This window comes from Williamsia soli (assembly GCF_017377795.1).
Taxonomy (GTDB): Bacteria; Actinomycetota; Actinomycetes; order Mycobacteriales; family Mycobacteriaceae; genus Williamsia; species Williamsia soli.
In genome coordinates this window covers 1-100,703 of record NZ_JAFRDR010000015.1, presented here as the reverse complement: position 1 = coordinate 100,703, position 100,703 = coordinate 1, and the positions used below count along the sequence as shown (strand labels likewise).

Genomic DNA, 100,703 nt, shown 5'->3' with positions numbered 1-100,703 from the left:
ATCACCCACGTGTTACTCACCCGTTCGCCACTAATCCACCAGCAAGCTGGCTTCATCGTTCGACTTGCATGTGTTAAGCACGCCGCCAGCGTTCGTCCTGAGCCAGGATCAAACTCTCCATGAAAACTCACCAAAAAACACCGAAGTGCCTTTCAATAAAATATGTCCTGAAGAGATTTCACAATCCCAACCAAACAAAAACTGACACCACCACAGGACTCAAAACCTGCGATGGGATCAAAAACAAAACTAACTAATGCCGGCACCACAACCATCACCAACCAAACCCCCCACAAAGGAAGGTTCCGTCACCGTGACAGAAGCAGCACCTAAATGGCACTAACAATCCATCGACACACTATCGAGTTCTCAAAGAACACACCCCCACCGACTTCGACACCGTCACCCAGCGCCATCCCGATAAGGATATTTATTTTCAGCAGATGCTGTCTCCGTCTCGGAGGCAACTCTACCAGCCTACCTGGTCTGTGTCCCCGGCGCAACTCCCCGTTGTGAGGCGGTTCGTGACGTTCCGGGATCGTTCGATCTCAGGCCACCCACGACAGTACGCTCCACAGTGAAGTGGATTCATTTCCATCCTGGGCGGTCAACGTTGTTCCTTCAGGAAAACATCCCGTCGGTGTTCTTGGCTACCCGGACTCTCGCTCTCCGGCGCCTCACTCGCTGACTTGAAGAAAGTTACGGGAGACGCGTCCGCGGCGTCAAATCGCCTGGACGACAGTGCCCTTCGTGCGAGTTTTCGCAGGTCAGCCACGAGCGGCTGTGCCGATTCGGCCACCTGGAGTGTCCAACACATGAATTCCCGGGACTGTGATGCCTGACACCGGCGTCTTGTCAGCGCGTCTCGTTGACAACTGCGCCCCGGCCGCCCAGGGCTCCGACAGTCAGGCGAAGGCACCAGAACTCACCTTGTGGACAGTCACGGCAACCCTTTGGACAGTTACCGGGCGCGCGGCGTCGTCGTAGCGTCAGAGAATGTCGACCCCCACCCTGCTCCGGCGGCGATACGATTCGAAGTCCGTTGTCGTGCAGCATAGTTCGATTCCGCCCGGATATCGTCGCAGCGGTCTACTGGCCTGGGCCCATGACGAGACCGGCACGCTCGACATCCGCCATGCCCTGACCACCGACGCCATCTCGGACGCGTTGATGATCGATGAACTCGTGCAGTTGGTGAACACAGGGGTGCTCTCGGGTCAACAACAGTTCGAGGACGCTGCGATCGGCTTGATCCTCACCTGCGGCGACAGCCCTGATTCCTGTTGGCAGGCGTTCTACAGGAACTCACTCGCGGAACTCGAGTCCGGCCGTTCGCCCTTCGCCCCGATCCACCGGCGCGCGCTGTCTCTGTTGCGGGGACCGCGTGTCTTGGAGGTGGGCAGCTGCTTCGGCTTCTTCGCGTTGCGCGCAGCCGCAGCGGGCTTCGACGTCTCGGCCTGCGACATCTCACCTGGCGCAGTCACCCTGCTGGGAACGGCAGCCGGCCACATGGACCTGGCCGTCCACACGCGGGTCGGCAACGCCGTCGAGTTGCCCTATCCCAATGACTCCGCCGATACCGTCACCCTCATCCACCTTCTCGAACACCTACCTGACCAGGTGGACATCGCCATCAACGAAGCGCTGCGGGTGGCGCGCCGGCGGGTGGTGATCGCGGTTCCTTTCGAAGAAGTACCCAGCCCCCACTTCGGCCATCACCAGCAACTCACCTCGGAAACCTTGGTCACCTGGGCTGCGCACGCGGACCACCGCGGCGCGCGGATCTTCACCGATCACGGAGGCTGGCTGGTCTTGCAGCCACCGGGCGTCTAGATCAAACCCCGCTTGCTCGCCGAATACACCGCCTCGGTCCGCTTGCTGACCCCGAGTTTTCGGATGATGTTGCGGATATGGAACTTCACCGTCGACGGTGAGATGAACAGGGTCTCGCCGATCTTCTTGTTGGACAACCCGTCTGCCATCAATTGCAGCACTTGCCGTTCCCGATCGGTCAACGTTTCCGAACTACCCTGACCGGTGACGGCACGCAGCACCACCGCTGCACTACGCGGGTCGAAAGCACTGTCACCTCGGGACACCGATTTGATGGCGCGGACGAGTTCCGTGGTGTCGATGTCCTTCACCACGTACCCCTTGGCACCACTGCGGACGGCCCGGACCACCAACTCGTCGTCCAGGAATGTGGTGAGCACCAGCGTAGCCACCGATGGGTGGCGCTTGGACAGTTCACTGATCAGACGAAGCCCCTCGTAGTCGGCGCCCGCCGTCAGTTTGAGGTCCACGACCATGACGTCCGGCGAACAGCGCGCCACACCGTCGAGGGCTTCATCCACCGTGTTGGCCTCCCCCACCACCGAGATGCTGCTCTCCCGTTCGAGCAGCGAACGCATCCCTTCACGCAGCAGGGCGTGATCATCCACCAGCATCGTGCGGATCGGTCGGGTCCGTTCGCCGCGTTCGCGATCGATGACGTCCATCAGTTGTCCACCTTCTGTGTTGTCGGGATCTCGACCACCACGCGAACACCACCGAGACGGGAGCGCCGGATTCGTAGATCGCCGCCGAGTTCTATTGCTCGCGAACGCATGTTGGCCAACCCGTGATGCCGTCCGGAAAGATCACCAACCGTTGCGGTCCGCATCACCCGCCGCATGTGGTCGGGTTCGCCGCATCCGTCGTCGTCAACAGTCAACCGCACGTGAGACTCGGCGTAGGTCAGGACGACTTTGGCGGTCGTGGCCTGCGCGTGGATCGCGGTGTTGAACAGCGCTTCGCCCGCGATCCGCAGGATCGCGTGCTGGATCTCGTGTGACAGGTCCCGCTGCCTGCCCACGACTTTGACGTCCGTTCGCAGATCGGCAGGCATGTGCATGGAGCAGAGCTCGTCGAGGATCGCCGCCAGGTCTCCCTGGCCGGCGGAGGGCGCATGATTGAGGGTGTAGATCACCGAACGCACCTGCTCCACTGCGTCTTTGGTCAACCTTCCCGCCACCGCCAGCCGATCGGCGTGAACGGGATCAGCATCGATTCTGCAGACCTCGATCTGCACCCCGGCCGACAGCACGGACTGTGCGACCGAGTCATGGAGTTCCCTGGCGATCCTGGAACGTTCGGTGTTGAGAACCTCTTGGCGCATGGCCGCGGACAACTCACGTTGGGTGCGTTCGAGCTCGGTGTTTCGCTCTGCCAGATGCGCGGCGTGCAGTCGGCTCTCGTCGTAGGCCTGTTCGGCCCGATTCAACAGGTGCCGACTCTCTTCGAACAGTGCAGCGTTCAGTAGTGCCACCGTCGCCTGCCCGGCCAGGATTCGCAGCACCACCACATCGGACGGGTCGACGGTGTGAGTCGGTGGCATCCAGGCCGAGAGTCCGCCGACCACCTCCCCGTTCAGTTCGACCGGGACGTGTACATGGTGGTCGTCGATGACGGGCCTACCCAGCCTGACCACCTGACCACGCAGGATGTCGTTGAGCCGATTCAGGACATCATCGGGCAGGTTGATCGGTTCAGCGGCCGACTCGACCCCTTCGAAGGCGTAGACCACACCGCCCGAGTCCATCATCAGGTGACGCGGACCTGTGCGCTCGAGTCTGCCGTCGCTGAGGGCGAACAAGACCCAATCCGCACCCAGGTGTTCACGGGCGGCGTCGAGGACCGCGATCACCAGGGTTTCCGGTCCCTCAGCGGTTCGAACCAGCGCCCGTGAGATCCGCTCCAGAGCGCCGACCACCCGGGTCAACCGCTGCTCGACGCCCCGGAACTGCGCGTAGTGGGTGCCCTTCACCGAACGCAGGCCGACCAGCGATTCCAGATCGCCGGAGGTATCCGGGCGGGGCGTCACAGCGCTTCCAGATACATTCCCGCAACGGTGTCCCGGTCGGGCCGGCGCGGGTTGGTGGTCATACACGAATCGGCAAGCGCGTACTCGGACAGCGTCTCGATGTCTGCCTTCTCCACACCGAGCGGAGTCAGTGTCTCGGGCATCCCGATCCGGCCCGCGAACTTCGCAACCTGATCTGCCAGACGTTCCGCCACATCCATGGACGAACCGTCGGTGGATATCCCGACGGCTGCGGCCAGATCGACGAATCCATCAGCACAGACATGCGCGTTGTAGCGGATGACATGGGGAAGCAGTACCGAATTGATGGCTCCGTGCGGTGCGTCGCAGTGTCCGCCGACAGGGTGACTCATGGCGTGCGCCGCCCCCAAGATCGCATTCGTGAAGGCCATCCCGGCCTCGAGCGAGGCGTGCGCCATCGCCACCGAGGCCACCGGGTCCGACGGATTGTCCACGAGGCGCTCCAGATTGCGCCACGTCGTTGAAATCGACTGCAGGGCAAACGTGTCCGTCAAGCGGCTATGCGCAATCGAAACGTACGCCTCTATACAGTGGGTCAACACATCCATGCCACACTGCGCGGTGACCTCGGGTGGAACGGTCGCCAGCACCCGAGGATCGACAACGGTCACATCCGGCACCAGGCCACGGCCGATGATCGTGATCTTCGTACCCCGGGCCGGGTCGTTCACGATGCAGAACTGCGAGACATCCGAACCACTGCCCGCGGTGGTCGGAATCGCAACCACGGGCGGAAGAGGCCGTGTCGCGCGGTCAATACCCTCGTATTCGAGGATGTGCCCGCCGTTCGAGGCGAGGATGGCGACCCCCTTGGCGGCGTCGATCACCGAGCCGCCACCGAGCGCGATGATCCCATCGCAGGCGAAGCGCTCGTACCTCTCGAACGCGGCAGTGATCTCACTGACCCGCGGGTTCGGCGAGACGCCGGTGAATCGCTCAGCGCGTAGGCCCACCGACCCGATCTTCGTCGTGAGCTCGTCGTACCAGGTGGTGACGCCCACTCGCATATCGGAGACCAGCAGTGGTCGGCGCATGCCCAGGCGCGACGCAGCGAGAGCGGCTTCGGCGAGCGCGCCCTCTCCGATGATCATTTCCGGCGCATGGAACTTCACCACCCGGGGCGAAGGCGTGTTGCGCATCATCTGTCCATTCCTACTCCGATGTACAGCACGCAACCGCGGGTTGGGAAGGTTCCGCCGCAGCACTCATGACAGCGCCGTACCGATCTCGTCGGCCCGCTCGATCAACTCTGCCGCGTCACGTGCCGACACGACCGTGTCGCAATGCTGTGAATAGTCGGTCATGTCGCACCCTGCCTGGTTCCAGTACCGGCTCGGTTCAGGGGTGATCCAGGCGAGCCGATGGACCCGGCGTCTGAGTTCGCGAAGCAATTCCGGGCGGCCCGCAAAGCCGTTGCTGCGGGCATCACCCACGATGAGCACGCTGGTCCGTCGATCGAGCAGTCCTCCGTGGAGTGACAGCATCCGTTCGAGGACGAGTCCGTAATCGCTGGTCGCGGACAGGTCCAATCCGGGCGCCGACAACACTCGGGCCAGCGCGTCGTCACCGTCGCCAACCAACAACGGCGTCGTCACGTCGACCGGATCGTCCACGAACGCAAATACCGTGCAGCGGTCAGCGATGTCGTGTAGCGCCTGTGCCATCCGCAGGATGAAACCCGCGACCGGCCGCACCGAGAGGGACACATCGGCGACGATGACCAAACGTATCCGGCCGGGAACGCGGGTACGCCTGAACAGACGGACCGGGTCGCCATCTGTCTTCAGAGCGGCTCGCAGCGTGGGCCGAATCGCGAGCCTGCCGCCATTCTGTGGTCGCGCTCGCGTCCGAGGAGCGCCTCGCATCCGGCGGACGATGCGATGGCACGCCTGGTCGAGATCGGCTCGCGTCACCGTTCCCACCTCTCCGGCGGGTGTCACCGGAGAGGCGGTCGGCAACGGAGGGGTCAGCGCGTCGACAAAAGCCTCGATGGCCGCAATGAGGTGGTCCAACTGCGCGGCGGTGAGGTCTTCGTCTCCCGCGGTGCTGTATGCCCGGCGCGCGTCGTATCCGTCGAGGCCGGCCAGGACTGCTGCGGCGTCGGTCAGTGTGAGAACTCCGGAGCGCACACGCATCGGAGACGACGCCATCTCCCCCACTGCCGCCGCACCAGCGTTGTCGACCTCGATCGTGTAGGTGATGCCCCCCGACACCGAGTCCGAGTCAGGATCCACCGCAAGCGATTCCGCGCCGGCCGAGACGGTGAAGTCGTTCTCCTCGCGGTGGGCGGAGTCACCGTGGCGTTCGGCGCCGTCGGGATCGGTCTCCACGAGATCACCGATCTCGTCGGTGTGCTCGTCCGCCCCGATCATCCGGGACGCGCCTTCGAACTCGTCGTCCCACGCGAAGTGCTCCGGCAGACCGCCGGCCGTGCCACGGGCCTTGGGCAGCGCATCATCGCCGCCTGCAGCCGCCGGACCGTCGACGAACAGTGCCTGGAACACGACAGCGAAGGCGTCGACCTCGTGGTCGTATTTGACCATCACCGACTGCAGCGCCGGCCGCAGCGTCTCGATGTCCCCACCAAAGAGCGCCAGGACCCGTCGGGCCTCAATCGTCTCCGCAGGCGACACCCGGACGCCACGCCGGCGCAGCATGCGGCTCAGGACGCCGGCCACGACATCGAGGACGGGGTCTCGGGTGATGACCATGAGGAGTTACCGCCGACTCGATGACCGGGCGCGGCCGGCTCCGAACGCCGCCGATGTGACGGATCCTCGTGGGCTGCTGCCATCGGCGGCGATCTCCGGTCCGCCGCTCGCGGACGTCGAGGCGTTGCCTGTACTCAGGTGCTCCAGGGCGGTGTCGACGTCGGCCCCGAACTTCACGAGCAAGGAGAGCAACGCCCTGGTGCGCCCGGGTGAGTCGTCCCCCAGGATCGAAGCCGCCCGGGCCGCGTCGATGACCTCGGCGACCGACGGACTCTTGCGTAGCGGGAGTTTCCGCAAGCGCCCGGCGAGTCCCACCACGTCAACCACCGCGGCCTCCTCGACGTCGGGCGCCCGGGACGCGACGATCTCGCACTCGCGAGCGGAGTCCGGGTAGTCCACCGAAAAGTGGATGCACCGTCTCTTCAGGGCGGCCGAGAGTTCTCGAGTGTCGTTGGAGGTCAGCACGATCCAGGGCTCCGAGCGCGCAGTGAAGGTACCCAGCTCTGGGACGGTGACCTGGCGCTCGGCAAGCACCTCGAGCATCACCGCCTCCATCGCCTCGTCGGTGCGGTCGATCTCGTCGATCAACAACACCACCGGCTCCGGTGAGAGGATTGCCGCCAACAGCGGCCTGGCGACCAAGAAGTCCTCGGTGAAAACACCGACATTTGTACGCGCCAGGGCCGCCGAGGCGGATGACAGATCCTCGTACCCCGACAACTCCGCCGTGATCCGATCGCGGAGCATCTGAACATGGAGCAGTTGGCGGGCGTAGTCCCATTCGTACAACGCACGAGCGTCATCGAGACCCTCGTAACACTGCAATCTGATCAACCGGCGGCCCGACGCCGCTGCCAAGGACTTCGCGAGTTCGGTTTTGCCCACTCCCGCAGGCCCCTCCAGCAGCAGTGGCCTGCCCAGCACGGTTGCCAGGTGGACCACCACCGAAAGGTTGCGGTCGATGACGTAACCCTCACCACGCAACGCCTCCGCAAGGGACTCTGGATCATCGAAAACCGAAGCGTCCGCATCGGTCTGACTCATGTCCGCCAACTCCGCCATGCCGTCCTTCCTCGTCGAGCGTAGAACTCAGTACGTACCGGTGAACGCGTGCGTGACCATCGGGATCAGCGACTCGACGGTGGACTCACGCGGGTTGCCCGGTGTGCACCAGTCGCCCATCATGTGCTCGGCGACGGCCTGGATCTGCTTGTCCGACGTATCCATCTTGTCGCCACGACCCTCGTACTTACCGGTGTTCATCCGGTTCTTGTCGTAGCTGTTCACCGACAACTGTCCGAAGTTGTCCGGGATCCCGAGGTCCTTCGACAGCCGGATCGCTTCCTCGACCGCCGCGTCCGCTGCCTGAACCTTCGTCATCTTGGACGTGTCCACACCCATGAGTGCTGCGATCTCGGCATAGCGCTCGAAACGTGACGGGAGGTTGTACTCCCATACACGGGGAAGCGCGATCGCGTTGTTCAGACCGTGGTGGCTGTCGTAGAACGCGCTCACCGCGTGAGACATCGAGTGCACCAGCCCCAGGCCACCGGAGTTGAATGCCTGTGCCGCAATGTATTGCGCGTGCATCATGCCGGTGCGGGCCTCGAGATTCCGGGGGTCATACACCGCGGTCCGCAGGTGGTCGCGAATCAGCTCGATCGAGTACTTCGCGTTGCCCAGTGACGGTGCGAAGTCCAACCGCGACACATACGGTTCACTTGCGTGGGCCAGTACGTCGAACCCACAGAACGCCGTGAAGTGCTCAGGGCAGGTGTAGTACAGCAGCGGGTCGTCCATCGCCAGGTCGACGAGGCAGGAGTCGTCGAAGGCCACCCACTTGTGTGGGTTGTTCATGTCCGACGTGTCGGTGATGACGTACGCCCAGGAGGTCTCCGAACCGGTGCCGGCTGTGGTCGACACGGCGATGTGCTTCGGATTCTCCTTGTTCGTCGCCTTCGAGAAACCTTCGAACTCATTGATGTTGCGTCCGTCGTGGGCGATCACCATGCGAGCACCCTTGGCCGCATCGTGGCTCGAGCCACCACCGACGGAGATGATTCCGTCGCACTTCTCCGACTGGTACAGCGCAGCCGAATCCATGCAGTTGTAGTCCTTGGGGTTGGATTCGACCTTGTCGTAGAGCACCACGTCGACGCCCTGGTACTCGATCTTGCCGATCAGTTCTTCGATGATGCCCGAGCCGCGGAGCCCGGTGGTCATGAGCAGAACCCGGGTCATTCCGAGCTCTTTCGCCTCGACACCGAGGATGTCGTGCGCGCCGACACCGAGCTTGGCTTTGGGGAACGGGTGGAATTCCTTGATCGGGAAATCCCAAATCTGGTTGAGCTCAATGGCCATTGCCGGACACTCCTTGTGCGAGGACGGAAACTGTTGCCTCACAAGGATGTTGCCCAGATCACACCGAAGACAAGGGCACCTGTCCCGCCCGCCGACAATCATGTCCACACCGCCAGCTCCCGCACCTGACCCACAGGACAGGTCCTTCGCGGCCATCAGTGGACCTCACTCGCCCGGGCGAAGCGGGATCAATCGTCCGGCGTGACACGTTCGATCCCGCCGCCGAGGCTGCGCATGATCTCCACAAAGTCCGGATAACCGCGGTCGATATGGGACACATCATGGACCTCGGTGACGCCATCGGCCACCAGTCCTGCCAGCACCAGTCCGGCACCGGCGCGGATGTCCGAACTCCACACGGGAGCGCTCGACAGTCGTTCGATCCCCCGGATCACGGCGTGGTGACCGTCGGTCCTGGCGTCCGAGCCGAGGCGGACCATCTCTTCGACGAAACGGAATCGGGCCTCGAAGACGTTCTCGGTGATCACCGACATCCCGTCACTGATCGCCGCAAGACCGATGACCATCGGCTGCAAGTCCGTCGGGAACCCGGGGAAGGGCAGAGTCGAGTAGTTGACAGCTTTCGGGCGTGTGGTCTGTACGACTCGGAATCCGTTGTCGTACTTGGTGATCTCGGCACCGGCTCCCGCGAGCTTGGTCAGCACGAGCTGCAGGTGCGCAGGATCGACTCCCCTGACGGTGATGTCTCCGCGCGTCATCACCGCAGCAATCGCCCAGGTCGCACCGACGATGCGATCACCGATCACGCGATGCGTCACGGGTGTCAGGCGCTCGACACCTTCGACAGTCAGGGTCGAGGTTCCGGCCCCGCTGATCTTCGCGCCCATCTGGCCGAGCATCACGCACAGGTCGACGATCTCCGGCTCGCGGGCCGCGTTGTCGATGGTGGTGGTTCCCTCGGCCAACACGGCCGCCATCAGGATGTTCTCGGTGGCCCCGACCGACGGGAACTCGAGTGAGATCGGAGCACCGACGAGCTTGTCTGCCTCGGCGACGACGCACCCGTGCTCGATGACACTGTGCGCACCCAGCAGGCGCAATCCGTTCTGATGCATATCCAGGGGCCTGGAGCCGATCGCGTCCCCGCCGGGCAATGCGACCACGGCGCGGTGACAGCGGGCGACCAGTGGACCGAGCACACAGACGGAGGCACGGAACTGTTTGACCGCGTCGAAGTCGGCGTGGTACTTGGGTTCGGCGGGGGTGTCGATGACCACTGTGTCGCCCGAACAGGTGACCGTCGCCCCGAGACCGCGTAGGACATCGGCCATCAGCGGCACATCGAGGATCTGCGGGCAGTTGGTGATCGTCGTCGTCCCCTCGGCCAGCAGCGCCGCCGCCATCAGCTTCAGCACACTGTTCTTGGCGCCCACGACCTGCACCTCGCCGGACAGCCGTGCGCCGCCGGTCACCAGAAAACGATCATCACCCACGGAGGTAGCGTAAGCGACCGGCTACGCGGCAACCGCGACGGGCCACGTAAGAATTGCACCAGCCCTCGCTGCGCTGATCAACCGCCCTCCGCCGCAGCCTTCATGGCAGTCAGGCCTTTCTCGAAATCGCCTCCGACGAGCCTGCCGACCGGCATCACCTTTGCGAATATCTTTCCGAGGCCGGTGTTTTCGCCTGTCATGAGCCAGCTGACGACACTTCCGCCCGCGGTCCCCTCCGGCGTGATCGTCAACGCGACTCTGTTCGACGTCTTGAACGGTCTCAGGAAGTTCAGCGCCCGGCCGGATGATGTCTACCGGGCCCGACCCTACCGGGTACGTTTATGCCATGGCTGTTCATCTGACCAGGATCTACACCCGCACGGGTGACAGTGGCACCACAGGACTCAGCGATTTCTCCCGGGTGTCGAAAAATGATCCCCGGGTCGTCGCATACGCCGACTGCGACGAGGCCAACGCTGCGATAGGCGCCGCTCTGGCCCTGGGAGACCCCACCCCAGAGATCGCGGAGATCCTCACCCGTGTCCAGAACGATCTGTTCGACGCCGGCGCGGACCTGTCCACCCCGGTGGTCGAGAATCCGAAGTATCCGCCGCTGCGCCTACTTCAGAGCTACATCGACGACCTCGAGGTCTGGTGCGATCACTACACCGACCAACTCGAGCCGCTGAACTCGTTCATCCTGCCGGGAGGTAGTCCGTTGAGTGCGCTGCTACACGTGGCGCGAACCGTCACGCGTAGGGCGGAACGGTCGGCATGGGCCGCGATCGAGGCGTTTCCTGACGACACCAGCACTCTGCCTGCGCAGTATCTCAATCGGTTGTCTGACCTGCTGTTCATCCTGTCGAGGGTCGCGAACCCCGGCGGAGACGTACTCTGGCAACCTGGCGAACAGCGCACTCGTGCCGCGGCGGACCACACCGACTAGCGACGCCGTTCTCGATTGGATCGTTCGGCGCGTTGCGACGGGCGGGATTCGAGCCAGGATTGGAAGGCGGTCACCGCCCCCGCGTCAAGCGCCAACTCGAACGCTCCCCCACGGTCGGCGAGTTCCAGCACGACCATGCCGTCCCCGAGTACATCGCCCTCTGCGGGCGTAGGACTGCGACGACCCCGCGTGACGACGGATTGCCTGAGCACCAACCGTGCCGGCCCACCGCGCATACTGCGCAGCCGAAAATACTCCATCGCGTTGTCGTCATAGCGGACAACGCCGTGACGCCAGGCACGCCCGTCGTCGGCAGGCAGCACCCGCAGCAATGCTGATGTACCGGATCCACGTAGCTGGTTGATCCGATAGACCAGATAGAACACCGCCGTGGTGATCACCGCCACTGCTCCGAGGGCAAACAAGTTCCAGTGCACAACGACACCTCCTTCAGCCCCCGCTAAATGCACCGATCCCCGCAAACATGTGAAGTTTGCGGGGACCGGTACTGATCAGCCGTTCACCATGGCCCCTGTGAACAGGATGCCACCTGTCCGGCGACTTACTTGACTTGGCCCAACTCGTCGAGCGCACGCAACCGAGATTGCGCGCGGAGATACTCATCCGAGCCCTCCTCGGCAAGATCGAGTGCCTCTTCTTCGGTGGTGCGATCGAGGTCGTCTGCCCACTCCGCGGACTCGGCCAGGATGGTCACGCTCTCTCCGGTGACGGAAAGGAACCCACCTTGGACCGCAGCCACCTTCCGTGAGCCGCCCTCCTCTTCGATCAGCACGAACCCACCCTGGATCAGCTGTCCCAGGAGCGGCTCGTGGTTCGCGAGGATGCCGAGTTCACCTTCGGTGGTCTGGGCGATCACGAACGTCGCCTCACCCGAATACAACTCGGAGTCCACCGCGACGACCTCGACGTGGAATGCGGTGTCAGCCATGGGTACCTGTCACTTCCTGGTGATCTTCTCGGCCGCAGCCTCGACGTCGTCGAGTCCACCGCAGCTGTTGAACGCCTGCTCCGGAAGATGATCGAACTCACCCTTGGCGACCCGGTCGAACGCCTCGATGGTGTCGGCGAGCGAAACCACCGAACCCTTCTGACCGGTGAACTTCTCGGCGACGAGGAAGTTCTGACCCAGGAACTTCTGGATACGACGTGCGCGCTGGACGGTGACCTTGTCCTCTTCGGACAATTCGTCCATGCCGAGGATCGCGATGATGTCCTGGAGCTCGCGGTACTTCTGCAGGATGCGCTTGACCTCGTTGGCCACGCGGAAATGGTTGTCTCCGACGATGGAGGCCTCCAGGATGCGCGAGGTGGAGGTCAGCGGATCCACGGCCGGGTAAATACCCAACTGCGAGATGGGCCGCGAGAGCTCGGTAGTCGCATCGAGGTGCGCGAACGTGGTGGCGGGCGCGGGGTCGGTGTAGTCGTCGGCGGGCACGTAAATCGCCTGCAGCGAGGTGATCGAGTTACCACGGGTCGAGGTGATTCGTTCCTGGAGCTCACCCATCTCGTCCGCAAGAGTGGGCTGGTAGCCCACGGCCGACGGCATACGACCGAGCAGGGTCGACACCTCGGAACCGGCCTGCGTGAAGCGGAAGATGTTGTCGATGAAGAGCAACACGTCCTGGTTCTTCACGTCACGGAAGTACTCGGCCATGGTCAGGGCCGACAGGGCGACGCGCATACGCGTGCCGGGCGGCTCGTCCATCTGGCCGAACACGAGGGCGGTGTCCTGCAGCACGCCCATCTCCTCCATCTCGAGATGGAGGTCGGTGCCCTCACGGGTACGCTCACCGACGCCGGCGAACACCGACGTGCCCGAGAACTCACGCGCGATACGGGTGATCATCTCCTGGATCAGCACGGTCTTGCCGACACCGGCACCACCGAACAGTCCGATCTTGCCGCCCTTGACGTACGGGGTGAGCAGGTCGATGACCTTGATACCGGTCTCGAGGATCTCGGTCTTTCCCTCGAGCTGATCGAATGATGGTGGCTTACGGTGGATGCCCCACTGCTCGCCGTCGCGGCCGAGTCCCGGGGTGTCCAGGCAGTCGCCGAGTGCGTTGAACACGTGCCCCTTGACGACATCGCCGACAGGAACCGAGATCGGCTTCTCCGTGTCGGTGACCTCGGCGCCACGAGTCAGGCCATCGGTCGGCTGCATGGAGATGGTGCGCACCAGGTTGTCGCCGAGGTGCTGTGCGACCTCGAGGGTCAGCGTCTTGGCGACGGTGGGCAGCGTGATCTCTGCGTGCAACGCGTTGAACAGTTCTGGGATCGAGCCGCGCGGGAACTCCACGTCGACGACCGGGCCAATGACTCGGACGACCCGACCGGATACCGAGCCGGCCTTCGAATCCGAGGAGGATTCGGTTACAGCTGTGGTCATGTTGTCTCTTCCTTGGTTACGCGAGGGGATTACGCGAGGGCCTCTACGCCACCGACGATTTCGCTGATTTCCTGGGTGATCTGTGCCTGCCGGAGCTGGTTTGCCTCTCGCGAGAGCGACGTGACCAGATCCTCGGCGTTGTCGGTGGCCGCCTTCATGGCCGTCCGGCGAGCGGCCGACTCCGAGGCCGACGAGTCGAGCAGCGCCGCATACACACGGGTCGCCACGTACTTCGGCAGCAGCGCTGACAGCAAGGTCTCCGCACCCGGCTCGAACGAGTAATTCCGGGCCGGAGCAGTGTCTTCGCCTTCTTCGGCCTCCGACACCACCAGCGGAGCGATCCGCCGTACCTCAGGCGCCTGGGTCAGCATGCTCACGAAGCGGGTGTAGACCAGATGCAACTCGTCCACACCTTCGATCTTTCCTTCACCGTTTAGAGCATCGATCTCGGTGCCCGAACCGGCGACGAAGAGGTCGACCAGGTGATCGGTGGCCGCTGCCGCGTCCGGGAACTCCGGCTGCTGGGAGAAGCCGGTCCATGAACCCGCGACGTCGACACCCCGGAACGTGAAGTAGCCGACACCCTTCTGCCCCGTGATGAAGATGATGGGCTTCTTGCCCTCGTCCTCGAGCAGCTCGATCAATGACCGGGCTTCGCGCAGCACGTTCGAGTTGTAGCCGCCACACATGCCGCGGTCGCTGGTCACGATCAGTACCGCGGCACGTTTCGGGTTCTCCCTGGCCACCAGCAACGGATGATCGAGGTTTCCCGAGTTCGACGCCAGCTCCGAGAGAACCGTGGTCATCTCTTTGGAGTAGGGCTTTGCAGCGGCAACTCGACCCTGGGCCTTGGTGATCCGCGAGGTGGCGATCAGTTCCTGGGCCTTCGTGATCTTCTTTGTCGACTGGACAGACCGAATGCGTGAGCGCAGTTCGCGAATACTCGCCATGGGAACTCACACTCCTCTCGGATTAGTCGAAAATGGTCGGATGCTCATATGTCCTAGGACTTCCGGACCTTGATCTCTTCGTTTTCGACGTCATCCGCGGCAAGCGCGTCTGCGTCGGCCTCGTTCACGCCACCGGGACCGTCCGAGCCCTGGTACGACTTCTTGAAGTTGTCCGCGGCGTCCTTGAGTGCCTCGGCCTGATCGTCCGAGAGGGCCTTTCCGCCGGCGATCGACTCGTAGACGCCCTTGGCACTGTGGTGCAGGTTGCCGAGGAGATCCGCTTCGTAGCTGCGCACATCGTCGATGGCGACCGAGTCGAAGTGGCCTTCGCCCGCGAGGTAGATCGAGACGATCTGGTCCTCGACGGACACCGGAGAGTACTGGTCCTGCTTGAGCAGTTCGACCCAGCGGGCGCCACGCTCGAGCTGTGCCTTCGAGGCGTCGTCCAAGTCCGAGGCGAAGGCCGAGAAGGCCTCCAGCTCGCGGAACTGGGCGAGCTCCAGACGCAGCGAACCCGATACCTTCTTGAGGCCCTTCGTCTGCGCGGCGCCACCGACGCGCGACACCGAGGTGCCGACGTTGATGGCCGGCCGGACACCTTTGTTGAAGAGGTCGGACTCGAGGAAGACCTGGCCGTCGGTGATCGAGATCACGTTGGTCGGGATGAACGCCGAGACGTCGTTGGCCTTGGTCTCGATGATCGGGAGACCGGTCATCGAACCGCCGCCGAGTTCGTCGGACAGCTTTGCGCAACGCTCCAGCAGACGGGAGTGCAAGTAGAAGACGTCGCCGGGGTATGCCTCGCGGCCCGGCGGGCGCCGCAGCAGCAAGGAGATGGCGCGGTAGGCCTCAGCCTGCTTGGAGAGGTCGTCGAACACGATCAGAACATGCTTACCCTGATACATCCAGTGCTGCCCGATGGCCGAGCCGGTGTAGGGGGCGAGCCACTTGAAGCCGGCCGAATCGGATGCGGGTGCGGCGACGATGGTGGTGTACTCCATCGCTCCGGCCTCATCGAGCGCGGTCTTGACGCCGGCGATGGTCGAGCCCTTCTGCCCGATCGCGACGTAGATGCAGCGAACCTGCTTGCTCTCGTCGCCGCTCTCCCAGTTCGCCTTCTGGTTGAGAATGGCGTCGATGCAGACCGCGGTCTTGCCGGTCTTGCGGTCGCCGATGATGAGCTGACGCTGTCCGCGGCCGATGGCGGTCATCGCATCGATCGCCTTGATGCCCGTGGCGAGCGATTCCTCGACCGGCTGGCGCTCCAGCACAGAGGCGGCCTGGAGCTCGAGCACACGCTGCTCGTTCGACTCGATGTCGCCCTGTCCGTCGATGGGCAGACCCAGTGGGTTCACGACGCGACCGAGGAAGGCGTCGCCGACGGGGACCGACAGCACCTCACCGGTGCGACTGACCTGCTGGCCTTCTTGCAGTTCCTCGTAGTTACCGAGGATGACCGCGCCGACCTCATCTTCATCGAGGTTCAAGGCCACACCCAGCACTCCGCCGGGGAACTCGAGGAGTTCATTGGCCATCGCGCCGGGCAGACCGCTCACGTGAGCGATGCCGTCAGCGGTATCGGTAACAATGCCGACTTCCTCGCGCGATGCGTCGGCCTCGAATGACGAGACGTACTGCTCGATCGCGCCCTTGATCTCGTCGGATGAGATCGTCAACTCCGCCATGAGTACTCGTTCCTTGCTTTCGTTTGTGCTTGTGGTCTTCTGTCTGCCCGCTCCGGAAGTTGTTTCCGCGCGGACTCGCGGGTCGCTACTTCGGCAGGCTTTCGCTGGCCTTGGTCAACCTGCTGGCGATGTCGCCTTCGATCAGTTCGTCCGCGACCAGCACCTTCAGTCCGCCCAGGAGCTGCGGGTCGATCTCCGTCTGTACCGACATCTCGCGACGGTAGATCCGGCCCAGCACCGCGGACAGACGTTCGGTCTGCTCATCGGTCAGCTCGGATGCGGCGATCACATGAGCGACCGATTCTCCGCGCCGTGCGGCGGCCAGTTCGGCGATGTCACCGATGGCGACGTCGATCGGGGTCAAACCGTGCTGTAGCCGAACCGCGTTGGCCACAAGCGCTTTCGTATGATCGGTGACTTTGCCGCCGATCACGTTGTCTGTCAGCTGGATTCGACCATCCGCCGGCGTGTGGTAATCCGAGAGCAGCCGCGTGAACTCCGGCTCGGCGATGAGCAGGCGACCGAGGCGGAACAGTTCGTCCTCGACCTCGGAGATCTTTCCGTCTCGGTCGGCGACGGTCAGCAGCGCGAGACGGGACAGCCGTTCGATGGCCGTCGAGAAGTCACCGGATGTCGACCACTTGGCCGCGACGGCTTCTTTGACAACGTCGAGAGTCGAGTCGGCGACCTTGCCTGCGAACAGCGAGTCGACGAGCGCGACCTTCGGATCGGTCGAGTCTGTGTTCTCCGAGAGATGCTTACGCAGAACAGGATTGGCGACCAGTAGTGCGGCCACCGACGACAGGTCCTCTGCCACGGTCTGCAGTGCGGCGTCGTCGAGCGACGATGCCTTCTCGTCGAAACCACGCGCCAGGGCCCGTACCGAGTCGCGGCTGACTGCACGCATCGATCGGGTTCCCACGGTCTCCGATGCGGGAGTGGTGTCGAACGAGTCCTCGTCGCCGGCCATCCCTTCCAGTTCGGAGATCGCCCGGTCCACGGATTCAGACTGTGCAGCCGGGTCCTCGAGATGCTCACGGACCAACTTGGCCGCCACGTCCAGGGACGCGATACCGAGTTCTCCGCGAAGCTGACGGACGAGATTCTGCCGATTCAGCTCGACCTGAGCCTTACCGTGCTCTTCGATCCGCTTCACTTCTTTGTCGGCCTGCGCCCGCATCTGCTCGGTGATGGCCTGCGAGTCCCCGCGAGCTTCCTCGCGGATCCTGCTGGCCTCGGCCCGAGCCTGCTCCAGTGCGTTTGCGTGAGCATCCTTGGCCTCGGCGAGCTTGGCCTTGGCCCGCTCACTCTCGGCTTCCTGCTCGGCGATCGTCTCTTGCTGCTTGGCGATCGCCTTACGCAGCACCGGCAGGATGTACTTCCAGAAGACGAACACCACGACCGCGAAACCGACGAGTTGTCCGATGAAAATCGACATTGATTAGCCCACCGTCCCGGACTTCTCGTCCTCTTTAGCGGAGATGCGATCGACAGATGCCGACAACTTCGGGTCTGATGCGACGTCGAAGCCGAGCACGCGACTGGCCAGCCCGGAGGCGAGCCTGCCGAGTTCTGCGTGGGCCTCCGAGGCAGCCCGCTGCCCTTCGGCAGCCAACTGCTCGGAGGTCTCACGCTGAACCGCGTCAGACGCCTCCGTGGCACGTCCACGCATTTCCTCGAGCTGCTCGGTGCCCTTGGCACGTGCCTCGTCGCGGATCCCGGTCGCCTCGACACGAGCACCCTTGAGTGCCGTCCGATACTCGGATTCGGCATCCTCAAAACTCTTGGTGGCGTCCCGATGGTCCAGATGGGTCTGGTGAACGAGTTGTTCGCGTTCCTCCAGCACCTTGCGGATCGGCGGCACGACCAGCTTGCCGACCACCACCAGCACGATCACGAAGATGATCAGCACTACGAAGAACGTGCCGTTCGGTATGAGGAAGTTCTCTTGGGCGAGATCCATGGCGTCTTTCTATCTGTTTCCCGAGATCTATTCGGCGCTGATCGGGGTGGCGAAGACGAACAACGCCATGAAGGCCAGGTTGATGAAGTACGCGGCCTCGACCAGACCAACGGTGATGAAGAACGGCGTGAACAGGCGGCTCTGAGCCTCGGGCTGACGCGCGATTCCCGCGATCAGCTGCGCACCGGCCAGACCGTCACCGATACCGGCGCCGATAGCGCCGCCGGCCATGATCAGACCGCCGCCGATCAGTGCACCCATGCCAATCATTGGATCCATTTACTTTTCCCTTTCGGTGGTACTGACAATCGAATTGCCAGGTCTTTGGGCCCCGCCAGCATTGCGCCGGCCAGGGATCGATCTAGTGGTGCTCGTCCTCCAGCTCCATTGACTGGCTGAAGTACAAGATGGTCAGCAATGTGAAGATGAACGCCTGGATCAAACCAACGAACACGTCGAACATCTTCCAGATGGAGTTGGGGGCCCACAGGATGTAGGCCGGGAAGATCGCGATCAGAGAGACCATCACACCGCCGGCGAACATGTTGCCGAAAAGACGGAGGGAGAGCGAAACCGGCTTGGCGATCTCTTCGATGATGTTGATCGGGGCCAGCCCGATCGCGTGCCCCTTCACCAACGCCTTGGGGTGGCCGAGCCAGCCGCGACGGCGTACGCCGGCCGCGTGGTAGGCGACGAAGACGAAGAGTGCGAGTGCGTAGACGAAGTTGGCGTCGGAGGCCGGCGGCTTCAGGAGCTCGTGCGTGCCACCCTCACTGGTCCCGTACTGGACGGGCAGTACTGATATCCAGTTGGCGACCAGGATGAAGACGAACAGCGTGACGGCCAGCGGCAGCAGGAACGGCGCCACCTTCATGCCGATTCCGCCTTCGACCTGGGCCCGCATCTGCGACGTCAGGGCCTCGAAGAACAGCTGGACCGCGTTCGGCTTGCCCGAAGACAACTTTGCCCGTACGAAGAACGCCAGCCCGATGACAACCACGGCCGCAAACGAGGTGCCGATGATGGTGTCCAGGTTGAAGGACATACCGAGGAACTCCACCACGGTGTGGTGACCGACCTCGATCTGCGCCTCGGCGAGATACGACGTATCTGTCATGACTGGGTACGAAGTCCTTTCATCACTGGAATCACTGTGTTGAGAACCAGGATCACCTGACACAACGCGAGTCCGAACATCACGCCGAGTCCGTCTGGGCGGGCAAGAAATGCCACCACCAGCGCGACAACCGTGAGGATCGCGAGTCGCAAGGCCGAGTTGACCACCAAAGGCCGCTTACGCGGATTCTCTTCTGCGGTGACACCTTGCACGTAAAGCTGAACAAGCTTGGCATTGGCCAAACTCAGGGCAATTCCGAAGAACATCCAGATGCCGAACATGATGTGCCCGAGGTAGGCACCGGCAACCACTGCGACGACAACCAGCAATCCACTCAGAATTGCCGGTCGCACCAGACTCAGCGGAGCCTCCGGGAATACCGGCGCCGAGTCGGAGCTTGACGTCGTCATACCTCTCCTCAAGGGTCTAGCGTTTCGCTAGCTCTGGGGCAGCGTGGCAGAGCCGCGCCCGTCGATCCAAAACATGATCGGGGCGACAGCTCGTCGATCCCTGTGACCATATCAACAACTTTGTGGCCGTCCGTCGGGGGGTGCGTTGCCGACAATTGCGGCTCTCACCTTGTCGATCCCGACTACTACAGACAATAGTACTACGCCCGGTAATGCCCCGAATGTCCGGGTTAGGTCGTACTTTGTAAGAGGCTACGCGACCGCCGCCGGTGGCTCCGCGCCGCCCTCACACGGTCGCCGGACGACCCCTGTTTCGCCTGCGCAGCCGCGGCACGATCGTCGCGACCATCGCCAGGATCAGTCCGCCCCCGAGCAAGGGAAGGACAACCGACGCGGAGAACACCGTGCTCGCCGCCGCACTGAAGGCGAGTACACCCACCCACAGATAGATGAGCAACACCACACGTCGGTGGGAGTGGCCGATCTCGAGCAGGCGATGGTGCAGGTGCATCTTGTCGGGTGTGTAGAAACCGACGCCCGCGCGCGTGCGACGCACGACGGCCATCAGCATGTCCAGCATGGGGATGAACATGACCGCGGCGACCAGGATGATCGGCGAGAGCAACGTGAAGACGTCAGCGGGACCGTACGCGTTGATCGCAATTCTTCCCGATGCGCTTGTCGATGCGGCGGCGAGCATCAGCCCGATGAGCATTGATCCCGAATCACCCATGAATATCCGGGCGGGCTGGAAGTTGTGGGGTAGGAAACCGAGGCAGGCGCCCGCCAGGATCACCGAGATCAGCGCGGGAGGGTAGTAGCTGACATCGCCGCCCTGATCGCGTAGCAGGCCCAGCGAAAACGCACAGATCGCCAGTGCCGCGATCAGAGCCAGTCCTGCGGCCAGTCCGTCGAGGCCGTCCACGAAGTTGATGGCGTTGACCGTCGCCACGGTGATCGCGATCGTCAGCAGACCGGACTGCAGGGGGTCGAGGACGACGGTGCCGATGTCACCGAACGGCACGGCGAGCACCGTCCAGCTCAGGCCCATGATCACCAGAACGCCCGCGGCCGTGAGCTGCCCGACGAACTTGGTCAGCGCGTCGATCCCCCATCGGTCGTCGATGATTCCCACCAGCACGATCACCCCGCCGGCGACCACCACCGCGTTCATGTCGTCGGTGTACGCGAACCCACGGGTCAGGGCAGGGAGCTCACCCGCGAGCACCATTCCGGCCAGCACCCCGATGTACATCCCGACGCCACCGAGACGTGGTGTCGGGACCGCGTGCACGTCTCGGGTTCGCGGCACGGCGACGGCACCGACGCGTGTGGCGATCACCCGGACGAGTCCGGTGAGCAGATACGTGATGACCGCAGCGGTGAGCCCCACCAGCATCAATTCACGCAGAGGCACACCTGCGCCGCTGCTCGTGAGCCCGGACTGGGCGGCAATCAACATGCCGCTGCCCTCACCCATAGAAGTCGTCTCGGCCGCAAGCACGGGTCAACGCTACTAGTGCCCGCATCGAATTCAGCGAACGCCCGCGAGCAGATCGCGAGCACCGCCTGCGACCGAGTTCCCATTGCATCAGCAACACCAGCTCGGGGTCGGCATTCACCACCGCCGAATACCGTGCGCCGCTTTCGATTACGTCCGATGGTTCGTTCACGACCAGCTGCTCGCGCCTTTCGGTGGTCGACAGTCTTCGTGAGTCTGTCAGACCCGTAGACTCTCCACGCCCGTGCCCAGTACATCGGCGATCTGTTCTGCGGTGACCGCGCCCTCGCGCACGATCTTGGGCGCCATGTCCGTCAGGTCGACGATGGTCGACGGCATCGCCTTCTCGGCCGGTCCCCCGTCGAGATACACGGCGACGGACTCCCCTAGTTGCTCACGGGCTTCGGCAGCCGTCGTCGCGGGCGGACGTCCCGAGATGTTCGCGCTGGAGACGGCCATCGGGCCGACCTCTCGCAAGATGTCGATGGCCACCGGGTGTAGCGGCATCCGCAGCATCACCGTGCCGCGGGTATCTCCCAGGTCCCAGGCCAACGAAGGCGCCTGGTGCACGATCAGACTCAATCCCCCCGGCCAGAAGGCACGCGTCAATTCACGGGCCGTCGGAGACACCGACAGCACCAGCCCGTCGATCGTGGTCCACGAACCGACGAGCACAGGAACGGGCATGTCGCGACCCCGCCCCTTTGCCGCCAGGAGGCTGTTCACGGACTCGGAATCAAAAGCGTCGCAACCCAATCCATACAGCGTGTCGGTGGGCATCACGACCAGGCGCCCGCCTTTGGCGGCGCCGACGGCAGCGCGGAGTCCGGCCGCCCGGGAGTCGGGTTTGCTGCAATCGAACGTAGTGCTCACGGTTTCATCTTCGCACGTCGCGCCGAGACGAACCGCGCCCGACCGGCGAGATCCGCCATCTGGGAGATCCCTTCGAAATCAGCGCTGGTGTCGAGGGCCGCCATCACGAGGCCACCGGTCGTGTCGTCGTGCTCGATTGCGACGGCGCCGCCCGGCCGTAGCACCCGCGCGATGGTCTCGATCATCGGAGTGATCACCGACATCCCGTCGACGCCGCCGAACAGCGCCAGCGCGGGGTCGAACTCTGCCACCTCCGCGGGAAGGTCGGTGCCGGTAGGGATGTACGGCGGATTGGCGACGACCAGGTCGGCCGACACCCCGGCGAGAACATTCGGATCACGGACATCTCCGGGGTGCACGACCACTCGCTCGCGAACCGACTGCGGGAGGAGAGAAAGGTTGCGCCGAAGCCAGGTCAGCGCGTCCGGGTCGATCTCGACCGCGTGGACGAGTGAGCCCGTGACCGACTCCGCCAACGCCAGCGCGAGGGCGCCGCTCCCGCTGCACAGATCCACCACGACGGGGGCCGGCACTGCCGCGACCACCTTGCATCCCCACGACCAGAGGAGTTCGGTTTCCATCCGCGGGGTGAACACACCGGGGCCGACCTCCAGCTCGACCGAACCGAACTGCACCCGACCGACGATGTGCTGCAGCGGCTCCCGGGTCGCGCGCCGCCTGACGAGCTGGTGGAAACGAGAGAGTTGGTCGTCGGTCAGACCATCGACCATGACCAGCTCGCCCACCGTCCTGCCGACGACGTGCGCAAGCAGCAATGCGGCGTCGACACCCGGGGAGTCGACACCGGCGGCGGCCAGGACATCCGCCGCCTCGCGACGGATCTCATGAACGCTCACTCCGCCTCGAGGCGGGCCTGGCGATCGGCGGCTTTGAGCGCGTCCAGCAGTGCATCCATCTCACCGGAGAGCACCGCGTCGAGGTTGTTCGCCTTGTATCCGATGCGGTGATCGGTGATGCGGTTCTCTGGGAAGTTGTAGGTACGAATACGCTCCGAACGGTCGACGGTACGGACCTGTGCGGCGCGCCCCTCGGACGCCTCCGAGTTCGCGGCCTCCTCCGCCGCCGCCTGCAGTCGCGCAGCGAGCACCTGCATCGCACGCGCCTTGTTCTGCAGCTGAGAGCGCTCGTTCTGGCACGTCACGACGATGTTGGTCGGGAGATGCGTGATTCGGACGGCGGAGTCGGTGGTGTTGACACCCTGGCCACCTTTGCCGGAGCTGCGATACACGTCGATCCGGAGGTCGCCTTCGTCGATCTGCACCTGCTCGACCTCATCGGGTTCGGGGTAGATCAGTACGCCGGCGGCCGACGTGTGGATGCGGCCCTGCGATTCGGTCACCGGGACACGCTGGACGCGGTGCACGCCGCCCTCGAACTTGAGTCTGGCCCATACCCCATCCGGACCGTCACCCTTGGACTTGATCGAGATGGTGGCGTCTTTGTACCCACCGAGGTCGGACTCGGTGAGCCCCAGCGTCTGGGCCTTCCAGCCATGGCGTTCGCAGTACTTCAGATACATCCGGGCGAGGTCAGAGGCGAACAACGCTGATTCTTCGCCACCGGCACCGGATTTGATCTCGAGCACCACGTCGTCGCCGTCGTGCGGATCACGAGGTGCCAGCAGATCGGTCAGGGTGGTGTCGAGCTCGGACACCGTCCGTTCCAGTTCCGGGATCTCCACGGCGAAGGCACTGTCGTCGGCCGCGAGTTCCCGCGCAGCCTGCAGATCGTCCTGCGCCGCGGCAAGTTTGGTATAGGTGGCCATGATGGGCGCGAGTTCCGCAAAACGCTTGCCCACCCGGCGAGCCGCAGCGGGATCGTCGTGCAGGGCCGGATCCGACAGCTGAGACTGCAGGCCGGCGTGTTCGGCGAGGATGTCGTCGATCGCGGACGGCTCTGGGGTGCTCATGACCTGATTCCTTGCACGTGGGGTGGGACTGTTCTGGAGAAACAAAACCGGCGCCCATCCCCGCCGCGAGGCAGAGATGGACGCCGGTCGGACAAGCTACTTTTCGGCTGCTGCGTCGTCCTTCTTGGCTGCGCGCTTGCCGTAACGCTTCTCGAACCGTGCGACGCGACCACCGGTGTCGAGGATCTTCTGCTTACCCGTGTAAAACGGGTGGCACTGCGAGCAGACCTCGACGTTGATCCGACCGTTCTCCTTGGTGGAGTGGGTCTGGAAGGTGTTCCCACAGCCGCAGACCACAGTGGTCTCGACGTACTCGGGGTGGATTCCCTGCTTCATTCTGGTGTCCCTTTCGATGGTCGCCGGGTCACCTTCGCGGATCGAAGGTGTGAACCGGAACCGGACTCTGGTGGCTCAGTATGCCAGAGCTGCTGGTCGAACTACCAATCGCTCGATACTGACTGTCAGCAGCGCCGGCGTCGTGCGGCACGATGGTCACAACGACGGACCGGTCTGAAACATTCCGGCCAGACAGGTGGCGACATGGCACAGATGGCACGTACGGCAGCAGCGGGGTTTGCCCTGTTGATCGGCCTCACCGCATGCACGTCGGTGCAGACAGGTGATGGAGTTCCGGCATCGTCCGGCAGCGGATCAACGCAGGATTTCGTCCCGACGGTAGGCAATCCCGACCCCACGGACGACATCGACGGGGTCACCATGGCCTTCTACACCGCTCCCAAACACGTCGCCCGCGATCAACGGGTCCGATATCAGTACTCACCGCCGATCGGCGGAACGCACGACTACGCATGGGCCGGGTGCACCGGTGTGGTCTATCCGTTGGCCATCCGCTCCGAGAATGCCGTCCACTCCCTCGAGCACGGAGCGGTGTGGATCACCTACAACCCCGATGACCTCGACTCTGACGAGGTCGCGCAGCTCACCGAACGCGTAGAGGGTGCCGACTACACATTGATGTCGCCCTACCCGGGACTCGACCATCCGGTCTCGGTCCAGTCCTGGGGGCACCAACTCAAGGTGACGGATGCCGAGGATCCCCGGATCGATCAGTTCATCTCCGCTACCAGGCAGAACTCACAGACTGGGGTCTACCCCGAAGATCCTTCGGCATCCGGGTTCCCGGAGCCGGGCGCGACCTGTGCAGCGGTCCCGGCCGCCTTCGACCAGTCCGATCCGCCGCCCTTCGATCCTCGTCCCGGCGACGTGCCCGACGACCTCTGAGCGCCGACCATTTGAGATTTCCGAGCAGGAGTTGTTGCACGCGCCCCTCCCCGCGACTCTCACCCATGAAGACTGAGCGCCACCCCCGTACGCCCTGATCACAGCACCAAAGGGCAGTCGGTCGGCGTTAAGATGTCCGCGAGGAGTCAACGTCCGTTCGGGCGAGGGGGGCACCCATGGCCACACCTGAACCGGTCGGTGATACGGCAGGCATCGACGTGTCGATCGTCGAGGCCTTGCGTACCGGCGACATCAGCGCACTCGGTCTCGCCTACGACCGCTACGCGCCTGCCCTGAACACGTACGCGCATTCGACGCTCCGAGATCCGGGCAGGGCCGCGGATGTCACCCACGACAGCTTTGTGATCGCTGCCGCACGTATCGGGCAGCTCCGGGATCCGGAACGGCTACGTCCCTGGCTGTATGCGATCGTCCGGTCCGAATGCCTCAAGGTTCTCCGCGGTGCCACACGGGAGACGAGCTTCGAGGACTGGCACGAAACTGCGACCGATTTCGAGCCGGACGCGAGTCTGCAGCGACGTGAGATCCAGGAGTTGGTCAGGGCAGCTCTCGGCGGACTGAGCCCCAAGGACCGCGAGATCGTCGAACTGAGTCTGCGCCACGACCTCGACAACGCCGAGATCGCCGCCGTCCTGGGGGTCCGGCCGTCCCATGTCACGGCCCTGACCTCCCGCAGCCGCAAAGCCCTCGAACAGAGCCTGGGCACCCTACTCATCGCGCGAACAGGAGGCGAGGGTTGTGAGGGTCTGACCGCGCTGCTGCAGAACTGGGATGGGGCGTACACGCCGTTGTGGCGCAAACGAATTGCAAAACACGTACAGAGCTGCCCGACATGCACCGATGAGCGAAAGCGAAGGTTTCACCCTGCTGCGCTCCTCGCGCTCTTCCCCCTCCTCGCCCTTCCGCTCGGACTACGGGCGCGGACGATCAGCGATGCCGAGCCCGCGCTGGTGGCGTATGCCCAGACTGCGGATAGTGGTCACGACCGGAGCTGGTCCGGGTCGCCGACCCGGATCGCCGGTCAGGCCGCCTGGGATTACCCGGCCGCCGATCGGACGGTCCGGCGCGGGTGGTTGTGGGGTGGGGCGGCGTGTGTCGCGGTTGTCATCGCTGTTGCAGCGATCGCGACCACCATCGTCGACCGTGGCGAAGACCCCGCGTCCACACCCTCGGTGGTGATGGACAACGGACAGATCCGGCTTCCCGAGTCGGCTCCGACCGTGACACCGACCGGCGCCGCCGACACCACCGGGCCCGCGCTGACCACAGCAGAAGTGGAAGGCGTGGTCCCGCAGACACCCGGGGTCCCGTCGAGCGAGGTCGTTCCCGGATCGCCGTCGGTCTCGGGGTCCGCCGGGATCGCTGTGCCGTCATCGAGCAATCCGTTGCCGGACCCCGGTGGGGGCACCGGTGGCACCGGCGACGACACCGGAGGGATCGCACCATGTCCTCCGCTCTGCGTGGCGCAACCACCGCCACCGCCACCACCCGATCCGCCGAGCGTGCACTGACCGGCGATCACACCCTGCTGACCTGCCAGAACGTGCGCCACGAACAACCCGGTACATCCACAACCAAAAAGTGTTGCAGTTCCGGGCACTCCCGGCTCCTACCACTGAAGGCCGAACACGTCGGTCCCTCACCGAACAAGGAGCCAGCCATGACCATCACCATCACCGCCCGCCGACTCATCATCGGGACCGCCGCAACGTTTGCCCTCCTGGCGCCAGGAGCCGGGACCGCACTCGCCGACGACCTGCTGGGGCCCGATTTCGCGGGCCCGGGCGTGGGAAATGTCGTGACCCCCGAACCTCCCATCTCCGTCGAGCCACCCGTAACCCTCCCGAAGGGCGGTGTGCAGATCAAGCCGAAGGTCGACCTCTGCGTCGTCCAGCCGAACCTGTGCCCGGTCATAGAACATCCAGAAGAAGGCACAGAGGACAAGGGCAACAAGGAAACAGAGAAGGAGAACAAAGGCGGTACCGAGACCGGCAGCACCGGCGACCAACGCGACGTCGACACCGAGAAGCCGAACCAGCAAGTTGACGACCGCGGGCGCATCACCTTCGATACCGGCCGCGACGAGAGCGACAACACCGCTCTACTCGCCGGCACGGCTGTCACACTCACGGTCGGCAGCGGGGCTGCGGCCCTCACCCTGGCCCGTTCCCGGCGCACCAACTGATCACCCGCGGATCAGCGAAGACGTCATGAGAACACAGACACGGGCCCGGGTCATCGTGCCACCACTGGCAGCGCTCGCCGCGGCCTTCCTAATCAGCGCCTGCAGCGACCACACCGATTCGAACGCCGCACCCCAAGCCGCCGAGGTCCTGTCAGGGTCCACCGCCTCTGCTGAACCAAAGACGGCCGCGGTGGGTGAACCACTCCACATCAGCGTCCCATCGGTCTCCATCGACGCCCGAGTCAATCCGATAGACGGTGGTGCCGAGGGCATCGATCCCCCCAACAACGACGACGCCTGGTGGTGGACGGGCCGAGGGGAACCGGGTTCGGCCGACACTGTGTACGTCGCCGGTCACGCGATCGACACGGGTGACGGCGTGTTCACCCCGCTCCACGAGGTCGCACCCGGGGCCGAGATCCGGCTCGACACGACGGCGGGGTCACGGTCGTACGTGGTCCAGGCCACGGTCGTCTACGACAAAGCCGATCTCGAACGGTACGACGAGGTCTGGTCGGCGATTCCGGGTCGACTGGTCCTGGTGACCTGCCATCTGGACGAGGGGCACACCACTGACGACAACTACGTTGTCTTCGCCTCGCTCGTCAGTTGACTTCGACGACCCGCCGACGCAGCAAACCCACCCGTTCCGGGCAAAGCCACCTGTTGCAACAGGTGGGTTTGCCCGGAACGGGTGGGTTTGTCGTTTGCGCGGGGGTCAGTCGTCGTCGCGCATCGCACCCGGTGCGGTCTTTTGGACCTGCATCAGGAACTCGACGTTGCTCTTGGTCTTCTTCAGCTGGCTGACCAGCAGGTCGATGGCCTGCTGCGAGTCCAGCCCGGCGAGCACACGGCGCAGTTTGTGGACGATCGAGAACTCCTCGGGCGAGAGCAGCAGCTCGTCCTTACGGGTGCTCGACATGTTGACATCCACCGCCGGGAACACGCGACGCTCGGAGATCTTGCGATCCAGTTTGAGCTCGGCGTTGCCGGTGCCCTTGAACTCCTCGAAGATGACCGTGTCGCCGGTGGAACCGGTCTCGACCAGAGCCGAGGCGATGATCGTCAGCGATCCGCCGTTCTCGATGTTGCGAGCCGCACCGAGGAAACGCTTCGGCGGATACAACGCCGTCGAATCGACACCACCGGAGAGGATCCGGCCCGAGGCCGGCGACGCGTTGTTGTACGCACGACCCAATCGGGTGATCGAATCCAGAAGTACCACAACGTCTTTGCCGTCTTCGACCAACCGCTTCGCCCGCTCGATGGCGAGCTCGGCGACGGAGGTGTGATCTGACGGCGGACGGTCGAAGGTGGAGGCAATGACCTCACCCTTCACCGAGCGCTGCATGTCGGTGACCTCTTCTGGCCGCTCGTCGACCAGCACGACCATGAGGTAGCACTCCGGGTTGTTGATCGAGATGGCGTTGGCGATGTTCTGCAGGATCGTGGTCTTACCGGCCTTGGGCGGGGACACGATCAGCGCGCGCTGGCCTTTACCGATCGGCATGACCAGGTCGATCACGCGGGTCGAGATACGATCGCTCGTCGTCTCCAGCCGTAAGCGCTGGTTCGGGTACAGCGGCGTCAGCTTGACGAACTCCGGTCGCTTCTTGGCGGTTTCGACATCAGAGCCGTTGACCGAGTCGAGGCGGACGAGCGGGTTGAACTTCTGCCGCTGATTCGACTGGTCACCGTCCTTGGCCACCTTGACCGCACCGGTGATGGCGTCACCGCGGCGCAGGCCGTTCTTGCGGATCAGGTTCATCGACACGTAGACGTCGTTCGGGCCGGCCAGGTATCCGGAGGTCCGCACGAAGGCGTAGTTGTCGAGAACATCGAGAATGCCGGCCACCCGCTGCAAGACATCGTCTTCGGAGATCTGCGGTTCGCCGCCGCGCCCCTCACCGGGACCATCGCCTCGATCGCGTCCACGACGGCGCTCACGGAAGCGCCGTCCGCGACGTCCGCCGCGCTCGTCATCGTCACCCGGACCGTTGTCGCGGTTGTTGTTGCCCCGCGGACCGTTGTTCTGGCCCTGGCCGTCGTTGCCGCGGTCATCGCGGTTGCGATTACCCGAACCCTGATCGTCGCGGTTCCGGTTGCCGTCGCGGCCCTGCCCGCCCTCGCGGTTCTGGTTGCCCTCGCGGTTCTGATTGCCCTCGCGGTTCTGATTGCCCTCGCGGTTCTGATTGCCCTCGCGGTTCTGATTGCCCTCGCGGTTCTGGTTGCCCTCGCGGTTCTGGTTACTGTCGCGGTTCTGGTTGCCCTGGCCACCGGCCTGGTTATCCCGGTTCTGGCTGTCCCGGCTCTGGCTGTCCCGATTGCCGTTCTGGCCGTCGCGGCCCCGGCGACGCTGACGTCGCTGGTCACCGCCTTCGGCCGAATCGTCATCGGCGCCGTCGGTCGCCTTCGTCGAGGTACCCGCTCCGCCGTCTGTCGCCGGCTCTGCGGCAACCTTGGCCCCCGGTGCCTCGACAGCGGGGTCCGCAGCGGGCCGCTCGCCAGCCGCTTCTTTTCTCCGAGAGGTGGTCTTCGGCTCCACAGTGGGCTGCGGTTCGGTGGCCGGAGCCTCCGTTTTCGCGGACGACTTCTCCGCCGGCGCCTTCGCAGCTGCCTTGGTCTTGGCAGGTGCCGGCGCTGAACCACCGCTCTGACGCTCCTTGATGGCAGCGATCAGGTCGCTCTTACGCATGCCCGACGTACCCTTGATGCCCAGCTCACCGGCCAGGCCACGAAGTTCGGTGAGAACCATCCCCGACAGCCCGGTCCCACGGCGACGTTCGGCTTTCGGAGTATCGACTCCACCGAGATCAAGAGTGTTTTCCGAGCCCGGTGCAGTGATCAGGTCCGTATCCGTCAACGGATATCCTTTCCTTCCCCCGCCGGTAGATTCGCGAGGGCCAAAGTTCTCGCACCTGGATGCCAGGTGAGAGATGCCGCTAAATTCTCAGCGGTCTTATGAGGCTTGTGTCGTTCGCCGCGCTTCGCATTTCACTTCGCTGACGCCAGCGGACTATGACTGTCGAATTTGACGTCGTGTGAAGAACACGCTCGTGAAAACTTCGCGGCTTGACGGGTACATGCTAACCACGATCAGCGATCTCGGCAACACCCTGGGCCTACGGCGTGTTCGGAGGATCCCCGATATCTGCAACGTGCACCTACCCAGGATCAGTGTACGACTACTCCGGGGGCAATCTCCACCTCATCGAGAACAAATCCCAGCTCAGCTGCTTTGTCTCGGGACTGCGCGGGCAATTCGGATGCGGTCAAGGCCAGCACCGTCGGTCCTGCCCCGGACACCGTCGCAGGGACATCCCGCTCGCGCAACCACTGCACCAGCGCGGCGGTCGCGGGCATGACCGGGGCCCGGTACTCCTGATGGAGTCGGTCCTGCGTCGCAGGCATCAGCAGATCCGGTTCGGCGGTCAATGCCACCACGGCCAGCGCCGCGCGGCTGACGTTGAACACCGCGTCCGTTCGAGCGACGGCGTCCGGCAACAATCCTCGCGTGACAGCGGTGGACGACTCGAACTGCGGGATCATCACGAACGCCCGGATCGCCGGGTGAACTGCCAACGCCCTCGCGAGATAACTGACGCCGGGCGTGTTTCCCGCGGCGCCGTCGCCCACGGAGGAGACCGACGATTCCGACCAGGACACGACTGCTCCGCCCAACACACTCGCCGACGCGTTGTCGGGATGGCCCTCGTAGTCCGACGCCAACTGGATCAGTGTCTCGGTGGACAGTGGGTTCCCGACGCCGGCGGCCCGCACCAATCCATCGGCGACCGCGAGCCCACCCACGACGGCAGACGCCGACGAACCGAGCCCACGCGAATGGGGAATACTGTTGCGACACTGCACATCAAGACCGGGAACCGTAACACCCGCGGCCTGTAGTCCGCTGTTGATCGCGCGGACGACCAGGTGCGCGTCGTCCAGCGGCACACCCTGGGCTCCCTCTCCGCTCACACTGACCCTGAGCCCGGGCTCCCCCACCGACGCCGAGATGTCGTCATAGATGCCGAGCGCGATGCCGAGACAGTCGAAGCCGGGGCCCAGGTTGGCACTCGATGCGGGCACCCGTACTGCGGAGTGGACGCCAACGGGGAGAACAGATTTCATGCCGCGGGGTCAGCTCAGATTCAGGGCGCGGGCCACGGCCACCGGATCCACCGGGATGGCCTCGACGGGCGGTATACCCGCGAGCGCGGTGTCCGGATCCTTGAGTCCGTTTCCGGTCACGGTGCAGACGACGACTTCGCCGGCAGAGATCCAGCCGTCCTCCCGGGCCGCCAGCAGCCCGGCCACGCTTGCAGCAGAGGCCGGTTCGACGAACACTCCTTCGCGGCCGGCGATCAGCCGGTAGGCCTCCAGCAACTTCTCGTCGGTTGCCGCGAGAAACTTGCCTCCCGATTCGTCCTTCGCGGCGATCGCCTGGTTCCAGCTCGCGGGCGAACCGATCCTGATCGCGGTGGCGATCGTCTCCGGATCCTTCACCGGTGCACCCGACACCAACGGCGCCGCGCCGGCGGCCTGGACGCCCAGCATTCGCGGCGTCGAGGCGACGACACCGTCGCGGTGGTACTCGGTGTAGCCCTTCCAGTACGCGGTGATGTTGCCGGCGTTGCCGACCGGGAGCGCGTGAACGTCCGGTGCCCGACCCAGCACGTCCATGATCTCGAACGCGGCGGTCTTCTGACCCTCGATACGTGCCGGGTTCACGGAGTTGACCAGTTCGATCTCAGTCCATTCCGCGGTCGCCTTCCGGGCGAGTTCGAGACAATCGTCGAAATTGCCCTGGACCTGGATGATCTTGGCGCCATGCATGACCGCCTGGGCGAGTTTGCCCATCGCGATCTTGCCCTCGGGAATCAGCACTGCACAGGTGATCCCGGCACGGGTGGCGTACGCCGCAGCCGAGGCGGAGGTGTTGCCCGTCGAGGCACAGAGCACCGCGGTCTTGCCGTTGTTGACGGCGTTGCTCACGGCCATCGTCATACCGCGATCCTTGAACGAACCGGTCGGGTTGAGACCTTCGACCTTGAGGTAGACCTCACATCCGGTCAGCTCGGACAGGTGCGGGGCAGCGATCAACGGCGTACCACCCTCGAGCAGAGTCACCACTTTCCAGTCGTCGCGGACCGGAAGGCGATGACGGTATGCCTCGATCAAACCCGGCCAACGGCTGTGCACTACCGATTCAGTCATTTGTTCCCTCCAGTCGCAAAACGCTCGATACGCTCAGCACGGATTCCAGTTTCTCCAGTGCGGCAACAGTTTCCGACAAAGCGGAGTCGGGGGCGCGATGCGTCACGACCACCAGTCGGGCGTCGTCACCCGCGCCTTCCTGACGCACCGTCGAGATACTGATGTTGCGCGACGAGAACTCGCCGGCCACGGTCGAGAGCACGCCGGGACGGTCGGCGACGCGCATCGACACGTAGTAGCGCGTCCGCACATCGCCCATCGGCGCGATCGGCAACGACGCGTACGTCGACTCGAGCGGGCCACGTCCCCCATGAACCTTGTTGCGCGCAGCCATCACCATGTCGCCCAGCACAGCAGACGCCGTGGGCGCACCGCCGGCCCCCTGCCCGTAGAACATCAGTCGGCCGGCATTCTCCGCCTCCACCACAACGGCGTTGAAGGCACCGCTGACCGCCGCCAACGGGTGTTCTAGCGGCACCAGAGCCGGATAGACGCGAGCCGAAATACGCTGCGTACCGTCCTCGTCGACGATTCGCTCACAGATCGACAACAGCTTGACCGTGCAATCGAGCGCCTTGGCCGATTCCAGATCGTGGGTCGTGATCTTGGAGATGCCCTCGCGGTAGACGTTGAGCGCAGTGACGCGGGAGTGGAAGGCGATCGAGGCCAGGATGGCGGCCTTGGCCGCCGCGTCGTAGCCCTCGACGTCAGCGGTGGGATCAGCTTCGGCGTATCCGAGGCGGCCGGCCTCGGCCAGCGTCTCGGCGTAATCGCTGCCGTCGGCATCCATCGCGGACAAGATGAAGTTGGTGGTGCCGTTCACGATTCCGGCGACCCGCGTGACGGTGTCCCCGGCGAGCGATTGCATCAGTGGCCTGATCACCGGGATCGCCCCGGCGACGGCCGCCTCGAAATACAGGTCGACCTTGGCGCCGGCCGCTGCGGTCGCGAGCTCGCCCGTGTAGTCGGCGAGGAGCGCTTTGTTCGCCGTGACCACCGACTTGCCACCCTGCAGCGCCTCTCGGATGAGCATGCGCGGTGGATCGATACCGCCGATCAGTTCGACGACGATGTCGACGTCGTCCCGGACGATGAGGTCCTCGGGCTTGTCGGTGAGCAGCGAGGGGTCGATCCCGCGGGGTTTGCTGACATCGCGCACCGCGACACCACGTAACTCGACGGGGGCCCCCACCCTGGCCTCGAGATCAGCGGCGTTGTCGGTGATGATGCGCACCACCTCGGTCCCGACATTTCCCATTCCGAGCACCGCGACGCCGATCGGACGCGCTTTCTTCTCCGTCACTCGTTCACCTCCAAGCTCAATAGATCCTCGACGGTTTCCCGACGCAGCATCAGCCGCGCCTCACCGCCGCGGGTGGCGACCACCGCGGGTCGCGTGATCATGTTGTACCGGCTCGACATCGAGTAGCAGTAGGCGCCGGTCGCACCCACCACCAGCACATCTCCGGGTGCCACGTCGTCGGGTAGCCAGCAATCGCGGATGACGATGTCGCCACTCTCGCAGTGCTTTCCGACTACTCGACTGACAACGGCACGGGCCTGCGAGACACGCGAGGCCAGGCGGACGTCGTACTCGGCCTGGTACAGGGCCGTTCGGATGTTGTCGCTCATGCCACCGTCGACCGACACATAGCGACGGTGCGCTCCGCCCGGTCCCAGCTGCACATCCTTGACCGTGCCGACCGTGTACAGGGTGACACCGGCCGGGCCGGCGATGGCCCGCCCCGGCTCCACGGCGATGGTGGGCGTGGGAAGGCCCAGCGCGGCCGATTCCCGCTCCACGATCTCCGCCAGCTTGTCGGCGACCTCTTGAACCGGAGGCGGATCATCGGACGGCAGGTACGAGATACCCAGGCCACCACCGAGGTCGAGGATCGACAACTGGGCGGTCTTCTCGACACCGAACTCCGTGACGACGTCGCGCAGCAGCGAGAGCACGCGATGCGCCGCGAGTTCGAAGCCACCGACGTCGAAGATCTGCGAGCCGATGTGGCTGTGGAGGCCGACGAGCCTGAGATTGTCTGTCGCGAACACCTGCCGAACCGCGGCCATGGCCAGCCCGCCCGCGAGAGAGAAGCCGAACTTCTGGTCCTCGTGTGCGGTCGAGATGAACTCATGGGTGTGGGCTTCGACGCCCACCGTGATCCGGACGAGCACATCCTGGACAACCCCGAGCCGGCCGGCGATCTCGTCGAGTCGGTCGATCTCGATCATCGAGTCGAGCACCACGTGCTCTACTCCGGAGGACACCGCCAGTTCCAGCTCCGCGGACGATTTGTTGTTGCCGTGCAACGCGATCCGATCGGCGGGAAAGCCGGCCCGCAGCGCCACCGACAACTCGCCCGCCGAACAGACGTCGAGCGAGAGCCCTTCGGAGTGCACCCACCGCGCGATCTCGGTGGACAGGAACGCCTTCGACGCGTAATGCACGTGCTGCGCAGATCCGAACGCCCGCGCCATCTCGGCACATCGTGCACGGAAGTCGTCCTCGTTGATGACGAACAGCGGCGTGCCGTACTTCTCGGCCAGCTCGGTCACCGGGATTCCACCGATGCGCGCAACATCGTGCTCGTCGCGATCGGTGCCTTGCGGGTAGACATGGGCAGGCAGCTGAGCCAGTTCTGCAGGACTGTTCGGCCTTTCGGCCAACTGCGGCGCCGCCAAGACCTCCGCGTGCCGCGGGCCTGCCGGGTGTGCGTTCACATTCTCTCCGGTGCGCTGACGCCGACCATCGCCAAACCATTGGCGATGACCTGCTGGGTGGCGCCGCACAACGCGAGTCGAGCGGCGTGGAGTTCGGTCGGCTCTTCGTCGCCTTGGGGCAGAACCCGGCAGCGGTCGTAGAACTTGTGATAGGTGCTCGCCAGTGACTCGAGATAGCGGCAGATCCGATGTGGCTCACGGAGTTCCGCGGCCAACGCAGCCACCGCCGGGAAGTCGCCGATGGTGCGGATCAGGTCGCCTTCCGCGGCTTCGGTCAACAGTTCCAGATGGTCGCAGGACAGCGAGAGCCCAAGAGAGGCAGCGTTGCGTCCGATCGCGGCGAGTCTCGCGTGCGCGTATTGCACGTAGTAGACCGGATTTTCGTTCGACTGACTGACGAGCAGGTCCAGGTCGATGTCGATGTTGACGTCCACCGACGAACGGATCAGCGAATAGCGCGCGGCGTCGACCCCGACGGCATCCACCAGATCGTCGAGCGTGATGACGGTGCCCGCCCGCTTGCTCATCCGCAACGGCTGTCCGTCACGCACGAGGTTCACCATCTGACCGATGAGCACCTCGAGCCGGTCCGGGTCATCGCCGAGCGCGGCCGCCGCAGCCTTGAGCCGCACCACATATCCATGGTGATCGGCACCGAGCATGTAGATGCACAGGTCGAATCCGCGATCGCGTTTGTCCTTGAAATACGCGATGTCGCCGGCGATGTAGGCGGCTTCGCCGTCGCTCTTGATGACAACCCGGTCCTTGTCGTCACCGAATGCGGTCGAACGCAGCCACCACGCGCCATCGTTCTCGTACAGGTTCCCGTTGGCCTTGAGTTCGGTGATCGCACGATCGACCTGGCCCGACTCGAACATCTTGTTCTCATGGGTGTAGACGTCGAAGTCGGTGCCGAACTCGTGGAGGTTCGCCTTGATGGACGCGAACATGAGGTCGACGCCATGAGCCCGGAACACCTCGAGGCGCTCATCCTCCGGCAGTTCCAGCACGTCGGGCACGGCCGCCACCACCGCTGAGGCGATGTCGCCGATGTACGCACCGGCGTATCCGTCGTCGGGCGTGGGCTCACCCAAGGCGGCGGCCAGCAATGAGCGCGCGAACCTGTCGATCTGCGCGCCGTGGTCGTTGAAGTAGTACTCGCGGGTCACGGCAGCACCCTGCGCGGAGAGGACCCGCCCGAGGGCGTCACCGACCGCAGCCCACCTGGTGCCACCGAGGTGGATGGGTCCGGTCGGGTTGGCGGACACGAACTCGAGGTTCACCTTGAGACCGTCGTAGAGGACTCCGGTGCCGAAAGCGTCGGCGCCGGCCAGGACATCGGCGACGACTGCGTTCTGGGCGTCCGCCGCGAGACGGATGTTCACGAATCCCGGTCCGGCGATCTCGGCGGACGCGATGCCTTCGCGGGTGCGCAGCTCGTCGGTCAGCCATCCGGCCAGCTCACGCGGGTTCACGCCGACCTTCTTACCTAGCTGCAGCGCGATGTTGGTGGCGTAATCGCCGTGCTCGGGATTGCGCGGTCGTTCCACCACAACAGCGTCCGGCAGCGCGGACGAATCGAGTCCGTGGTCGGTGAGCACTGTGGAGGTGGCGGCATGCAGCAGTACCGCGAGGTCGGCGGGGGTCACGATGCACCATCCTATTGGCCGGTGCCGCCTCCATGACAATCGCATTGCTTTCGCCGCAACCGGGGCGGGAGTAGTTCGGGGTGCTCGGACCGAGTTTGTTCACATTTCGGCCCAAGTACACTGTGTGATCGCCGGAGGACCTCCTCGGCAGCGTCATGTGCGCACCCCATAGAACTGCACCGAAAGAGATCCATGGCTGACGCCAAGAAGCAGGGCGGCAACGTTCCCAAGAAGCCCAGGAATTCCGGCAAACCGGCCAAGAAGAAGCCCGGCCAGATCCCGGTCGTGAAAGCCGGCGGGGGTGGCAAGGCCATTCCGTGGGCGACCATCGGCGCGGTCGCCGTGGTGCTGCTGATCGTGGCCGGCCTGGCCGTCTATCTGGTGCCGAAGTACATGGATCAGCGGGAGGTCGCGAAGTACACGCCGTCGTCGTCCAATCCCGATCCGTCGGACAAGATCGACGGGGTCGAGAAGATCTTCTACCCCGCCGGGCAGCACGTGGAGCCGACACAGCGCGTCGCGTACGACAAGTCGCCGCCGTTCGGCGGTCCGCACGACGCGGTGTGGGCCACCTGCACGGGCATCGTCTACCCGAACGCGTTGCGCACGGAGAACGCGGTGCACGCCCTCGAACACGGGGCGGTGTGGATCACCTACAACCCGGACACCATCGCTGCGGGTGATCTCGACACGCTCAAGAGCAAGGTCGAGGGTGAGCAGTACCTACTGCTCTCGCCGTACCCGGGACTCGACAAGCCGATCTCGTTGCAGTCGTGGGGACACCAGCTCAAGCTCGATTCGGCAGGTGATGAGCGCGTCGACCAGTTCATCGAAGCCCTGCGGCGCAACTCGAACACCGGCGTGTACCCGGACAACCCCGAGGAAGCGGCGTACCCCGAGGTCGGCGCCGAATGCGCGGCAATCCCAGGCGCCTTCGACCCGAGCAATCCCCCGCCGGCCGACGTCGGCCCGGTGCCGGCCGATGCGGTACCGATGACCGGTGCGGGATCGACCCAGGCAACCGACGAGAACGGCATGGGGATCCCCGAGCCTGCTCCGGCCGGCTGATGCCTGTGGGCACACCCGACGAAGAATCGCACAACCCGCCGGACTCGGACTCCACGCCCGACGCCGTAGGTGGGTCGGGCGCGAACTCCACACCCGAGACCGAAACGGAGTCGACAAAGGACGAGGCAGAACCGGCGACTGCGTCCGCCCCGGCTGAACCGGTGCCCGACCACAACCGAAAGCAGCTGTCCGCGTTGCTCGTATTGGGTGCGGTCGCGCTGCTGCTGGTGGGCGCGGTTGTCGGTTTGTTGCTGCGCACCACGTTCGATGGTGGCGACGACAATCGACCTGCCGCGGACTCAGCCGCGGTGGGCTTTTCGCAGGACATGATCCGCCACCACCAGCAGGCGGTCGAGATGGCAACCATCGAGCTGTACGGCGGGAGCGATCCCCAGGTGCGCAGCCTCGCCTACGACATCCTAACCTCGCAGACCAACCAGGTCGGCCAGATGCAGTCCTGGTTGTCGCGCTGGGACTATCCCCTGGACAATCCCGGTGAGCCGATGGCCTGGATGGAAGGTCACAACGGAGGCCACGCGCACGGCGGTTCAGGTACGGAACCCAGTGCCGGCATGACCATGGACATGCCCGATTCGGGAGTGCCCATGCCGGGGATGGCGAGCACCGACGACATGAACAAGCTCCGGACCCTGCAAGGCGCCGAGTTGGACAAGTACTTCCTGCAACTCATGCTGCGCCACCACCAGGGCGGGCTCGAGATGATGGAGTTCGCGACCGAGCCCGACCACATCAGCGAGGACTACGTGCGCAGGCTCGCTCAGCAGATGGTCAATGTCCAGGAATCCGAGTCGGACACGATGACGAAGATGCTCGAAACACGTGGAGCGCAGCCGCTTCCGATGAACTGAACCGCACGGTCGGCGGCCTGATCGGCACGGTCGGCGGCCGTATCGGCCCACTCGACGGCCGTATCGGCCCGGTCGACGGCTGGGCCGGGATCAGTCGCGACCGTGCAGCCGCTCGTAGGTGGTGCGATCGGTCGCATGTCGGCGCGCCCGTTCTGGACTCTCCAGGTCGACGGGCAGACCGTGCAGTTCGAGCCTGTGCGCCCGGTTCATCGGCATGTACGCCGCGCAGTAGAACACCGCGAGGATCAACCCGAGCAGGATCATTGCCAACCGCAGATAGATCGGACCCGGGAAGAGCAGGAACGCCGCGAACACCGGGGTGAACGGGATCATCCCGCGCACCAGGTGTCGTGGTACTCGCCAGGGACCGGTCAGATCGCGGCGCACCCAATCCTGCATCGAGTCAGGCAGTTTCCGTCCTGCTGTGTAGCCGAGCCACTGCCATGGTGTCGGCCTGGTGCGTTCGGTCATGACATCGTCTCCTGTCGTACAGACGCGCTCCGTGCGTCCGGTGAAGTGGTCACGGCTCGAGTGAGATGGAGCCGGATGCGATGGCCGCGGAGGCCGCCACATTGACCTCGGTCAACACTCGGCGCAGTTCCTCGAGAGCCGCCAGCTCGACCCCCAGCGTGCGAACCACGGCCGGCGGGATCTTCTCCGCCTGTGTGCGTAGCGCCCTTCCCCGCTCGGTGAGTTCGATCGCCAGCTGCCGTTCGTCGGCCGCGGTGCGGGTGCGGGTGATCAGGCCCGCAGCCTCCAGTCGCTTGAGCAACGGCGAGAGCGTCGGAGAATCGAGTTGGAGAGCTCCGGCGATCTCTCGCACGGACATCGGCGCTCGCTCCCACAGCGCCAGCATCACGAGGTATTGCGGGTGGGTGAGCCCCAGCGGCTCGAGCAAGGGCCGGTACACACCGAGCACGGTGCGGTTGGCCACTGCGAGGGCGAAGCAGACCTGCCGTTCCAGCGCCAACGGGTCACCGTCGAGAACCACGTTTTGTTCCATCGGCTTCGACCCCTTAGTTACGACACTAATAGTTAGTGCACTAACTATATCTCCGGGGCCGACGGTCCGCAAGGCTCGTCTATGCGCCGCTGCGCCCCCTCGGTGGGCGGGAAGTCGATGACCGAGCGCCAGTACGACTCCGGCACCTGCTCACCCGCGCGCAGGATGATCGCCAGCCCGGTCGCCATGAAGATGCCGAGGATCCCCAGCCAGAGGCCGAACAGTCCGATGGCGATCCACGCAGCGACCACCAAGGGCGGCCACGGGTCGAGAATGATGAGCAGCGGCGCGAAGGTGAATCCCATCCCGATGTACCAGGATGATCCGGCCCGATCCATGATCAATACCGGACGCAGCCAGCGCGGGGTACTCGGTGGCAGGGAAGTCTTCGAGGCCGAGGTGGTGTCCATGCCTTCAACGATGGCGGCGAGAACGTCGGCGGTCGATTACCCGCGAGGTAAGAAAACCTAGCAGACGCCTACGGAGACGTACGAGAAAAAATGTGCCCCCGGCAGGATTCGAACCTGCGGCCTTCCGCTCCGGAGGCGGACGCTCTATCCCCTGAGCTACGGGGGCTCGTTGGGCGAGAGTCAGCCTAGCGCATCTGCGAACCGCAACCCAAAACGCCTGCGGCGCGCCACCTCAGACTGCAATGAGATGCGCTCCCCCGACACTGCTGTAGCGCGCAGGCGTGCAGGTCAGCACGATCACCTGAGTGTGGCGACCGGCGTGGCTGAGCACCGCGCCCATGCTCGCCAGCCGCTCCGGATCGGTGTATCCCAACGCGTCGTCGATGATCACCGGCACCCCGTCGTCCGGATCGACCAGCATCGCGCACGCCAGCCTGCTGATGATCCCCAGCTGCTCCTTGGCGCCCCCCGACAGCGCGTCGTGGTCCACGGTCACCCCACCGACCGTGCGCGTGGTGACCCGCAACTCTTCGTCGACCCCGACCTGCAGGGTCGGACCGAACACGACCTTCCCGAGCCGCAAGATCTGATCGGTGAACGGCTGAACATATGTCCGCCGAGTGGCATCTCGATGTCTCTCGAGAGTCTGCAACAACAACCTGGCAGCTTGCGCTCGGGTATTGATGCGATCGAAATCACCACGGGCGGCGGCCAACTCGGTCTCTGCCTGATGCACCTGGTCGAGTTTGCCGTCGTCCCGGCGGATCTCGATCCGCGTGCGCAGCTCGGCGATCTGATTGCCGAGTTCAGCCAGTCGCGGTTCGCCTCGTTCCACCACCGACAGCATGTTCGCGTGTTGCAACTCCAGGGATTCGAGGTCGGCATCGTCGATCCTCGCGACGAGGCGACGCACCTCGGAGTCTGCCTGGGACAACTCCGCCAGCAACCGCTCGCGCAGCCGGTCCGGGTCGTCGTCGGGATGGTCCGCAGCGTCCAGACCGCCGATCTCGTCGTCCTGCCGCGCGAGTTCCACGCGCTCGGCGATCAGTTCGTCGCGTCGTACCCGCAGAATCCGCAATTCGCTGTCGACACTTCGGTGCTCACTGCGCAGTTCAGCTGTTCGCTGGACGGCTGCGGCCAACCGCGCCGCGGCGGTGCCTGCGCGTCGTTCGGCCTCCTCGACGTCCGGAACATCGGGATCTGCCGCTGCGGTGGACTCGAGACGACTCTCGAGCTCCGACAGCTCGGCACGCAACGCACCTTCATCACCGCCCGCGATGATCGCGGTGAGACGGCCACGCAGGTTGTCGACCTCCGCTTCGGCTCGCTCACGAGCCCGAACCAGCCCGCGCAACTCGGCCACGTCGTCGACCCCCGCTTCCGTCAACGCATCAGCGAGTTCCCGTTCCGCACGGGAAAATCGCTCGATCAGGGATGCCGACTCAGCGCCCGCGGACAACACGAGGCGAACCACGCCGGCCACCTCGACGACTGTGTCGCCGGTGATCGGCCATTCGGACTCGTCGGACTCGGCTCCGTTGACCGTCACCGGCGCGTCGCCCAGCCTTCGCACGCTCACCGTGGCGGCAGCCGACTCCACTTGCGCGCGCGTGATGGTCACCGACTGCAGCAGCTGCTCGACGGCCTCGAGGTCATCACGGTCGTGCACGAGACCCGCAACTGTGCGCTGTTCGTCCGAGAGCGCGGTGCGTATGTCTGCCACGCGCGCCAGCAGCGCGGTCAGTTCGTCACGGCGCGCGAGGAGGTTCGCCGAGCGGGCCGCGGCGCGCGCGCTGCGCACCAGGGACGTGGCTTCGCTATCGGCCCGACGCAACTCATCGAGCTCTCGCTCGACGTCTGCAAGGACAGCGGCAACCTCCGCATCCTTGCGTTCGAGCGTCGCGATGGCGCGTCCGGTGACGTCCACGGCCTTGTCACAGTCCGCGATCCGCTTACGGGAAGCGGCGCGCTGCGCGACATCGCGGTCGTGCAGGCGCAACTGGCCTCTGAGCAGAGCGGCAGTCGATGTCGCTGCGGTGTGCTGTCGTTGCAGGTCGCTCGATTCGGCGGATCGCTCGCTCAGTGCCGACAGTTCCACCTTCGCCAATTCGAGCGAGTTCGCCAGTTCACGACGGTTCCCTGTCAACGTCTCCAGCCGGGCGTGGTCGCCACCGAGTTGGTCCATCGCGGCCGCCAGTTCGTTGCTCAGTTCCAGCGCTTCTTCCAGACGAATTGCTGCCGAGGCCAATTCGCGTGCTGGGCGACCCTGCCCCGTAGTGAAGTACCTTTCGTATTCGGCCCTCACCAACTCGAGCAACATCGCATCGCCCTCGCCATCGCCCACGCCGGACTTGGTCGTTCCCGCCGCTGCATCCAGGGCGCGGGACAGCGCCGAGCTGGCGGCGAGATCGCCTACCGTCGGATCCCCGGCCTGCATCAGCCGCAGAGCCTTGAACAGGGTCGCATCCACCTCGTCGGCGAGAATCGACCCCACCTTGTCGTGGGCGGTACGCCCTGAGAACTGCTGCGGCGCAGGCTCGTGGATGACCAATTCTGTGCGAGCAGCCTTGTTGTACTGCTTGGTGTAGGTGAACCGGTAAGGGCCACAGGTGATGTCGGCTTCGACGACCGTCCCGGCGTCCACCCCCGCGGGCGACACCGCCCGCACCTTCGCGCTCTTGCTGTCCGACCGCACCTCGAGTAGGAGATCGAGAGCCTCGATCATCGACGATTTCCCGGCCTCGTTGGCGCCTTCGACGACGGTGACCCCGTTCTCGGCGAAGTGCACCTCCCGTTCAGCGACACCGCGGAAGTGACTCAGTCGCAACCGGTGCAGCTTCACGCGCTCCCACCCGCCAACCGGAAGAGCAGAGCGAGCGCCTCCTGCGCTGCGATGGCATCGTCACCGTCACCGGCTGCGCTGGTGGACAATTCGGCGGCGGCATCGCCGATGAAACCAGTCAGCTGCAGGTGCGCGAAGTCGTTGTCGTCGGGCCTGATGACCAGATCATGACGCAGTTCCCACCAGGTGAGTGAGGCGAAACGATCGGTGAACTCCTCGATCATCGTGTCCAGTTCGGACCGTTCGGTGATACTCACCGAACCACGGAGCGCGAGCTGGACGACAGTCTGCGATTTGTTGCCGAAGGCTTCGAGCCTGCGGCGGAGTTCTGCGATGTCGTGACCGCCGTTCACATCGTGCTCGACCGTGCGAAACGTCCACTCGCCCACCTGGTGTGGGGTCACCGTCACCGACTGGGCGGGAGCGCTGTCGGAGTCGGACTCGCCGCGGGTCAACTCGACGACGAGCACCTGGCCCGGCTTCGCCTCGCGATGGTCGTAGTTGGTGACCTCGTGGGCACCGGAATACCAGATCCGCCCGGAGTCACCGATCTCCGTCGTCGAATGCCGATCACCCAGTGCCACATAGTCGATCAGTCCGGCGGCAACCGCACGCTCGAGCTCATCCACGTCGATCAGTGACGGATCTGCGGACTGCGGGGCAAAGACATCGACTCGGCCATGGCCGGCCAGGATACGGATGTCATCGCCGGGCACCAGACAATCGAGTTGCTGGGTCACCAGATCCGACAGAGGAACCTTGGTGGTCCACGGGGCCGCGATCAAGGACACGCCCGGACGCACCTGCACCGCACCGGCCGTATCCAGCACGTGTACATGATCGGGCTTGTTGTCGACGAACACCCTCGAGTTGTAGATACTTGCAGCGTCCATCGGATCGTGGTTGCCCGGAAGGAGATACACCGGGCACGACACCTGCCGCAGATGATCAAGGCTGCGGCGGATCACCCGCGAGGAGACCTGCCGATCCTCGAACACGTCGCCGCACACGAGGATGAACTCCGCGTGGTGGGCGTCGGCGAGTCTGCCGATCCGTCCGATGGCCTCCTGCCGCGCGGCGGTGTAGCGGGCCTGCGCGTCGCCACGCAGAAAGTGCCGGGTCATCCCCAATTGCCAATCGGCGGTGTGGATGAAGGTCACGTGCTGTTCGGGCAAGAACAACGGCAGCGCTGCACTCACAGTGACCTCCTCTCCGATCGCCGGTGACAGCGACGATCCTACGAGGGGTCCCCGACAGAGCGTTGGACGTCGGCCGGTGGGTCACCTGCGAGTATCGACACCTCAGGTGGGCGCGGCTAGCCCGGCATACTCTCGACGACGACCGTACCTGCCACCCCGGCGACCAGCAGGCGCGTCGGCCCCGTCACCGCATATCCGCTCTGGTAACCGGCCCCGCCATCGTAGTTCGACTCCTGCTCGATCCTGCGGCCCTCGGCATCGACGACGATGATCTCGCAGAAGTACGGGCTGTTGGCGCTGGTACAGGAGTAGTCGATCAGATCCGCCGAGGGCTCCGCCTCGATCACGCTCACCCCCGCGTAGATCGCGCTCGACACGGGCGCTATCTCCACCGTGATCTCGTCAGACACCCCGATACGTCCCACCGGCTCCCGCGCAGCCAACCGCGAGAAGTCCAGCGCCGCGACTGCTGCGAGCAGATCGGCGTCGACCCCGGCCAGTTCACGCACGGCGATTCCCATCCAGTCGAAGTAGGTGGCGACGGGACTGACCTTCCAGCCGCCGTCCTGCGGGATCGCGACGAGGTGTCCGAGCGACCGGTAGAGCCTGCTCGCGAACTCCCCGCCGTCCGAGATACATCCGCCCTCGTCCGGTTCGTCATCGGCGACGAGCCGGACGCAGTCGCCGTCGAAGTCGATGGTCGCGCGCCGTCCGTCCGACCCCAACTCGAGCCCGATGTGCGAAATCCTGATCCGGGCCTGTCCGTTCTCCCCCGGCGTGACGTCGAAGTCGGTGTCCCGCACCGCGATCTGTACATCGGCATCGAGCCCCAGGTCAGGGTCCGACTCGAGTTCGGCGTTGATACCGGCGGCGTAGGTACGCAACAGCCGCGCCTCCACACCGCCCATGGCGTCGGCCACGGGCCCGATGTCGGCGGTCGCGATCGTCTCGGCCAAGCCATCGACGAATCCGGCCGCAGCTTCGTCCGGCGAGTCGAAGGTGACGTCCGATTCACCCGAATCCGCGGTCTCCCAGCCGGACCCCTCCGCCAGGTACTGCGCGGCGGTGAACATGGGACTGACGAACCAGCCACCATCACGGCGCACCGACATCAGAAACGGAGGCTGGGCGTCACCACCGATGACCACGGACTCGCTGCCGGAATCGCTGTCGGATCCGCCCCGGTACTCGTACGACACCTCGGGCCCGTTGATCGACACGGTGACCCCGATGGACCCGAGGCCCTCGATCCCTGCGTCCGGGATCAGATCGGTCAGCGATTCGGTTGTCTTCTCGTCGATCTCGATCACGATGGTCGCCCGCTCTATCGTCACCTTCGACAGGTCTTGGGCGATCTCCTCGCTCGACAGGGACAGGTCCGACACATCGATGCTCACGCCGTCCAATTGGTCGGCCATCGAGTCCGCAGAGCCGCCGATCGATCCCTGTAGATCCGCTGTGTCGCGCAGCAACCCGGCTACCTGGTATGTCTCGTCGGGCGGCAGCAGCACACCCAGCGCCGTCCAGTCCTTGTCCTCGAGCGCATCGAAGAACTGTTGTACCGATGCTGTCGCCGACGTCGCTCCTCCCACTGCCTGGACCAACAACCGATTTGCGACGAATCCGGCCGTCGACAGGAGCGCGATCACGACGAGGACGATGACAACCTTCGCGGCGGCGCGGCCGCGCCGTCGCGGCGGCGGCCCGAACGGCGACTGCCACTGCGGTGGGAGCCCACCGGCCGGGTATGCCGGGGCATTCGGAGGTACGTGGTTCATCGGCCGGTCCCGCCGGTCTGCATGCCGGGGCCCGGTGCTGTCCAGCCGACGAATCCGTCTGGTGGGGATCCGGATTCCGGGCGCGAGCGCAGTCCGGGGGCGAGCAGTTCACGCCAGACGACCAGCGCAGGGACGATCACACCGGACAGCCACAGCGCCATGGGCGCCGGATAGTTCCAGTTGACACGAACACCCATGGTCACGAGCACCGCGAGGCCGATCGCGAAAAGCATCGCGGCCACGGCGAGCAATGCGCCGCGCTGCGAAGCGACACTCCCGGAAAGGCGCTCGCGGACGTAGGTCGCACCTGCGACGGCCGCCGTGAAGAACACCAGTGCCGCCAATGTGGAGACGGTCGCCGAGTACAACGTCAGCCGGACCACCGACACCGCCACCCACAGCGTCGACACCACGAGCACCAACCTCAGTGGGGGCAGGTAATAGTCGCGCTGTGTCATCGCGAGAGGGGTGGCGAGCGCCGGAGACGCCGCCGCGGCCCCGAGACCACCGAGGAACCCGATCCCGAGGTACCCGAGTTGGACCGTGTCCACGGAATCGAATGGGGCCCCGGGGATCGAGACAACCAACGCCCAGGTCGCCGCCGCCCAGCCGAGGAGGGTCAGGCACAGAGCCCCGCCGCCCCGGCCTGCTGCAGCGGCCGCCACGAGCTGCCCGACGATCGCGAGCCAGCACAGGGCGACCAGAGCGGCGACGAGTGGATCGAGTACCCCGACCCTGACACCAGCGATCGCATCGACGCCCTCGATGAACCGGTATACGGCCGTCGCCACCGCGGACAGCGCCGATGCAGTGAACAGGCCGCCGGTGACGATGAGGACCGTCCGTGCCTGAGCGCGGGTCCGGCGCAGATCCACGACGTCGAAGAGTTCGGAATCCCGTGGTTGGGCCGCCAGCACGGCACCGGCGAAGCCGATCCACACCGCAGGACCCAGACCTGTGCTGCCGTAGTCCCATTCGGCCCAGCGACTGACCACGTCCCAGCCGAGGTACAGCGTGACAAGGGCCAGATAAGGCACACCGCAGAGAAGTTTGGTCAGCCGCAATCTCGCCGGAGTCCATCGCGGACCGAACACACCGCGACGGCTGGCCGCGGGCAGCACCAGGGAGAGAACCGAGAGCGCGGTGACGATGGCGACATCGACGCGGAGGGCACCGACGCCGTCGGCGTTCCATTCCAGCGCAAGCGACACGAGCAGTGCCACAGCGGCGAGGACGTCCCGCGTGCGGTCGGCCCGCGTCGGTACCGCCGCCGGTATCAACAGTTGCACTGACTTCTCCTCCCCGGGCTTCGCCTCCCCGGTCCCCACGAGAGTTCACATCGTAAGTCATGGATCGGCCGGACAACCCGCACGCGGCGCCGCGCGGATACTGGATCGCATGTCCTTCACTCCCCGCCAGGGCGCAGCGGCTGCCGCCCTCGCCGGCATCCTCGGCGCCGCTGTGGGTGTCGGGGTGGGTTACCTGCTCGCGCCGCTGGTGGACAGGGGTTCAGCTCCTCTCACCGCGGTCGGTGGCGCAGTGATCGATCGCGCGCCCGAAGGTGCGCGCGAGTTCGCCATCGAAGCCTTCGGGACGTCGGACAAACCCGCGTTGCTGGTGCTCATCGCGCTGATCATGGCGGTGCTGGCGGCCTGCGCAGGGATCGCGGAACTGCGCAGACCGCCGGTCGGACTCGTCCTGTTCGCTCTCGTCGGGGTCCTGGGTTCCGTCGCCGCAGCGACGCGGCCGACCGCAGACCTCGCCTGGGCGCTACCGACGCTCCTCGGCGTCGCCGTGGGTATGGCTGCCCTGCGAGGACTCATACGTCGGATCCAACCCGGCACCGACCCGACTCCGCGAGCAGCCGAAGCCGGCATCGGTCGTTCGGACGACGCGGACGACTCGACCGGCAGGAGAAAGTTCCTGCTCGGCGCAGGGGCAGTCGGCGGCGGGGTGATCATCACCGGCCTTGGTGGTGCAGCCCTGCGACGTTCTGTCGGCAATGTAGGAGCAGACCGCGCCGCGTTCGACGTACCCACCGCAACCAATTCGGTGACCACTGCGGCGCCGGGCGCCTCGCCCGGCACCCCCTTCCTCACTCCGAACGACGACTTCTATCGCATCGACACCGCCCTCACGGTGCCGCAGGTCGACAGCGAACGCTGGTCGCTGCGCATCCACGGCATGGTCGAACGCGAGGTCCGCATCGACCTGGCCCAGTTGCGTCGCGAGCACACCGCAGTCGACGCGGTGGTGACGCTCACCTGTGTGTCGAACTCGGTCGGCGGCGATCTCGTCGGCAATGCCAGGTGGACCGGCTACCTCCTTCGAGACCTGATCGCCGCGGCAGGGCCCGCCGCCGAGGCGGACATGGTGCTCTCGACCAGTGCCGACGGCTGGACGGCCGGCACTCCGCTGGCTGCACTCACCGACGGCCGTGATGCCATGCTCGCGGTCGGGATGAACGGTGAACCTTTGCCGATCGAGCACGGCTACCCGGTTCGGATGGTGGTCCCGGGGCTCTACGGCTACGTGTCCGCGACCAAATGGGTCGTCTCGTTGGAGGTCACCAGATTCGATCGCGCACAGGCATATTGGACGACCCTGGGGTGGGCCGAAAAGGGACCGATCAAAACGAGTTCGCGTATCGACGTCCCGCGCCCCAACTCCTCGGTGTCGACGGGACCGGTCACGGTCGGTGGGGTCGCCTGGGCCCAGGGCCGCGGCATCAGCGCGGTGCAGGTGCGCGTCGACGACGGGCGATGGCAGGACGCCGAACTGATCGACCCCGACCTCGTCGACGCGTGGCGCCTGTGGAAGTGGGAGTGGGACGCCGAGCCCGGCCGCCACCAGTTGACCGTCCGCGCCATCGACGGCGAGGGAAACACACAGACCGAGACCGAGGCCCCCTCGGTCCCCGATGGAGCCAGCGGACTCGACACGATCGGCGTGACCGTCCGCAGCTGACCCGCGTCCGTCAGCGCGGTGTGGCGCTCGCGGCGATCCAACCGGCGATCTGGGCCAGAGATGCACGGGCGGCGTCGTCGTCACGGTCCACGAGCCACCACTGGACCGTCCCGAACAACGTCTGCAACGCAGAGCGGACAAGGATCCGCTCCGACACATCCCACCGCATCTCGCAGCGATCCCCGATCTCGCGGAGATAGGCGTGTCCGTACTTCTCGGCGATCTCGTTCTGCATCTTCGCCTGCCCTGCCGACGCCGACTCAGTCGGCTGCCGCAGCGAGAACAGCATCGATTCGAGCATCAACAGCCACCGATTCGGGAACTCGGACGCCCTTCGCCACACCGCGATGAGAGCTTCTTGTATCCACTCCCGCAACGCCTCTCGGCCGGTACCGAGGTTGCCGGTCGGCACCGAGGCCAGCAGCGCCTCGAGTTGTTCGGCGACCACTTTTTCGATCATCGCCGCGACGAGTTGCTCTTTGTCGTCGAAGCAGTAGTGCACGACACCGAGCGAGACCTTGGCCTCCTCGGCCACGCCGCGCACGGTGACCGCGCTCATCCCACCACGATCGGCCAGCGCGAGAGCGCAGTTGATCAACTGCGCACGTCGGGCCTCCATCGACAACCGTCGTGATCCCGGGACGTCACTGCGCATGGCGCACAGTACATATCGCAGCGGCTACCGCGTCAACCGGGCGATGGTTCCACACTGGTCAATCCCGCGTCGCGGCCGTAGCCGCTTCCGGCCCGGTCTCGACCGGCCTCTTGTCCGCCGACGCAGTCATGTGTCGCGGCTTGGCCATGAAGGTCGCGGCCACCACACCCAGCAGCAGAGCGGCGGCAGGCAAGAACAGCGACTGGCCCATGGCCGATGAGAAGCCGTCCCGCACCGCTGCGGGCAGCTGACCCACCATCGCGTCCATCGACTGCGCACCGAATGCAGGCACCTCGGCGGCGATGCGGGTCTGCATCAGCGCACCGACTGCGGCGCTTCCGAGCACCGAGCCGATGAGCCGGGTCGTGTTGTAGACACCAGCTCCCGCGCCCGCGCTGTTCATCGGCAGATTGCGGGTCGCGGTGGCCCCCAACGGTGCCCAGATGCCCGAGCTCGCGATCCCCATCAGCGACACCGGCAGGAGCAGCTGCCAGATCGGTGTGGTGGGGGTGGCGATCACGCCGAGCCAGGCGATCGCTATCGCGTTGAGCAGCAAGGCTGTCGCGATGATGTTGCGCGGATTGACCTTGTCGACCTGTCGGCCCACGATCGGGGCGAGTACACCGGTCAGGACTGCCATGGGGACGGTGACCACGGCTGATTCGGTCGGTGACAGTCCACCGACCAACTGCAGGTAGTACATGAGCGGCACCATCATCCCGGCCGTCGCGAATCCCATGGTCGCGATGCCGAGACTGGCGAGCGAGAAATTGCGGTCGAGGAAGAGTTTCAGCGGTACCAATGGTTCGGCGGAGGACCGTACCTGCAGGATCTTGTGCTGCCAGTAGACGAACAGACCCATGACGGCGACCCCGATCCCGATCAGGGCCCAGATCCAGGGCGCCCAGTGGTATTTCTCGCCATCCTGGATTCCGAACACCAAGGCAGTCATACCGATACCGCTCAGCGCCACCCCGATCAGATCGACGTTGCGTTTGTTGGTGGGGACGGTCGGGACGAGCTTCCAGGCCAGCACCAGACCGATGATCCCGACCGGGACGTTGACGAAGAAGATCCATTCCCAGCCGAGACCGTCGACCAGGATGCCACCGGCCAGCGGGCCGAGCAGCGTGGCCACACCGGCCACTGTCCCCCACACCCCCATCGCCGCACCGCGCTTCTCGGCGGGAAACATCCTGGTGATGAGCGCCATCGTCTGTGGGGTGATCAGGGCGGCGCCGACCCCCTGCAGGCCGCGGGCGAGAATCAGCATCTCGATCGACTCGGCCAGCCCGCACAGCACACTGGCGACCGTGAAGACGATCAGGCCCAGCTGATAGATGCGCTTGGGGCCGAACCGGTCACCGAGTCGTCCGGCAACCAGCATAGGCACCGCGTAGGTCAACAGATATGCACTGGAGACCCAGATGACGCCGTTGACGTCGGTGTCGAGCGCTCGCTGGATCGCGGGCTGGGCGACCGCCACGATCGTCATGTCGACCAAGATCATGAAGAAACCGATGCACAACGCGCCGAGCGCGAGCCACGGCCTCGTGGAGATCGGTGCGGAGGGAGCCGCGGTGGGACTGCTCATCGGTCAGACCTCGTTCCGTGCTGGTGTGCCCGACCCGGGGTCGGCGCCCCGTCGGCATGGTGGCTGTCGTCATGGTGTTCGTTGTTCGCCCGGCGGTGCCATTCGTCGAGCCACATCAGCTGTCCCGTTGCCAAACGGTCGCGCAACTGCAAGATCCAGGCGATCTGGGCTGCGAGTGCGACCCGTCGACAGCCGGCGTCGAGCATGAACATCTCCGGGATGTCCCTCGCTCCTGCGCGCGAAACCTCTGCGTCGATACCTTCCAGTCGGATCTGCATGGCGTGCAGTCGCTGGTCGAGGAGATCGACCACCTCACCACGACCGAGGGTGTGCGCTTCGGCCAGCGCCAGATACAGCGCCGGGTATTCCTCGGCCGGCGTGCTCAGCATGGTCGCGATGTTGTCGCGCAGCATCGCTTTGCCGTCGTCGGTGATCGCATAGACCGTACGCTCGGGCCGATTGCCCTCGCGCTGAATCTCGCTGACGAGCAGCAGTTTTCGATCGTGCAGGCGGTCAACGGTGTGGTACAGCGAGCCGGGCCGCAGCTTTGCGAATCGGTCTTCCCGGCGTTCGACGAGGGTCTGGAACATCTCGTACGGGTGCATCGGCCGTTCGCTGACGAGCCCGAGGACGAGGACAGCGAGCGGGGTCAACTCGACGCGCGCTGATCGACTTTGCCGCCCCGCCATCGTGACCACCCCCGTCGACCCGATTACTCCGCACGGAATATACCGCTTCGAACCCGCGAAACCCAACTTCGATGAGCGACTACTCTGGGAGCGATGAGCATCGAGGAAGCAGACGCGGGGACCGAGTCCCCCGGCGGCTACGTGACCACCGGCGAGGAGTTCGTCCGTGACACGAACTACATCGACAACCGGATCACCCGCGACGGCGTCGGTCCCGCCGGCGAGACCTTCCCGGTCGAACCGGGCCGTTACCGGCTGATCGTCGCGCGCGCCTGCCCCTGGGCCAATCGCGCGATCATCGTCCGCCGACTGCTCGGCCTCGAAGCTGCGTTGTCGATGGGGATGTGCGGACCCACCCATGACTCCGACAGTTGGACGTTCGACCTCGATCCCGGCGGCATCGACCCGGTGCTCGAGATCCCACGGCTCAAGGACGCCTACCTGAAGCGTTATCCCGATTACCCGCGAGGTATCACCGTGCCCGCGATCGTCGACATCCCGACCGGCGCGGTGGTGACCAACGAGTTCCGACAGATGACCCTCGACTTCTCGACCGAGTGGGTTGATCACCACCGCGAAGGCGCACCCGATCTTTATCCGGAGCGCCGTCGCGAAGAGATCGACGAGGTCATCGACGTCATCTTCAAAGATGTCAACAACGGCGTCTATCGCTGCGGATTCGCCGGTGATCAGCGGGCCTACGATGACGCCTACGACCGGCTCTTCGGACGCCTCGACCAATTGTCCGACCGGCTGCGCCAACAGAGATACCTGGTGGGCGACACCATCACCGAGGCCGACGTGAGACTGTTCACGACGCTGGCCCGCTTCGATCCGGTCTATCACGGCCACTTCAAATGCAACCGCAGCAAACTGACCGAGATGCCCGTGTTGTGGGCGTACGCACGCGATCTGTTCCAGACCCCCGGATTCGGCGACACCGTCGACTTCACCCAGATCAAGCAGCACTACTACATGGTGCACACCGACATAAACCCGACCGCGATCGTGCCGCGCGGCCCCGACCTGTCCAATTGGCGCAGCCCCCATCACCGCGAAGAACTCGGCGGTAGCCCCTTCGGCGACGGAACCCCGCCGCCTCCACCCCGTGACGGCGAAGTCGTACCTGCCGGACAAGGAGCCTGAACTCCCCATGGCAAAGAAACAGCTCTCCTCCATCGGTGACGGACAGGTCGTCGGCGCCGCCCGCAAGACCGAGGGTGTGGTCGACAACCTGGTCGACCACGCTCAGCACCTCCAGGCGCCTGCCGTGGCCAAGTACGTGCACCATCTACGCCGCGAGCACCCCTACGAGTCGCCTGCCCAGATCATCGAGCGACTCGAGCACCGATTCCTGCTGGCCGTCACCGGATCCGGCGGGGCGGTGGGCGCCGCCGCCGCGTTCCCCGGAATCGGGACCGTCGCGTCATTCGCCTCCCTGGGGGCCGAGACGGTCTTCTTCATCGAGGCATCCGCGCTGCTGTCGCTGGCTGTCGCCGAGGTGCACGGCATCCCGATCACCGATCGCGAACGCCGCAAGGCGCTGGTGCTGACCGTCGCACTCGGCGAGTCCGGCCTCGCAGTGGTGCGTGATTCGCTCGGAGCGAAGTCCGGCAATCTGGCTCGCGCCTTCGGCGGCGTCATCCCAACCCCGGTCCTCAAGACGCTCAACAGACGACTGGTCAAGACCTACTTCAAGAAATACACGCTGCAGAAGCTCCCGCTGGCCTTCGGGAAGCTGCTCCCTGCCGGTTTCGGCGCCGTGATCGGCGGTGTGGGCAACCGCGCCCTCGGCAAGATCATCGTGAACAACTCGCACAAGGTGTTCGGTCCTGCCCCGATGGCATGGCCCGCGGCGGGCGGGCCACCCCACATCGTGTCGGGTGGTGCTCCGCAGATCGTGTCCCGTCATGACGGGCCGATGTCTAGTTGACCCGTACCGGAGGGGTCCGTCTCACCCGCGCCGAAGGGGGCCGGCCGAACAAGCCAGAAGGAACCCAGCTCACCGATCGCTGGATCCGGCGACTGGGCCGTGAATGTCTGCGGCACCGCCGCCTGGTCGCGATCACCCTCAGCGTCACCGGCCTGGCCGTCCTGATCGACCTCACCGTCCCGCTACTGACGAAGGCTGCCATCGACGAGGCGACGGGTGCCGCGTCTCACGGATACACGATCGGGGCCATTGCGGCAGCGATGGCCGTTCTCGCCTTCGTCCGCTACGGCTGCCAATACGGCAGGCGGGTCACCGCAGGACGATTGTCGCTCAACGTCCAGAACTCACTGCGATTGTCGCTGCTGAACAGCGTCCTCCGACTCGGCGGCGCCGCGCAGGACCAGATCCGTACCGGCCAGGTGGTCTCGAGATCGATCACGGACCTGCAGCTCGTACAGGGTTTGCTGGCCATGGTCCCGCTCTCGCTCGGCGCCGCAGTCCAGGTGGTCCTCGCCCTCGGCGTGATGTTCTATCTCTCCCCACCGTTGACGCTCGTGGCCCTGTTGGTGATCCCGACGGCGGCGGCCGTCGCATTCGCGAGCCGCAAGAAACTCTTCGCCGCGACCTGGTCCGCACAACAGTCGGCGGCGGACCTGGCCCAGCACGTCGAAGAGACCGTCACCGGAGTGCGAGTGGTCAAGGGGTTCGGCCAGGAAGAACGAGCAGTGGACGAACTCGTCGGCTTCGGGCGGCGACTCTATGCCCGCCGGATGCGGTCGGCGAAGATCAACGCTCGATTCGCACCGACGCTTGCCGCTGTTCCCCAGATCGGCATGGTGGCCATCATCGCGCTCGGTGGCTATCTGACCATGAACGGATCCATCACCGTCGGAACGTTCCTTGCCTTCGCCACCTACGTGACGACCATGACCGGTCTGGCGCGACTGCTGACCAGCCTGCTGGTGTCCGCGCAATTGGCCCGCGCCGCTGTCGAGCGGGTCTACCAGGTGATCGACGAGCCACCCGACCCCGCGCTCGCCGGGACCGGCCGGCTCCCCGACGGACCTCTGGGCCTGACCCTGCGCGACGTCGGGTTCACGTATCCGGGCGCCGCGTCGCCTGTGCTGTCCGGGGTCGATCTCGACATCGCGCCCGGCGAGGTGGTGGCCGTGGTGGGCAGACCCGGATCCGGGAAGTCAACGCTCGCACTGCTCGCCGATCGGTTTCACCGGCCCCAGACGGGGATCATCGAATTGCGAGGCGCGGACCAAGGGTTCGACGTCGGTGACCTGGCCCCGGACGAATTGCGATCGGCCGTCGGCGTCGTCTTCGACGAACCGTTCCTCTATTCCGACACCGTCGCCGCGAACATCGCCCCGAACGCCCACGTCGGCAAGTTCGACGAGGACGGCCCGCTGCCCGGAGGTATCGAGTCCGCGGCCAGACGGGCGCATGCCGACGGCTTCGTCTCGGGTCTGGCCGATGGATACCGGTCGGTGGTCGGCGAGCGCGGCCTCACCCTTTCGGGTGGGCAACGCCAGCGCATCGCCCTCGCCCGGGCCCTGTACGCCGATCCCCGCATCCTGATCCTCGACGACGCCACGTCCGCGGTGGACGCGCAGACCGAGGCGGCCATCTTCACGCACCTGCGTACGTCGACGCGCACGATGCTGATCCTCGCGCACCGACGATCCACCCTCACCCTCGCGGACCGGGTGGCAGTTCTCGACGCAGGACGCATCGTCGACGTCGGGACCGAGGCGGAGCTGACAGCGCGCTGCCCGCTGTTCCGTTCGCTGATGAGCACCGATGTCGACGAGTTCGACGACCTCGAGAACGAGTTCTCCGAGCTGCCCCTGCCCTCCGAGGCGCTGTGGCCCGCCGACGCGCCGGCGCCGGTCGAACGTCGACGCAGGCAGGCGGCGCCGGCAACCCTCGGTGCACGGGGCGGAGGGGGCATGTCCGGCGCGCTCGGAGCGATGGCCCCGACGCCCGAACTACTCGAGTCCGTGGCCACCCTCCCGCCCGCGACCGAGGATCCGGCCGCCGACGACACCGAGATACGAACGGACCGGCCGGACTTCTCGCTACGTCAACTGCTGCGTCCGGTGCGCTGGTTACTCGCCCTCGTGGTGATCTGCATCTCGGTCGACACGCTGGTCTCCCTCGCCTTCCCCACCATTGCGCGCTACGGGATCGACGGCGCGACGAGCGAACAGTCCAGCCATCTGTGGATCGCGGCATCCGCGGGCCTGGGCGCGGTCGCGATCGGATTCGTGGCCGCCGCGGTGATGACCGTCGTCACCTCCCGAGCCGGTGAACGAGTGCTCTACGCGCTGCGGGTCCGCAGCTACGCGCACCTGCAACGCCTCGGTCTGGATTACTACGAGCGCGAACTGTCCGGCCGGATCATGACGAGGATGACAACCGACGTCGATGCGCTGTCCACCTTCCTGCAGACCGGACTGTCCACGGCGATCGTCAGCTCGCTCACGCTCGTCGGCGTCGCGGTCGCACTCATCCTGACCGACGCCTCGCTCGGCCTGCTGATGCTCGCCGTGTTCCCGCCGATCGTCATCGCCACGGTGCTCTTCCGGCGCATCGCCGCCCGGGCGTACACCCGCTCCCGCGAACTCGTCAGCGAGGTCAACGCCGACTTCCAGGAAAACGTGGGCGGCGTGCGCACCACCCAGGCATACCGCCACGACGGGTTCGCCATGGCGCAGTTCACCGCCCGCGCAGCCGCATACGTGCGCGCTCGAATGGTCTCGCAGCAGGCGATCTCGATCTTCTTCCCGTTCATCACCCTGATGTCCGACCTGGCCACCGCGGGCGTGATCGCCTTCGGCGCGCATCAGGTCGCCGCCGGCGAGACCAGCCCGGGCACCCTGGTGGCCTTCGTCCTCTACCTCGGGATGCTGTTCGGACCCGTCCAGCAGCTATCCCAGGTCTTCGACGGATACCAGCAGGCCCTGGTCGGACTACGCCGGATCTCCGACCTGCTGGCCACCCGGAGCAGCGTCCGATGCCCGGATGGCGCGGACGGGACCGCGCCCGCGAGTCGAGAAGACGAGCACGGTTTCGCCGGGCATGCCCAGCTCGACGGCGTCGGCTTCCGCTACCCGGGCGCGGTGCGCGACGCCCTGTCGGACGTCGACCTCGAGTTGCCGGCAGGAACGTCACTCGCGCTCGTCGGAGAGACCGGCGCGGGCAAATCCACGATCGTCAAGCTCCTGGCCCGCTTCTACGACCCGACCACCGGATCTGTCCGGATGGACGGCACCGACATCCGCGACTTCCGGCTCGGGCACTACCGCTCCAGACTCGGCGTCGTCCCGCAGGAGCCGCACCTGTTCACCGGAACGGTCGCGGACAACATCGCCTTCGGCAGACCGCAGGCGAGCCACGATGAGATCGTCGCCGCGGCGCGAGCGGTCGGCGCGCTGTCGATGATCGCCGAACTCCCCGGTGCGATGTCACATCCCATCGGCGAACGCGGCCAGGGACTGTCCTCCGGGCAGCGACAGCTCATCGCACTGGCCCGGGCGGAGTTGGTGAATCCCGATCTGCTGTTGCTCGACGAGGCCACCGCCACCCTCGATCAGGCGACCGAGCGCCGGGTGATGGCGGCGGGCAGGCACCTGACCGGCTCGCGCAGTTCCGTGATCGTGGCGCACCGACTGGCCACCGCTGCCAGGGCAGATCGGATCGCGGTGGTCGCGGGCGGGCGGATCGTCGAGCTCGGAACTCATTCGGAACTCTTGTCGTTGAACGGCAGGTACCACGCGCTGTGGAAGGCGGGTATCGCTCCGGATGAGGTCCCGAGTCAATGACGACTCGTGGTGGTGACCGACCGGCATAGCCCCGCCGACGCATGGGGACTAACCTTGACACCCGGAGACTTCGCAAAGAGCGTCAGGTCGGCTTGGCAGCCAGACCAGTAAAGGAATTGAGGCGAGATACTGCCGTGAGCAGCAGTTCGATTTCAGACTTCGGGCAGAACGAGTGGCTGGTTGAGGAAATGTACCAGCGCTTCCAAAAAGATCCGAGCTCGGTGGATCCGAGTTGGCATGACTTCCTCAAGAACTATGCCTCGGAAGGTAACGGCTCCGGGGACGACAGCCCCGGAGGCACCGCGTCGGTGAGCAAGGACTCCGGGAACGGCGGATCCGCGGGGAAGACCGAGAAGAAGTCCGGCACCGCCTCGTCCGGCAATGGTGCCTCCGCGCCGAAGCCGGCCGTGGACGCAACCCCGGCGAGCAAGGCCGCCGCCGGGCAGTCCGACACCAGCCGGGACGCATCGGCGCAGACGACAGCGCAGACCGCGCCTGCAACTGAGAAACAGGGCCCGTCGACCGACGCTCCCAAGGCCGCGCCCAAGAAGGCCGTGCGCCCGACGACCGACGCTCCGCGTACCGACGCGAAGAAGTCGGCGCCTGCAAAGGCGGCTCCGGCCGAGACCACCGACGAGGCCACGAACAAGGTGTTGCGGGGGCCTGCCGCCGCGATCGCCAAGAACATGGCGGCCTCGCTGCAGATCCCCACCGCGACCAGTGTGCGTGCGGTGCCCGCGAAGCTGATGATCGACAACCGCGTGGTCATCAACAATCACCTTGCCCGCACCCGCGGCGGCAAGGTCTCCTTCACCCACATCCTCGGGTTCGCGATCGTCCAGGCGATCAAGGCGTTCCCCGGCATGAACCGGCACTTCGAAGAGGTCGACGGCAAGCCGAACGTCGTCCAGCCGGCACACACCAACCTCGGACTCGCGATCGACCTGCCCGGCAAGGACGGGTCTCGCACCCTTGTCGTCGCGGCGATCAAGCGCACCGAGACCATGAACTTCGCGCAGTTCCACGCGGCCTACGAGGACATCGTCCGACGGGCGCGCGAGGGCAAGCTGACCGGCGACGATTTCGCGGGCGTGACGATCTCCCTCACCAACCCCGGCACCATCGGGACCGTCCACTCGGTACCGCGCCTGATGAAGGGGCAGGGCACAATCGTCGGTGCCGGTGCGATGGAGTACCCGGCCGAGTTCCAGGGCGCCTCCGACGAGCAGATCGCCGCGCTCGCCGTCGGCAAGCTGATGACGCTCACCTCGACCTACGATCACCGGATCATCCAGGGCGCCGAGTCCGGCGACTTCCTGCGCACCATTCACCAGCTCCTGCTGTCGGATGAGTTCTTCGACGAGATCTTCACCACCCTGCACATCCCGTACGAGCCGATCCGCTGGCGGCGCGACATCCCCGAAGGTGCCGTAGACAAGAACGCGCGGGTCCTGGAATTGATTGCGGCGTACCGCAATCGAGGTCATCTGATGGCGGACATCGATCCGCTGATGATCGACTCCGACGCCCGCTCGGCGCACCCCGATCTCGACGTGCTCACCTACGACCTGACGCTGTGGGATCTCGATCGCAGTTTCAACGTCGGTGGCTTCCACGGCGAGAACAAGATGAAGTTGCGCGACGTCCTGTCGATCCTGCGCGACTCCTACTGCCGGCACGTGGGTGTCGAGTACACCCACATCCTCGAGCCCGAGCAGCAGCAGTGGCTGCAGGAGCGCGTCGAGATCAAGCACGTCAAGCCGCCGGTTGCCGAGCAGAAGTACATCCTGTCCAAGCTCAATGCCGCCGAGGCCTTCGAGACGTTCTTGCAGACCAAATACGTCGGTCAAAAGCGCTTCTCGCTCGAAGGTGCCGAGGCCGTCATACCGATGATGGACGGCGTCATCGACCAGAGCGCCGAGTACGGACTCGACGAAGTCGTCATCGGCATGCCGCACCGCGGACGCCTCAACGTGCTGGCGAACATCGTCGGCAAGCCGTACTCGAAGATCTTCACCGAGTTCGAGGGCAATCTGAACCCGTCGCAGGCGCACGGATCCGGCGACGTGAAGTACCACCTCGGAGCCGAGGGCAAGTACTACCAGATGTTCGGGGACAACGAGATCAACGTGTCTCTGACCGCGAACCCGTCGCATCTCGAGGCGGTCGACCCCGTCCTCGAGGGACTGGTACGCGCGAAGCAGGACCTGCGCGACCTCGGCGACGGCGCCTTCACGGTGCTGCCGCTGATGCTGCACGGCGATGCCGCGTTCGCAGGCCAGGGCGTGGTCGCCGAAACCCTCAACCTCGCCATGCTGCGTGGTTACCGGACCGGCGGAACGGTCCACATCGTCGTCAACAACCAGGTCGGCTTCACCACCGCACCCGAGGCGTCACGCTCGTCCGAGTACTGCACGGATGTGGCGAAGATGATCGGCGCGCCGATCTTCCACGTCAACGGCGACGACCCCGAGGCCTGCGTCTGGGCCGCGAAGTTGGCCGTCGACTACCGGCAGAAGTTCAACAAGGACGTCGTCATCGACCTCGTCTGCTACCGCCGTCGCGGCCACAACGAGGGCGACGACCCCTCGATGACGCAGCCGGCGATGTACGACGTGATCGACACCAAGCGAAGCGTCCGCAAGAGCTACACCGAAGCCCTGATCGGTCGTGGTGACATCTCGACCAAGGAGGCCGAGGACGCCCTCCGTGACTACCAGGGTCAGCTCGAACGAGTCTTCAACGAGGTCCGCGAGCTGGAGAAGTACCAGGCCGCTCCGAGCCCGTCGGTCGAGTCCGATCAGGTTCTCCCGGTCAAGCTGGAGACCAAGATCTCGAAGGAGACGATGGAGCGGATCGGCGACGCGTTCGTCAACGTCCCCGATGGCTTCACCGTCCACCAGCGGGTCAAGCCGGTGCTCAAGAAGCGCTACGAGATGTCCCGAAATGGCAACGTGGACTGGGCATTCGGCGAGCTACTGGCCTTCGGGTCGCTCGTCGAAGAGGGGCGCACCGTGCGCTTGTCCGGTCAGGATTCGCGCCGCGGCACGTTCACCCAGCGCCATTCGGTGCTGATCGATCGCGACAACGGCGACGAGTACACCCCGCTGCGGACCGTCGCGGAGACCAACCCGGAGAACCCCGGCCGGTTCCTCGCGTACGACTCGGCGCTGAGCGAGTACGCCGTCGTCGGTTTCGAATACGGATACTCCGTCGGCGACCCCGATGCCCTCGTGCTGTGGGAAGCCCAGTTCGGTGACTTCGTCAACGGCGCGCAGTCGATCATCGACGAGTTCATCTCGTCGGGTGAGGCCAAGTGGGGTCAGACCTCCGATGTGGTGCTGCTGCTCCCCCACGGCCACGAAGGTCAGGGCCCCGACCACACCTCAGGACGTATCGAACGATTCCTGCTGCTGTGCGCCGAGGGTTCGATGACCGTCGCGCTGCCGTCGACACCGGCCAGCTATTTCCACCTGCTGCGTCGTCACGTCCTCGACGGGATCAGTCGTCCGCTCGTGGTCTTCACACCGAAGTCCATGCTGCGTAACAAGGCAGCGGTGTCCCCGATCTCCGAGTTCACCGAGGGCAAGTTCAAGTCCGTGATCGACGACCCCGCGTTCGAGGCCGGCGGCGACCGCGACAAAGTGCGTCGCGTCCTGCTCGTGTCCGGCAAGTTGTACTACGAGCTGGCTGCGCGCAAGGAGAAGGACAAGCGCGACGACGTCGCGATCGTCCGGGTCGAGCAGCTCTACCCCGTGCCTCATAAGCGCCTGCGCAACGCGCTCGGGCAGTACACGAACATGGAAGAGATCTTCTGGGTTCAGGAGGAACCGGCGAACCAGGGGGCGTGGCCGTTCTTCGGCCTGAACCTCCCGGAAATGCTGCCGGAGTTCTTCCAGGGACTGCGCCGCGTCTCGCGTCGTCCGATGTCCGCACCGTCGTCCGGTTCCTCGAAGGTTCACGCCGTCGAGCAGCAGGAGATCATCGACACCGCATTCAGCTGATCCCCCAAACCCTGACAATGGTGGGTTTTGGCGAGCGTTTCCGTAGGTCACGCTCACCAGAACCCACCATTATCGGTTGTTTGGGTCGGCAGCCAGCGTTGCGAGCACCGGTAGTGACCGGGCGATCAGTTCGACGATCTCGTCACGACTGATGCCCGCCTCGTCCTGCAGCCATCGGACCGTGACCTGTTCGCTGAACGTCACCCATCCGTGCACCGCGAGTTCGATCAAAGGTGTCCGGTGTAGGTCCAGGAGTTCGGCGAGCCCGAGCACCCGCTCCGCCATCACCGTGCGCGTGTCGTCGGCGACCTTGCGCATCGCGGGATCCGACGCCCCGGCCCCCTGCAGGATCGCAAGGTAGGCCGAGCGATTCGCCGACACGTAGTCGATGTACGCCGCAAGTGAACCCCTGGCGATGGCGATGGGGTCACCCAGGGTGAGATCGGGTTCGGTGCGTGCGAGCATCCGCCGGCTCTGCTCCGTCGTCAGTGCGACCAAGAAGTCCTGCTTGGACTCGAAATAGTGGAACAGCAACGCACGCGAGACCCCGGCCGCCTCGGCCACCTCTTCGACCGACACCTCGTCGAGCGCGCGGTCGTCGAGCATCCGCAGACCATGGCTGATCAGCTGGTCTCGCCTGGCCTCGGGGCTCATCCTGGTTCGTCGTGCGGTGGTCACAAGACCTGATCATACTGACTCGTTGTCAATAAGCGATCCGGATCCGTGTGTCTCACTATTGACAGTTCGTCAATAGGCGGTATGTTCTTACCCATGAACGTTGTAAAGATCGCCATCATCGGCGCAGGCTTCTCCGGACTGGGCGCAGCCATCAAGCTGCAGCAAAACGGCTTCGACGACTTCGTGATCCTCGATCGCGGAAGCGACTTCGGCGGAACCTGGCGCGACAACACCTACCCCGGCGCAGCCTGCGATGTCCCTTCGCACCTGTACTCGTACTCGTTCGCCCTCAACCCGTCATGGAGCCGCTCCTTCTCTCAGCAGCCGGAGATCCACCGTTACATCAACCACGTCGCCGACAAGTACAACCTGGGGTCGAAGACGAAGTGGAACACCGAGGTCACCAACACCGCCTGGGACGAGGACTCCGGGCAGTGGATCATCGACACCTCGAACGGTCAGTTCCGCGCGGACTTCATGGTCGCCGGCGTCGGTCCACTCTGTGAACCGAAGCTGCCCGACGTCAAAGGCATCGAGGGCTTCACCGGCGAGATCTTCCACTCTGCCCGCTGGAACTCCGACTACGACCTGAAAGGCAAGCGGGTCGCCGTGATCGGCACCGGCGCGTCGGCCGTCCAGATCATCCCCGAGCTCGCGAAGACGGTGGGACAGCTCGACGTGTACCAGCGGACCGCGCCGTGGATCCTGCCGCGTGCCGACCGGCCGTACTCGTCCGGTGAGAACTGGGCGTTCAAGAACATCCCCGGATACCAGCGAGCAACCCGCGCAACCATCTACGCGGCACACGAACTCGTCTCCTTCGGCCTCACCCATGCCCCGAACATGCTCGCGGCAGGCAAGATCGCCGGCAGACGGAACATCGCCCGCGGGATTTCCGACAAGAAGCTCCGCGCCGCCGTCACCCCGAACTGGAAGGTCGGCTGCAAGCGGATCCTCTTGTCCAACACGTACTACCCCGCGCTGAACCAGGACAACGTCGAACTGGTCACCGACCCCATCAGAGAGGTCACCGCGACCGGGATCGTCACCGCCGACGGCGTCGCCCGCGAGGTCGACGCGATCGTGGTGGCCACCGGGTTCCACGTCACCGACTCCCCCGTGTTCGAACACATCATCGGCAAGGACGGTCGCAGCCTCGCCGAGGTCTGGGCGAGCACCGGCATGCAGGCCTACAAAGGAACCACCGTCAACGGGTTCCCCAACATGTTCCTGATGGTCGGACCGTCGACCGGTCTCGGCCACACCTCGATGGTCTACATGATCGAGTCGCAGCTGAACTATCTCGTCGACTACTTCACATTGCAGCGGCAGTACGACATCGCACGGGTCGAGGTCCGCGCCGACGTCCAGCGCGACTACAACGTGGGTATCCAGGACAACCTGAAGTCCAGCGTGTGGGAGACCGGCGGCTGCGCCAGCTGGTACAAGGACGCATTCGGCAACATCACCACCTTGTGGCCCGGATTCACATTCAATTACCGGCGCATCACCCGTAAGTTCGACCTTGCCGCCTACGACACAGCCAGTGCTCGCTCACTGAACCCCACGGCCGGCACGATCCCTGCAGCGAAAGAAACGGTGACCTCATGAAGGATTTCAAAGGCAAGGTAGCAGTGGTGACCGGAGCCGGATCGGGTATGGGCCGCGATCTGGCGCTCCAGCTCGCAGGTAAGGGCGCTCTCGTCGCAATCAGCGACGTGAACCCCGCAGGTCTGGAAGAAACCGAGCGCCTTCTCACAGCGCAGGGTGCGCAGGTTCACGCACAGCTGCTCAACGTCGCCGAACGCGAGGCGGTTCTCGAGTACGCAGACACCGTCGCCGAACACTTCGGCAAGGTCAACCTGGTGATCAACAACGCCGGAATCGCCCACCACGGCGAGGTCGAGATCACCGAGTTCAAGCAATACGAACGCGTGATGGACATCGACTACTGGGGCGTCGTCAACGGCACCAAAGCATTCCTGCCCTACCTCATCGCCTCGGGCGACGGCCATGTCGTGAACACCTCGTCGTTGTTCGGAATCCTGGCCATGCCCGGCCAAAGTGCCTACAACGCAGCCAAGTTCGCGGTGCGCGGCTTCACCGAGTCGCTGTACCAGGAGATGAAGATCGCCGGTCATCCTGTCCAGGTGACGTGTGTGCATCCCGGTGGCATCAAGACCGCGATCGGCCGCAACGCAACCGTCTCCGACGGCCACGATCAGAGAGCCACGGCGGAACTCTTCGACAAGAAGCTGGCCCGGACGACGTCGGCACGCGCCGCGGAGATCATCATCTCGGCCATCGAGAAGAATCGCCCCCGAGTCCTCGTCGGCGCGGACGCGAAGGTCATCGATCTGCTGGTCCGCGCAGGCGGATCGATGTACGAGGTCGTCATCGCCAAGTTCGCCGGGCGCCTCGCGCCGAAACCGGAGACCGTCATCCAGCATCCGTCGGAGCTCCTGTGAGAACACCCCGCCTGGCACTGTCCATCCCGGTCAGTGAGGTGCTCTTCAAACCGTTGTTCCGGCTGTCGCTCAACGCGCGGTTGTCCCCCTCGATCCAGCGAAAGCTGCTCGACGCGAGCGCCTTCGCGATTCCCGCGCTGCCCGATCAGGTGATCCGTCAGATCACCCTCGCGGGGAGGCCGACCGAGAGGATCACGGTGGGCCCCACCCACCACGGCCGCGCGATCCTGTATCTGCACGGTGGCGCGTACACCGTCGGTTCGGCGAGGTCACATCGCGGGCTGACCACCACCCTGGCACGGGCCGCCGAAGCCGAGGTCTACGTTCTCGATTACCGACTGGCACCGGAGCACCCATGTCCGGCCGCGGTGAACGATGCCGTCGCGGCCTTCCGCGATCTGATGAGTCGGGGATATGCCCCGGAGTCGATCGCCATCGCGGGTGACTCTGCCGGTGGTGGGCTCTCGGTCGCCACCGCCAGGGTGCTGATCGACGAGCACGAGATCACACCGGCTGCTCTGGGACTGATCTCCCCCTGGGTCGACCCCGCCGTCAGGCAATCCGACGACGACACCGGCAACGGGGCCACCGACATCGTGGTCAACGGCGCGTGGTCCAGCCAGGCCGCGGACATGTACCTGGGGGATGGCGATCCCGACGATCCGCGGTACGCACCGGGCCGGGGAGATCTCGCAGGACTCCCACCGACCCTGGTCCAGATCGGCCGGCCTGAGATCCTTTTCGACCAGGTCACCGAGTTCGCGGGCAAACTGCGGGCCGCCGGTGTCGAGTCGACACTCAGCGACCTCGGCCGACTGTGGCACGTCGGACACGTGGCCGCGCCACTCATGCCGGCGGCGAATGCGGCCGTCGAGGAACTGGGTGACTTCTTGAGTGCTCATCTCCGTACGTCAGAGGCTGTGTTCACCTAACCAGCGCTGCGCGACCGTCGATATCTCTGCGCCGCCGTCGACCTCACGAGACATCGTGGTGAGGTCGGCGGTGGTCAGTTCTCCGGCCACCTTGTTCATCGTCTGGAACAACCCCCGGCTCAGGGATGCGGTCCGGAAGACGGGCACCAGGTCTTCAGCGCGCAGCACGTCGCCCGTGTCGGCAAGCCCTTGCAGACCCGAATCATCTGCGGCCACCGAAAGGGGTGGGAAGAGGCCGACAGCCCTACCCGCCGCGACCTCGGCAACCGCCGTCTGCGCGTCCAATTGTCGCGGCGGCGCGAATCCGCAACCCGCCGCACTTAACGCAGCCACGATATCCGGGGTCGGTTCGTCGATTGTCACCAGCGGTATGCCTACGGGCAGGCGTGCACACTCGGCGAGTTCGTCGACCCCGGCAGAGGTCGCGAGCGACTCGGCGACGAACACCAGCGGCTTGTTCGCCACACTGGTGACATCACCGGCCGAAACACCCTGGGGCAAAGCCTTGTTGAGTTGGGCGTAGACGTCGTCCGCCGACAGCGCGGCGGTACCCGGATCGAGTTGACCGAGCAGTTCGCCAGACCACGCGGGGATCAGATCGAGCGAGCGGTCGTCTAGTTTGCCCAACAGCTCCGCATCAGTTCCCACCGGATGTTCAGCTGACACCTGCGCCCCTGCGCCTCGCAGCGCGCCGGCATAGATGGCGGCGGCGACCCGGCTGGGGGTGTCAGCAGTCGAACCGGTCACCAACGCCTGCGGGGCCGGCCCCGACTCGGCGCACCCCGCCACCAACAAGGCAGCTACCAGCGCCAGCGCGGGCAGGATGCCGCGCCGGCCATGTGACGGCGCGATCACCCCTGGCCGGCCACCCGTGCGACCGCGGCGGCGACTGCCGGCGCGACCCGGGGGTCGAGCGGGCTGGGCACGATCATGTCCGCGGCGAGATCATCTCCGAGAACCTCGACGATCGCGTCTGCGGCCGCGAGTTTCATCGCCTCGGTGATCCGGCGGGCGCCGGCATCCAGCGCACCCCGGAACACGCCGGGAAATGCCAGTACGTTGTTGATCTGGTTCGGGAAGTCGCTGCGACCGGTCGCGACGATCGCCGCGTACTTGGCGGCGACATCCGGGTGAACCTCGGGATCCGGATTGGAAAGCGCGAAGATGATGGCGTCCGAGTTCATCGTCGCCAACGCCTCTTCCGGGACCTTGCCCGCGCTGACGCCGACGAACACGTCGGCTCCGACGAGCGCGTCTGCCAGCGATCCCGTGCGGCCGTCGGGATTGGTACGGCCTGCGACGTCCTCCTTCACGGTGTTGAGGTTTTCGCGTCCGGCGTGGACGATGCCTTTGCTGTCGATGACGGTCACGTCGGAGATGCCGTCGGCCAGCAGGATGTTCGTGCAGGCCACGCCCGCGGCGCCGCAACCGGAGATCACGACCTTGAGCGCGCCGCGCTCGCGCTTCTGCAGCTTGGTGGCTGCTTTGAGCGCTGCCAGCAGCACGATCGCGGTGCCGTGCTGATCGTCGTGCATCACCGGGCAGTCGAGCGCTTCTATGACCCGCTTCTCGATCTCGAAACACCGCGGCGCCGAGATGTCCTCGAGGTTCACCGCCCCGAAGGAATGGCGCAGCCGGACCAGGGTTTCGACGATCTCATCGGGATCGTTGGTGCTCAGCACGAGTGGGATCGAATCGAGACCGGCGAAATTCTTGAACAGCGCCGACTTGCCCTCCATCACCGGAAGCGAGGCACTCGGTCCGATGTCGCCGAGTCCGAGCACCGCGCTGCCATCGCTGACGACCACGACGAGGCGACTCGTCCAGGTGTAACGGCGCGCCAGCTCGGGCTGTTCGGCGATCGCGCGCGAGACCTCCGCGACTCCCGGGGTGTACGCGATCGAGAGCGCGCGTTTGGTGTCGAGAGGGGCGGTGATGCCCACCGACAGCTTTCCACCCTCATGTCCGGCGAAGATCTCCTCACGGGTGATCGCCTTGGCATCTGCTTCGGGTACGGGCGTTTGAACGCCGCTCACGTCAGTCACGGCGATTACGCTACTTCAACTCGAAAAGCTCTCAGGGCATTACCTGACGATCGTGAGGAAACCGCGACCCGGGTGATCGCCGGCCACCTGATCGATGCTCAACCTGCGGCGATGAACCCCTTGATCGAGTCCGCGATCAGCTGCACGGCGATCGCTGCGAGCAGCAGGCCGGCGATCTTGGCCATCAGGGTGATCCCGCCGATCCCGAGGATCTTGATCAGGACGGTCGAGAAGCGCAAGACGAGCACCAAGATGATGTGGATGGTGACGATCGCGGCACCGATCGCCAGGTACGCACTGGCGGCCCCGTCCGCCTGTCCCACGTTGACGATGACCGCAGCGATCGCACCCGGACCCGCCAGGAGCGGCGTCCCGAGCGGCACGAGCGCGACGTTGACGTCGTCGGAGACCGACTGTGGATTGCCCGCATTTCCGAGCCCGGTGAGCAACTGCAATGCGACCAGCAGGAGCAGCAGGCCTCCGGCACCCTGCAAGGCAGGGATCCCGATGTGCAGGTAATTGAGGATGGCGTTACCTGCGAGTGCGAAGACCGTGATGACCAGAAAGCTCACCGCAGGCGCCTGCCAGGCGGCCCGGTTGCGCACAGCGGGTGGCCGATGGCCGACCAGGGACAGGAACAGTGGCACCTGACCGGGCGGGTCCATGATCACCGCGAGCGTGATCAGCATCGTGAGATAGAGCGTGGTGTCGAACCCCATGGGGTTCAGTCTTTCATCGCGGCGGCCGCCAAGGGCGGGTTGACCCGCGATCGCGGCGTAGCATCCTCGGTGACCGGTCGACCCCCCGCCCGCTCGAAGCAGAAGGAGGCTGTCATGCCCTCTCGGCCGCACCTCCGGAGCAGCTCTGCCAGTCCCAAACCCCATGCCAGGGTTCCGGTTCCGGCGTCGCGCGCGGTTGTCGACTGCGCCGTCTACGTCGAGGGCAGGCGCTTGCCCGGTTTGCGTACTTTCACACACGCCCTCGATGAGGTCCGGTCGACCGGCGAGGGTTATGTGTGGGTAGGACTGCATTCGCCCGACAATCGTCAGATGCAGGGCGTCGCAGAAGCATTCGGGCTCCACGAACTCGTCGTCGAGGACGCGGTGGAAACCCATCAACGCCCGAAGCTCGAACAGTATGACGACATTTTGTTCCTGGTTCTCAAGACCGTGAAATACCTTGAGCACGAGACACTTCAGGTGGCCAACGAGGTTGTCGAGACCGGCGAGATCATGGTGGTGTGCGGGCCGGACTTCGTGATCACGGTCCGCCACGGCGATCACACCGGCCTGGCCGGTGTCCGAAGCAATCTCGAGTCTCGCCCCGAGCAACTCGCACTCGGACCGAGCTCGGTGATGCACGCGGTCGCCGACCATGTGGTCGACACCTACGTCGAGGTCACCGCCAGCATCGAGCACGACGTCGACGCCGTCGAGGAGAACATCTTCTCCCCCGGGCGCCGCATCGAGATCGAGCCGGTGTACCTGCTCAAACGAGAGGTCATGGAACTGCGCCGGGCTGTCGATCCGCTGGATCTGGCGCTGCGCCGGATGACGTCCTCGGACAACAAACTGGTCCCGAAAGAGGTCCGTCGGTATTTTCGCGACGTGCAGGACCACCACAGCAGCGTCAACGAACGCATCGCCGCCTACGACGAGGTACTGACCTCCCTGATCGATGCCGCGCTGGCCAAGGTCGGCATCCAGCAGAACACCGACATGCGCAAGATCTCCGCGTGGGTGGCGATCGCGTCCGTTCCCACCATGGTTGCCGGGATCTACGGGATGAACTTCGAGAACATCCCGGAACTGCAGTGGAAATATGGGTATTACGCCGTGCTGCTGATCCTCGTCACGGTCTGCGTCCTACTGTGGCGGACCTTTCGGAAGAATCACTGGCTCTAACCGATGGTCGCGCCCGCCCGGGCCGGATCGCGAACGTCGATGCCCGCCTCGACCCAGGCAGCCCGCAGCGCGTCGACGCCCTTCAGCCGAATCCACGCAGCCTCGTTGGCGGTCACCGGGATGGCCCGGAAGAAGTTCACGTCTCCGCGATCACCGGTCAGCGCACATGGCGGGATCGGGTCGGCCTCCAGTACGACAGCGCTACACCTGGATCCCTCCCACAGTGGTTCTCCGAGGTCGATCAACGCGTCGGCGGTCAGCACCAGCCCCTCGACGGCGGGCGCCGCCGCAAGCATCGCAACCGACCGGTGCAGTCCGGGTAACGGCGCCGACGCATACATCCGGATGACGATCTCTCCCCGGGGTCCGGCGTTCGGATCGACCACGATCTGATCGGGCTCGCCCATGGGATGCCGACTACACCCGAGCGAGACGTACTCGACCTCCTGATCAGGACCGGCGGGGTCGGAGCCGCCGGTAAATCGCAGCACGTCAATGGATTCCAGACCCAGAAAGGTCACCGACGCCCGCTGGGGTTCGATGCCCTCGAAAGCTCGCTTCAGGTGCGCCGTCACCTGGTCGATCACCGACGATCCTGACTCACTCATCGCCACCCCAGTAAAACACCACCATCTCGCGGAGACGGGCCCTGGGCTGCACTCGCACGCTAGGGTCGATGGGATGGTGCGTGTGCTCTCGGTATCGGACGAAGTCGTCGACAGCCTCAATCACGGGGCGGCCGACGAGCTCGCCCCTGATCTGATCATCGGCGCAGGCGATCTGCCGTTCGACTACCTCGAAAAACTCATGGCGCGGTTCGGGGTGCCCTGCGTCTTCGTCCCCGGCAATCACGACCAGGACCTCACCGGCTACAAACGCACCCGCAGCGGGTGGACCCAAGCGGGACTTCCGGTGAGGTACCCGGGCCCAGAGGGTGCCGTCAACGCTGACGGCCGCATCGTCACCGTGGCGGGTGTGCGGGTCGCCGGGCTCGGCGGGTGTATCAGATACAACGACGGGCCGAATCAGTATCGCGAGGCGGCTCAGCGGCAGAGGGCGAATCGACTTGCGCTTCGTCGCTTCCGCCACCGGGTGATGCCAGGACAGGGAGCGGTGGACATCCTGCTCACCCACAGTCCCGCTCGCGGCATCGGTGACGCCGAAGACGGGCCCCACCGCGGCTTCAAGTGCTTCCTGCCGCTGATCTATCGCCTGCGCCCACAGTTGTTGATACACGGGCACATTCATCCGCATGGGCAGACGCCGATGGATCACACCATCCTACTGAAGAAGCAGATCCCGGGGCAGACCCTGCGACGCAGCACCATCTCGATCAACACCGTCGGTTACTGCCTGTTCGACATCGAGCCGGGTGGATCTACAGTCGAGGTGCACCGGAGACGCCATGGCGCGTGACACTGGTTTCCCCGGCGCGGACGCCGAGAACGACTTCAGCAGGCAGCGTCGACGTGCTGAACTGGCCCGGCTCTCTGCGTGGCTGACACGGCAGCCCGCCGACGTCAACACCATACTGCCCTTCGACGAAGTGGTTGCTGCCCTGGGGAAGACCGGTGAGACCTTCCTCGGCCTCGTGGTCGTCGACGTCTCCTCCATCGTCGGCAGCGTCGACCGCACCCGCGACTTCGACCGCTACTTCCGGCCGACATCGGCCCGGATCAGGGAACGCTGGCAGCGTCTGGCCACCGCGCAACGGCGCGGTGAATCGGTACCGCCTGTACAGCTGTACCGGATCGGGTCGATGCACTTCGTGATCGACGGTCACCACCGGGTGTCCATCGCCATCGCCCGTCGGTTCAGCAAGATCGACGCCTATGTCACCGAGATCCACACTCGCATCTCGCCGGAAGGGATCAACGCGCGTTCCGACCTGATCATGAAAGATCACCGACGCCTGTTCGCCTCTCGGGTCCCACTGGAAGGCAAACAGCGCGAGGCGATCTGGTTCGACGATCCTTTCGACTACGCCGAACTCGCCGAGAACGTCGAAGCCTGGGGTTTCCGGCTCGGTCAGGAGACCGGCACGTTCATGAGCCGGGCGGAGGTGGCGCGCCGCTGGTTCGGGGAAGAGTTCCTGCCCGTGGTGCGCATGGCACGGCGAGCGGACATCCTGCCGGAGATCACCAGCGACGCAGAGCTGTACATCTGGCTGGCGTGCGAGCGCTACCGGATGGTGCGCAGGCACATCTGGGACGAGGACATCATCGACGAACTCCGCATCCGGTCACGGCGTCGCGGCAAGCTCCCCTGACCCATGATGTGCCCTTCTGGCGACGGCTGAAACACTGGTCGAGCTCCGCCTTCGGCGTCGTCCCACCCGGGTGGGCATCTCCAGAAGGGCACATCACGGGAAGGTTCAGAGGCTCAGGTTGGCCCCACTCTGCTGATCGAAGACCGACACCTTCGAAGTGTCGTAGTACAGTTCGGCGTTCTGGCCCTTGGACACGGTCGATTCCGGGGACAACCGGGCGATCAGCTGCCCGCTGCCCATCGGCTGACCGGCGTCCGCAGCGATGTCGGCGAGCGCCTGTGCGGACGCATCACCGCCTTCGACCGAGAAGTACGCGTAGTTGTCCGACCCCATCGACTCGAGCACGCTGACCTTCGCCGTGAAGGTCGAGCCCCGCGACTTCGTCAATGTCTCGACGAGACTCGCATCTTCGAAATGTTCGGGGCGGATGCCGATCAGCACTTCGCCGTTGCTTCGCACCGATTTGGCGTTCTCGATCACCCGGCCCATGTCCGCCGGCGTGATCTCACCGAGCGCGGTCTCTATCCCATTCTGGGTCAACCGTCCCGGCAGGAAGTTCATGGCGGGCGATCCGATGAAACCGGCGACGAACAGGTTCGACGGCTTGTTGTACAGCTCCGCCGGTGAACCGATCTGCTGCACGAGCCCCGACCGCAGCACCACGACCCGGTCGCCGAGCGTCATGGCCTCGGTCTGATCGTGGGTGACGTAGACGGTGGTGGTCCCGAGGCGCTGTTGCAGTTGGGCGATCTCGGTGCGGGTCTGCACGCGCAGCTTCGCGTCGAGGTTCGACAGGGGCTCGTCCATGAGGAACGCCTTGGGCGAACGGACGATGGCACGACCCATGGCGACACGCTGTCGTTGGCCACCGGACAGGTTTGCCGGCTTGCGATCGAGGTACTGACCGAGATCGAGGATCCTGGCGGCCTCGTCGACCTTGGACGCGATCTCCTGTTTCGACATCTTCGCAAGGGTCAACGGGAACGCGATGTTGTCGCGCACCGTCATATGGGGATAAAGCGCATACGACTGGAACACCATCGCGATGTCGCGGTCCTTCGGCGCCTTCTCGTTGACCCGCTCCCCTGCGATACGCAGTTCGCCGGATGAGATGTCCTCCAGGCCCGCGATCATGTTGAGGGTTGTGGACTTTCCGCATCCGGAGGGGCCGACCAGGATGATGAACTCGCCGTCGGCGATGGTGATGTCCACCTCGCTGACGGCCAGCGAACCGTCAGGGTACTTCTTGCTCACCTGGTCCAGAACGATCTCGGCCATTGGTTATCCCTTCACAGCGCCGGAGGTCAGACCGGCAACGATTCGACGTTGGAACAGCAGGACAAAGATGATGATCGGGATCGTGATGACCACGGCGGCCGCCGCGATCGAACCCGTTGGTTCCTCGAATTGGCTACTGCCGGTGAAGTTCGCGATTGCCACCGGCGCGGTGATCGACCTCTCGGTGGAGGTCAGCGAGATCGCCAGCAGCAGATCGTTCCACGCGAAGATGAAGACGAGAATCGCCGCGGTGACGATGCCCGGGGCCGCGAGAGGTGCGATGACCTTGCGGAAGGCCTGTGCCGGCGTGGCCCCGTCCATCTTCGCGGCTTTCTCCAGCTCCCAGGGGATCTCCCGGAAGAACGCCGACAACGTGTAGATCGCGAGCGGCAGGGCGAACGTGATGTACGGCAGGATCAAACCGGCCCAGGTGTCGAACAGGCCCAACCGTCGTTCGATGTTGAACAGCGGTGTCACCAAGGAGATCTGCGGGAACATCGCAATCAGCAGTGCGGCGCCCACCAAGGCTTTCTTGCCCGGGAAATCAAGGCGGGCAATGGCATAGGCCGCCATCGTGCCGAGTGCGACCGCGATCACGGTGGTTATCAATCCGATACCGATCGAGTTACGCAGAGCGGAGGTGAAAGCACTGGTCTCGAAGATGCTGGAGTAGTTGTCCAGCGTCCACTCCTTCGGGATGAAACTACCGTCCTTCACGCTGCCGGGCGGCTTGAAGGACAAGCTGACGATCCACACCACCGGGATCAATGCGTAGAGCAGGACCAGCAGGTTGACGACCGACCAGCTGATGCGTTTTCCCATCAAGGTATTCATCGGTCCGGTTACCGCCCCTCGTTGTCAGAGCCGGGTGCCGAGGCCCCGAACAACTTGATGAAGATGAACGCGATGATCGCGACACATACGAAGATGAGCACGCTGATGGCGGAACCGACGCCCAGGTTGAAGGCCTTGAACAGGTTGTCGTAGCCCAGCATCGAGACCGAGTACGTATTGTTGCTGCCGCGGGTCAGGATGTAGATGTTGTCGAACACCCGGAAGGCATCGAGGGTACGGAACAGCAGCGCCACGAGGATCGCGGGTTTCATGAGTGGCAGGATGATCCGCCACAGCCGCGTCCAGGCACCCGCACCGTCCATCTGCGCGGCCTTGAGCAGGTCATCCGGCACCAGCGCCAGGCCGGCGAGGAGCAGCAACGCCATGAACGGCGTCGTCTTCCAGACCTCCGCCAGGATGATGATCGCCAGCGACGGCCACTGCTCGGTGAGCGGCGCGCTACCGTCCGGGAGCAGGTTCGCGAGATAACCGGTGCCGGGGGTCCAGGCGTAGTACCACGAGAACGCGGCGACCACGGTGACGATGCCATACGGGATCAAGACCACCGTGCGGATCGCGCCCTTGGCGAACAGGGTTCGGTGCATCACCAGGGCGATGGCCATGCCCAGCACCAACTCGATGATCACCGACACCACCGTGATGAACAGCGTCACGCTCAGGGCAGTCCACCAGTAGCTGTCGGTGAGGACGGTCCCATAGTTGCTGAACCAGATGAACTCGTTCTCACCGGGAGCCGACAGGCTTGCCTTCTGCAAGCTCAACCAGAATGCGTAGACGATCGGATACCCGGTGACGAGGATCATCATGATCACCGCCGGGGTGATCAGCCACAATCCCAAGCGGCGCTCTGCCCGCTTGCCCTCGCTGAGCTGCGTCTTCTTCTTGCTCGGCGCGGCTTCCTTGTCCAGCGTTGCGGTCATGGGATCAGTCCCTCCCCTTCGATGGCCTTGGTGACCTGCTCGGCGAGAATGTCGACCATCTGCTCCGGATCCCAGGATCCGACCGGACTGAGCTTCGCGGTGATCAGAGTCGAAATTGCCTGGTAGTCAGGAGAAGCCGGTCGCAATGCGGCCGATCCGGTCTCGAGTTGGGCCTTGATCGCGTCGCCCATCGGGTATGCGTCCTGAAATTCTGGGTCGTCGTAGATCGACGCGATCGTCGGCGGTGTACCACCACTGATCGAGTAGAGCTTCTGTGACTTCTCGTTGGTCAAGCACGCAGCGGCCTTGAAGGCGAGATCCTTTTGTTGCGAGGTGTCCGCAACCGCGATGTTCACACCGCCGAGGGTGACCTTCGACTGTTCGTCCGGGAGCACACCCGGATACCGGGAGAAGTCGAACGCGGTCTGTACCGCGGCGTTGACCGGAGCCAACTCGGCATCGGCAGGAGGGTTGTCGGGATCGGCGAACAGTGGACCGAACTCGGCCTTGACGTCAGCCAGGAACGCAACGTCGCCGGCTGCGGCATTCGATCGCATGGACGGGAACACGAACGGCCAGTTGACCTCGAACGTAGCCTGCCCACTTTCCATTCCGAGCCGCGCCGAGGACTCATCGCTGTTGGTGATCGAGGGATCGGCACCTGGAGCGGTCGCGACTGCCTTGAGCGTCTGCAGTGCCTTGAGGGTGGCGGCGCGATGCTCGGGGGTGTCATTGAGTGTCTGCTTGTTCGGGTCGTCCGGGTCGAGCACCTGACCACCGGCACTGGCGAGGACCGAGTTGAACCACACCATCAGGCCCTCGTACTGCTTGCCTTGCACCATGATGTAGCTGGGCCCACCGGCCTTGCGGATCTCCTCGTTCTCCGCCAGCATCTGGTCCCACGTCGCCGGCGGGGTCGGCCGGTTCAGGTACTGCTCGATGACATCCTTGCGGTACCAGAGCAGCTGGGTGTTGGTCCAGGTCGGAATCGCGTAGAGACGTTTTTCGTTGTCATCGTTGGTCTTCCAGAGAGCGGTCTCGTAGGGACCGCCGAGGGTCGTCGCCTTGATCTCCGCTGCCATCTCGTCGGGAACCGGTTCGATCCAGCCCGCATCGGCGAACTCTGCTGTCCACACGACGTCCATACCCATCAGGTCCAGGCCCTTGTCGTTGCCCGCCAATCGACGTGCCAACTGCAGGCGCTGATCGTCCGCCGCCTTGGGCAACGCGAACGTCTTGATCTTGTACTCGCCGTTGGACTCCGCAGTGCACGCGTTCCCGGCTTCCTCTATGAACGACGCGCCATCCGCGGGCGCATAGACGTTGATCGTCCCAGTCGTGTAACCGGAGCTGCACGCACTGAGCACCGGAAGCGTCACAGCTACTGCCGCACAAGACAATCCGAGCTTTTTCAAACCGCCGTACTTCTTGGGTCCTGCTGATCGACCGTCATTCTCGGCCGAATCGCCTTTGCACCGCACGCAGCCTCCTCGATGAGTCCGAAAGGTGCGCCGATCGCTACGGACGCACCCTTCCATGCCTGCAAGTTAACTTATAGGCGTCTGAGAGTGACGCGCAACACAATCGGCATGATCGTGCCAACCTGACACCAAATCGTTCCCCCCGGTCACGGACCGGTCTCACCTGACCGGGCCCGCTACGCTGCATCTTTGCGGGCGAGGGACCGAGCGACGCCCGCCCCCACCGGCGCTCTCAGGGAGTGAGCCGGCTGAGCATGTCCCGGGCGCGTTCAGCGCTCTTGGGGTCACAGAGGACGTCGTAGCGACCGGCGACCAGCTGCATGGTCGAAGAGAAATCGCGCTGGCCGCGCGTCGCGGCGTACGGAATGGAGGTCGACACGACCCCGAACACGATGCCCCCGACCAGACCAAAAAGCAACGGCACCAACGGATTCGTGTCGACGACGATTCCGACGAGCAGACCGAAGAAAAGGCCGAGCCAGGCACCGGACACGATGCCACCGCCGATCACCTTCCCCCAGGTCAGACGGCCCAGGACGCGCTCGACCTGCATCAGGTCGACACCCACGATGGTCACGTCCTGGACAGGGAAGTTCTCATCGGACAGAAAATCCACGGCGCGTTGCGCTTCGGCGTAGGTCGTGTACGAGCCGATCGGCCACCCCTTGGGTGGGGTCGGCAGTCCGGGGCGTGGCGTCGGGCGTATCGGGTTGCTCATGGTCTTCGCTCCTCGTGGTGATGCCGGGTCGGCCTGAATCCGCCATCTGCAATCTGCGACGCATTCGGCCCCTCTGATGGCAATCATCTCAGAATCGGCGCCGGGCCTGCCATCATCGCCCGGCGCATCGCCGGCGCCTGCCCATGATCACGTGACCGCGGCAGGACTGTTGCGGTCATGTTTGCATCGAGGTGAGAGGGGCCACCACGCACCGCATTACATGCCCCTACCTGTCAAACACGGTCTTTGTCAGTGCGTTTCGAACAGAACCCATCCGGTGCGACCTCCCCCGCCGGAACCCGGAACTCACCCACCGCCCATACCGGTGCCGGGTGATGACCGGTGAGCACCGCCCCCGCGCAAGACGCGCTCGGACACACTCGGACGCGCCCCACTACCCTTACCACCATGGCAGCGGTGAGCAAGGCATTCGTGGCCAGGCTTGCCGGTCTGGCCGTCATCGGACCCGACGGCGAATCCATCGGGCGGGTGCGAGACGTCGTGGTCTCCATCCGGTTCGGTACAGGACAACCGAGAGTCCTCGGGCTGGCTGTCGAGCTGACGACCCGTCGACGGATCTTCGTCCCGATGTTGCGGGTGACCGCCATCGAGCCGAACTCGGTCACCTTGAGCACCGGAACCGTGAGTCTGCGACGGCTGATCCTGCGTCCGGGAGAGGCACTTGTCCTCGGACAGATAGTGGAATCGCGCGTGCGCGTCGACGACCCGGACCTCGAACACCTCGCCGACGAGGACCTGGCCGTGGTCGACGTCGCCATCGAACGCAGACGTACCCGCGACTGGGTGATCTCGCGCGTCGCCGTCCGCGGCGCCCGCACCCGCCTCGGCCGACGCGGGGAAACCCACGTGGTCGAGTGGAATCACGTCCTCGGGTTGACGCAGAGCGCCCTGGCCCTGCCCGGTCAGGGGGTGGCCCAGATCCTGTCCCAGTTCGACGACATGCGGGCTGCCGACGTGGCACACGCGCTGCGTGAACTGCCGTCGAAACGGCGACAGGAGATCGCATCGGCACTCGACGACGAGCGACTCGCCGACGTCGTACAGGAACTCCCGACCGACGATCAGACCGACCTCCTCGGCCACATGGCCGTGGAGCGGGCCGCCGACGTCCTCGAAGCGATGGACCCTGACGATGCCGCCGACCTCCTCGGTGAGCTGCCCGGCGCCGAGGCAGAGGCATTGCTGCAGTTGATGGATCCACAAGAGTCCGAGCCGGTCCGCCGACTGATGCTGCACTCCCCGGACACCGCCGGCGGTCTGATGACCACCGAACCGCTGGTCGTCACGCCGTCGACCACGATCGCGGAGGCCCTCGCGCGAGCCAGGAACCCCGACCTGACGCCGGCGTCCGCATCCTTGACGTTTGTCGTGCGGCCGCCGACCGCCACCCCGACGGGCAAGTACCTCGGCTGCGTCCACATCCAGGCCCTCCTGCGGGAACCACCGGCCAACCTCGTCGGTGGGATCATCGACGATCGGCTTCCCAATCTCGGCCCGAACGACTCCCTCGAGAAGGTCACCCGTTACTTCGCCACCTACAACCTCGTCTGCGGACCCGTCATCGACGATGACGGACACCTGATCGGAGCGGTGACGGTCGACGACCTCCTCGATCATCTACTGCCAGAGGATTGGCGCGAGACCGAAGGCGACGACGATCTCGCCGAGGGGTTGCGCTGATGAGCCCCAGCGATCGTGACAACCGGTCCACCCCGAGGACTGAGCGGCAGAATGCCCGTTCCGTCCGGCGACTCGACACACCCGGACAGAACCGCCGCTGGAAACTGAACCTCGACTCCGACGTCGTCGGGGTCTACAGCGAGCGCGTCGCCCGGTTCCTCGGCACCGGCCGATATCTGGCCATCCAGACGATCATCGTCATCATCTGGATCTTCCTCAACCTCGTGGTGATCAGTCTGCGATGGGATCCCTACCCCTTCATCCTGCTGAACCTGGCCTTCTCTACGCAGGCCGCCTACGCCGCGCCCCTGATCCTGCTGGCCCAGAATCGGCAGGAGAACCGCGACAAGGTCTCGCTCGAAGAGGACCGCATGCGCGCCGAGCAGACGAAGGCCGATACCGAGTTCCTGGCCCGTGAACTCGCAGCCGTTCGACTGGCCGTCGGTGACACCGTGACCCGCGACTATCTCAGGCGCGAGCTCGACGACCTGCTGACAGAACTCTCCGATCGACTACTGGGCGACCAGGCCAAACGAGACGAGCAGGCCAAACGAGACGAGCACGTCAGGCGGGACGAACAACTCAGGCGCGACGAGCACGACCTCGACGACCGCAAACGGTCCAACGGTCTGCTCGACGACTGATCGATCGCACTCCTCCGCACGCGACGACGGGTGGCCGTCCGCGCGGGCCCAAGCGATAAACATCGGTTTGCCCGCGCACGCATTCCGCAAATATGTATCGTGGGTCACATTCGTCGTGGCGGCATGGCGGCCGGGGAGATCAACACAGGAGTTGCGGGACGTGCGGTGGGGTCGAGTGCAATTGCTGACCGGGTGTGCGGTCATCGGTATCGGCCTGATGGCCGCCGTGAGTTCGAGCGCCTACAGTGGGCCCGCACCCACGCTCGCCGCCGCAACCGGCATCGAGGGGCCTACGACACCTGCCTTCGAGATCCTCCCGGTCGCGGCCCGTCCACAACTCGACTTCCTCCCGCCCGCGCCCGCGCCCGCCGACGACCTGCCGCAGGTCATCGATCCGCTGTCGGTACCGCGGATCCGGGCAGATGCCCTGCCGACGGGCCCGCTGGGAATTCCGGGAATCGTGTTGCAGGCGTACAAGATGGCTGAGCAGCGCGTCGCTGCGGAGTCACCTCAGTGCAAGCTGCCCTGGTTCTTGCTCGCCGGGATCGGCCGGATCGAATCCGGGCACGCCGGCGGCGGCAACGTCGACAGTTCCGGCACCACCCTGACCCCGATCGCCGGTCCGTTGCTCAACGGCCACCTGTCCGGCAATGCGGTGATCACCGACACCGACGGCGGCCGGATCGACGGAGACCCGGGCCACGATCGCGCGATGGGACCTATGCAGTTCATCCCCTCCACCTGGGCCTCGTGGGGCAGCGACGCCAACGGCGACGGGAAGTCCGATCCCAACAACATCTTCGACGCCACCTACTCGGCCGGCCGATACCTGTGCTCCGGCGTCACCGACATCATGGCGGAAAAGACGAAGGTCAGCGCGGTGCTGCGCTACAACAACTCGATGGAGTACGTCTCGAACGTGCTGTCGTGGGCGGCGGGGTACGCGACCGGTGCGGCGCCGACCGACACCGGCCCGCTACCCGCCCCGACGTCATCGAGTTCGTCCAGCAGCAGTTCCACCTCGCCGTCGTCGGCGAACCCGAGTTCTCCGTCCGCGTCACCGTCCACCACCACGACCACAGAGCCCTGCGTGATCATCTGCTTGCCGCCCGAGGTCCAGTCGCTGCTGCCGCCGCCTCCTCCCGCACCCGCGCCGGCTCGCTGAACCGCCAGGGTTGCGCGTACCGAAGCAGGGTGGATGAGACCGCGGGCGTAAACTCGCGCCTGATGACACAAGCAACGTTGCCAACGGAATCCGCCATTCGCGCGGCACTGGCCAAGGTGGATGACCCCGAGATCGGGAAACCGATCACTGACCTCGGGATGGTCAAGTCGATCGCTGTCGCCGACGACGCCAGCGTCGCCATCGAGATCTACCTGACGACGTCGGGGTGTCCGCTACGGACCGAGATCACCCAGCGCGTCACCACGGCCGCGGCCGATGTCGCCGGGGTCGGGCGAGTTTCGGTGGAGCTCGACGTGATGAACGACGAGCAACGAACCGAACTACGCAAGAGCCTGCGCGGAGACCGCGCGGAACCAGTGATCCCGTTCGCCCAGCCCGGCTCCCTCACGCGCGTCTATGCGGTGGCCTCGGGCAAGGGCGGTGTCGGAAAGTCCAGTGTCACCGTGAATCTCGCTGCGGCACTGGCCGACCGGGGCCTCAAGGTCGGCGTGCTCGACGCCGACATCTACGGTCATTCGGTGCCGCGGATGCTCGGAAACGACGCCAAGCCCACACAGGTGGAGAAGATGATCTTGCCGCCGATGAGCCACGGCGTGAAGTTCATCTCGATCGCACAGTTCACCAGCGGCAACACGCCTGTCGTCTGGCGCGGCCCCATGCTTCACCGGGCACTGCAGCAGTTCCTGGCCGACGTCTTCTGGGGAGATCTCGACATCCTCTTGCTCGATCTGCCACCAGGCACCGGCGATGTGGCGATTTCGGTGGCACAGCTGATCCCCGGTGCCGAAATCTTGGTGGTCACGACCCCACAGCAGGCCGCGGCCGAGGTTGCCGAACGCGCGGGCGCCATCGCGCTGCAGACCCGGCAGAAGATCATGGGCGTGGTCGAGAACATGTCCTGGATGGAACTGCCGGACGGCAGTCGCATCGAACCGTTCGGATCCGGTGGTGGCGCCCGGGTGTCGGAGCGCCTGACCGTCGCCGTGGGCGCTGAAGTCCCCTTGCTCGGGCAGATCCCACTCGACCCCGCGCTACGCGAGGGCGGAGACGAGGGCTTGCCCCTGGTGCTTTCTGCGCCGGACTCGGCCGCCGGCGGCGCCCTGCGGCAGGTCGCCGAACGCCTCGCCGTTCGCAAACGCGGCCTGGCGGGCATGAATCTGGGTATCGACACCACCCGGAGCGCGAGCCCGAAAAGCTGATCGCAGCAACATCGAGTTGTAGACCCTCTCGCGCACGTTGCACTTCGCCGCGCCCATGTGTGAACGTGTGCCTGGCGCACTGCGGTGGGCGTGATAGGACAACGCCGCTGAGATCAGGTGGCGTCCCAGCGATCGACCGAGCTCGTCGCGGACGTCGCGGGTTCGGTTGCCCCGCTTGCCTTGCTCTCCTCGGGGGTCGTACCCGCCCCGGTGTCGTTGCCGGGCCCTGCACCCTTGCCGGACCCTGCGCCCTTGCCGAGTGACACCACCGTGGAGTTCTCATCGGTGGTCGGCAGGGGTTGGGACACGGGCTTGATTTTCGACTCACCTGAATCGAACTTGCCCGTGAAGATCGAATCGTCACCGTCGAGCAGATGTTTGGTGATCACCGAACGCGGGCTCATACCGCGCAGCTCGTTGAGTTCGGCGAGCGGTTTGCGGAGGTCTTCGAAGTCCGCCCCGAGATCGTCCTTGAGAGCGCTGGTGGCACCGGTCGCGTAATCGCGAACCTGCCGGATCGACTTCATGGTCCATGAGATCGCGTTGGGGAGACGCTCGGGACCGAGGATGACCAGGCCGGCGATCATCAAGACCGCTATCTCACCCCAACCGATGCTGCTGAACACCGCTCCAGGTTACTGTGCGACGGCGAACTGTCGAATCGAACGGGGTCAGTCGGCGGCGGGGGTGATGGTTCCGTCGAAGGTGCGTCCGTCGCGCCAGTACTCGAACGGCACGTCCGCGCCGATCTCCGAGGTACGAACGGCCACGGTGAGCTCGTCGGCGTCCTCGATGACCCGATCGCCGAACTTGGTGATCACGTCACCTTCGCGGATACCGGCTCGTGCGGCCGGCGATCCCTCGACCACGTTGCGCACCTGCGCGCCGAGCACGCGGTCGTTTCGCACCGAACTCGCATTGACGCCGATCTGCGCGTGCACTACCCGGCCGTCCTTGATCAGCGCTTGAGCGATCGGGAGGAATTCGTTGACGGGGATGGCGAAACCGAGGCCGATGGAGCCGCCGCCCGGGGCCAGTCCGGCAGTGTTGATCCCGATGACCCGCCCCTGATCGTCCACCAGCGGACCACCCGAGTTGCCGGGATTGATCGCCGCATCGGTCTGGATGGCGTCGATCACCGCGTCGGTGTCGGATGTCTCGTCGGGTCGCAGCGGGACCGCACGTCCCTCGGCACTGACAATCCCGCTGGTGACGGTCTGGTCCAGCCCGAGGGGGGCGCCGAACGCGACGACCTCCTCGCCGATCTGGATCTTGCTGGAGTCGCCGAGCTTCGCGACGGTGAGGTTGTCGATGCCGTCGACCTTGAGGACCGCGAGGTCGGTGCGGATGTCGCGCCCCACGATCCGCGCCGGGACCCGGGTGCGATCGGAGAAGACGACCTCCAGCTTGGCGCTGCGATCGTTGGCTGCCATGGAGATGACGTGATTGTTGGTGACGATGTATCCCTCTTTGTCGATCACCACACCTGAACCGGTGCCGCCGCCGTCCGCGAGACGGACATCGATCATCACGACAGACTTCTCGACCGCCTGCGCCACCCGGGCCACCTGGCTGCGGGGCTCGTCTTCGTTGTCGTCGTCACTACCCGAGAGCGAGACCGTGTCGGAGTGCAGGGGAGAAGTGACCTCGGCCGTCAGCCGTCCGATCAGACCGCCGACGAGACCGATGACCACAGCGATGGCGGTGAGTACCGCGAGCGCCCTCCAGCTGACCTTGCGGTCGAAGAGAACCTCGCTGACGCCGAGTTTGGGCCCAGGGGTAGACGGAGGAGGTGCTACCGGAGTGTCGACTGCCGGCGCGCTCAGCGCAGCGGCTGCGTCGGGATCCCGCCACGGGTCGGCAGGCTCCGGTGTCGTTTCCTTCTCACCGAATCGGGAGTCGGGATCACGCTGGAGGGTGTCGGCACCCTCGGGACGGGAGAACGCCTCTTGCAGTACGGGGTCGGGGTCGGCGATCACCGGTTGCGCGGGACGCGTGCGAGCGGCCTCGGGCGGGGCGAATGCTCCGTCGACACCGTCGGGCCTACCGAACACTGCGGTGGTCTGCTCCGGTACGGCGGGGTGCGAATTGGGTCGCGGGCCCAATCGCGGCGCCTGGTCGACCGAGCCTCGTGCGGGATCAGCGTCCGGCCGCCGCGGAGATGGCTGCGAGCCGTTGTCGTCAGCGTCTGTCACTGGCCCGCCCGAATCGCCGGTCTCATCAAGAACTCGAACCCCTCGCTTGCAGCTGGTCGCCTGGACGTCACCGGGTGTACCGGGTGAACCTCACCGGGTGTACCGGGTGATCCTCACCGAGGCTACCTGGCGCCGGTCCTAGCGATTACGCCGCCGCTGGCCGCGGTGGACAGGGAAACCTGGAGCGTCCAGCGGCGATTCCTCACCGGCACGTCGATCGTCACGGGTACCGCCGTCGGCCATTCGAATGTCGATCTCGCGGGTCGGGATCTGGTTCAGTTCGCCGAGCAGACCTGCGGGCATGGTGACCTCACCCGACCGACGAAGCGCGGCGCGGGCGGCGCTCTGTGCTTCGACCTCGGCCCGGCACTGCGAACATGCCTGCAGGTGCTGGGACGCCCGCATGTAGGCATTCATCCGGAGTTCGCCGTCGACGTATGCAGCGACGGCTTCGGTCGCGAGGTGCTCGGTCGAGAGGAACTTGCGGCCCCCGGCGCTGCCGGGTGCACGATAGCTCTTGTTCTGGGTCAACATCGACGATGCAGGTAGCCAGCCGAGGACCCGCCGGCGGTTCCGCAGGCCCTTCGAATCGTCGTGCTCGGAGTCCTCGGTGCGCGAATCGTCGGGGCGCGAATCGTCAGGAGTGCGCTCGTCCATCGTCTTCACCCCTTCGCATCGGTGTCGCACCCGCGACGTCAGAGTCCGACTGTACGTAATCGCGGCGCGGATCGCCGGTTGTCGTCGTCATCCACTGAGTCAACGCCTCCGCCGTCCGGCGAGTTCCGCGGACCACGAGGCGTTGCGGTCGTGGTGCTAGAAGTCCTGCGCGAGCACGGAGCGGCCCGAGTGGTGACCACTCGACGCGAGATGATCCCGGATGGCCTGCCGGCCGCGGTGGATGCGGCTGCGCACGGTGCCCAGTTTCACCCCGAGGGTGGTGGCGATCTCTTCGTAGGACAGACCCTCGATGTCGCAGAGGACGACCGCCGCACGGAACTCGGGAGCAAGGGAGTCCAGTGCGCTCTGCAGGTCCGGGTCGAGGTTGGCGTCATGGAAGATCTGCTCGGGGTCGGGCTCGTTGCCGGGAACCCGCTCGTAATCCTCCGGCAGTGCCTCCATCCGGATCTTGTTGCGGCGCCGCACCATATCCAGGAACAGGTTCGTGGTGATGCGATGCAGCCAGCCTTCGAACGTCCCCGCCTTGTAGCTCGACAGCGAACGGAACACCCTGATGAAGGTCTCCTGCGTCAAGTCTTCGGCATCATGCTGGTTACCCGACAGGCGGTAGGCCAGCCGGTACACCCGATCTGCGTGCTCGCGAACCAGATCGTCCCAAGCCGGCATGAGAGTGGAATCGCCGGTCGCATCGAACCTTGCGGTACCACCTTCGGGAACAGGGTCACCGGTCGTCTCGAGCGCATCCGTCACACCATCGGAGCGGCCTTCGCCCACCGCAATAGCTGCCCTGTCGGTTTCGGTGTTGGCATCGATCACGATCAACTCCACATTTCTCCCCAGGACCAACTGCTAGCGCCGGTCGTATTGCGCACCCTCAAGATGGGATCCAGGTACTGATACCCAGTCCGTCCAACATCGAAGCCTGCCTGCTTTGTTCCCCTATGACCTTGTCTGACCGGGGTGTGCACGCACTATGAGAGGGCTGAGGGTTACCTGAGAGTCACAACCATTTCCACGCAGTTCAGCGGGCCATTCGACGCCGATCCGCGCGCCGGGCAGCTCAGCGCGCCTAGGCCATCATGGGCGGCGACGGCGCTAACCTCGTACCCGTGTCAGATCACAGCGTCCCCGCCAACTCCGAAGCGACGGGATCGGCCACCATCGATCCGACGGTGCTCAGCCGCTACGCCGAAGCTGCGATCGTCGAGGACGAGGCACTGCGACTGGCCCGGGAGCGATCGGACGAACTCGGCGCACCGGCGATCACGCCGGCCGTCGGGGCGACGTTGTCACTCCTGGCCCGGCTGGTGAACGCCAAGGCGGTGGTCGAGGTCGGGACGGGTGCAGGCATCAGCGGACTGTGGCTGCTCAACGGTATGCGTGCCGAGGGGGTTCTCACCACGATCGACTCCGAGGCCGAACATCATCGAGCAGCGAAACTCGCATTCAGCACCGCCGGGATCGGCCCGTCGCGCACCAGGCTGATCAACGGCCGAGCCGCCGAGGTCCTCCCCCGACTCTCGGACGCCGGATATGACCTGGTGTTCATCGACGGCGCCGTGACCGATCAGCCCAGATTCGTCGCGGAGGGTCTGCGCCTGCTGCGCGACGGCGGAGTACTGGTGGTGCACAACGCCTCCGCCGACGGGACCGTCGCCGACCCCGCCAGCACCGACCCCGCCGCGCTCGCCGCACGCGAGGCGGCCCTGCTCATCGCCGACGACGACTCTCTCCTGCCCGTGGTCATCCCACTCGGTCGAGGACTCCTCGCAGCAGCAAAGGCACAGCTCGAGCCCGAGACGGCATAATCGGGCGCTGACCCGACACGTCGGTTCCGGGTCGGCGTCGATCAGCTCTCGCTCGGGGCCATTGCGGTCAGCTCTGGATACTTCGGCCTGATGGTGTCGCCCGTGGACACACCCCGCAGCCGCCTACCCACCCAGGGAATGGCGTACTCCACAGTCCACTGACGACTGTCGCGTCGCCGCTGCGTAGGTGAAACCCGCTGTGCCGGACCAAGTTCCACCGGAATCAGATCATTTTCGATGCCAAGTGCGCGGAGCACCTCGATCGCCATGTACACATGTCCGGCGGTGGACATGTGCAGCCGGTCGAACTCCCACATACGCGGTTCGGCGTAGACGCGCATGCGCCAGAAGTCGACCAGCGTCACCTCGCGGCGTTCGACGACCTCCCTGAGCAGTTCGTTGTAGACCGCGAACCGCCCGCGCAACGCCCCGAAGACCGACTTCCCGCCGGTGTCATAGGCGGTGAAGGTGACGACCGTGGCCCCGTTCGCCTGCAGTCGTCCGATCGCCTCGTCGTAGGTCTCGATCAGCGCGTCGATGTCGGCGCTCGGACGGAGCAGATCATTCGCGCCCGCGCAGATGGCGACCAGATCCGGGTTCATCGCCAGCGCGGGTTCCAACTGCTCGCCGAGCACCGCGGACAGGACCCGGCCCCGGATCCCCAGGTTGGCGTACCGGAACTCGGGGTCCGCGCGCGCCATCACCTCAGCGACCCGATCGGCCCAGCCCCGAACGCCGTTGGGACAGCGCGGCTCGACGTCGCCAACCCCTTCCACGAACGAATCACCAAGGGCGACAAAACGTTTGAATCTCGGCGGGGCGCTCACCTCAGACATCGGTCGAGAACCTGATTCCACCGTCGGGGATCTTCACGCCAGGCCAGATCCGGGCCCCACGCAGGAGCTCGCACCGGGCACCGATGTCAGCACCGTCACCGATCACGCCGTCGCGAATCAGTGCCCGCGGACCGATTCGCGCACCGAACCCGACAATGGTCCGCTCGATCACCGCACCGGCCTCGACCACCGCACCGTCGAAGATCACCGCTCCGTCGAGGCGGGCTCCGGCGCCGATCTCGGCACCGCGGCCCACCACCGTACCGCCGATCAGCAAGGCGCCGGGCCCCACCGACGCGCCGTCGTGAACGAGGAACTCTCCGCGGTGTCCGTGCAGCGCGGGAGACGGCGCGATACCGCGCACCAGGTCCGCGGAGCCCCGTACGAAGTCTTCCGGGGTTCCCATGTCGCGCCAGTACCCGGAGTCGACATGACCCTGGACGTGGCGACCCTCGGCGAGCAGCCCCGGGAAGACCTCACGTTCGACCGATACCGACCGACCTTCCGGGATCGTCTCGATCACCGAACGATTGAACACGTAGCACCCGGCGTTGATCTGGTCGGTCGGCGGATCCTGGGTCTTCTCGAGGAACGCGGTGACGCGCCCCTCGGAATCGGTGGGCACGCAACCGAAAGCACGCGGATCGGTGACGCGCACGAGGTGCAGGGTGACCTCCGCGCCCGAGGTCTGATGGGTCTCGACGATCGAGCGCACATCGGTTCCGCACAGGACGTCACCGTTGAACACCAAGACGGTCTCCGCGGTGAGCTCCGACAGCACGTTCCGGATTCCGCCGCCGGTCCCGAGGGGCTCCGATTCGTGCACGTATGTGATCGACAGCCCCATCTTGGAGCCATCGCCGAAGTGCTGCTCGAACACCTTCGACTGGAACGAGGTACCCAACACGATGCGGGTGATACCGGCCGCGCTGATACGTGCGAGCAGGTGGGTCAGGAACGGCAAGCCGGCCGTCGGCAACATCGGTTTCGGCGCTGACAGCGTCAGGGGCCGGAGGCGAGTCCCTTTCCCGCCGACAAGGATCACCGCCTGGACGTCGTCGACCGAGGTCGTCTGCGAGGTCTCATTCGAGGTCATGGTCTGCCTTTCAGTTCAGCCGCCCGAGAGCTGTCGGCACCGGTCAGAGAATTGTCGCGGCCTGCGGCACGCTTGGCCGAGCGGACCACAACCGCGGACCGTGCCGCGAGCCCCAGCCGCAAAGCCAGTCGTAGCGGCGCCTGCCACCACTGCGGGTGTCGATCGGCCTGGAACCGATAGGCACTGCGATGATGAGCCGGCAGCATCGCGCCCGGATCACGGCCCGCCGCATGGCCTTTCGCGTGCAGAATCTGCGCCTGCGGTACATAGACGTTGAGCCACCCGGCCTTGCCGAGCCGGTCACCGAGATCGACGTCCTCCATATACATGAAGTAACGCGAGTCGAAGCCCTCGATCGAATCGAACGCGTCGCGGCGCAGCAGCAGACACGAGCCCGACAACCAGCCGACCGGTCGCTCGGAGAGGTCCTCGTCCTGTTGCCGGTAGGCCGCCGTCCACGGATTCGACTTCCAGACCGTCCCCAGCACCGCGTGACCGGTACCCGATACCAGGTCGGGCACACGGCGGGCAGAGGGGTAGACGGTGCCGTCGGGTTCGTGGATGAGCGGACCCAGCGAGCCCGCCCGCGGCCAGCGCTCGGCCGCCTCGAAGAGCTGATCGATCGAGCCGGGACCCCACTCCACGTCAGGGTTGGCGACCACCACGAACTCCGCCGCCGGATCGACCTCGGCGACTGCCCGGTTGATCGCGCCGCCGTAGCCGATGTTGCCACCGGTGCGCAGCAGGGAGACGTTGTCGTATTTCTCGGCCGCCGCCTCGGGGGCCCCGTCCACGGATCCGTTGTCGGCCAGTATCACCGACACGCTCGCCGCGGTCGCATGTTCCAGCGTCTGGATGAACCTCGTCAGGTACTCCCCCGGGGAGTACGTCACCGTCACCACCGCCACGCTCTTCGGGACCGGACTTTTCGGGGTGGGCTCAGCAGTCACGGGCTCAGGGTAACCGGCCACGCCGGGTCGCCCGGACAGGACAGCATCACCCACCGTGATGCACCGCTGCCGTCAAGGCCGCGCGCCAGTCCCGTAGCGGTGTGAGCTCTGCGTCCTGCCAGGCCCGTCCGGAGAGAACGGAGTACGCAGGACGCGGCGCCGGGCGAGGAAACTCCGCCGACGTCGTGGGCAGGACCCGTGACGGATCGGCGCCGACTTCGGCAAACACCGCTTGAGCGAGGTCGAACCAACTGCAACTGCCTGCGTTGGTCGCGTGCAGGATCTGCCCGGACGCCACCGATTCCGGACCGCTCACCTCCCCGGCCAGCTCGAGCAGCCCGTCGGCGAGATCACCTGAATAAGTCGGCGACCCCACCTGATCGGTGACGACCGACACCGTGTCACGCTCCCGTTCGAGCCGGCGCATGGTGCCCACGAAGTCGGCTGAACCCGCGGCACCGGTGTAGACCCACGCCGTCCGGACGATGGTTGCCGCCGGATCGCCGGCTCGGACAGCCTGTTCGCCGGCGAGCTTCGTCGCTCCATACACCGAGTCAGGCCCGGTCGGATCTCCCGGTTCCAGGGGACGCGACGACGAACCGGTGAACACATAATCGGTGGAGATGTGGATCAGATGAGCTCCGGTCCGCGCGGTGTGTTCAGCCAGATATCCCGGGCCATCCGCGTTCACGGCAGCAGCCGTGCTGCGGTCCGATTCGGCGTTGTCGACCGCGGTGTAGGCCGCACAGTTGATCACCACATCACCGGGCGCCAGCTTTCCCAGCGCCTGGTAAACGGACACCGGATCGGTGATGTCGAGCTGAGCGGAGGTCAGCCCCCGGACCCGTGAACCCCCGCGGGTGCGAAGTTGCGTGCCCAGTTGTCCGGCGACCCCGGTCACGACAATCGATCCCGACCCAGGCAAGCCCCGCTCCGCTCCGTCTCCGCCAAAGGTCGAGCTCCGCTCCGCTCCGTCTCCGCCAAAGGTCGAGCTCCGCTCCGCTCCGTCTCCGCCAAAGGTCTGCATGGCCACAATCATGTCCGCTTTCGCGTCGTGTTGGCCACTCGGACGCCCAATGCCCATCGCGTGACGATGTGAGGGACACGGGACAACCGGCTGCGTCAGGTGGCGAAGTTTCGCACGTAGCATTGCGGTCAGTTCGACGACGGCCGCGCACACCAGAGTGTGCGACCTCGACGAGCACAACGCTGACGTGTACAGCCGGAGCAATTTGTACTGAGAAGGAGCGCACCCCGCAGTGGATCGTCCATCGTCGGATCGACCGCCGGGCGAGCGCCGTACGGGATCATCGGGGCAGCGCCGCGCTGGTGGCGGCCGCCACCAGCGATCCGGCGGCGACGAACCACAGCGCCCGCCGTCAGCCCGTCGGCGCGAGCGGGAGCAGCCCGCCGAGCTACCACCCCGCCGGACGGCGTCCCCGAGACCCCGCAGGCCCTTACCGGACGACGGCTCCGGTGCCCAGCGTGCTGTGCGGGCATCGAACGAACGTGCGGGTCGGCGTGATCGGGGTGCCCGTCCGCAGGAACCGGAAGCCCCGCGGCGGCGCGGCGGACGCGACGATCGATCGCGGTCGGGCCGAAACGCACCGACTCCCCCACCACCTGCGACCAGGCCACCTGCCGGCGAGTCCGCCCCGGGTGGCCGGTCGGGACGCTCACTGACGCGGGCCGCCGTCGCGTTGGTGTCGGTGGCGGTACTGGTCGCTACCGGCTTCGCCTGGAATCAGATGACCCGACTGGAAAACAGCATCACCAAGCTCGACGGGCTCTCGCTCGGTTCTGGCAAGGACGGCGCGGTCGACATACTCATGGTGGGGACCGATTCCCGCACCGACGCCCAGGGCAACCCCCTGTCCGAGAAAGAGCTGGCGCAACTTCACTCGGGCGACGACGTCGGCACCAACACCGACACGATCCTGTTGATCCGCATCCCGAACGACGGATCCTCTGCCACCGCGATCTCGATCCCCCGCGATTCCTACGTCGACGTCCCGGGCATCGGCAAGACCAAGATCAACTCGGCGTACGGATCATCCAAAGAGGAACGTCGCGAACAACTCGTGAACGACGGCATGGATCTCGAACAGGCTGACAAAGATTCGGTGCAGGCGGGACGCGACGCGCTGATCACCACGGTCGCGAATCTGACCGGAGTCGAGGTGGACCACTACGCAGAGGTCGGATTGCTCGGATTCGTGTTGCTGACCAATGCCGTGGGAGGCGTCGAGGTCTGCCTCAAAGCGCCCGTGTCGGAGCCCTATTCGGGTGCCGACTTCCCGGCGGGACGGCAGACGCTCGACGGGGCGGAAGCCCTGAGCTTCGTGCGCCAGCGCCACGACCTCCCGCGTGGCGATCTCGATCGGATCGTCCGCCAGCAGGTCTTCATGGCCTCGCTTGCCCAGAAGGTGCTTTCCGCGGGAACCCTCTCGAGTCCGGGCAAGCTCGGTGACCTCGAGAACGCGGTGTCGCGGTCGGTGGTGATCGACCAGAGCTGGGACATCCTCAACTTCGTGGAGCAACTCAAGGACCTGTCCGGTGGCCGGGTGCAATTCGCCACGATTCCCGTCGTGACCGAACAGGGGTGGAGCGACGACGGTACCCAGAGCGTGGTCGAAATAGATCCGCAGGCGGTCAAAGCGTTCACCGCAGGTCTACTCGGAGAAAAGGACGCTTCGGGCCAGACCAAGTTCCGCGCCGGCGACTACACCGTCGACGTCGTCAACACCGGCACCGTCGACGGGCTGGCCACCAACGTGTCCAAGATCGTCTCCACCAAGGGATACCTGACCGGCGCCACCGGTAACGAGACCGATTCCACCACGGACAGTCAGGTGCAGACCGCGAGCACCGACAACCCTGGAGCCAAGGCTGTCGCCGAGCAACTCGGCGGTCTGCCCATCACAGAGGACAAGACGTTGGCCCCCAACACCATCAGAGTGGTACTCACCGACAGTTACCAGGGACCGGGTTCGATCGACGACCAGGGCTCGCAGGACAGCCAGGACGCGCCGACCTCGGATCCGGCTGCCCCGCCGGCCAAGACCATCACCGCCGGCGGCACCGGACCGGAGTGTGTCAATTGACCACGGTGACCGATGCCGCGCTGAATCCCGCGCTGGCCAAAGACGGATCGCAACCGCTGCTGACCTACTACGACGACTCCACCGGTGAACGCACAGAGCTGTCCGGGATCACCACGGCGAACTGGGCCGCAAAGACAGCCAACATGATCCGTGACGAATTCGGCCTGATGGCCGGCGACGTGGTGTCTGTCGACCTGCCCACGCACTGGCAGAGTGCTGCGGTTCTGCTCGGCGCGTGGTGGGCAGGGGTTCATGTCCGCCTCGGATACTCCGACGACGCGGCTCTGGCCTTCTGTTCGATGGCGACCCTGGAACGGGTCGACGCGGCGCCAGAGATCGCAGTCGTATCCCTCGACCCGTTCGGCATGCCCATGCGCGACCTGCCGATCGGACTCACCGACTACGCCGCATCGGTGCGCGTCCACGGCGACCAGTTCCAACCGACCGGGCCCGGCGGCCCAGCGCTCGACGACCGAACGGTCGACGAAGTCATCGCCGCGGCCCAGGAATTCGCCGTCGAGGCGGGGATCGTCGCCGGTTCGCGAATCATGACCACCCGCCCGTGGGACGACTCAGGAAATCTGATCGCCAATCTGCTCGCCACACTCGTCAGCGGCGGCTCGCTGGTACAGGTGGCCAACCCTGACATTGCCAAGCTACCCGGGCGGGCCGAATCCGAGAAGGTCACCGCGACCCTGACCTGACCACCCTGGGCCCCGCCGAAAGGTTGCGCTGGGGGAATCCCCGGAAGGCGACCGGTGGCCACGAGCTAGAAAAGCGTCGGCTGGACGGGAGGTTGCGCTGTCGCGACCTGAGGCCGAGGAACGTGGATCTCGTCGTAACCCCTGCCGGTGAGGCCGTGCTTGTCCAGCAGCGGAGTGATGCGCTCGCGCAACCACTGCCGATATTCCGGCGCGGGGTGCGAACCCCGTCCGTAGATCCGCCGATAGGTACGCAACAACGCGGGGTGGTTGTCACCGAGCCAGGTGAGATACCAGTTGCGGGTCGGTCCCCGAAGAAACAATTCCGAGGCGGTGACCGAGGTGGCGCCCGCCGCGGCCAGGGCGCCGAACAGTTCATCGAGCTCGGCCCGGGAATCCTTGAGCGCGGGAAGTATCGGCGACGCCATCACGTGGCAATCGAAACCTGCCTCACGCACGGCGGTGATCAGATCGAGACGGGCCCTGGCCGAGGGAGCGCCGGGCTCGACCTGCCGACGTAGATCTTCGTCCAAGAGCGCCAACGAGATCCCGATGGTCACCGGGACCGATTGTGCTGCCACGGACAACAACGGCAGGTCGCGCCGCAGCAGGGTCCCCTTGGTCAGGATCGACATCGGGGTCCCGTGATCGGCGAGGGCGCCGATGATGCCCGGCATCAACCGATAGCGGCCCTCCGCGCGATGGTAAGGATCGGTGTTGGTGCCCAGAGCCACCGTTTCGCGCTTCCAGCTCTTGCGTCCCAGCTCTTTTCGCAAGACTGCCGCGATGTTCACCTTCACCACGATCTGGGTGTCGAAGTCACGGCCCGCATCGAGGTCCAGGTATTCGTGGCTTCCCCGGGCAAAGCAGTAGACGCACTGGTGCAGGCAACCCCTGGTCGGATTGATGGTCCAGCGCATCGGCACCCGTGAGCCGTCGGGGACCTTGTTCAGAGCACTCTTGCAGAGCACTTCGTGGAAGGTCACCCCAGAGAACTCTGGGGTCTGCACAGACCGGACCAGGCCGGCTCGCTCCAATCCTGGAAGAGCCGGCCTGGCGAAGTCCTCTCCCGAATCCTTCTCGGACTCGAGCAACTGTGCGTCCCATCGCATGATGCCCAGTCGAACATCCGTTCTATTTCCTGTCAAGTCCGCGATGACGCCTACCCGAAACTCACAGCGCCGCAGCCGGATCTGCCTTCAGTGCCCGACGGGCCGGAATGGCCGAGCTGAGCAATCCTGCCATCCCTCCGACCACGACGATCCCTGTCAGCGCGACAAGTGGTAGATCCGGCAGCGACACCCGGTCGACGCCGACCACAGCGGCAGCACCCGCCATCCCGTATCCGGTCCCGAGCAGCACACCGACGACGGATCCGACCACCGCGATCAGGGTCGCTTCCGCCAGCAGCATCCCCTGCACACCGCGCGAACTCAGGCCGATCACCCGCAGCATCGCGTTCTCGCGAGATCGATCGATGACCGAGAGCGCCATCGTGTTGCCCACCCCGATCAGCGCGACGACCACCGCAACGGCCAGCAGTGCCAGCACGATTCGCAAAAGCAGCGTGAGGATCTGATCGAGTTGCTGGGCTATCTCGACACCGCCCCCGAAGGTGGCGTCGGGGGCCGAGTTCGCCACCAGCTCACGGATCCCGGTCATCACCACCGAACTCCCGGCACCGCCCGACTCCAGCCGGACCACGAGACCGGTGGGCGCAGGCGCCACGGCCACGAGGCCGCGATCGACAAACGAACCCGAAGCGCCGTCGACGACGGTCACGGTGCGAATCGCTCCCCCGGAGACGAGTCGCACTCGCTCACCCGGTCCGACTCCCGCGAGGGTCTGATCTTCCGGCGCCAGAGCGATCTCATCAGCGGCGGGTGCGCGCCCTGACCGCATCACCTGCGGCAGACGAGCGGTGTCGAGGGCACCCACACTCAGGGGCTTCCCGTTCACCGACACCTCGGTACGCGTGACGGGTATCGAAGCCTCGACCCCCGATGTACTCGCCACCGCGTCGACGAGCGACGGTTCCAGCGGTGCACTCGACGAGACGATCACGTCGATCGGGTGCATCTCACCGATGAGACCCGAGACGCTCGACCGCACGACCTGCGCCCCCACCACCATCATCGTCGTCAGGGTGATACCGATGATGAGCGCCGATGCCGTCGCCGCAGTGCGTCGTGGGTGGCGTGTCGCGTTCGCGGCAGCCAGTCCGGCGACAGGCCCGGCCGCGGTTCCCCGCAGCAGGCGTGCGCCGCCGACCCCGATCACGCGGACCACAGGGGGCACCAGCACCGCAGCGGCGAGCATGAAGCCGAGGAAGCTCAAGGCGCCGCCGAACCCGGCCGCGGGCACGGACTCCCCACCCATACCCACGATCATCACGATGGTCCCACCACCTGCGAATGCCCCGGCGACGGCCAACCGCGCGACCCCGCGACGTCCGCTGGACGCCGGAACGACCGCACGAAACGCCGCCAGCGGAGATACAGCGGTCGCGAGTCGGGCAGGAACGGTGGCGGCGCTCAGCGTCATCACCACGCCGAGCACCACGGCGACCACCGGCGCGGCGAGCGGCACCGTCAGTTCGGTCAGCGGAAAGTTCGAGCCCACCCCGCGCACCACCGCCGATGCCGCTGCGACGCCGCCGATCCCGAACACCACCCCGACGATCGATGCCACCACACCCAGGAGCAGCGCCTCGAATCGCACCCCTGATCGCACCTGCCCGGTATCGGCCCCGATACACCGCAGGAGTGCGAGTTCCTGCGTGCGCGAGGCGATCAGGACCGCGAAGGTGTTCGCGATCACAAGGCACGACACCAACGCGGTGATGGCGGCGAAGACGAGCAATACGGTTGCCAGCACGTCGGTTTCACCGACATACCGGCTCATCACCTCGTCGGTGGCCTGGCCACCGGTCATGGCCTGGCCACCGGGCACCGAGGTGACGAGTCCGGTGATCGCCGACATCACTGCGACCGGGTCGGCGTCTGGGCGCAGCGCCATCCGGATGACGACGCTCTCGGCCTGATCGACCGCCCGCCCCGGCTCGATGGCGGCGACACCCGCGTTGGTGCCGAACAACTGCGGCGCGCTGGTGGTCATCGAGCCACGATCCAGCAGCCCCACGACTGTCATCTCCCGGGCCACCCTGTCGGTGGCGGTGTCGACGTCGGGACGGACGTAGAAGTGCTGGCCGACAGCGAAGTTCGACCCGGTGAAGGCTACGATCTCGTCGTCTGCCCGGGGCAGCTGTCCCACCGACAGGGTCTGCCAGCGCAACGACTCGTCGGGCGCGATGGCGGTCAGCTGGACCTGACCGTACGACTTCGTCCCGCTGGTCACACTCACCCACCGGGTGGTGTCGATCGCGACCGCAGCGACCCCCGCCGTGTCGGCGAGCGCCGCACCCGTCCGGTCGGCGAACTCACCGGGTACGAACGCTACGGCGTCCGTATTCGCGAACTGCCCGGCCACCGATGCGCGCATCGACGCGCTCGAGGTCTCCGACAGCGTGAGGGTGGCGGCGACGAACGCGACGGCGATGGCGACGGCCAAGCCCGACGCCAGGTAGCGACCTTTGTATGCCCGGAGCTGGGCAAGCGCAACACTTCTCATCGGACGATCCCCGCCGCACCGACCACCGAGCCATGGCGCAGCATCGCCGCGGACACCGAATCCGTTGTCGGGGAATCAATCTGGTCTACCAGGAGACCATCGGCCAGGACTATCACCTGATCGCAATAGCTGGCCGCCACCGGGTCGTGAGTAACCATCACGATGGTCTGGCCCGCCCGGCGGCTACTCGCCTGCAGCAGCGAGAGCACCTGCGCTCCCGCATGGCTGTCGAGATTACCTGTCGGTTCGTCGGCAAGGATCAGACGTGGCCGAGGAAGCAGAGCACGCGCGATCGCCACCCGCTGCTGTTGACCGCCCGACAGCTCGGATGGCTTGTGGTCGAGACGATCAGCGATACCCAGCACGTCCGCCAACTCATCGAGCCATGCCCCGTCCGGGCGCCGGCGATCCAGCGTGAGCGGCAACAGGATGTTCGCCCTCGCGGAGAGCACCGGCAACAGATTGAACGACTGGAAGACGAATCCCAGTTCGCGCCGCCTGATTCGAGTCCGCTGCGTGTCATCGCACCGGGACAGATCGGTGTCCCCGATCATCACGGTGCCGGCCGTGGGGGTGTCCAGCCCGGCCAGGCAGTGCATGAGTGTCGATTTTCCCGAGCCGGACGGACCCATGATCGCAGTGAACCTGCCCGCAGGGATCGCCAGGCTCACGTTGCGCAGCGCGTGAACCTTCGCGTCCTTCTCGCCGTACGTCTTCTGCAACCCGATGGCCCGAGCCGCCACTGTGCCACTGGAAGCGTGGCTCGGCTGCACCCCACTGGCGCCGGCGGTCTCAGCAGCGTTCACCTGGGTTCTCCTAGTCGACATCGCTTACTCCTTGTCCCTGTCAATGAATGTCATTGCCGGACAAGCGTATTTTCGGTGGGTGAAGGAATCGTCGGAGTCAGGGCCGATCATGGTGTACACCCGCGTCCACCCATGCGGTGATTCGCGGTACGACCGCAGTACTACGCGTGGTGGCCGAGGATGTCGGCCAGCGCCACCATTCCGGTCCTGAAAGCGAACAGCACGACCTGCACTCGGTCTCGCGAACCGGTCTTGGTCAACACCCGACCTACGTGGGTCTTGACCGTCGCTGTCGACAGATGAAAGCTTGCGGCGATCTCGCCGTTGGTCATCCCGATCGCGATGGCCCGCAGCACTTCACACTCGCGCGGGGTCAGCGGGTCGACGAGGTCGACCCGCGAAGGGGTGACCGACTCGGGACCCGCACTCACCCCCGCGGCCACGTGGGTCAGCAACCGTCGCGTAGACCGCGGCGCTATCACCGCATCCCCGGCGAAGACAGTGCGGATGGCCGCCAGGAGTTCTTCGGGAAGCGCGTCCTTGAGGAGAAACCCGCTCGCACCGGCCGCGATGGCCGCGAGCAGATACTCATCGGTGTCGAAGGTCGTGAGCATCACGATTTTCGGCGCATCGTCGAGACCGTCCAGCAACCGGCGCGTTGCCGCGATACCGTCAAGACCCGGCATCTGGACATCCATCAGCACCACATCGACCTTTGTCGCGCCGATCTGCTCGATGGCCTCGTTGCCGTCGCCGGCTTCGAGGACCACCTCCATGTCGGCCTGAGAGTTGATGACCATCCCGAACCCGGCTCGCACCAGCGCCTGATCGTCGATGAGTCCAACCCGAATCACTTCGCTCACAACGCTTCCCCCGTCGGCAAGATCGCCTCTACCCGGTACCCGCGGCGATCCGGGCGCGCGCCGGCGGTCAGCGTCCCACCGTGCAATTCTGCTCGTTCCCGCATGCCCAACAACCCTTTACCACCCGCGGGAGCGACCCAGTCGGCCTCGACCGTGTCGGCGCGTCCGTCGTCGACGATCGTGATGCGCAACTCCGCGGGCTCCCAACGCACTCGGACGTCGGCATCCGCACCGAGTCCTGCGTGCTTCAGTACGTTCGTCAGCGATTCCTGGATGATCCGGTACGCGGTGAGTCCACACCCCGCCGAGACCGCTCGCTCGGGACCGGAGGACGAGAAGGTCACGGGTAGGCCGCCGGCCCGCACCACGGCCAACAGGTCCGGCACGTCGGCGATGCCCGGCACGGCACGCACCTCACGCGGCCCGTCCTCACGCAACACCCCGAGCAGGGAACGCATGTCGGCCAAGGCTTGTCGCCCGTTCTCCGCGATGGTCTCGAGCGCACGTGCAGCCGCCCCCGGATCCTGCTCCGCGGCGTACCGGCCACCGTCGGCCTGCGCGATCACCACCGTCAGGGTGTGGGCGATGATGTCGTGCATCTCGCGGGCGATACGGGTGCGCTCACCGATCGCGGCGAGCTCGGCCTCCTGCGCTCGTTCGAGTTCGAGCAGCCGAGCCCGTTCGCGTAGTGAGGAGACCTCGCGCATGCGCGATCGGCGCAACATTCCGGTGGCCCAGATACCGACCGTCAGGGCTGCCAGAAAGGAGGCCCCGATGGCGTTGTACTCGAACGAACGCGATTCGGGGGCTTCTGAGTAGAAGCGTCCGGACGATCCAACCCCGCCGAGGACGCCGAGCACCAGAGCCGCCCTGGTGCCCCACGTCGAACCGTACGCCGCCATCGAGTAGAGCCCGATGACGGCGGTGACGGTGACAGCCGGACTGAGCTGCTCGTCGACGACGATGTGCACGAACGCGGCCAGCGCGATCACAGATCCGGCCAGGTCCGGCCGGGTTCGACGGAATGCCAGTGCCACGCAGCACACCGCGCCGAGCAGCATCCGCCACCAGACGTTCGGACCCATCTGTTCCCACAGCTCCGGCAGCACCGTCACCGTGGCGATGGCGATCGCCAGAAGCGCGTCGAGCAGCAATGTCCGCGGCTCCGCGAACCGATTCCAGCGCTCGATGATCCGCTGGGTGTTCATTGCGCCCAATCTAGTGGCACCGGACGCGGTCGCACATCAGACCTGGGGTGGATCTGTATCCCCGGAATTGGTGGGTTGTGGCGACGCCGACCTGGACGAATGCTCGCCAGAACCCACCACGATCGGGCTAGCGCAGGAGTGCTCGTGACATCACGACGCGCTGGATCTGGTTGGTGCCCTCGTAGATCTGGGTGATCTTGGCATCACGCATCATCCGCTCCACCGGGAAATCACGGGTGTAACCGGCACCACCGAACAACTGCACCGCATCGGTGGTCACCTCCATCGCCACATCCGAGGCAAAACACTTCGCCGCCGCCGAGATGAACCCCAGATTCTTCTCCCCTCGCTCAGCCCGCGCCGCCGAGGTGTACACCATCAGACGAGCAGCCTCGATCTTCATCGCCATATCCGCGATCATGAACTCCACACCCTGAAACGAGCTGATCGACTTCCCGAACTGCTTACGATCCT

Annotated in this window: 89 protein-coding genes, 1 tRNA gene and 1 rRNA gene; 26 read left to right on the top strand and 65 right to left on the bottom strand. The window is 65.3% G+C overall.

Annotation, left to right across the window (positions count from 1 at the left end):
* Positions 1-124: ribosomal RNA gene (locus tag J3S28_RS27080) — 16S ribosomal RNA — on the bottom strand; the annotation flags it as partial.
* A gap of 872 nt (positions 125-996) precedes the next feature.
* Between J3S28_RS27080 and mftM the strand changes: the two genes are divergently transcribed.
* Positions 997-1,833, top strand: coding sequence for a mycofactocin oligosaccharide methyltransferase MftM (gene mftM, locus J3S28_RS27075; RefSeq protein WP_207844217.1), 837 nt, complete (start codon positions 997-999; stop codon positions 1,831-1,833).
* Here the strand turns inward: mftM and J3S28_RS27070 are convergent.
* From J3S28_RS27070 to J3S28_RS27035, 8 genes are all read right to left on the bottom strand, one after another.
* Positions 1,830-2,498: a MadR family response regulator transcription factor gene (locus J3S28_RS27070; RefSeq protein ID WP_207844215.1), complete on the bottom strand. Its 669-nt coding sequence runs from the start codon at positions 2,496-2,498 to the stop codon at positions 1,830-1,832. The genes mftM and J3S28_RS27070 overlap by 4 nt on opposite strands.
* Positions 2,498-3,862, bottom strand: coding sequence for a MadS family sensor histidine kinase (locus J3S28_RS27065; RefSeq protein ID WP_307797457.1), 1,365 nt, complete (start codon positions 3,860-3,862; stop codon positions 2,498-2,500). Before J3S28_RS27065 ends, J3S28_RS27070 begins: the two co-directional genes overlap by 1 nt.
* Complete coding sequence (locus J3S28_RS27060) at positions 3,859-5,022, bottom strand: iron-containing alcohol dehydrogenase (RefSeq protein ID WP_237342176.1); 1,164 nt, start codon at positions 5,020-5,022, stop codon at positions 3,859-3,861. The genes J3S28_RS27065 and J3S28_RS27060 overlap by 4 nt, the downstream gene beginning before the upstream one ends.
* A gap of 66 nt (positions 5,023-5,088) precedes the next feature.
* Positions 5,089-6,594: a MadC family VWA domain-containing protein gene (gene madC / locus J3S28_RS27055; protein WP_207844211.1), complete on the bottom strand. Its 1,506-nt coding sequence runs from the start codon at positions 6,592-6,594 to the stop codon at positions 5,089-5,091.
* Positions 6,595-6,600: 6 nt separating this feature from the next.
* Complete coding sequence (locus J3S28_RS27050) at positions 6,601-7,656, bottom strand: MadB family AAA-type ATPase (RefSeq protein ID WP_207844209.1); 1,056 nt, start codon at positions 7,654-7,656, stop codon at positions 6,601-6,603.
* A gap of 27 nt (positions 7,657-7,683) precedes the next feature.
* Positions 7,684-8,955, bottom strand: coding sequence for an NDMA-dependent methanol dehydrogenase (gene mdo / locus J3S28_RS27045; RefSeq protein WP_207844207.1), 1,272 nt, complete (start codon positions 8,953-8,955; stop codon positions 7,684-7,686).
* Positions 8,956-9,143: 188 nt separating this feature from the next.
* Positions 9,144-10,409: a UDP-N-acetylglucosamine 1-carboxyvinyltransferase gene (gene murA / locus J3S28_RS27040; protein ID WP_207844205.1), complete on the bottom strand. Its 1,266-nt coding sequence runs from the start codon at positions 10,407-10,409 to the stop codon at positions 9,144-9,146.
* Between the two features lie 77 nt (positions 10,410-10,486).
* On the bottom strand, positions 10,487-10,660 hold the full coding sequence (locus J3S28_RS27035; protein ID WP_207844203.1) for an SRPBCC family protein: 174 nt from the start codon (positions 10,658-10,660) through the stop codon (positions 10,487-10,489).
* 95 nt (positions 10,661-10,755) lie between these two features.
* Between J3S28_RS27035 and J3S28_RS27030 the strand changes: the two genes are divergently transcribed.
* Entirely contained in the window at positions 10,756-11,355 is a 600-nt protein-coding gene (locus J3S28_RS27030; protein WP_207844201.1) for a cob(I)yrinic acid a,c-diamide adenosyltransferase, read from the top strand.
* Here the strand turns inward: J3S28_RS27030 and J3S28_RS27025 are convergent.
* From J3S28_RS27025 to rpmE, 15 genes are all read right to left on the bottom strand, one after another.
* A complete protein-coding gene (locus J3S28_RS27025; protein WP_207844199.1) occupies positions 11,352-11,792 on the bottom strand; it encodes a DUF2550 domain-containing protein in 441 nt (146 codons plus the stop codon). The genes J3S28_RS27030 and J3S28_RS27025 overlap by 4 nt on opposite strands.
* A gap of 125 nt (positions 11,793-11,917) precedes the next feature.
* Positions 11,918-12,304, bottom strand: coding sequence for a F0F1 ATP synthase subunit epsilon (locus J3S28_RS27020; RefSeq protein WP_207844197.1), 387 nt, complete (start codon positions 12,302-12,304; stop codon positions 11,918-11,920).
* 9 nt (positions 12,305-12,313) lie between these two features.
* Positions 12,314-13,765, bottom strand: coding sequence for a F0F1 ATP synthase subunit beta (gene atpD, locus J3S28_RS27015; RefSeq protein ID WP_084835100.1), 1,452 nt, complete (start codon positions 13,763-13,765; stop codon positions 12,314-12,316).
* Between the two features lie 29 nt (positions 13,766-13,794).
* A complete protein-coding gene (locus J3S28_RS27010; protein ID WP_207844195.1) occupies positions 13,795-14,715 on the bottom strand; it encodes a F0F1 ATP synthase subunit gamma in 921 nt (306 codons plus the stop codon).
* Between the two features lie 53 nt (positions 14,716-14,768).
* The gene (atpA, locus tag J3S28_RS27005; protein WP_207844193.1) at positions 14,769-16,400 is read right to left on the bottom strand and encodes a F0F1 ATP synthase subunit alpha; all 1,632 of its coding nucleotides are present in this window, start codon (positions 16,398-16,400) and stop codon (positions 14,769-14,771) included.
* 85 nt (positions 16,401-16,485) lie between these two features.
* On the bottom strand, positions 16,486-17,838 hold the full coding sequence (locus J3S28_RS27000; RefSeq protein WP_207844191.1) for a F0F1 ATP synthase subunit B/delta: 1,353 nt from the start codon (positions 17,836-17,838) through the stop codon (positions 16,486-16,488).
* A gap of 3 nt (positions 17,839-17,841) precedes the next feature.
* Complete coding sequence (locus J3S28_RS26995) at positions 17,842-18,363, bottom strand: F0F1 ATP synthase subunit B (protein WP_110472417.1); 522 nt, start codon at positions 18,361-18,363, stop codon at positions 17,842-17,844.
* 27 nt (positions 18,364-18,390) lie between these two features.
* Positions 18,391-18,642, bottom strand: a complete 252-nt coding sequence (locus tag J3S28_RS26990; RefSeq protein WP_023957890.1) for a F0F1 ATP synthase subunit C — start codon at positions 18,640-18,642, stop codon at positions 18,391-18,393.
* A gap of 82 nt (positions 18,643-18,724) precedes the next feature.
* Positions 18,725-19,480 carry a F0F1 ATP synthase subunit A gene (gene atpB, locus J3S28_RS26985; RefSeq protein WP_207844189.1) on the bottom strand — a complete coding sequence of 252 codons (756 nt, stop codon included), beginning with the start codon at positions 19,478-19,480 and terminating at the stop codon, positions 18,725-18,727.
* Positions 19,477-19,890, bottom strand: coding sequence for an ATP synthase subunit I (locus J3S28_RS26980; protein ID WP_110472415.1), 414 nt, complete (start codon positions 19,888-19,890; stop codon positions 19,477-19,479). The genes atpB and J3S28_RS26980 overlap by 4 nt, the downstream gene beginning before the upstream one ends.
* 286 nt (positions 19,891-20,176) lie before the next feature.
* The gene (locus J3S28_RS26975; protein ID WP_207844235.1) at positions 20,177-21,370 is read right to left on the bottom strand and encodes a glycosyltransferase family 4 protein; all 1,194 of its coding nucleotides are present in this window, start codon (positions 21,368-21,370) and stop codon (positions 20,177-20,179) included.
* 240 nt (positions 21,371-21,610) lie between these two features.
* Positions 21,611-22,264 (bottom strand): L-threonylcarbamoyladenylate synthase, encoded by a 654-nt coding sequence (locus J3S28_RS26970; protein ID WP_207844187.1) that lies wholly within the window; start codon positions 22,262-22,264, stop codon positions 21,611-21,613.
* A complete protein-coding gene (locus J3S28_RS26965) occupies positions 22,261-23,121 on the bottom strand; it encodes a N5-glutamine methyltransferase family protein (RefSeq protein WP_207844185.1) in 861 nt (286 codons plus the stop codon). Before J3S28_RS26965 ends, J3S28_RS26970 begins: the two co-directional genes overlap by 4 nt.
* Positions 23,118-24,194: a peptide chain release factor 1 gene (prfA, locus tag J3S28_RS26960; RefSeq protein WP_207844183.1), complete on the bottom strand. Its 1,077-nt coding sequence runs from the start codon at positions 24,192-24,194 to the stop codon at positions 23,118-23,120. The genes J3S28_RS26965 and prfA overlap by 4 nt, the downstream gene beginning before the upstream one ends.
* Before the next feature lie 96 nt (positions 24,195-24,290).
* A complete protein-coding gene (gene rpmE, locus J3S28_RS26955; RefSeq protein ID WP_084835109.1) occupies positions 24,291-24,530 on the bottom strand; it encodes a 50S ribosomal protein L31 in 240 nt (79 codons plus the stop codon).
* A gap of 204 nt (positions 24,531-24,734) precedes the next feature.
* On the opposite strand from rpmE, the gene J3S28_RS26950 reads away from it, so the two are divergent.
* From J3S28_RS26950 to J3S28_RS26935, 4 genes are all read left to right on the top strand, one after another.
* Positions 24,735-25,436, top strand: coding sequence for a thioredoxin-like domain-containing protein (locus J3S28_RS26950; RefSeq protein WP_207844181.1), 702 nt, complete (start codon positions 24,735-24,737; stop codon positions 25,434-25,436).
* A gap of 176 nt (positions 25,437-25,612) precedes the next feature.
* On the top strand, positions 25,613-26,968 hold the full coding sequence (locus J3S28_RS26945) for an RNA polymerase sigma factor (RefSeq protein ID WP_207844179.1): 1,356 nt from the start codon (positions 25,613-25,615) through the stop codon (positions 26,966-26,968).
* A 149-nt stretch (positions 26,969-27,117) separates the two neighbouring features.
* On the top strand, positions 27,118-27,642 hold the full coding sequence (locus J3S28_RS26940) for a hypothetical protein (protein ID WP_207844177.1): 525 nt from the start codon (positions 27,118-27,120) through the stop codon (positions 27,640-27,642).
* A 25-nt stretch (positions 27,643-27,667) separates the two neighbouring features.
* On the top strand, positions 27,668-28,255 hold the full coding sequence (locus J3S28_RS26935; protein ID WP_207844175.1) for a class F sortase: 588 nt from the start codon (positions 27,668-27,670) through the stop codon (positions 28,253-28,255).
* Positions 28,256-28,360: 105 nt separating this feature from the next.
* Here J3S28_RS26935 and rho read toward each other — a convergent pair whose 3' ends face one another.
* The 6 genes from rho to argS form a co-directional block, all read right to left on the bottom strand.
* A complete protein-coding gene (rho, locus tag J3S28_RS26930; protein WP_207844173.1) occupies positions 28,361-30,505 on the bottom strand; it encodes a transcription termination factor Rho in 2,145 nt (714 codons plus the stop codon).
* A gap of 311 nt (positions 30,506-30,816) precedes the next feature.
* The gene (thrB, locus tag J3S28_RS26925) at positions 30,817-31,773 is read right to left on the bottom strand and encodes a homoserine kinase (protein WP_207844171.1); all 957 of its coding nucleotides are present in this window, start codon (positions 31,771-31,773) and stop codon (positions 30,817-30,819) included.
* Between the two features lie 9 nt (positions 31,774-31,782).
* Positions 31,783-32,859 (bottom strand): threonine synthase, encoded by a 1,077-nt coding sequence (thrC, locus tag J3S28_RS26920; protein ID WP_084835113.1) that lies wholly within the window; start codon positions 32,857-32,859, stop codon positions 31,783-31,785.
* A complete protein-coding gene (locus J3S28_RS26915; protein ID WP_207844170.1) occupies positions 32,852-34,162 on the bottom strand; it encodes a homoserine dehydrogenase in 1,311 nt (436 codons plus the stop codon). The genes thrC and J3S28_RS26915 overlap by 8 nt, the downstream gene beginning before the upstream one ends.
* Positions 34,159-35,583 carry a diaminopimelate decarboxylase gene (lysA, locus tag J3S28_RS26910; RefSeq protein WP_207844168.1) on the bottom strand — a complete coding sequence of 475 codons (1,425 nt, stop codon included), beginning with the start codon at positions 35,581-35,583 and terminating at the stop codon, positions 34,159-34,161. Before lysA ends, J3S28_RS26915 begins: the two co-directional genes overlap by 4 nt.
* Complete coding sequence (gene argS, locus J3S28_RS26905) at positions 35,580-37,232, bottom strand: arginine--tRNA ligase (RefSeq protein WP_207844166.1); 1,653 nt, start codon at positions 37,230-37,232, stop codon at positions 35,580-35,582. The genes lysA and argS overlap by 4 nt, the downstream gene beginning before the upstream one ends.
* Positions 37,233-37,424: 192 nt before the next feature.
* Here argS and J3S28_RS26900 point away from each other — a divergent pair, with 192 nt between their 5' ends.
* Positions 37,425-38,300, top strand: a complete 876-nt coding sequence (locus J3S28_RS26900) for a thioredoxin-like domain-containing protein (RefSeq protein ID WP_207844164.1) — start codon at positions 37,425-37,427, stop codon at positions 38,298-38,300.
* Entirely contained in the window at positions 38,300-39,169 is an 870-nt protein-coding gene (locus tag J3S28_RS26895; protein WP_207844162.1) for a DUF305 domain-containing protein, read from the top strand. The genes J3S28_RS26900 and J3S28_RS26895 overlap by 1 nt, the downstream gene beginning before the upstream one ends.
* Before the next feature lie 90 nt (positions 39,170-39,259).
* Here J3S28_RS26895 and J3S28_RS26890 read toward each other — a convergent pair whose 3' ends face one another.
* The 8 genes from J3S28_RS26890 to J3S28_RS26855 all read right to left on the bottom strand — a co-directional run bounded on the left by J3S28_RS26890 (position 39,260) and on the right by J3S28_RS26855 (position 47,690).
* Positions 39,260-39,640, bottom strand: a complete 381-nt coding sequence (locus J3S28_RS26890; RefSeq protein WP_084835164.1) for a DUF5313 family protein — start codon at positions 39,638-39,640, stop codon at positions 39,260-39,262.
* A 49-nt stretch (positions 39,641-39,689) separates the two neighbouring features.
* Positions 39,690-40,172 (bottom strand): MarR family winged helix-turn-helix transcriptional regulator, encoded by a 483-nt coding sequence (locus J3S28_RS26885; protein ID WP_207844160.1) that lies wholly within the window; start codon positions 40,170-40,172, stop codon positions 39,690-39,692.
* 44 nt (positions 40,173-40,216) lie between these two features.
* The gene (locus J3S28_RS26880) at positions 40,217-40,582 is read right to left on the bottom strand and encodes a hypothetical protein (protein ID WP_207844158.1); all 366 of its coding nucleotides are present in this window, start codon (positions 40,580-40,582) and stop codon (positions 40,217-40,219) included.
* 93 nt (positions 40,583-40,675) lie between these two features.
* Positions 40,676-40,748: transfer RNA gene (locus J3S28_RS26875), tRNA-Arg, on the bottom strand.
* Between the two features lie 66 nt (positions 40,749-40,814).
* Entirely contained in the window at positions 40,815-43,424 is a 2,610-nt protein-coding gene (locus J3S28_RS26870; RefSeq protein WP_207844156.1) for an ATP-binding protein, read from the bottom strand.
* Entirely contained in the window at positions 43,421-44,623 is a 1,203-nt protein-coding gene (locus J3S28_RS26865) for a metallophosphoesterase family protein (protein WP_307797454.1), read from the bottom strand. The genes J3S28_RS26870 and J3S28_RS26865 overlap by 4 nt, the downstream gene beginning before the upstream one ends.
* Before the next feature lie 116 nt (positions 44,624-44,739).
* Complete coding sequence (locus tag J3S28_RS26860) at positions 44,740-46,401, bottom strand: hypothetical protein (protein WP_207844154.1); 1,662 nt, start codon at positions 46,399-46,401, stop codon at positions 44,740-44,742.
* Positions 46,398-47,690 (bottom strand): DUF7937 domain-containing protein, encoded by a 1,293-nt coding sequence (locus J3S28_RS26855; protein ID WP_207844152.1) that lies wholly within the window; start codon positions 47,688-47,690, stop codon positions 46,398-46,400. The genes J3S28_RS26860 and J3S28_RS26855 overlap by 4 nt, the downstream gene beginning before the upstream one ends.
* A 109-nt stretch (positions 47,691-47,799) precedes the next feature.
* Between J3S28_RS26855 and J3S28_RS26850 the strand changes: the two genes are divergently transcribed.
* Complete coding sequence (locus J3S28_RS26850) at positions 47,800-49,368, top strand: molybdopterin-dependent oxidoreductase (RefSeq protein WP_207844150.1); 1,569 nt, start codon at positions 47,800-47,802, stop codon at positions 49,366-49,368.
* Positions 49,369-49,378: 10 nt separating this feature from the next.
* Here J3S28_RS26850 and J3S28_RS26845 read toward each other — a convergent pair whose 3' ends face one another.
* Genes J3S28_RS26845 through J3S28_RS26835 form a run of 3 tightly spaced genes read right to left on the bottom strand, consistent with a single transcriptional unit; the run spans position 49,379 to position 52,306 of the window.
* On the bottom strand, positions 49,379-50,023 hold the full coding sequence (locus J3S28_RS26845; RefSeq protein ID WP_207844148.1) for a TetR/AcrR family transcriptional regulator: 645 nt from the start codon (positions 50,021-50,023) through the stop codon (positions 49,379-49,381).
* Positions 50,024-50,081: 58 nt separating this feature from the next.
* Complete coding sequence (locus J3S28_RS26840) at positions 50,082-51,617, bottom strand: DHA2 family efflux MFS transporter permease subunit (RefSeq protein WP_207844146.1); 1,536 nt, start codon at positions 51,615-51,617, stop codon at positions 50,082-50,084.
* Positions 51,614-52,306 carry a PadR family transcriptional regulator gene (locus tag J3S28_RS26835; protein WP_207844144.1) on the bottom strand — a complete coding sequence of 231 codons (693 nt, stop codon included), beginning with the start codon at positions 52,304-52,306 and terminating at the stop codon, positions 51,614-51,616. The genes J3S28_RS26840 and J3S28_RS26835 overlap by 4 nt, the downstream gene beginning before the upstream one ends.
* A gap of 93 nt (positions 52,307-52,399) precedes the next feature.
* On the opposite strand from J3S28_RS26835, the gene J3S28_RS26830 reads away from it, so the two are divergent.
* The 4 genes from J3S28_RS26830 (at position 52,400) to J3S28_RS26815 (ending at position 62,076) form a co-directional block, all read left to right on the top strand.
* A complete protein-coding gene (locus J3S28_RS26830; protein WP_207844142.1) occupies positions 52,400-53,452 on the top strand; it encodes a glutathione S-transferase family protein in 1,053 nt (350 codons plus the stop codon).
* Positions 53,453-53,459: 7 nt separating this feature from the next.
* Positions 53,460-54,239: a hypothetical protein gene (locus tag J3S28_RS26825; protein ID WP_207844140.1), complete on the top strand. Its 780-nt coding sequence runs from the start codon at positions 53,460-53,462 to the stop codon at positions 54,237-54,239.
* Positions 54,236-58,072: an ABC transporter ATP-binding protein gene (locus tag J3S28_RS26820; protein ID WP_207844139.1), complete on the top strand. Its 3,837-nt coding sequence runs from the start codon at positions 54,236-54,238 to the stop codon at positions 58,070-58,072. Before J3S28_RS26825 ends, J3S28_RS26820 begins: the two co-directional genes overlap by 4 nt.
* 134 nt (positions 58,073-58,206) lie before the next feature.
* Positions 58,207-62,076, top strand: coding sequence for a multifunctional oxoglutarate decarboxylase/oxoglutarate dehydrogenase thiamine pyrophosphate-binding subunit/dihydrolipoyllysine-residue succinyltransferase subunit (locus J3S28_RS26815; protein WP_307797452.1), 3,870 nt, complete (start codon positions 58,207-58,209; stop codon positions 62,074-62,076).
* A 69-nt stretch (positions 62,077-62,145) separates the two neighbouring features.
* Here the strand turns inward: J3S28_RS26815 and J3S28_RS26810 are convergent, their stop codons facing one another.
* Entirely contained in the window at positions 62,146-62,754 is a 609-nt protein-coding gene (locus J3S28_RS26810; protein WP_307797451.1) for a TetR/AcrR family transcriptional regulator, read from the bottom strand.
* A 93-nt stretch (positions 62,755-62,847) separates the two neighbouring features.
* On the opposite strand from J3S28_RS26810, the gene J3S28_RS26805 reads away from it, so the two are divergent.
* Genes J3S28_RS26805 through J3S28_RS26795 form a run of 3 tightly spaced genes read left to right on the top strand, consistent with a single transcriptional unit; the run spans position 62,848 to position 66,154 of the window.
* Positions 62,848-64,365, top strand: coding sequence for a flavin-containing monooxygenase (locus J3S28_RS26805; protein ID WP_207844135.1), 1,518 nt, complete (start codon positions 62,848-62,850; stop codon positions 64,363-64,365).
* Positions 64,362-65,222: an SDR family NAD(P)-dependent oxidoreductase gene (locus J3S28_RS26800; RefSeq protein ID WP_207844134.1), complete on the top strand. Its 861-nt coding sequence runs from the start codon at positions 64,362-64,364 to the stop codon at positions 65,220-65,222. Before J3S28_RS26805 ends, J3S28_RS26800 begins: the two co-directional genes overlap by 4 nt.
* Positions 65,219-66,154: an alpha/beta hydrolase gene (locus J3S28_RS26795; protein ID WP_207844132.1), complete on the top strand. Its 936-nt coding sequence runs from the start codon at positions 65,219-65,221 to the stop codon at positions 66,152-66,154. The genes J3S28_RS26800 and J3S28_RS26795 overlap by 4 nt, the downstream gene beginning before the upstream one ends.
* Here J3S28_RS26795 and J3S28_RS26790 read toward each other — a convergent pair.
* The 3 genes from J3S28_RS26790 to J3S28_RS26780 all read right to left on the bottom strand — a co-directional run bounded on the left by J3S28_RS26790 (position 66,134) and on the right by J3S28_RS26780 (position 68,918).
* Positions 66,134-67,009 carry a glycine betaine ABC transporter substrate-binding protein gene (locus J3S28_RS26790; protein WP_207844130.1) on the bottom strand — a complete coding sequence of 292 codons (876 nt, stop codon included), beginning with the start codon at positions 67,007-67,009 and terminating at the stop codon, positions 66,134-66,136. The genes J3S28_RS26795 and J3S28_RS26790 overlap by 21 nt on opposite strands.
* A complete protein-coding gene (locus tag J3S28_RS26785) occupies positions 67,006-68,199 on the bottom strand; it encodes an NAD(P)-dependent malic enzyme (protein WP_207844128.1) in 1,194 nt (397 codons plus the stop codon). The genes J3S28_RS26790 and J3S28_RS26785 overlap by 4 nt, the downstream gene beginning before the upstream one ends.
* Positions 68,200-68,297: 98 nt before the next feature.
* Positions 68,298-68,918, bottom strand: a complete 621-nt coding sequence (locus J3S28_RS26780; protein WP_207844126.1) for a MarC family protein — start codon at positions 68,916-68,918, stop codon at positions 68,298-68,300.
* Positions 68,919-69,032: 114 nt separating this feature from the next.
* On the opposite strand from J3S28_RS26780, the gene J3S28_RS26775 reads away from it, so the two are divergent.
* Positions 69,033-70,103, top strand: coding sequence for a magnesium and cobalt transport protein CorA (locus J3S28_RS26775; protein WP_207844124.1), 1,071 nt, complete (start codon positions 69,033-69,035; stop codon positions 70,101-70,103).
* Here J3S28_RS26775 and J3S28_RS26770 read toward each other — a convergent pair.
* On the bottom strand, positions 70,100-70,711 hold the full coding sequence (locus tag J3S28_RS26770; RefSeq protein ID WP_207844123.1) for a suppressor of fused domain protein: 612 nt from the start codon (positions 70,709-70,711) through the stop codon (positions 70,100-70,102). The genes J3S28_RS26775 and J3S28_RS26770 overlap by 4 nt on opposite strands.
* A gap of 73 nt (positions 70,712-70,784) precedes the next feature.
* Here J3S28_RS26770 and J3S28_RS26765 point away from each other — a divergent pair, with 73 nt between their 5' ends.
* Both J3S28_RS26765 and J3S28_RS26760 read left to right on the top strand, forming a co-directional pair.
* Positions 70,785-71,519 (top strand): metallophosphoesterase family protein, encoded by a 735-nt coding sequence (locus tag J3S28_RS26765; protein ID WP_207844121.1) that lies wholly within the window; start codon positions 70,785-70,787, stop codon positions 71,517-71,519.
* Positions 71,509-72,372 carry a chromosome partitioning protein ParB gene (locus J3S28_RS26760; protein ID WP_207844119.1) on the top strand — a complete coding sequence of 288 codons (864 nt, stop codon included), beginning with the start codon at positions 71,509-71,511 and terminating at the stop codon, positions 72,370-72,372. The genes J3S28_RS26765 and J3S28_RS26760 overlap by 11 nt, the downstream gene beginning before the upstream one ends.
* A 105-nt stretch (positions 72,373-72,477) precedes the next feature.
* Here J3S28_RS26760 and J3S28_RS26755 read toward each other — a convergent pair whose 3' ends face one another.
* From J3S28_RS26755 to J3S28_RS26735, 5 genes are all read right to left on the bottom strand, one after another.
* A complete protein-coding gene (locus tag J3S28_RS26755; RefSeq protein ID WP_207844117.1) occupies positions 72,478-73,650 on the bottom strand; it encodes an ABC transporter ATP-binding protein in 1,173 nt (390 codons plus the stop codon).
* Positions 73,651-73,653: 3 nt separating this feature from the next.
* Positions 73,654-74,484, bottom strand: coding sequence for a carbohydrate ABC transporter permease (locus J3S28_RS26750; RefSeq protein ID WP_084835141.1), 831 nt, complete (start codon positions 74,482-74,484; stop codon positions 73,654-73,656).
* An 8-nt stretch (positions 74,485-74,492) separates the two neighbouring features.
* The gene (locus tag J3S28_RS26745) at positions 74,493-75,425 is read right to left on the bottom strand and encodes a carbohydrate ABC transporter permease (RefSeq protein WP_237342174.1); all 933 of its coding nucleotides are present in this window, start codon (positions 75,423-75,425) and stop codon (positions 74,493-74,495) included.
* Positions 75,422-76,906 (bottom strand): extracellular solute-binding protein, encoded by a 1,485-nt coding sequence (locus J3S28_RS26740; RefSeq protein WP_307797448.1) that lies wholly within the window; start codon positions 76,904-76,906, stop codon positions 75,422-75,424. The genes J3S28_RS26745 and J3S28_RS26740 overlap by 4 nt, the downstream gene beginning before the upstream one ends.
* A 232-nt stretch (positions 76,907-77,138) precedes the next feature.
* Positions 77,139-77,624 carry a YflT domain-containing protein gene (locus J3S28_RS26735; RefSeq protein ID WP_084835144.1) on the bottom strand — a complete coding sequence of 162 codons (486 nt, stop codon included), beginning with the start codon at positions 77,622-77,624 and terminating at the stop codon, positions 77,139-77,141.
* A gap of 408 nt (positions 77,625-78,032) precedes the next feature.
* Between J3S28_RS26735 and J3S28_RS26730 the strand changes: the two genes are divergently transcribed.
* The 4 genes from J3S28_RS26730 to J3S28_RS26715 all read left to right on the top strand — a co-directional run bounded on the left by J3S28_RS26730 (position 78,033) and on the right by J3S28_RS26715 (position 82,354).
* Positions 78,033-79,325 (top strand): magnesium transporter MgtE N-terminal domain-containing protein, encoded by a 1,293-nt coding sequence (locus J3S28_RS26730; RefSeq protein WP_207844113.1) that lies wholly within the window; start codon positions 78,033-78,035, stop codon positions 79,323-79,325.
* Positions 79,325-79,969, top strand: a complete 645-nt coding sequence (locus tag J3S28_RS28520) for a DUF1003 domain-containing protein (RefSeq protein WP_237342173.1) — start codon at positions 79,325-79,327, stop codon at positions 79,967-79,969. The genes J3S28_RS26730 and J3S28_RS28520 overlap by 1 nt, the downstream gene beginning before the upstream one ends.
* 217 nt (positions 79,970-80,186) lie before the next feature.
* Positions 80,187-81,134, top strand: a complete 948-nt coding sequence (locus tag J3S28_RS26720; protein ID WP_207844227.1) for a lytic transglycosylase domain-containing protein — start codon at positions 80,187-80,189, stop codon at positions 81,132-81,134.
* Positions 81,135-81,196: 62 nt separating this feature from the next.
* Positions 81,197-82,354, top strand: coding sequence for an Mrp/NBP35 family ATP-binding protein (locus tag J3S28_RS26715; RefSeq protein WP_207844111.1), 1,158 nt, complete (start codon positions 81,197-81,199; stop codon positions 82,352-82,354).
* 113 nt (positions 82,355-82,467) lie between these two features.
* On the opposite strand, the gene tatB is transcribed toward J3S28_RS26715, so the two are convergent.
* From tatB to sigE, 4 genes are all read right to left on the bottom strand, one after another.
* Positions 82,468-82,980: a Sec-independent protein translocase protein TatB gene (gene tatB / locus J3S28_RS26710; protein WP_207844109.1), complete on the bottom strand. Its 513-nt coding sequence runs from the start codon at positions 82,978-82,980 to the stop codon at positions 82,468-82,470.
* A gap of 45 nt (positions 82,981-83,025) precedes the next feature.
* Positions 83,026-84,549: a trypsin-like peptidase domain-containing protein gene (locus tag J3S28_RS26705; RefSeq protein ID WP_207844107.1), complete on the bottom strand. Its 1,524-nt coding sequence runs from the start codon at positions 84,547-84,549 to the stop codon at positions 83,026-83,028.
* A gap of 138 nt (positions 84,550-84,687) precedes the next feature.
* Entirely contained in the window at positions 84,688-85,206 is a 519-nt protein-coding gene (locus J3S28_RS26700; RefSeq protein WP_237342172.1) for a hypothetical protein, read from the bottom strand.
* A 156-nt stretch (positions 85,207-85,362) separates the two neighbouring features.
* Positions 85,363-85,977, bottom strand: coding sequence for an RNA polymerase sigma factor SigE (gene sigE, locus J3S28_RS26695; protein WP_207844223.1), 615 nt, complete (start codon positions 85,975-85,977; stop codon positions 85,363-85,365).
* 359 nt (positions 85,978-86,336) lie between these two features.
* On the opposite strand from sigE, the gene J3S28_RS26690 reads away from it, so the two are divergent.
* The gene (locus J3S28_RS26690) at positions 86,337-87,035 is read left to right on the top strand and encodes an O-methyltransferase (protein ID WP_372436082.1); all 699 of its coding nucleotides are present in this window, start codon (positions 86,337-86,339) and stop codon (positions 87,033-87,035) included.
* Positions 87,036-87,076: 41 nt separating this feature from the next.
* Here the strand turns inward: J3S28_RS26690 and J3S28_RS26685 are convergent, their stop codons facing one another.
* From J3S28_RS26685 to rfbD, 4 genes are read right to left on the bottom strand one after another with little or no spacing between them, the layout of a single operon-like run.
* Positions 87,077-87,871: an SGNH/GDSL hydrolase family protein gene (locus tag J3S28_RS26685; protein ID WP_207844103.1), complete on the bottom strand. Its 795-nt coding sequence runs from the start codon at positions 87,869-87,871 to the stop codon at positions 87,077-87,079.
* On the bottom strand, positions 87,864-88,967 hold the full coding sequence (manB, locus tag J3S28_RS26680) for a mannose-1-phosphate guanylyltransferase (RefSeq protein WP_207844101.1): 1,104 nt from the start codon (positions 88,965-88,967) through the stop codon (positions 87,864-87,866). The genes J3S28_RS26685 and manB overlap by 8 nt, the downstream gene beginning before the upstream one ends.
* On the bottom strand, positions 88,964-89,917 hold the full coding sequence (locus J3S28_RS26675; RefSeq protein ID WP_207844099.1) for a glycosyltransferase family 2 protein: 954 nt from the start codon (positions 89,915-89,917) through the stop codon (positions 88,964-88,966). The genes manB and J3S28_RS26675 overlap by 4 nt, the downstream gene beginning before the upstream one ends.
* Positions 89,918-89,963: 46 nt before the next feature.
* Complete coding sequence (rfbD, locus tag J3S28_RS26670) at positions 89,964-90,944, bottom strand: dTDP-4-dehydrorhamnose reductase (RefSeq protein WP_207844097.1); 981 nt, start codon at positions 90,942-90,944, stop codon at positions 89,964-89,966.
* Positions 90,945-91,176: 232 nt separating this feature from the next.
* Here rfbD and J3S28_RS26665 point away from each other — a divergent pair, with 232 nt between their 5' ends.
* A complete protein-coding gene (locus J3S28_RS26665) occupies positions 91,177-93,021 on the top strand; it encodes an LCP family protein (protein ID WP_307797446.1) in 1,845 nt (614 codons plus the stop codon).
* Positions 93,018-93,725, top strand: a complete 708-nt coding sequence (locus J3S28_RS26660) for a TIGR03089 family protein (protein ID WP_207844096.1) — start codon at positions 93,018-93,020, stop codon at positions 93,723-93,725. The genes J3S28_RS26665 and J3S28_RS26660 overlap by 4 nt, the downstream gene beginning before the upstream one ends.
* A 65-nt stretch (positions 93,726-93,790) precedes the next feature.
* Here the strand turns inward: J3S28_RS26660 and J3S28_RS26655 are convergent, their stop codons facing one another.
* The 6 genes from J3S28_RS26655 to J3S28_RS26630 all read right to left on the bottom strand — a co-directional run.
* Positions 93,791-94,834 (bottom strand): Rv2578c family radical SAM protein, encoded by a 1,044-nt coding sequence (locus tag J3S28_RS26655; protein WP_207844095.1) that lies wholly within the window; start codon positions 94,832-94,834, stop codon positions 93,791-93,793.
* Positions 94,835-94,895: 61 nt separating this feature from the next.
* The gene (locus J3S28_RS26650; RefSeq protein ID WP_207844093.1) at positions 94,896-97,352 is read right to left on the bottom strand and encodes an FtsX-like permease family protein; all 2,457 of its coding nucleotides are present in this window, start codon (positions 97,350-97,352) and stop codon (positions 94,896-94,898) included.
* Positions 97,349-98,158 (bottom strand): ABC transporter ATP-binding protein, encoded by an 810-nt coding sequence (locus J3S28_RS26645; protein ID WP_372436081.1) that lies wholly within the window; start codon positions 98,156-98,158, stop codon positions 97,349-97,351. The genes J3S28_RS26650 and J3S28_RS26645 overlap by 4 nt, the downstream gene beginning before the upstream one ends.
* Positions 98,159-98,319: 161 nt before the next feature.
* A complete protein-coding gene (locus J3S28_RS26640) occupies positions 98,320-99,012 on the bottom strand; it encodes a response regulator transcription factor (RefSeq protein WP_207844219.1) in 693 nt (230 codons plus the stop codon).
* Positions 99,013-99,017: 5 nt separating this feature from the next.
* Positions 99,018-100,229: a sensor histidine kinase gene (locus tag J3S28_RS26635; RefSeq protein WP_207844089.1), complete on the bottom strand. Its 1,212-nt coding sequence runs from the start codon at positions 100,227-100,229 to the stop codon at positions 99,018-99,020.
* Positions 100,230-100,356: 127 nt separating this feature from the next.
* Positions 100,357-100,703 (bottom strand): acyl-CoA dehydrogenase family protein (locus tag J3S28_RS26630; protein ID WP_272874255.1); only part of this gene is annotated, 347 nt, incomplete at its 5' end.

Coding starts and splice junctions, on each gene's coding strand:
- mftM (WP_207844217.1), top strand. CDS start 997: ATGTCGACCCCCACCCTGCTCCGGCGGCGATACGATTCGAAGTCCGTT.
- J3S28_RS27070 (WP_207844215.1), bottom strand. CDS start 2,498: ATGGACGTCATCGATCGCGAACGCGGCGAACGGACCCGACCGATCCGC.
- J3S28_RS27060 (WP_237342176.1), bottom strand. CDS start 5,022: ATGCGCAACACGCCTTCGCCCCGGGTGGTGAAGTTCCATGCGCCGGAA.
- madC (WP_207844211.1), bottom strand. CDS start 6,594: ATGGTCATCACCCGAGACCCCGTCCTCGATGTCGTGGCCGGCGTCCTG.
- J3S28_RS27050 (WP_207844209.1), bottom strand. CDS start 7,656: ATGGCGGAGTTGGCGGACATGAGTCAGACCGATGCGGACGCTTCGGTT.
- mdo (WP_207844207.1), bottom strand. CDS start 8,955: ATGGCCATTGAGCTCAACCAGATTTGGGATTTCCCGATCAAGGAATTC.
- J3S28_RS27030 (WP_207844201.1), top strand. CDS start 10,756: ATGGCTGTTCATCTGACCAGGATCTACACCCGCACGGGTGACAGTGGC.
- J3S28_RS27020 (WP_207844197.1), bottom strand. CDS start 12,304: ATGGCTGACACCGCATTCCACGTCGAGGTCGTCGCGGTGGACTCCGAG.
- atpD (WP_084835100.1), bottom strand. CDS start 13,765: ATGACCACAGCTGTAACCGAATCCTCCTCGGATTCGAAGGCCGGCTCG.
- J3S28_RS27010 (WP_207844195.1), bottom strand. CDS start 14,715: ATGGCGAGTATTCGCGAACTGCGCTCACGCATTCGGTCTGTCCAGTCG.
- atpA (WP_207844193.1), bottom strand. CDS start 16,400: ATGGCGGAGTTGACGATCTCATCCGACGAGATCAAGGGCGCGATCGAG.
- J3S28_RS27000 (WP_207844191.1), bottom strand. CDS start 17,838: ATGTCGATTTTCATCGGACAACTCGTCGGTTTCGCGGTCGTGGTGTTC.
- J3S28_RS26995 (WP_110472417.1), bottom strand. CDS start 18,363: ATGGATCTCGCCCAAGAGAACTTCCTCATACCGAACGGCACGTTCTTC.
- J3S28_RS26990 (WP_023957890.1), bottom strand. CDS start 18,642: ATGGATCCAATGATTGGCATGGGTGCACTGATCGGCGGCGGTCTGATC.
- atpB (WP_207844189.1), bottom strand. CDS start 19,480: ATGACAGATACGTCGTATCTCGCCGAGGCGCAGATCGAGGTCGGTCAC.
- J3S28_RS26980 (WP_110472415.1), bottom strand. CDS start 19,890: ATGACGACGTCAAGCTCCGACTCGGCGCCGGTATTCCCGGAGGCTCCG.
- J3S28_RS26975 (WP_207844235.1), bottom strand. CDS start 21,370: ATGGGTGAGGGCAGCGGCATGTTGATTGCCGCCCAGTCCGGGCTCACG.
- prfA (WP_207844183.1), bottom strand. CDS start 24,194: ATGAGCACCCCAGAGCCGTCCGCGATCGACGACATCCTCGCCGAACAC.
- rpmE (WP_084835109.1), bottom strand. CDS start 24,530: ATGAAGCAGGGAATCCACCCCGAGTACGTCGAGACCACTGTGGTCTGC.
- J3S28_RS26950 (WP_207844181.1), top strand. CDS start 24,735: ATGGCACAGATGGCACGTACGGCAGCAGCGGGGTTTGCCCTGTTGATC.
- J3S28_RS26945 (WP_207844179.1), top strand. CDS start 25,613: ATGGCCACACCTGAACCGGTCGGTGATACGGCAGGCATCGACGTGTCG.
- J3S28_RS26940 (WP_207844177.1), top strand. CDS start 27,118: ATGACCATCACCATCACCGCCCGCCGACTCATCATCGGGACCGCCGCA.
- J3S28_RS26935 (WP_207844175.1), top strand. CDS start 27,668: ATGAGAACACAGACACGGGCCCGGGTCATCGTGCCACCACTGGCAGCG.
- thrB (WP_207844171.1), bottom strand. CDS start 31,773: ATGAAATCTGTTCTCCCCGTTGGCGTCCACTCCGCAGTACGGGTGCCC.
- thrC (WP_084835113.1), bottom strand. CDS start 32,859: ATGACTGAATCGGTAGTGCACAGCCGTTGGCCGGGTTTGATCGAGGCA.
- J3S28_RS26900 (WP_207844164.1), top strand. CDS start 37,425: ATGGCTGACGCCAAGAAGCAGGGCGGCAACGTTCCCAAGAAGCCCAGG.
- J3S28_RS26895 (WP_207844162.1), top strand. CDS start 38,300: ATGCCTGTGGGCACACCCGACGAAGAATCGCACAACCCGCCGGACTCG.
- J3S28_RS26890 (WP_084835164.1), bottom strand. CDS start 39,640: ATGACCGAACGCACCAGGCCGACACCATGGCAGTGGCTCGGCTACACA.
- J3S28_RS26885 (WP_207844160.1), bottom strand. CDS start 40,172: ATGGAACAAAACGTGGTTCTCGACGGTGACCCGTTGGCGCTGGAACGG.
- J3S28_RS26880 (WP_207844158.1), bottom strand. CDS start 40,582: ATGGACACCACCTCGGCCTCGAAGACTTCCCTGCCACCGAGTACCCCG.
- J3S28_RS26860 (WP_207844154.1), bottom strand. CDS start 46,401: ATGAACCACGTACCTCCGAATGCCCCGGCATACCCGGCCGGTGGGCTC.
- J3S28_RS26850 (WP_207844150.1), top strand. CDS start 47,800: ATGTCCTTCACTCCCCGCCAGGGCGCAGCGGCTGCCGCCCTCGCCGGC.
- J3S28_RS26845 (WP_207844148.1), bottom strand. CDS start 50,023: ATGCGCAGTGACGTCCCGGGATCACGACGGTTGTCGATGGAGGCCCGA.
- J3S28_RS26840 (WP_207844146.1), bottom strand. CDS start 51,617: ATGAGCAGTCCCACCGCGGCTCCCTCCGCACCGATCTCCACGAGGCCG.
- J3S28_RS26835 (WP_207844144.1), bottom strand. CDS start 52,306: ATGGCGGGGCGGCAAAGTCGATCAGCGCGCGTCGAGTTGACCCCGCTC.
- J3S28_RS26830 (WP_207844142.1), top strand. CDS start 52,400: ATGAGCATCGAGGAAGCAGACGCGGGGACCGAGTCCCCCGGCGGCTAC.
- J3S28_RS26825 (WP_207844140.1), top strand. CDS start 53,460: ATGGCAAAGAAACAGCTCTCCTCCATCGGTGACGGACAGGTCGTCGGC.
- J3S28_RS26805 (WP_207844135.1), top strand. CDS start 62,848: ATGAACGTTGTAAAGATCGCCATCATCGGCGCAGGCTTCTCCGGACTG.
- J3S28_RS26800 (WP_207844134.1), top strand. CDS start 64,362: ATGAAGGATTTCAAAGGCAAGGTAGCAGTGGTGACCGGAGCCGGATCG.
- J3S28_RS26780 (WP_207844126.1), bottom strand. CDS start 68,918: ATGGGGTTCGACACCACGCTCTATCTCACGATGCTGATCACGCTCGCG.
- J3S28_RS26775 (WP_207844124.1), top strand. CDS start 69,033: ATGCCCTCTCGGCCGCACCTCCGGAGCAGCTCTGCCAGTCCCAAACCC.
- J3S28_RS26770 (WP_207844123.1), bottom strand. CDS start 70,711: ATGAGTGAGTCAGGATCGTCGGTGATCGACCAGGTGACGGCGCACCTG.
- J3S28_RS26765 (WP_207844121.1), top strand. CDS start 70,785: ATGGTGCGTGTGCTCTCGGTATCGGACGAAGTCGTCGACAGCCTCAAT.
- J3S28_RS26760 (WP_207844119.1), top strand. CDS start 71,509: ATGGCGCGTGACACTGGTTTCCCCGGCGCGGACGCCGAGAACGACTTC.
- J3S28_RS26755 (WP_207844117.1), bottom strand. CDS start 73,650: ATGGCCGAGATCGTTCTGGACCAGGTGAGCAAGAAGTACCCTGACGGT.
- J3S28_RS26750 (WP_084835141.1), bottom strand. CDS start 74,484: ATGAATACCTTGATGGGAAAACGCATCAGCTGGTCGGTCGTCAACCTG.
- J3S28_RS26745 (WP_237342174.1), bottom strand. CDS start 75,425: ATGACCGCAACGCTGGACAAGGAAGCCGCGCCGAGCAAGAAGAAGACG.
- J3S28_RS26735 (WP_084835144.1), bottom strand. CDS start 77,624: ATGAGCAACCCGATACGCCCGACGCCACGCCCCGGACTGCCGACCCCA.
- J3S28_RS26730 (WP_207844113.1), top strand. CDS start 78,033: ATGGCAGCGGTGAGCAAGGCATTCGTGGCCAGGCTTGCCGGTCTGGCC.
- J3S28_RS28520 (WP_237342173.1), top strand. CDS start 79,325: ATGAGCCCCAGCGATCGTGACAACCGGTCCACCCCGAGGACTGAGCGG.
- J3S28_RS26720 (WP_207844227.1), top strand. CDS start 80,187: ATGGCCGCCGTGAGTTCGAGCGCCTACAGTGGGCCCGCACCCACGCTC.
- J3S28_RS26715 (WP_207844111.1), top strand. CDS start 81,197: ATGACACAAGCAACGTTGCCAACGGAATCCGCCATTCGCGCGGCACTG.
- J3S28_RS26700 (WP_237342172.1), bottom strand. CDS start 85,206: ATGGACGAGCGCACTCCTGACGATTCGCGCCCCGACGATTCGCGCACC.
- J3S28_RS26685 (WP_207844103.1), bottom strand. CDS start 87,871: ATGTCTGAGGTGAGCGCCCCGCCGAGATTCAAACGTTTTGTCGCCCTT.
- manB (WP_207844101.1), bottom strand. CDS start 88,967: ATGACCTCGAATGAGACCTCGCAGACGACCTCGGTCGACGACGTCCAG.
- rfbD (WP_207844097.1), bottom strand. CDS start 90,944: ATGCAGACCTTTGGCGGAGACGGAGCGGAGCGGAGCTCGACCTTTGGC.
- J3S28_RS26655 (WP_207844095.1), bottom strand. CDS start 94,834: ATGCGATGGGACGCACAGTTGCTCGAGTCCGAGAAGGATTCGGGAGAG.
- J3S28_RS26650 (WP_207844093.1), bottom strand. CDS start 97,352: ATGAGAAGTGTTGCGCTTGCCCAGCTCCGGGCATACAAAGGTCGCTAC.
- J3S28_RS26635 (WP_207844089.1), bottom strand. CDS start 100,229: ATGAACACCCAGCGGATCATCGAGCGCTGGAATCGGTTCGCGGAGCCG.